The sequence below is a fragment of the Kluyvera fluvialis genome (genome assembly GCF_059725275.1).
In genome coordinates, this window is the sequence record NZ_AP046142.1 from 2,410,355 (window position 1) to 2,523,569 (window position 113,215).

A 113,215-nucleotide genomic window follows, 5' to 3' on the forward strand; every position below is an offset into this window, starting at 1 on the left:
CGCCATAACAACACGCTGGCCTGCGGAGAAACGGGTATCGCCCTGTTTCTGAACAACCATGATGGTGTTGCCGTCGTCTTTACGGATTTCCAACTCAACGCCCTGGGTTTTGTTGAGCGAACCCTGAACACCCTGGCCTGCAACGCCACCGGCTACAGCACCTGCCGCCGTTGCCAGGGAACGACCTGTACCACCGCCGATAGTATTACCGAGGAAACCACCCAACACAGCACCACCGATAGCGCCGATCACGTTGCTGTCATCGCCACCCTGAATTTGTACAGGACGTACGTGAACAATCGTACCGTAGGTCACGTTCTGGACCTGTTTCGCTTCGGATGCTGAGTAAACATCACCTGACAGACCGCTGTTGTTGACACATCCGGCCAGGGATAAACCAATCATTGAAACAGCCAATACGCGTAACATCATTATGAATCTCCAGTTCACTAAGAATTGCTCTGATGAGCATCCATACTGAACAATTATATGGTATTTGCTCGAAGCGGTCATATATTCCGCATTTATTCTTAAAAGAATAATCCATGCTGGCTTAACCAACGCTAAACGCAAGTGAAGCTGTTCTCGCAGTCAAAATTAAGCGTCATGGCATATATTGTTAAAAAGTATTATGAGTTAATAGCATTACACGCCACTTTATGCTGGAGTGTTAACTTTGCACAGGTGACTAAGGACGGCTTATGAAATCCGGGCGATATATTGGCGTGATGTCGGGAACCAGCCTCGACGGCGTGGACGTGGTACTCGCGGCTATTGATGAAAGCAGAGTGGCGCAAATTGCCAGCCTGTCATGGCCGATTCCGATTGCGCTTAAAGAGTCAGTGCTGGCTATCTGCCAGGGCCAACCGCTAACGCTGTCGCAGCTTGGTCAACTGGATAATCGGCTGGGCAACTTGTTTGCCGATGCAGTAATGGCGCTCATGACTCAGGAGCGCCTTCAGGCTCAGGATATTGTTGCCATTGGCTGCCACGGGCAAACCGTTTGGCATGAACCGGTGGGCGATGCGCCGCACACCCTGCAAATCGGTGATAACAACATTATTGTCGCCCGTACTGGCGTTAGCGTTGTGGGGGATTTCCGCCGCCGTGATATGGCGTTAGGCGGGCAGGGCGCGCCATTGGTTCCGGCATTTCATCAGGCTCTGCTGGCGCATTCTGGCGAACGGCGGATGGTCTTGAATATTGGCGGCATCGCCAACCTTTCTCTGCTGATACCAGGTCTGCCGGTGCGCGGCTTTGATACCGGCCCCGGTAACATGCTGATGGATGCCTGGATTTGGCGTAGCCTGGGTAAACCGTACGACAAAGATGCCGAATGGGCCAACGAAGGCAAAGTGATATTGCCGATGTTGCAGGATATGCTGAGCGACCCTTATTTTTCCGCGCCCGCGCCAAAGAGCACCGGACGTGAGTATTTCAATTATGGCTGGCTGGCGCAGTTCCTGACGAGTTACCCGGGCCTGCGAGCGCAAGATGTCCAGGCCACGTTGACCGAATTAACGGCGGTGACCATCAGCGAGCAAGTATTGCTGAGCGGAGGCTGTGAGCGCCTGCTGGTGTGCGGCGGTGGCAGCCGTAATCCGTTAGTGATGGCGCGTCTTGCCGCTATGCTGCCTGGTACAGAAGTGGCGACCACCGACGAGTACGGCATTAGCGGCGATGACATGGAAGCGCTGGCCTTTGCCTGGCTGGCATGGCGTACTGTTGCCGGTTTACCGGGCAACCTGCCGTCGGTCACTGGGGCATCTGAGGCGAGCGTTCTTGGCGCCATCTTCCCGGCAAATCCTCAGCAAAATCAGAGTTAACTGACATCATCTTTTACATTGGGCCGATAGACTGAAACGATACGGGAGTGCCATCATCACTCTTTGACCAGGAATGTTGTAAGGCCCAAAAATGAAAAAATTACTTATCGCTGTTATCCCTTTGATGCTCGCCGGTTGTAGCACCTACAACCAATTTATGGAGCGTATGAATACCGACACGCTGGAATACCAGTGTGATGAAAAACCGCTGACCGTTAAGCTGAACAATCCTCGCCAGGAAGTGAGCTTTGTTTATGATAACCAGCAGCTAACCCTGCCACAGGGGATCTCGGCTTCTGGCGCGCGTTACACCGACGGAATCTACGTTTTCTGGTCGAAGGGGAATGAGGCAACGGTCTACAAACGTGACCATATTGTCCTGAATAACTGCCAGTTACAAAATCCCAAGCGTTGAGATTTTCAGGCGGGCGGCGCACAATAACGTCACCGAATGACTACTTCCTCAAACGCCATGTCTGATAATGATGAATTGCAGCAAATCGCGAATTCGCGCCGAGAGTACACCCGTGGCGGCTTGCGTCGCCACGACCTTCCCGCTGAACCTCTGCCGCTTTTTGAACGCTGGTTAGCGCAGGCCTGTGAAGCCAAACTGGCCGATCCGACAGCCATGGTTGTCGCGACGGTGGATGAGAATGGCCAACCTTACCAACGTATTGTTCTGCTTAAACATTATGATGAGAAAGGGTTAGTATTCTATACCAACCTCGGCAGCCGAAAGGCTCATCAGATTGAACAAAACCCACGCATCAGCCTGCTGTTCCCGTGGCATATGCTGGATCGCCAGGTGATGGTCATTGGCAAAGCGGAACGCTTGTCCACCTTTGAAGTGGTGAAATATTTCCATAGCCGTCCGCGCGATAGCCAAATTGGCGCATGGGTGTCTAAACAATCCAGCCGCATTTCTGCGCGCGGTATCCTCGAAAGCAAGTTTCTCGAACTGAAACAGAAATTCCAGCAGGGCGAAGTGCCTCTGCCTAGCTTCTGGGGCGGTTTCCGCGTGTCCATTGAGCAGATGGAATTCTGGCAGGGTGGCGAACATCGTCTGCACGATCGTTTTCTGTACCAGCGCGAAGCCGATGCCTGGAAAATTGACCGTTTGGCACCTTAAACGCTGAAATTTGTTGTTTTAAGCGCTAGCGCTGAATGCGCCAGCGCTTTATTCTATAGGGCTTTCGCGTCTGGCGAAAAGTCGTGTACCGGCAAAGGTGCAGTCGTATATATATGGAGAATTTGATGGCAAGCAGTAACTTGATTAAACAACTGCAAGAGCGGGGGCTAGTTGCCCAGGTAACGGACGAGGTAGCGTTAGCAGAGCGACTGGCGCAAGGCCCGATCGCGCTCTATTGCGGCTTCGATCCTACCGCTGACAGCTTGCATTTGGGGCATCTTGTTCCTTTGTTATGCCTGAAACGCTTCCAGCAAGCAGGGCATAAACCTGTCGCGCTGGTCGGTGGTGCGACCGGTCTGATTGGCGACCCAAGCTTCAAAGCCGCTGAGCGTAAACTGAACACCGAAGACACCGTGCAGGAATGGGTGGCGAAAATCCGTAAGCAGGTTGCTCCGTTCCTCGATTTCGACTGCGGCGACAACTCCGCGATTGCGGCGAACAACTACGACTGGTTTGGCGGTATGAACGTACTGACCTTCCTGCGTGATATCGGTAAACACTTCTCTGTTAACCAGATGATTAACAAAGAAGCGGTGAAACAGCGTCTGAACCGTGACGACCAGGGCATCTCCTTTACCGAGTTCTCCTACAACCTGTTGCAGGGCTATGACTTCGCTTGTCTGAACAAGCTGCACGGCGTTGCATTGCAGATTGGCGGCTCTGACCAGTGGGGTAACATTACCTCCGGTATCGACCTGACTCGTCGTCTGCATCAAAATCAGGTGTTTGGTCTGACCGTTCCGCTGATTACCAAAGCGGATGGCACTAAATTCGGGAAAACCGAAGGCGGCGCAGTATGGCTGGATCCGAAGAAAACCAGCCCATACAAATTCTACCAGTTCTGGATTAACACCGCCGATGCCGACGTGTATCGCTTCCTGAAATTCTTCACCTTCATGGACATTGAAGAGATCAATGCGCTGGAAGAAGAAGACAAAAACAGCGGTAAAGCCCCGCGCGCCCAGTACGTACTGGCCGAGCAGGTTACCCGTCTGGTGCACGGTGAAGAAGGTCTGGTGGCGGCTAAACGCATCACCGAAAGCCTGTTCAGCGGCTCATTGAGCGCACTGAGCGAAGCAGACTTCGAACAACTGGCGCAAGACGGCGTACCGATGGTTGAGATGGAAAAAGGCGCTGATCTGATGCAAGCGCTGGTGGACTCTGAACTGCAACCGTCCCGTGGACAGGCGCGTAAAACCATCGCCTCTAACGCGGTCACCATTAATGGTGAAAAGCAGTCTGACCCGGAATATTTCTTCACCGATGCTGACCGCCTGTTCGGTCGCTATACGCTGTTGCGTCGCGGTAAGAAAAATTACTGTTTAATCTGCTGGAAGTAATCTTCCAAACAGGGGGCGTGGGAAACTACGCCCCCTTCTTTTTTGTCGTCCGAGTAGAACAAATGAACAACATCCTCGCGATTCAATCCCACGTTGTTTTCGGTCATGCGGGTAACAGCGCAGCCGAATTTCCAATGCGTCGCCTTGGGGCGAATGTCTGGCCACTGAACACCGTACAGTTTTCCAACCATACCCAGTATGGTAAATGGACGGGGTGTGTCATGCCGCCAGCGCATTTGACCGAGATAGTGCAGGGCATTGCGGCTATCGACCAGCTCAAGCGCTGTGACGCGGTGTTGAGCGGTTATCTTGGCTCTGCTGAACAGGGTGAACATATTCTTGGTATTGTGCGCCAGGTGAAGGCGGCGAACCCGCAGGCGAAATATTTCTGTGATCCGGTGATGGGCCACCCGGAAAAAGGCTGTATCGTCGCACCCGGTGTCGCGGAGTTCCACAAACGCTATGCTTTACCGGCTAGCGATATTATTGCGCCAAACCTGATTGAGCTGGAGATCCTCTCCGGCCATGAGGTGAATAACGTCGATGCCGCTGTGCTTGCCGCGCGTGAACTGATTGCGCAGGGGCCTGAAATCGTACTAGTGAAACACCTGGCGCGCGCTGGCTTCAGCCAGGATCGGTTTGAAATGCTGCTGGTGACTGCGGAAGAAGCCTGGCATATCAGCCGCCCATTGATTGATTTTGGCGCACGTCAGCCTGTGGGCGTGGGCGACGTGACCAGTGGCCTGCTGCTGGTGAAATTGCTGCAAGGGGCGTCGCTACGCGATGCGCTGGAACACGTGACTGCCGCAGTGTATGAAATTATGGTGGCGACTAAAGAAATGGGCGAATACGAGTTGCAGGTCGTTGCTGCACAAGACCGTATTGCCAAACCAGAACACGTTTTCAGCGCCACGCGGCTGTAAGTTCTGTTCTGCTGCGTTGTTTGCCGGGCCTCTCCGGCAAACAAACTGCACGAAACCCGTTGGCTGGATGAAGCATTGCGCCGCCACCCAGCAATTATCATCCCGCTTATTTTAGCCCTTCAGCCGTCATCGCTGCGGCGACCGCAGGACGCGCTGCGACACGCGCCATATAATCAGCAATGTGCTTATATCCCGCCATATCCAGCTTCACAGCAAACGCCCAACGCAGCACGGTAAACAGGTATGCATCGGCGATGCTGAAGCGACTCCCGGCTATCCACTGTGAGTTTGCCAGCGATTCATCGACGTAAGCCAGCTTCTTATCCAGCAGCGCGCGCACCGTGGGTTTGAACTCCTCTGGGGTGTCCGGGCGGAACAGCGGCGTAAAACCTTTGTGCAGTTCAGTCGCGATAAAGTTCAGCCACTCCAGCGTCTTATAACGGTTGATACTGCCGACGGGGGCCAGCAGCTGGCGGTCGGAAACGCTGTCAGCAATATACTGCATGATGGCAACGCCTTCAGTCAGCAGCGTGTTGTCGTCCAGCAGCAGCGCCGGAACCTGGCCTTTCGGGTTTACCTTCAGAAAATCGTCACCGTTCTCCATGCGTTTGTGCATCAGATCGACGCCAATCAGTGAAAAATCTTTGCCACTTTCCCGCAGAGTGATGTGCGATGCCAGGGAACATGCGCCGGGTTTGTAGAACAATTTCATAGGTAACTCCTTCAGACATAGATTATTTTTGTGGTCCATCAGCAGAAGGGCGGCTGGCGGATATGCAGGTATGTTAGTGCCAGAATCGATAAAAAAAAAGCCGCTAACACAGGTTAGCGGCCCAAAATTATCTGTTTCCCGATGACATTACGCGGAAGCGGTTTTACCGTCAGTGGACGAAGTCGAGTCGTCCAGAGTCATGCGGTTCAGTTTCGGTGCAGTCAGCAGCATCAGAACAGCGATAACGCCAGTTGCGACACCAATCTGCAAGAACACGCGACCGTAAACTTCCAGAGACATCAGCGGGTCTGTGACGTTTTCTGGTACAGCCATCATGCCAGCCACGTAACCACCGATAAGGTTTGCACCGGCAGTAGTCAGGAACCAGCTACCCATGATGAAGCCCATCAGACGCTGTGGAACCAGCTGTGCAACCATCGCCAGGCCCAGACCGGAAATCATCAGCTCACCGATACTTTGCAGACCGTAGCAGATAATCAGCCAGTTAACTGAAACGATACCCGCGTCGGTAGCGAATTTCGCGCCCAGCGGCAGCACCAGAAACGCACCAGAACACAGCACCATACCGATCGCAAATTTATGCGGCATTGGCAGAGTGTCGCCCATCTTGTTGTAGATGGCGGCGAGGATCGGGCTACCGATGATTATCCAGAACGGGTTCAGTGCTTGGTACTGTTCTGGTTCGAAGGCGATACCCAGAATAGTATGTTCAACGTTACGGATAGCGAAGAAGTTCAGAGACGTTGGCATCTGGCTGTAGAGAACGAAGAAGATAATCGCTTCCAGCATCAGAATGAAGGCCACAATCATCTTACGACGCGCAGCACCCTGCATGGCAAAGGCTTCTTTACCGAAGATGATAACGATACCCAGAGCAACGACGCCCAGAACCATACGTGCGACTTCCTGGTGATGCAGCAGCCAGGTTGCGATGGCAATCAGGATAACAATACCGACGATAGTCAGCAGCAGGTTACGATAGTTAACCGGCGCAAAGTCTGGTTTTGAACCGTACTGTTTAACCCAGCGTTGGCAGAAGGCGAAGTTAACGATGGTAATCAGCAGGCCGACTACGCTCAGGGCAAACGCCACGCTCCAGCCAAATTTAGCCGCCAGCCACGGGGTTGCCAGCATAGAGAAGAACGAACCGATGTTGACGGACATATAGTACATGGTGAATGCACCGTCCAGACGTGGATCGTTTTTTTCGTAACAGGTAGACAGCAGAGAAGATGGGTTAGCTTTAAACAAGCCGTTACCGACAGCAATCGCTGCCATGCCCATGTAAACCACACCGGTGTCGTGACCAGACCATGCGACCAACGCATAGCCGATGGCGAGAACAACCGCACCCAGCATGATAACGCGTTTGGTACCGAGCACTTTGTCGCCCAGCCAGCCGCCGATAGCTACCAGACCATAGACCAGAGCACTAAAGGAAGAGAACAGGGTGATGGAATCCGCTTCGGACATACCCAGTTGCTTAACCAGATAAACGGCCATAATGCCTTGCAGGCCGTAGAAGCCAAAACGCTCCCATAACTCAATAGAGAAGATGAGATAGAACGCTTTCGGCTGTTTGAAGGCGTTTAAACTGACGCTTTCAGTTGGTTTATTGTTTGCAGTAGACACATATACCTCTTATTTACATCCCATTTAATGGGGGGTGTACTGGGCAGGAGTGCGTATTTCAGCATCCGCCTTATTGTTATTCTGGAGGGAAACGAGAAGTAATGTTCACTATCCAGCGCTTTCAGACAAGGCTTTTGCAATACTCTGTTACAATTAAAAACGTCGGTACAATAAACCAGAATTTCAAATGTTATTTAGCGTTAAATTTCACGCTTTAAAAATAGACGGTTTTTTCTTCTGATGGAATGGGGTAAAAACCCGCATGTGACCATATCTTCTACTGATGAGGTAAAAATATAGTGATATAGGCTGGTTTAAGAAAAAATATTGGATGATCATATTGTACGATGTCGGGATTTCATCGTATTGATATCTGCGATAAACACGAAATGCAACATTATTACAACATTATGTTGTGCGTATGACCGTGTCAGCGTTTGTATAGAAATTTTCGTTAGTGATGGCGTTTATTAACTGCAAAAGCGTTATATAGGCGTGAAAGATGTCAAATACTGAATAATTATCTGACATTAATCGCGGTTTAGTCGTGAGGAGAGGAACGGCGCGCCGACTTGCCACGCCGTGAAAAATGGACTACAGCTCGATTTTCTCTTTGTACTCACAGAGATCTTCAATAATGCACGAGCCACAGCGAGGCTTACGGGCGATGCAGGTATAACGGCCATGCAAAATGAGCCAGTGATGGCAGTCCACCTTGAACTCAGCCGGAACCACCTTCAGCAGTTTCTCCTCGACCTGTTCCACATTCTTACCCGGCGCAAACTGGGTGCGGTTACACACGCGAAAGATATGGGTATCGACGGCGATGGTCGGCCAGCCAAACGCGGTATTGAGCACCACATTAGCCGTTTTGCGCCCCACGCCTGGCAAGGCTTCCAGCGCTGCACGGTCTTCGGGCACTTCACCGCCGTGCAGCTCTAAGAGCATCCGGCAGGTCTTAATGACGTTTTCCGCCTTGCTGTTAAACAGGCCGATGGTCTTGATGTACTCTTTCACGCCATCGACGCCTAAATCCAGCATCGCCTGCGGTGTGTTGGCCACCGGATAGAGCTTTGTGGTGGCCTTGTTCACGCTGACGTCGGTTGCCTGTGCGGAAAGCAGCACCGCAATAAGCAGCTCGAAAGGGGACGTGAAGTTCAGTTCAGTGGTGGGATGCGGGTTGTTATCCCGCAGCCGGGTGAGTATTTCCAGACGCTTGGCTTTGTTCATTAGGCTTTCTCTGCCGTTTCAACCGTCACAGCACTGTCGTTGCTAGCCTGTGCGCGGCGTTGTTTAGTCCGTTCATCAATCAGGTATTTGATTGCCAGCAGCATTCCGAGGCCGATAAACGCGCCTGGCGGTAACATCGCCAGCAGGAAAGGTGTGTCGGTGTGGAACACTTCAATACGCAGCACTTTCGCCCAACTGCCCAGCAAGCCGTCTGCGCCGTCAAATAAAGTACCGTTACCAAGTAATTCACGAATCGACCCGAGCACAAACATGGTGCAGGTTGCGCCCATCCCAATGGCAAAGCCATCGAGTGCCGACAGCGCTGGCCCTTTTTTCGCCGCGAAGGCTTCTGCGCGGCCCACCACGATACAGTTGGTGACGATAAGCGGAATAAAGATACCGAGCGACTGGTATAAACCGAATGCGTAAGCGTTAATCAGCATCTGTACGGCGCTGACCACCGAGGCGATGATCATCACGTAAATCGGGATGCGAATTTCTGCTGGAGTCCAGCGACGCAGGCTGGAAATGGCCAGGTTGGTCAGCGTGAGCACCAGCGTTGTCGCCAGCCCCAAACCGAGGGCGTTGGTGGCGGTTGACGTCACCGCCAGCAGCGGACACATTCCTAACAGCTGTACCAGCGCGGAGTTGTTCTTCCACAACCCCTGGACAATAACCTCTTTAACCTCGCTCATACTTTACTCTCCACAGGCTTGCAGTTGTGAAAGTTGATTCGGCAGCGTTTCGGCATACAGCCCGGCGCGTTTCACCGCATTGACCACCGCGCGCGGGGTAATGGTTGCACCGGTGAACTGGTCAAACTGACCGCCATCTTTTTTCACCGCCCATTGGCGGTCGTTAGCCCCGTCAATTTTCTTACCGGCAAAAAAGGTTATCCAGTCCGACAGGCGTAACTCAATTTTATCGCCCAGGCCTGGTGTTTCGTGATGTTCGGTAACGCGAGTACCCAGCACCGTGCCGTTGAAATCCGCGCCAACCAACAGTTGGATCGCGCCGGAATAACCGTCCGGCGCGGTGGCTTCGAGCACTGCGGCGACGGGTTTATCGTCCATACGGGCGATATAAACGCGGTGGCTGCCTTTCCCTAATTCAGGGGCATCGACCACATAGCAGCTTTTCAGCAGGGCATTGTTATAGCTGCCCGCCGGGATCACCTGCTCGAACAAGGCGTTCTGCTGTTTTTCTGCCTGCTCATCAATGGTGTTTTTGGTCAACTGATTGATAGCCGCCGTCAGGCCGGTAGAGCCAGCGGCGAACAGCGCCAGCGTAACACCGTGTTTGCGCATGGTTTTTAACATGGTTAATCCTCAGCGGTGTCCGTAAACGCGCGGGCGCGTGTAGTAGTCAATCAGCGGCACGGTGATGTTAGCCAGCAACACCGCAAATGCCACACCGTCGGGATAACCCCCGAAGCTACGAATGAGCCACACCAGCAGACCCGCCAGCGCACCGAAAATTAAACGCCCACGGTTGGTGGTTGAAGCGGTTACCGGGTCAGTCAGAATAAAGAATGCCCCCAGCATGGTTGCACCGGATAACAAATGTAGCTGCGGTGAAGCGACGTTTTCGGGATGGATTAACCAGCCGATCGTAGAGCACACCGCCAGGCTAACCAGGAAGCTCACCGGAATATGCCAACGAATGGCTTTCTGCCACAGTAAAAACAGGCCGCCAACCAGATAAGCGATATTGACCCATTGCCAGCCGATACCGGCCAGTGCGCCATGATAAATCGCCGAGTTGAGGATTTGCTCGACCGGTTGTCCCGCATGACGCGCGGTTTTGAAGGTATCCAGCGGTGTGGCCTGGCTGATGCCATCAATGCCCATTTTCAGGGCATTCATATCCTGGCCCGCAGCGGTATGACCGGTGAAAATCATCTGTAACGTATCGCTAAAGCTCGGTGCGGCAGCGGCAATCTCATGCGGCGGTAGCCAGGATGTCATCTGCACCGGGAAGGAGATTAACAGGACTACGTAGCCAATCATCGCTGGGTTGAACGGGTTTTGCCCCAATCCGCCGTACAGTTGCTTGGCAATAATAACCGCAAAGACCGTACCTAAAATGACCATCCACCACGGCGCTAACGGTGGAATACTGACCGCCAGTAGCAGGCCTGTTAGCAGCGCTGAGTTATCCGCCAACGTGCGGGCGATATTATGCTTACGCAGGCGCAGTACCAGCGACTCAGCGAGCCATGCGGTTAAAATAGCCAGAACCAGTTGAATAACCGTTCCCCAGCCGAAAAACCAGCTCTGTACGATGATACCGGGCAGGGTGGCGATAATCACCAGCAGCATAATACGCGATGTCTGGCGGTGATTATGGGTATAAGGGGAGCTTGCGATTTTGAAAACCATTTAATCCTCGTTAACGGCCTGAGCGGCTTTCCTGGCTTGAACACGGGCAATAGCGGCGGCAACGGCGGCTTTGCGTGGATCGTCGTTGGTGGCCGATTCATCGGCACTCTGCGCTGCGGCTTTACGTGCTTTGGCACGCGCAATCGCTGCTTCCACCGCCGCTTTGCGCGGGTCAACGGTTTGTTCGGTAACCGCTGGCGTCTCTGCTGGCGCAGCTGCGGCTTTGCGCGCTTTCGCACGTGCAATCGCCGCTTCTACCGCCGCTTTGCGCGGGTCAACGGCTTGTTCGGTAACCGCTGGTGTTTCTGCTGCCGCAGGTGCAGCTTTGCGCGCTTTAGCGCGAGCGATTGCGGCTTCCACCGCCGCTTTGCGCGGGTCAACAGCTTGTTCGGTAACCGCTGGTGTTTCTGCTGCCGCAGGTGCAGCTTTGCGCGCTTTCGCACGCGCGATTGCCGCTTCCACCGCTGCTTTGCGCGGGTCAGCCGTTTCATCGGTGTTTACCTGAACATCACCGGCAGACTGTCGTTTTTCCGCTTGAGCGGCGCGCGCTTGTGCTTTACGCGCTTCACGAGCAGCGGCTACGGCGCTGTTATCCGGCAATGCACCCGCCTGAATCACAATCGGCTGGGTAGCCTGTTGCTGTTTTTCCCGCACACGGGCTAACGCTGCGTGAATGGCGTCTTGATCTTTCGCCGCAGGTTGAACTGCCGCTTTTTTATGCCGTTCAGCACGCGCGGCTTTTTCGCGCTCCAGACGCAGCTGACGCGCTTCGAAGCGTGCTTTGGCTTCTGCCGCTCGCTGTTCTTCCTGGCGAATGGCGTTAAGTTCGGCCTTTTCCTGACGGAAATATTGCACCAGCGGAATGCTGCTTGGGCAAACCCAGGCGCAGGCTCCGCATTCAATGCAATCGGCAATATTGTGCGCGGTAGCTTTATCGTGCTGCTGGCCTTTGCTGAACCAGTAAAGCTGTTGCGGCAAGAGAGCCGCCGGGCAGGCGTCGGCACAGGCGCTACAGCGAATGCAGCCTTTTTCTTCTTCTGGTTCGCCCATTTCAGACGGAGAAGGGGCGAGCAGGCAGTTGGTGATTTTCACCACCGGCACATCAAGCCACGGCAGGGTAAAGCCCATCAGCGGGCCACCCATAATTACCATCTGTTCGCTGGATGGACAAAAACCAGCATGATTTAACAGATGTTGCACTGGCGTACCTAAGCGCGCCCAAACGTTTCCCGGCTGGCTGATAGACTCGCCGGTCAGCGTGACCACACGCTCGGTCAGCGGTTCACCGTCAATGACCGCACGTTTTACCGCGTAGGCCGTACCGACGTTTTGCATTAACACACCAATATCGGACGAGCGCCCGCCATGTGGAACCTGCTTACCGGTAAGAATTTGCGTCAGCTGTTTCGCGCCGCCGGACGGATACTTGGTAGGGATCACCCGCAGGCTAATACCATGACAGCCCGCCAGTACCGCACGCATCATCGAAATCGCCTGCGGCTTATTATCTTCAATGCCAATCAGCACCTGTTGTGGTTGCAGGATGTGGGCAAGGATTTGAATACCTTCGAGAATTTGCGCTGCACAGTCTTGCATCAAACGGTCGTCGGCGGTGATGTACGGTTCACACTCGGCGGCATTGATGATTAAGGTGTCAATTTTGTCGCCGCCACCGCGCAGTTTGTTGCCGGTCGGGAAGCCTGCGCCACCTAAACCGGCGACGCCAAATTGATGAATGCGCTCGATAAGTTCTTCACGGCTGCGGTTTTTGTAATCGCTCCAGCCATCGCGCGGCATCCAGCAGTCTTCACTGTCGGCATCAATAATCACGCTCATTTCAGGCAGGGCAGAAGGGTGCGCCGTCGCATGTGGCGCAATGGCGACCACCGTACCGGAAGTCGGTGCGTGAACCGGCAGCATACGCCCCCAGCCACGGGTCAGCGGTTGCCCGCGCAGAACGCGATCGCCGGGTTGTACGCAGAGCTCGCCTTCAGCACCGATGTGCTGCTTCAGGGGAATGACAAACCGCTGTGCCAGCGGAACCTGGCGCAGCGGTGTGCCGTTAGACTGAGTTTTCATTTCGGGTGGATGAATCCCACCGTCGAAATCCCAGATTTTGTCTTTTCTGAAGGCGGAGAATAACTTAAACATGGTGTTCCACAGGAATGATTCGTACCGGGATTGTTTGCAAATCCCATTTCCAGCTGTCGGTTGTTGTTTCAACCGGACGCAGTTCAATGCACTGCGTCGGGCACGGCGCGACGCACAGATTGCAGCCGGTGCACAGGTCGCTCAATACGGTGTGCATAGCGCGGGTTGCGCCGACAATGGCATCAACCGGGCAAGCCTGGATGCATTTGGTACAGCCGATACAGTTGTTTTCGTCAATGATGGCGAGCATTCGCGCCGGTTCTGGGGCCGCGTCGTCGCCGTCAATAGGCTGAGGATCAACGTTCAGCAGTTCAGCAATTTTCAGCATCACGGCTTCGCCGCCAGGGGCGCAGCAGTTGATTTTCTCACCGTTGCTTACGGCTTCGGCATACGGGCGACAGCCAGGATAGCCACATTGCCCACATTGGCTTTGCGGCAGCAGTTGATCAATTTTTTCTACAACAGGGTCATCCTCAACGGCAAAACGACGCGAAGCGTACCCAAGAATGACGCCAAAAATCAGCCCCAACAGGCTGATTGCAGCGACAGCAATCCAAAAGGTCATCATTACAACTTCACCAGCCCACTAAAGCCCATAAAGGCCAATGACATTAACCCGGCGGTAATCAACGCAATGGCGTTGCCGCGAAAAGGGGCAGGGACATCGGATACCACCAGACGTTCGCGAATAGACGCGAAAAGCACCATCACCAGGGAGAAGCCCACGGCGGCAGAGAAGCCGTACAGCGCGGATTGCATAAAGTTATGCCCCAGGTTGATATTCAGCAGTGCAACGCCAAGGACGGCGCAGTTGGTGGTGATAAGAGGCAGGAAAATACCCAGCAGGCGATACAGCGCTGGGCTGGTTTTGCGCACGACCATTTCGGTGAACTGAACCACGACGGCAATCACCAGGATAAAAGCCAGCGTACGCAGGTAGACGAGATCGAGCGGGATAAGAATCCAGGTGTCGATAAGCCACGCGCAGATTGACGCCAACGTCATCACGAAGGTTGTCGCCAGCCCCATACCCATAGCGGTTTCCAGTTTTTTGGAAACACCCATGAACGGGCACAGCCCCAGGAATTTCACCAGGACAAAGTTATTTACCAGCACAGTACCGATAAAGAGCAATAAATAGTCAGTCATCATGCGACCTGTAACAAAAAAAGCTACCTATTATCTGACAAAGCGTCTCAAGCGACAACAGGTTAAGTGTGGGGTTATTACGCTTGCGTAAAGGTATGTTTGACCCGCTGGGAACGCTTGAGGTACGGCACAATCAACGCCGCCGCTAACAGCGAAAGCAAAAGCTGGCGAACGGCAAGGTCATCAGTAATCGGCGAAAACGCGAACGCTTTTACCGCTAACAACACACCAATCATCAGCCAGATAATGTAGTGCTTGGGCACATGGCGGCGGCGTTTACAAAACGCGATGGTTAGCCACAGCGTGTAGTACCCCATTGCCAGAAACGAGAGCAGCGACAGCACCAGCATAGCGACATTAGACGCGCCCATCTGTTTTAACAGCGAAAAGGTATGCGGTGAGAGCAGGGCATAGGCGAATTTAAATAACAGAATACTGATACTTAATAATTGAACGATAAGCCAGGCCAGCGGGCCAAGCAACCATCCACCAATGCGTTCTGCGGAGTTCTCTGACATGGTATCTCCTGAAAATCAGCGCCAGTGAGGAAAAAGACAGGCCGAGGAGTATAAGCAACTGGCGCTGAGGAAAAAACTATTATTCTACGAAACGCCAGACTGACTTCGGTACTTGACCAAGATCGTACAAACGGCCACCAGACACCAGTTCGGCACGGCGGTGGTCGGCAGCACGGTACATATTGATCAATTCTTCGTTGCTGGTGAGCGAATAGTTAAGGTGATCGTAGAGTTTTTCGAGATTGTCCAGCGAGCTGACTTTACGGAATTTTAATAAGTAATCCAGAACGGTCATTTGTAGGTATCCATTATAATGTTAAGGCATCGCTGATACTCGCTGTGCCCGTTGATGGCAGGCGCAGGCAAAGGTATTTCCGCCGAACAGACGTCGGATAAGCGATGCCGATAATTCAGAATTAATAGCCAATAAGTGGTACAGCATCCGTATTTATAGAGTGAACAGCGGGTGGGCTGATCCTCATAAGGATATTGTAAATTATTTGGCTTATAGATATGAATTACAATAACAGAAAATGTGCTTATTGATTTTAAGCCAAAAATTGGCCGTTTTTTATATACAGGGCACGGAGCCGTGCCCTGAGATAACGAGGATTAACGGTTCTCGCCTCGGCTGGCGATCACGTTTTGATACCAGAAGAAGCTTTTCTTGCGTTTACGCGCCAGATTCTGCTGATGGTCAACATACACAAAGCCGTACTGTTTTTTGTAACCATTCAGCCAGCTTAGCAAGTCGATAAATGACCACGGATAATAGCCGCGCACGTCAGCGCCTAAGGCAATGGCTTTTTCCAGCGCATCGATGTGGATGCGTAAAAAATCAATGCGCGGATCATCCACGACCTCGCCGTCGATAATTGGGTCAACGGCACCAAGACCGTTCTCGGTGATATAAACAGGAATATCACCGTAACGTTCTTTGATCATCATAATGCCGTCGGTTAACCCCTGCGGCCAAATTTCCCAGCCCCATTCGGTATAGGTACTTTGCGGATTACGCACGAAATAGAACAGCCCATCAACGCCTTGCTCGCCGCTGGTTTTATCCACCGGAGGCTGTGCAGAGACGGTTTCACGGCGATAGTAATTCAGGCCAATAAAATCACAACGGTTGTTGCGCAGCAGCTCGTCGTCACCCGGTGCAAAGCGCGGCACGCCCCATAACGCCTGAGCTTGCGCCAGAAGCTCGTCGGGGTAACGGCCTTTTAATACCGGGTCGTATAGCCAATGAGTATGAATGGCATCGGCTAATTGGGTAGCGGCGATATCTTCTGCGCTGTCGGTGAGCGGCGAGTGCGGTTGAAGCACATTAACGAAGCCGATTTCCCCTTTAATCTGCATCCCACGGAACGCTTTAACCGCCAGCGCATGGGCGATAAACACATGATGGCAGGCCTGAATTGCGCGCGCGGGGTTGCGCACTGACGGGGGATGATAGCCCGTGATATAGCCGTGACCAATGAACACGATGGTTTCATTAAAAGTGGCCCATTTCGTGACTCGTGAACCAAAGCGGGCGTAGCACAAGCGCGCATATTCCTCGAACGCTTCTGCCGTGGAACGTGCTTCCCAGCCGCCTTCATCCTGAAGTGCCTGCGGCAGATCCCAGTGATAAAGCGTAATCATCGGTTCAATATTATGCGCCAGCAGTTCGTCAATCAGGTTGCTGTAAAACTGAAAGCCGGCTTCGTTGATTTCGCCGCGACCGTTCGGCAGCACGCGAGGCCATGAGATAGAAAAACGGTAGCTTTGCAGGCCCATTTCGGCCATCAACTGTACGTCTTCTTTCATGCGGTGGTAGTGGTCTACGGCAACGTCGCCATTCGTCCCCTGGTACGTTGTCCCTGGCTGGTGGGAGAAAATATCCCAAATCGACGGGCCTTTGCCGTCTTCATTATAAGCCCCTTCAACCTGATAGGCCGCAGTGGCAGCACCCCAGAGGAAATTCGGTGGGAAAGCAGACATAAAAACACTCCTTATCTTTGTGATAAGTCGAGTGTAAAGAGGCAGAACATGCCGTGCAACCGGTTTCAGTAACCGGTTGCACGGATGCGATCAGCATCACTTTTTTTAATGCGATGGCGTTACTTTTTTTGCAACGACGCCGTGGTGGTGGGTTCTGGTGGCTGATAATTATCGATGTGGTGCGCGATAAACAGAAGAAGAACAGAAAAACCCAAAACAACCCAGCCAATTAATTCAACAATACGTGTTAATACGGAAGTCATGAAATTTTAAACAGTCTATGAAGAAAAATAATACCCAGCGAGGATGTTAGCGTGGTTATGCCACAACGCAAGTTTTCAGCCGAATCGATTCGACAAGTGATGTTTTTTTAATCTATGCAACCGGTTGTTGACTGCTAATGTTATTAAACTGTTGTACGAAATCGTGAGATGAGGTCAAATAAGAAATCGATTACAAAATCATTTCAACCATGCCAATTGTAAGTGAGGCTACACATGAGTGACCAAATCCGTGTGGGATTAGTGGGTTATGGCTATGCCAGTAAAACGTTTCACGCCCCGCTCATTAGTGGCACACCGGGCATGGAACTGGCCGTGATTTCCAGCAGTGATGCCAGCAAAGTTCATGCCGACTGGCCAACGGCTCAGGTCGTTGCTGACCCGCAATTACTGTTTAACGACCCGACGATTGACTTGATTGTTATCCCGACGCCAAACGACACCCACTTCCCGCTGGCAAAAGCGGCGCTGGAAGCAGGGAAGAATGTGGTGGTGGATAAACCGTTTACCGTGACACAGTCACAAGCGCGTGAGCTGGATACGCTGGCAAAACAGTGCGGCAAGCTGTTATCGGTGTTCCATAACCGCCGCTGGGATAGCGATTTTCTGACGGTGAAAGCGCTGATCAACGAGGGCAAGCTGGGGGAAGTGAACTATTTCGAGTCGCACTTTGACCGTTTCCGCCCGCAAGTTCGGGCGCGCTGGCGTGAGCAGGCCGGTTTGGGGAGCGGTATTTGGTACGATCTGGGGCCTCATTTATTGGATCAAGCGGTCACGTTATTTGGCTTGCCGCAAAACCTGATGGTTGATCTTGGGCAGATGCGTACAGGCGCGCAGGCCACGGACTATTTCCATGCGGTATTAACCTATCCGCAGCGTCGCGTGGTGCTGCACAGCACACTGCTGGCAGCGGCAGAAACCGCGCGGTATATCGTACACGGCTCACAGGCAAGCTACGTGAAATTTGGCCTTGACCCGCAGGAAGACCGGCTTAAAAACGGTGAGCGCCTGCCGCAGGAAGATTGGGGTTATGACATGCGCGATGGCATCCTGACGACCGTTGATGGCGAAACGCGTGTGGAGGAGTCCTGGCTGACATTGCCGGGCAACTATCCGGCGTACTATGCGGCGATCCGTGATGCGCTGAACGGCCAGGGGGAAAACCCGGTATCTGCGAGTGAGGCGATTCAGATTATGGAACTGATTGAACTAGGGATGGAGTCAGCCAAACACCGGGCGGCGTTGGCGCTGGTTTAACAGCCTGATGGTGGATAATCCCGGCAGGGCGCACCCCGCCGGGATTTTTTTATGCGTTTTGTACGCGGGCGATCAGCGCTTGTTTCTCAGCGGCAGACAGGAACGCCATCTCCAGGCCGTTAATCTGCGCCTGGCGGATTTGCTGTGGGCTTAGCCCCGCAGCTGGTGCGGCAACGTGATATTCGTGCTGAATATCAATCCCCTGAACCGCTGGGTCATCGGTATTCAGGCTCGCCAGAACGCCATGCTCCAGGAAGGTTTTCAACGGGTGCTGCGCTAAAGAGGGCACGGTGCTGGTTTGAATGTTAGACGTCAGGCAGGATTCAATGCCAATATGTTTCTCGGCGAGGAAATCCATCAGCGCGGGATCCTGAACGGCTTTCACCCCGTGGCCGATACGCTCTGCGCCCAGGTCACGAATGGCTTGCCAGATGCTTTCTGGGCCAGCGGCTTCACCGGCGTGAACGGTAATGCGCCAACCCGCATCGCGGGCGCGGGTAAAATGGTTAAGGAACAGATGGCCTGGGAAGCCCAGTTCGTCACCGGCTAAATCGAGGGCGGTTATGCCGTCGCGGTGCGCCAGCAGGGCATTGAGTTCTTCTTCACAGGCGGCTTCACCGAAAGTACGGCTCATGATGCCAATCAAGCGTGCTTCAACGTTAAAGTCTTTGCAGCCTTCTTTTACGCCCGCAATGATAGCTTCAACGACCCCAGCTACCGGCAACTGATGAGTCATCGCCATGTAGCGCGGCGAAAAACGCAGTTCGACATAGTGCAGGCCGTTGCGCGCGGCATCTTCAATGTTTTCATAAGCAACGCGACGGCAAGCCTCCAGCGAGGCCAGCACTTTTACCCCCCAGTCGAGCTTACTCAGGAAACTCACCAGGTCAGGCTCATTGCTGGTGACCTGCACATGTGGCAGAAGCATTTCGAGCGTAGAGGCTGGAAGTGGTAGATTGTACTGGCGACCAAGGTCAAGGATGGTTTGGGCACGAATATTCCCGTCAAGGTGACGGTGAACATCGGTTAACGGCAGGTTAGTATCAATCATGGTCGCACTCTTTTTTTAGTTAAAGTGCACACTATTATACATCAGCAGAGTCAGCGGTTAAAAGCGCTGAGATGGGCTCATTTTGCCAGATAGAACGGTATTTTTGTTGCGATAAGCAGGGCGTAGTGCCATAAGCGCCACGCCCTGATGATTAACGTAGCGTACGAATGGCGGCGATTAACCGCTCAACGCCTTGCTCCAGCTTAACGCGCGGGCAGCCAGCGTTAAGACGAATAAAGCCGTTGCCTTCTTCGCCATAGGTATAGCCCGGCATAATCGCCACTTTCTGCTGTTTAATCAGCACGTCTTGCAGTTGGTGGTCGTCAATTTGTAACGGGCGCAGGTCAATCCACGCCAGATAGGTGGCCTGTGGCATTTGCCAGTTTAGCTCCGGGAAGGCCGCATTCAACGTTTGTTGAATGTAACGCATGTTGTCCTGCAAATAATCACGCAGGGCATCTAACCACGGCTCACCGTGCTGATAGGCGGCAATATGCGCGACTAACGCTGGAACCGAAGGCGAAGAAAGACCATCGCGGCCTTTCAGCGCATTCAGATATGCGTCGCGTGATGGCTTATCGGCAATCAAACCGTATGCCCCGGTAAACGCCGGAATATTGAAGCTCTTTGAACCAGAGGTGAACAGCGCCCAAGGGCTTTGTGCGACTTCGCTCCACGGAATATGCGAATGACCTTCCCAGGTCATATCCATATGAATTTCATCGCTGATAACCCGCACGTTGTGCTTTTTACACAGCGCAGCCATGGTGTCTAACTCTTCGCGAGTCCAGACTTTGCCGGTCGGGTTTTGTGGGCTGCACAGCAGTAATACGCTGTTTTGCGGCTGCGCGAGCGCGGCTTCAAGCTTCGCCATATCGCAGAACCACTGGCCGTCCTGCTGCTCTAATGCGACGCCCACAATTTTGCGTTGGTTGCCTTCAATCGTTTTGTAGAAAGCATCGTAAGCGGGGGTATGCACCACAACGCCGTCGCCGGGCGCAGACCACTGGCGAATCATCTCGGCGACCATGTAAATCACCGAGGGGCCATACACCAGGCTGTTAGTGTCGATGTTCGCCTGAAAACGGCGCTGATACCAATGGGCGATGGCAGGCAGAAACTCGTCGTTTTTCCAGCGGCTGTAGCCAAAAACGCCGTGTGACAAACGTTTCGTCAGCGCGTCGAGAATACACGGCGCAGTGGCAAAATCCATATCGGATATGGTAAATGGTAGCAGGTCGGCATCGCCAAAGCGGTCAGCAACGTAATCCCATTGCGTACACCAGGTACCATGTCGGTCAATCACCGTTGAGAAATCAAACATGTGAGGGTCCTAACGAAGAGAAGAGAAACGGTATTTTGCCCCTGTCAGTGGCAGGGGCAAAGGATTTTTAGGCCTGGGTGGTGTTCATCAGTGATGCCATTTCATCTTTCACTGACTGCACCTGCGGGCCAATGACCACTTGCAGGTTGTGCTGGTTCAGCTTGACGACGCCAATGGCGCGATTAGCTTTCAGCGTATCGACGTCCACTTTATCCATGTCGTTCACCGACAGGCGCAGACGGGTGATGCAGTTATCGAGAGAGACGATATTTTCAGCGCCACCCAGTGCTGCCAGCATAACCGGAACGTTGTAGCCAGATTTACCGGTTGCCGCGCTGGTGGTGTGCTCGGCGGCCGGAGTGGTGTCGATATCGCGACCCGGCGTTTTAACGTTAAAGCGCACGATAGCGAAGCGGAAAATCGCGTAGTACACAGCGAACCAGATAGCCGCAACCACAGGAACCAGATACCACTTGGTAGACAGGCCGTGCAGAATACCGAAGACCACGAAGTCGATGATGTTACCGTCGGTGTTACCGATGGTCACGCCCAGTACCGCCATGATGGTGAAGCCCAGACCCGTCAGCAGAGCGTGGATCACATACAGCACCGGTGCTACGAACAGGAACAGGAATTCCAGCGGTTCAGTTGTCCCACCGACCACGCAAGCGATAACGCCGGAAATCAGCAGGCCTTTAATTTTGTGACGGTTTTCAGGGCGAGCACAGTGGTACATCGCCAGCGCTGCACCTGGCAGACCGCCGAGGAATGCCGGCATTTTACCCTGAGACAGGAAGCGGGTCGCGCTTTCAGAGAAACCGTGAGTTGTTGGGCAGCTGAGCTGCGCCTGGAAGATGGTCAGTGCGCCGCTGACGCTGTGACCGCAGACATCCATTGTGCCGCCTGCTTCGGTAAAGCGAATCAGAGCAACCAGAATGTGGTGCAGGCCGAATGGCAGCAACAGGCGTTCACCCGTACCGAAAATCATCGGGCCGAAGTCGCCAGCGCTATTGATAACGTGGCCCAGAGCGTTGATCCCCATGGCGAAAATCGGCCATACCAGTGGAATGATCAGGCCAACCAGACCCAGCACCACCGTTGTGATGATAGGCACGAAGCGCGTCCCACCAAAGAATGCCAGCGCATCTGGCAGACGGATGGTGTGGAAACGCTCATGCAGCAGCCACACGATGATCCCGGCAATCACCGCACCGAGAATACCGGTGTCGATGGACTGAATACCGAGGATATTCTGAATGTTGTTCGCTTTCAGGATAGCGGCGTCGGTTGTTGGCAGAATGCCTTTCGCCGTTAGCCAAAAGTTAACCGCCAGGTTCATTACCGCATAACCGACGAAACCAGCAAAAGCGGCAACGCCTTTGTTATCGCGCGCCAGCCCCAGGGGAATGGCAATACAGAACATCACCGGCAGGAAGCTAAAGGCGAACGAGCCGACTTTACTCATCCAGATGAAAACCGCCTGGAGGAAAGGGGTATTCAGCCACGGCAACAGGGTGATGACGTCATGGCTGCTGAGTGAGCTGCCGATCCCGAGCATGATCCCACAGAAAGAGAGCAGAGCCACCGGCAGCATGAAGGTCTTTCCTAGCTGCTGGAAAAATTCCCAGAGAGTAACTTTTGGTGTTGTTTTCGCCGTCATGAAACGACTCCTTAATCCTGAAAAAAGGTTTTTTTGAATTTATGGGACAGGAAGATAAAACGTTTTATCACTTTTTAGTGAGAAACAAATCACAAAAGCAAGTGATAATAGGGTTTATAAAGTAGAATTATAGGTAAAACGATTTATTGACAAGGTAAAGGGAGCCGCATAAGGGCCATGGCGATTGCAAAAAAAGTCACCATTAACGATGTCGCACTGGCGGCTGGAGTGTCCGTGAGTACGGTGTCGCTGGTTTTAAGCGGCAAGGGGCGAATCTCTTCGGCTACGGGCGAGCGTGTGTTTCGGGCCATCGATCAGTTGGGATTTGTGCGTAACCGGCAGGCGGTGTCGTTGCGAGGTGGGCAGAGCGGTGTTATTGGCCTGATTGTCGGCAATCTTTCCTCGCCGTTTTATGCCGAGTTGACCACGGGGCTAACGGCGGCGCTGGAGTCGCAGGGCAAAATGGTCTTTTTGACCCAGGGCGGCAAGTGTGGCGAACAGATGTTGCAGCGTTTTGATGCGTTAGTTTCGCAAGGCGTCGATGGGGTGGTGATTGCGGGAGCGGTTGACCAGGCGGCAGAACTGCGGGCAAAAGCGGCGGAAACGGCTACGCCGCTGGTTTTTGCCTCACGCGCAAGCTACCTCGATGAAGTGGATATTATTCGTCCGGACAATATGCAAGCGGCACAACTGGTGACCGAGCATCTGATTCGCCGTGGGCATCAGCGTATCGCCTGGCTTGGCGGGCAAAGCTCGTCATTAACGCGTGCGGAGCGGGTTGGCGGTTATTGTTCGACGCTGATTAAGTACGGCCTACCGTTTCACAGTGAATGGGTATTGGAATGTGAGTCCAGCCAGCAGCAGGCCGCAGAAGCGATCACCGCGCTGTTGCGCCATAACCCTACCATTTCGGCGGTGCTGTGTTACAACAGCGTAACGGCGATGGGCGCATGGTTTGGCCTGATGCGTACGGGTAAACAAAGCGGCGAAGGGAGCGTAGAAAGCTACTTTGACCAACGAGTGGCGCTGGCGGCGTTTGCCGAAGTGCCAGAGCAGGCGCTGGATGATGTACCGCTCACGTGGGTGACAACTCCGGCGCGTGAGATGGGGCATAGCGTTGCCGAGCGCATTTTGCAGCGCATTGAAAAAGGGCAAGGCACGGCGCGTAACCTGATCATGCCGCCACGGCTGGTGGTGCGCAAATAACGGCGCGACAATAAAAAAGCCTCTCATCGGAGAGGCTTTGAATAGCTAATATCGGGTTTACTGCGCCGGGCTGTTATCAAGCTCTGGCATGGACGGTAAACCAAACATGCCGATAAAATCCGTCAGCGGCATAGCCTGTCCGTTCAGTGTGACCTGGCCGTTAGCATATTGCAGGCTGCTGTTGATGGCGTTGTCCTGCGTGGTGGTGATGCGGAACATCTGGCCCATTGCCGCCAGCCCTTGCACCTGCTGTTTAGCCAGCTTGGTCGCATCTTCCTGTTGATACCCTTCAAGACGCGCAACTTGCGTCATCAACTCCGTGGCCATTTCCATAGGAATGGTCAGCTTGGTATCGAGCGATTTCACACCACGGTCAATTTGATCTGCCAGGGTTTGGGCTTCACCGGCGGCCTGAGCAGGGTCTTTCAGCGCCAGCGACAGGTTCAGCGTGCTTTCACCTTTCGCATTTTTCCAACCAAGAGGTGACAGTGTCACAACAGGATCGCCTTTCAGCAAGATAGGCAGCGAGCTAAACAGGGCATCTACCGCTTTTTGCTGGTACAGCTCAGGGTTTTGCAGCACGTCTGGCTGTGCCATTAATGCCTGCGTTTGCGCCTGATACTGCTGGCTAAACTGGTGCATGGCGATGCCGTCGATACCATCAATCTTCAGCGAAATCTGACCGCTACCGAAATCTTGGTTTTGCAGCTTCAGGCTGTTGATCGAGTAATCCAACTGGCTGTTAATCTTTTTACCATCCGCCGTCAGTTCAGATTTACCGGCAATACGCATCCCGTTTAGTTCAGCCAGGTCTTTGCCTTCAACTGCTACCGCCAGGCGCTCCAGGCTTAATGTCTGGTCGCCAACGCGCTCGTCAAACGAGGTCATTTTGCTGGAGCCGTCGGTTTTCAGATTGTTGAAGGTCAACTGTACGCGCTGATTGTATTCGTTAACCGCGTTAACCTGGCCGCTTTTCGCTTCACCGGTCAGCGCCACCAGGTTGCCCTGATTATCGGCAGACAGGGTGAAATCACCGCCGCTGAAGGAGACTTTCTCAGCGTCTTTTTCGTAATCCAGCGGTTTTAGCGCAATCGCTGATTGGGTATCGCCGTTGTAGCTAATGAGTGTGTTGATATCAAAAGGCGACTGGCCTTTGGCGATATCAAACAGGGGTTTCGTCACCTCGTTATTGACCAGCACGGTATGTACCGAGGCCATAGATGGGGCAAAGTTAAACGATTTTAATGCCGCCAAAGGGAACGGGCCGTGGCTCACGGTTTCGTCCAGAACCACGCTCTGACCGGCTTTCAGCCATGAGTTTTCCGCGCCAGCCAGCGGTTTTACGACCATCTTCAACTGGCTACTGAATACGCTACGCTGATAGTCCTGATAGCTCAGCTCAAGACCCGCCTCCGGTGCGCTCAGCTTAAGCTGGGCGTTAGCCTGAGACACCATATCGGCAATGTGAGTCTCCAGTTGTTTTCCTGTGTACCAGGAGCCTCCTGTCCAGATAACCCCTAAAGCGACAATTATACCTGCGGCAACCAGCGTTTTTTTCATTGTATATGTCCGTAAAATGAAACCAGGCGGGAAGGCCGCCTGGCTTTGTCATTAAGCTTGTCAAAAGAGTAGCAAGCCTGTCCTGAAAGTTCAGTAATTACTTTAACTTATTATAAACACGAGCTAAACGTCCGTGACCACTCACCTGAATGGGGGATTCATTCGCGCCGACAAACGCAGATTCACCCGCTTTAAGCACCAGGCGCTGGTCGTTTTTGCTAAGGATAGCCTCGCCTTCAACGCAGAACAGAATCGCCGCACCGTCTTGCGCCAGTGCGGTTTCGTCATGGTTTAACCCGTGCAAAGAGAAGGCAAAATCATCAACCGGAATTGGGAAGTCCAGCGTTGAGCCCTGTTTTTCTGGCTGGGTTAACAGCGTGTTTGCTGGTTTGGCGGTGAATTTGACGTTCGCTACCAGTTCTGGGATATCAATGTATTTTGGCGTCAGCCCGGCGCGCAGAACGTTGTCCGAGTTCGCCATCACTTCCAGACCCGTACCGCACAGGTAGGCGTGTGGCGTTTCAGCAAACAGGAACATCGCATCGCCTGGGTTAAGTTTGACGATATTTAACAGCAGCGGTGAGAACAGGCCGCTGTCATCAGGGTAGAACGCTTCAATCAGGCGAATGGCCTCCCAGGCATCACCTTGCTCGGTGTTCAGTGCCGTGCGCAGAACACGCAGTGCATGGGCTTTTTCGTCGCCTTGCATATTCAGCAGGCCAGCAAACAGGGTGCTCAACCGCGCGCTGGTTGGTTCTGCGATAAACTGACCGATAACCGGGTTGGCGTCTGCCACCGGTTGTAGCAGGGTGGCGATTTCGTCAAATTCGCGGAAGGCGTTCATCGCCAGGAATGGCGTCAATGCAAAAACCAGCTCCGGCTTATGATTGGGATCTTTATAGTTACGCTCGGCGGCATCTAGCGGGATGCCCGCCGCGTTTTCTTTGGCAAAACCGTCTTCGGCTGCTTTTTTACTTGGATGAACCTGAATAGACAGCGGCTGTGCGGCGCACAGGACTTTGAACAGATAAGGTAATTCGCCAAAACGTTCGGCAACTTTCGCGCCCAGCAGCGTCGTTTTATCAGCGTCAATCACGTCGCGTAGCGAATGCACTGCACCGTGGCTGTCGGTAATTTTTGAGCTGCTCTTTGGATGTGCGCCCATCCAGAGTTCTGCCATCGGCAGATCTTCAGGGTTGGCGAGGCCGTAGAGTTCCGTTAACGCAGTTTTGCTACCCCAGGCATAGTTTTGCACTGAGTTGATGAGTTTTTGCATTATCAAGCCCTGTTTCTAATGTGGATTATTTGGGCTGTATTAAAGCAAAAAAATGCGGCGACGTATGCTGGAGAAATAAAAAGTCGTCCTTGTCTCAGTTTTTGTTAAAAAATTGTGTACGATATGGTAACTCGCTTTAATCCCCGTCAGACATGCAACGCCATGCCTGACAGAGATAGCCGGGCAAATGGAAAGACCGCCCTAATACAACATCATCAAAGCAGTCAGTGAGAGCACAATGTCGAACAAACCTTTTTACTATCAGGATCCTTTTCCGTTAAAAAAAGATGACACCGAATACTATCTGTTGAGTAACGACTACGTTTGTGTCGCAGAATTTGAAGGGCAGGAAGTCCTCAAAGTTGCCCCGCAAGCGCTGACGCTTCTCGCCAAACACGCCTTCCACGATGCCTCTTTCATGCTCCGTCCCGCGCATCAGCAGCAGGTGGCGGATATCCTCAACGACCCGGAAGCCAGCGAAAACGACAAGTACGTGGCGCTGCAATTCCTGCGTAACTCCGATATCGCCGCCAAAGGCATTTTGCCTACCTGCCAGGACACCGGTACGGCGATTATTGTCGGCAAAAAAGGCCAGCGCGTGTGGACGGGCGGTGGCGATGAAGCCGCGTTGGCGCGGGGTATTTACGACACTTTCATTGAAGATAACCTGCGCTACTCGCAGAACGCACCGCTGGACATGTACAAAGAGGTGAACACCGGTACTAACCTGCCTGCACAGATTGACCTCTACAGCGTCGATGGCGACGAGTACAAATTCCTTTGCATCGCCAAAGGCGGCGGGTCGGCGAACAAAACCTATCTGTACCAGGAAACCAAAGCGCTGATTACGCCGACGAAACTGAAAAACTATCTGGTAGAGAAAATGCGCACCCTGGGCACGGCCGCTTGCCCGCCGTACCACATCGCCTTTGTGATTGGCGGCACTTCTGCAGAAACCACGCTGAAAACCGTTAAGCTGGCTTCGACCAAGTATTACGACGGTCTGCCGACCGAAGGTAATGAACACGGCCAGGCATTCCGCGACATTCAACTGGAAAAAGAACTGCTCGAAGAAGCGCAAAATCTGGGGCTGGGCGCACAGTTCGGCGGCAAATATTTTGCTCACGATATCCGCGTTGTCCGTCTGCCGCGCCACGGCGCATCGTGCCCGGTGGGGATGGGCGTTTCTTGCTCGGCTGACCGCAATATCAAGGCCAAGATTAACCGCCACGGTATCTGGCTGGAAAAACTGGAAAATAACCCAGGCAAATACATTCCAGAATCGCTGCGCAAAGCGGGCGAGGGTGAAGCGGTTAACGTTGACCTCAACCGCCCAATGAGCGAAATCCTCAAGCAGTTGTCGCAGTATCCTGTGTCTACCCGTTTATCGCTGAGCGGCACGATTATTGTCGGTCGCGATATCGCCCACGCGAAGTTAAAAGAGCGGATGGACAACGGCGAAGGCCTGCCGCAGTACATTAAAGATCACCCTATCTACTACGCAGGGCCGGCCAAAACGCCAGAAGGCTATGCCTCTGGTTCACTTGGCCCAACCACCGCAGGGCGTATGGACTCCTACGTTGACCAACTGCAATCCGCAGGCGGCAGTATGATCATGCTGGCGAAAGGCAACCGTAGCCAACAAGTGACCGACGCATGCCACAAACACGGTGGCTTCTACCTCGGCAGCATCGGCGGGCCAGCGGCGGTGCTGGCGCAAAGCAGTATCAAGAGCCTTGAATGCGTCGAATACCCCGAACTGGGGATGGAAGCCATCTGGAAAATTGAAGTGGAAGACTTCCCGGCGTTTATCCTTGTCGATGACAAAGGTAACGACTTCTTCCAACAGATTCAGGCGTCGCAGTGCGCCCGCTGTGTGAAATAACCCTTCAGCCGCCTTTCGGGGCGGTTTTTACTTTATAAGTCCATACTTATCTTACTCTCGCATGAGCAATGTCACTTCATATTCACTTTGAGTTCAAGGAGATAGTAATGACAACGTCACGCCGCGAAAGCGATTCTATGGGGCCAATCGAGGTTCCGGCTAACCAACTGTGGGGCGCACAAACCCAACGCTCGTTGGAGCATTTTCGTATTTCAACGGAGAAAATGCCGCTTTCGCTGATTCACGCTCTGGCGCTTACCAAGCGCGCGGCGGCTAAGGTAAATCAGGATTTAGGCCTGCTGGAGGCCGAAAAGGCGCGGGCCATTATCGCCGCCGCCGATGAAGTGTTGGATAACCAGCATCCGAATGAGTTTCCGCTGGCTATCTGGCAAACCGGTTCCGGTACGCAAAGCAACATGAACATGAATGAGGTGCTGGCTAACCGCGCCAGTGAACTGCTGGGCGGTGAACGCGGTATGTCGCGGCGGGTGCACCCTAACGATGACGTGAATAAAAGCCAAAGCTCTAACGATGTGTTCCCGACGGCGATGCACGTTGCGGCGGTGATTGCGTTGCGTGAACACCTGTTACCGCAGTTGACGACGCTGCAAGAAACCCTGCGCCAGAAAGCTGAGCGCTTCCGCGATATCGTCAAAATTGGCCGCACGCATCTTCAGGATGCCACGCCACTCACGCTGGGGCAGGAGTTTTCCGGTTGGGTGGCGATGCTTGAGCATAACCGCCGCCATCTTGAACAGAGCCTGCCGCACCTGTGCGAGCTGGCATTAGGGGGCACTGCGGTAGGTACTGGGTTGAACACCCATCCTGAATATGCGGTGCGCGTCGCGCAGGAGTTGGCCAGTTTTACCGGACAACCGTTTGTGACGGCTCCGAACAAATTTGAAGCGCTGGCAACCTGCGATGCGCTGGTTCATGCCCACGGCGCGCTCAAAGGGCTGGCGGCATCGATGATGAAAATCGCCAACGACGTGCGCTGGCTGGCATCCGGGCCGCGTTGTGGGATTGGCGAACTGGCAATTCCAGAAAACGAACCAGGGTCGTCTATCATGCCAGGCAAAGTCAACCCGACGCAGTGCGAAGCGGTGACAATGCTGTGCTGCCAGGTGATGGGCAACGATGTGGCGGTCAATATGGGCGGGGCGTCCGGTAACTTTGAACTTAACGTTTACCGGCCCATGATTATTCACAACGTTCTTCAGTCTATCCGCCTGCTGGCGGACGGTATGGACAGCTTTAACCGCCATTGTGCGGTAGGTATCGAGCCGAATCGTGAGCGCATTGACCAACTGCTCAATGAGTCGTTGATGCTGGTCACGGCGCTCAATACCCACATTGGCTACGACAAAGCGGCGGAGATTGCCAAAAAAGCGCACAAAGAGGGGCTGACGTTGAAGAACGCGGCGCTGGCGTTAGGGTATCTCACTGCCGACGAGTTTGACCGCTGGGTACGCCCGCAGGATATGGTCGGCAGCCAGATTAGCGGCGCTTAATCCGCCGCCAGCCACAGGTGCAGCCGTGGAATCATTAGCTGTAGCGGCTGCGCCTCGGGTTTATGCCGATGCTGAACGTTATCGGCATCGTAATTCAGTAGCTCGCCCACGTCGGGCACACTCACGCCTTTACGCCCGGAAATGACTGCGATTAATGGGCTAGGGCAGGCATATTGTACCTGCTTTTGTTCACCGGCAAACCACACGCGGGCGATCGGCTGCACTTTCACCGGTCGCTTAATTTTGAGCTTCGCGTTTTGCGGCAAAGCGGCAATATCCTGATACTCTCTCTCAAGTTTGGCCTGCCACTGCTCTCGCGTCCACGGCGGCACGGCGCGCGGTGATTTCAGGCTTTTTTCCAACTGCGCGAGCACATCGTCACGGGTCAGATTCTTAATAATATGTTTGTTAGCCCAGCCAAAACGTAGCGTGCTGGGGTCTGACAGCAGGGTTAGCGAACGATAGGCATTGAGGGTAATCAGCCCTGGAATATAACGGTGCACCCACTCAAATCGGGCAACCGGCGGTAGGCCGGAGTCGACAGTAATAATCTGCTCCAGTTCGGCTTTCAGGTCGTTGATGTGTTGCACACGTTGAGTCAGCGCATGATGTTGTTCTTCGCTCGCCTGGAGGCAAATGGCGCCGGGCAGACGCACGGCTGCTTTGCTGCTGCGGTTTTCCGACTGTTGCTGAATAAACAGATGGTTAAAGTGTTGCAGCGCCATACTAAACGCAGTTTGCCCTACGTGCTGCACGACCTGAATTTGCGATAGCGGGGCATGTTCTGTGGTTTTTTTGACTTCCGGCAACTCAAAAATACGTGCCGTTAGCAGACGACAGGCGGAGAGTTCATCTCGCAGCGCCAGTAGGTTGTGTTCAAGCTGGCGAAAAGTCCCGGTCAAGCGCTCGACGAGATCATAACTGGCCATCGGTATCTCCTTGCATGTATTTAGTTACAACATACTAAATGTCTTTTTATCATACGCCGGGATTAAGTACCGTGCAAACCGCAGTCAGCTAGCTGCGGGCAGGGAGATATGATGGTAAACAGGCCAGGTGAGGCTAAAGCTCGCCCCGCCAAGTGGGCTGCTGTCGCAACTGGCTTGCCCACCCATCGCGACGGCAATAGAGTGAACGATCGCCAGCCCTAAGCCGCAGCCGCCGGTTGCCCGATCACGGCTAGGGTCAAGGCGGACAAACGGTTCAAAGACGCGTTCACGCTCGCTGGCGGCAATGCCGGGGCCATCGTCCTCTACGCGCAGGCAGGCCTGGCTGCCGCTAAGGGTCAGGCTTATTTGAATTTTGGTCTGGCTATAGCGCATGGCGTTGTTGACTAAGTTATCCAACACTCGCTCCATCAGGCGCATATCCAGCGCACCGTAATCTCCTTGGCTGAGTTGCCCAATGGACACCTCGCGCTGCGGGTTTACCGACTGCACATCATCGACGTGCGCGGCAATCCAGCGCGGGAGATCGGGTGTAGTCAGCGACAGCTCGGTTTGTGGACGGTCGAGGCGAGCGTAGGTTAGCAACTCCTCAATCAGCGCTTCTAGCTGGCCAATATCACGGTTCAGCGCCAGTGACTCAGCCTCGGTCAGGTTCTCGCTCATTTCCAGTCGATAACGCAAACGCACCAGTGGCGTGCGTAACTCGTGGGCGATACCGTCAATCAGCTGTTTTTTACTGGCGATCAACGCATTAATGTTATCGGCCATTTGGTTAAACGCGACGCCTAATCGCTCAAAGCTCGACATGCTGTCAAAGTGAATGCGTTCGCCCAGGTGACCCTCACCAAAACGCTGGGCGGCGCTCTCCAGACGCAACATATCTTGCCAGTGCGGTCGCATCCAGATAAACACCGGGAAGGCGAGTGAAATGGCGATAAACGCCATCAGCGCAATATCCAGCAGGCGCATCTCATGCATAAAGTAGAGATAGGGCACGGGGCCTACCGCCAACACGTAATGGCTACGTGGAATACGCTGAATAAACGTGTACTGGTCATCAAGGGCGACAATATCACCGGCGCGCAGGTGCTGCATTGCACTATCCGCCAGTTGGAATTTGCTCAGTGGCTCAATGCGCAGATCGAAAGAGAGGTTTAAATCCAGCTCGTTGAGCGTTTTACTCCAGTTACGCGGCGGGATTTCGCGTAGCTCGCTGCGCATTAAATACAGCGAGCTTTTCATCAGGTCATCCAGCGACTGGCGGCCAGCACGTTCGGCGGTAAATTTGTAGACCAGGCCAACGAGCATGGTCATCACCAGAAAGCAGACAAACAGCAGCAGATAAAACTGCACAAACAGCTTTTTCATTAAATTCACCGAAAAATCAATGCATTAAATATGTTTTGATGTAGCCTGGAGGCACGGCATGGGCATTGTCGCCGCCGCCAATCCTCTGATTCAAAAACCTAATCAGATCCTCATCAAGCGCATGTCCCCAGGCAGAATAGACGGTATACACCACTTCCGCATTGTTATGGCTCAGTTGGCTTGCTATGAAAGCAGGGTTTGCACCGGCTGGCAATGGGCGATGTATTGATTGCGGTGGGCGCTGCAGCTAACTATTAATTTAATCAAAAACGGTCAAATTTCTGACCGCTTGAGCAGGCATTATGTTCTGGTGATTTCCGAAATCATGGTGGGGTTTGTTTTCTGACTGCTGATTTTAACCGTCAGGGTGTAGAATCGCGGCGGGTGCTTGAGACTATCTGTCTCAGGCAATTGCCGAAAGGCAGATAGAGAAAAGCCCCGGAAACATTCAGCGTCCAGCAAGACGCTTAACATTTACCGAGGCCATATCTATGCTTCACAACATTAGATTAGCCTCTTACGACCCTCCGGGTCAAGGAGAGTAGGCTATGAAGCAGCAAAGGGCGATGTTAATCGCGCTTATCGTCATCTGTATCACCGCCGTCATGGCGGCGCTGGTAACGAGGAAAGACCTCTGCGAGGTGCGAATCCGAACCGGTCAGACGGAGGTCGCTGTCTTCACAGCCTACGAATCTGTTAAGTAAGAGACAGGCGGGGAGCAACCCCCGCCATTCTGGTGTGTCAGGTATTCTCAATGCACCCGCTCCCTTTATAAATTCCTAAACAATTTCAAATTCTTCGGGATAATGTTTACCGCTCATGTAAATGACCATGTGGTATCTGTTAAACCCGCAGCGAGCCTGTATGACGGCCATTTTTAGCAATATATGCGAACATTAAGATAACCTTAAGGAAATAGCATCCGATGCTAATGCTGGGAAAACATTAAATTTTACTATTGTAAGTCAATCCTTAACTTGGATCAGTAATATGAAATTCGATACCCATGTAACGGCATCCGTTGTGGTTTTGGCTGTGTTGTCTACGTTATTTCCGTTGGTGGCCTATTGGCATTTCCCGCTGTTAAATGGTGCGGTAGTAACACAAATAGAAAACGGTCAGGCGTTGTGGTTGCTGTTTGGGGCGCTGTTTACCCTGTGGTATATCAGACCGCTTTCAAGACCTGAGGGCGGAAAACAATTCTGGCTGTGGGCGGCGCTATGGTGGTTGGTACTGTTAGGGCGTAGCATCAGTTGGGGACGGGCTTACTTTCCTGAATTGCCGCATGGAATATTTAAAACGGTTTCAGTTATTATGGTAGGGAGTCTGCTGTTGTCGCTGCTTTCTATACCATTACGCAAAGAAATAACACGTCGGGTGCGAGAAGTTTCTATTCCTGTATGGATGCTGGGGGTTACGGTAGTGACATTTTTAATTGCGGATACCGTTGAACATCATCGTCTGCTGGCACCGTTATTTGTGCGTGATCCGCAGTATACCGACCTGATGGAAGAACTGTACGAATTTCCCTTTATGATTGGGCTATTTCTGGTGACGTATTATTTTATGCGGGCGGATAAAAGTGGGGAGAATATTGTTTCGGTGTGCGTGAATTCAACAATGCATTATGAAAAGACAGGGCAAGCTCCTCAGCGTTCAGGGCACTGAGGAGCCGATCATTATTGATTGCTGGTGACGCTTTGCTGCTCTGCGGCGGTTTTTTTCGCCAGGATACGGCTGGCAATCACGCCTGACATCATCGAGCCGTTTACGTTGAGCGCGGTACGCGCCATATCGACGATTGGCTCAATGGCGATAAAGATACCAACCAGCGCCACCGGGAAGTTTAGCGTTGACAGCACAATCAGGGCGGCAAATGTCCCGCCGCCGCCCACGCCCGCTACGCCAATAGAACCAAGCGCAATGGCTGGCAATAGGGTGGCCAGGAAGTGGAATGACAATGGATCAATCCCCATGGTTGGCGCAATCATCGCAACCATAATCGCCGGATAAATACCGGCACAGCCATTTTGCCCCATGCTGGAACCAAACGATGCGGCAATATTGGCAATAGTGCTTGGCACACCAAATTTTTCCTGCGCCGAGATAGCTAGCGGAATAGCCGCGCCGCTGCTGCGTGAGGCAAATGCGAAGGTCAGCACCGGCCATACGGTTTTATAATACTGAATAGGGTTGTGGCCACTCAGCACCAGCAAAATAGCATGAACGATAAACATCATCGCCACCGCCAGATAACAGGCGGCAATAAAGCCCAACAGACTGGCAAATTGTTCTAACTGGTAGGATGAGAATACTTTCGCCATTAACGCCAGCACCCCGTATGGGGTCAACGCAATCACAATTCGTACCATCTTCATCACCCAAATCTGGATGGCGTTAATCCCGGCGCTTAATTTTGCCCCTTCTTCAGGCGCATCTTTTTTGACTTTTAATAACGCGACCCCAGCCAGTAGGGTAAATATCACAATCCCGATAACCGAGACGCTTCGTGCGCCGGTCAGGTCGAGGAAAACATTGGTTGGAATCAGGGAGGTAACCAGTTGCGGCAATGACACGGCGGCGGTTTTGCTGACATCGTCAGCAGTCAGCGTAGACTGCATATGACCGAAAGCGCTGGCGTCCAGGCCAATGGTATGGGCGGTCAACAGGCCGACAAAACCTGCCACCATCACCAGTATCAGCATACAGGCGACAATGGTCAGCGACATTTTACCAATGCCCGCGTTATTTTCGAGTTTATTGATGGCAGAAAGAATCGAAATGAAGATAAGCGGAATAGCGACCAGTTTTAATAAATTAACGTAGCCGTTGCCGATGACGCTATACCATTCAATAACGGTTTTACTGCTGCTGGCCGAGATAAAGTGTAAGGAAAGCCCGATGGCTGCGCCGAGGAAAATGGCGATGAATACGGATTTAGAAAGAGATTGGCTGCGTTGGTCTATTTTGAATATGCCCAAAGAGCAGATCAAAAAAAGCGCAATATATGCGAGAGTAGTGAACATCTTGTAAGCCTCTTGCCCCATTCAGCACCTGAAATGCCGGAAAGAGTGGTTTCTGCTAATTAACCTATCGCCCTGTGGGCAATGGCACCGCAGCGGATTATAAGGAAAATTGACGCCAAATACAGACAAAAAGTGTGGGTTAACAACAATTCCGTTATTAAGCGCAGGTTTTGCGCTGTAACTCAGCACTTTTAGCGGTATTGTGAATAAGATGCTGCATGAGTAAGTGAGATGTATTACTCGCATTCCCCTTGCTGAAGAAAAGAGATGATGACGGATTTAGCCTTCTACATTCGCGCGGTTAAAAATAATACGGCAGTGGTGTGCCTGGAACAGCGACAGGAAAAAGATCTGCTAGCCGAAGTTGAAAGCCATTATTCACTTTGGCGGCATGACAGTGGCGTTACGCTGCGCTGCATAAGAGAAAATGAGCTGGTGGCTGAAACAGAGGACGTTTGCCCAGAGTGTTGGATCTTATGGGAGATTGTCGATGCCTGTGGGCAGACGATCCGCCCGTTGAAAAAACAGTTTCACAATGCCTGCCAGGAGGCATTCTGGCTACAAAGGCAACACGTCGAACAGCAAATGACACGGTGATTTTATAAAATGCTGCCGAATGATGAATAATCATACGCTCGGCAGCATAATATTAATGTTTTTGAATGACTGGGTGAGCGCGTTCTCGAGGGTTATATTTTTACAGCCAGCATAATATTCTGTTGGGTGTCCTGCTATTCCCAGGCGTGGGGGGCGAAAAGATAGCCTTTATTGCGCACCGTTTTAATGCGGTACGGCTCTGTGGCGCTATCGAGCAGTTTTTTACGCAGCCGTGAAATAGCCACGTCAACGCTGCGATCCATCCCGTCGTAGCTCACGCCGCGCAGGTTTTTTAACAGCGCATCGCGGTCCATAATTTGCCCAGCATGGGTCGCCAGTTCCCACAGAAGATCAAAATCGGCGGTTGAAAGTGCCACGATTTCACCGCTGAGTAGCACCTGGCGGTTAACGGGGTCAATCGACAAGGCGCCAAAACGCAGAGCTTTGTGCGGTGTCAGAGTGGGCTGCGGAGTTAACGCACCGCCGCTGGCGGTAGGGCGTTGGCGCAAATGCAAACGCAGACGCGCCAGCAGTACGGCGGGCGGGGTGGTTTTGAGAATGTAATCATTTGCACCCATTTCCAGCGACAAAATATGGTTCATGTCGCTATCGAGCGAGGTGAGCAGTACAATCGGCCCTTGCCATTGGCCACGCAGATCACGGCACAATGTCATGCCGTCTTTTCCCGGCAACATAATATCCAGCAAGACGAGATCGGGCTGTTCGCGCGCAATCGTTGCCTCGGCATTGTCACCGCGAGGCTCGACGATCACATCCATATCATGCTTTCCCAGATACGCAGCGATCAACGCCCCGACATCAGGATCATCCTCAACATAAACGATCTTATTCATTACTTTACGCACAGGCAGGCAAAAGAGTAACGATACAGAAAAATAAGGCTAACGCCCAGAGACAAGTTAGCGAATATCCGGCAGGCACTGTAAATGGCCGTGGCGCACGCCACGCTGGGCAATCACATCGTCAGCGAAATGCTGCACCTCGCCCATATCGCCTTTCAGTACCGCAATTTCCAGGCAGTCATCGTGATTAATGTGTACGTGTAGCGTCGCAACCGATAAATCGTGGTGATGATGATGGTTAGATACCAGGCGGTTGGCCAAATCGCGTTTCTCATGTTCATAAACGTAAGAGAGCACCGCGAAACCCTGTGTGCCATGCTCCTGAGCGCTTTCCTGTGCCAGTGCTCCGCGCAGGATATCGCGGAGGGCTTCAGAGCGGTTATGGTAGCCGCGACGCTGGCTTAAGCCGTCGAGCGTAGCCAGTAAATCATCATCAAGAGTAATGGTAACTCGTTGCATTTGCGCAAACCTTATTGTTTGGTGCGGCGACGCACGGGGAAGGCGGGAAGTACCGCATTTTGTAATTCACGTCCGGCCGTAGAGAGCAGCGTCATACCGTCGTCAACGGTGGTAGTTTCAATAATTTCACCGGCCTCCATCACCATTACCCGTTGGCAAAAACGTTCCACAAGACGTAAATCATGAGTGATAAACAGGCAAGCCGTTCCAAACTGCTGTTGCAGTTTTTTAAGCAGGCGGATAACTCCGGCCTGTAATACTAAATCGAGGTTAGAAACCGCTTCATCGAGAATCAACAATTGCGGCTCTACCACCAGCGCTCGCGCCAGACATACTCGCTGAAGCTGCCCGCCGCTAAGCTGTGAGGGGCGTTTAGCGAGTACGCTGTCGTCGAGGTCAACGGCGTGCAGCATTTCACGGGCGCGGGTTAACTGCTCTGCTTTTTTCAATGACAGTAGGTGGCGCATCGGTTCGCGTAAAATTTCATGCACCGTTTTCCGTGGGTTTACTGCGCTGATCGAATCCTGGAATACCAACTGAATATCACGGCGAAACGCTTTGTGCTGCGCTCGATTAAGCTGCGAAAGCGCCTGACTACGCCAGCTTATGCAACCTTGCGCGGGTGATTCGAGGTTGACCAACAAGCGTGCGAGCGTGCTTTTTCCGCAGCCGCTGCGCCCCAGTAATGCCACGGTTTCGCCACTTTTGAGCTGCAATGAAACGCTTTTCAGCACCTGGCCTGCGTGGGGGTAATGGTGTGAAACGTCGGTAACGCTGAGTAATGTCATGATTCCAGCTCCAGGCCATACAACGAGAGATGCGCGGCGACCAGGCTACGTGTTACCGGATGTTCGGGAGTGCGGAACAGCGTGCTGGCCTCACCGTATTCCACAATTTTCCCGTTATCCATCACTGCGACATCATCCGCCAGGCGGGCAACCACGCCCATATCGTGAGTCACTAACAGCATACCGGGCGCGCGGCGCTGCATCATGGTTTCCAGCAGATTAAGAATACGCGCCTGTGCCACCACATCGAGGTCGGTCGTTGGTTCATCGGCGATGATAAATGGCGCATCGGCTAGCACCGCCAGCGCAATCATCATCCGCTGCAACATGCCACCGCTCATCTCAAATGGGTACAGTTTGAGAACACGCTCGGCACTCTCCAGCCCAACGGCTTTTAACGCTGCGATAAGTGCGGCATCATCGGCACGTTTCCCCAACGCCTGGCATGTTTCTCGCGCGTGGGTCGCCATGGTGTGCAGCGGATTAAAGGCGCTGCGCGGGTTTTGCATAATCGTGGCGATAGTTTTGCCGCGCAGGTCGCCTGGGGAAACGGCTTCCCCCGCTGCGCGGATAACGCCCGCCGTCTGGCGAACGCCGGGTGGTAAAATCCCCAACGCTGCCGCGCAGGTGAGGGATTTCCCGCTACCGCTACCGCCAACTAATGCCAGCACGCGACCGCGTTTCAACGTCAGCGACACGCCGCGTACCAGTGGTTCACTTGCCTGTAACGTAATATTTTGCAATTCAATCTGTTGCGGCATCAGTGGTTGTGCTCCGTCACCAGATGAGGGTCAAGATGGTCGCGCAGGGCATCGCCCAGCAGGTTGAAGGCCATCACACTGATAAACAGCGCCAGCCCCGGCCAGAACATTTGTAACGGCTGCGTCCAGATGTACTGCCGCGCATCGTTAATCATCACGCCCCATTCGGCGGTGGGCGCGGTGACGCCAAGTCCAAGAAACGACATCCCCGCCACATGCAGCATCATATGGCCGATATCCAGCGTTGCCAGCACCAGCAGCGACGGTACTATCGCACCGGCTAAATGGTCGATAAATAGCCGAATATGCCCCGCACCAGCAAGCCGGGAGGCGAGCACAAATTCACGCTGGCGTAGAGAAATCACCAGGCTTCGCACCATGCGCGCATACCACGCCCAGTGCGACAGGGCGATGGCGAGGATCACGTTGGTCAGCCCCGTTCCCAGTACGCCAACCATAAAAAACGACAATATCGACGTCGGGAAGGTCATAAACATGTCGGCGACGCGCATGGTGGCTTGATCCACTCGTCCGCCCATCAGTCCGGCACAACCGCCGATAAGAAGCCCCAGCGCTAAAACCAGTAACAGGCAGGCCATCACTGAGCCTAAAGAGACGCGGGTCGCCGCCATCAGGCGTGAGAAGATGTCGCGCCCCAGGTGATCCGTGCCCAGCCAATGCTGGCTATTAGGCGAAAGCAGGCGCGACGACAGGTTAATGGCCTGTGCGTCATACGGCAGCCACCACTGGCTGGTGAGGGCGATTAACGCCAGCAGGGCGATAATCATTAACGCCAGGCGAACGGAGCCGCGAGCATTAAGGAAAAAGTTCACGAATGCGCTCCTTCATGACGACGGATGCGTGGGTCGAGCGCGGCGTTTAGCAGGTCAACAGTCAGGTTACAAACCGCAAAAACGACCACCATCATCAGGGTGAAACATTGGATAACCGGATAGTCGCGGTTAAAAATCGCTGAGACGGCGTAGCGCCCGACGCCCGGCCAGGCAAAGATATTTTCGATAATCATTGTGCCGCCAATCAATTCACCAATATGCATCCCGACAGCGGTGATCATCGGCAGCGAAGCGTTACGCAGAATATGGTGGCGCTCGGTTTGTTTCTCGCTCAGGCCGCGCAAACGCGCCCAGGTCACGTGCCGTTGTCCGGCGACTTCCAGCATACTGGCGCGCAGCAGGCGGGCGTTAATCGCCAGAGACATAAACGCAATCGACACCGCTGGCAGCAGGATGTGCTGCCAGCCGCCGTAGCCCATCGCCGGTAGCCATTTCAGCCACACCGAGAACAGCATTACCAGCAGAAACGCGAGCCAGAAATTGGGCATCGACACACCAAGAAACGCGATAAGGCGAACGATAAAATCCGGTAGCCGGTCGCGGTGGCGCGCCGCCCAAATGCCCAACGGCACGGAGGTGAGCAGGATAAGCACCAGCGCCGCGCCCGCCAGCTCAAGCGTGGCGGGCAGGAAGTTGAGCATGTCATCCAGCACCGGGCGTTGGGTGGCAAACGAAATGCCAAAATCAAGGTGCAGCGCCCGCCACAGCCAATGGCCGTATTGCGCAATCAGTGGCTGGTTCAACCCCAGCATAATGCGGGTCGAGGCTACCATCTCCGGCGTGGGCGGCAGGTTAGATAAGCGCAAATAATCAAGTGCCGGGTCGCCGGTTCCCCAACGCAGCAGCAAAAAGATAATCACCGAGGCGGCAAAAATCATCGGGATTAGCAGCGCCATGCGCCGCATTATGTAACGCAACATCAGGGTTTCACCGGTGTAATCTGTTCAAACGGAATGTCCGAGGCAACGGGCGCGTATGGAATGGCGCCCAGCTCCGGTTTGGCGACGACCATCATCGATACATAACTGATAGGCAAATAGACGGCATCCTGGTGCAAACGGGTCAGAATGTCGCGATACAGCGCCTGGCGCTGGTGCTCATCGGTAGTTTGCAATACCTCAGCAATTTCGTTATCAATCACCGGTTTATCCGCTAAGCCTTGTTGGGCCTGGAAATCCGCATGTGATGGCACGCGCATTGAGCTCATAAAGGCATGGGGATCATACGGTGCGCCCCAGGTGCGGTTGAAAATCATGCCAAAGCGACCATCGCGCTGGCGGGCATAAATACTGCTTTCTTCTTCACCAACCAACACAACTTCTACGCCAATCTGGCGCATATCGGCCTGAATAATTTCTGCCATTGATTTGCTTAATGCATCAGTGCCAATAAACGACAGCTCTATACGCAGCGGTTGGCCGTTTTTCTGGCGAATATCGCGGCCTGCGGGTAGCGTCCAGCCCGCTTTTTCCAGCAGCGCTTTGGCCTGCTGAGGGTCATACTGGCGCGGCTTCAGGCCTATATTGGCGTAGGGAACGGTAGGGGCGAAAAGGGTGTCGGCAACCTGCTGAGTGCCGTACAACACGTTGTCGATGAGCGATTTTTTATTCACCGCATGATTGAGCGCCTCGCGCACGGCCAGCTCATTGGTAGGCGCTTTGGCAGAGTTCAGTGCCAGCATAACGGTTTCAATCGGTTTCGACAGTTGGGTGCGGTATGCCGGGTTTCGGCTAAAACGGGCGAAGGTGTCCAGAGGCAGCAAACCTTCGTTGCCGTAAAGCAGGTTAATTTCACCCGTTTCAAACGCCACGGCGCGGGTCGTTGGATCCGGGATTACTTTCACCATCACCTGGCGAATCTGCGGTTTTTCGCCCCAGTAACGGTCGTTACGCACCAGCACATCATACTGGTTCAGCTTTGACTCTTTTAACTGCCACGGCCCGGTGCCAATAGGCGCTTTAATGCCGTGCAGGGTTTCATGCTCTTTAAATTGTGACGGCGCGATAAAGCGGAAAGGGCGCGGTAGCGCAAGCTCTTGCAGGAACGGGTAGTACGCACTTTTAAGTGTGATTTGTAACTGATACGGGCCGAGTGCTTTAACGTCGGTAATCTGATTAACCAGCTCCAGCCAGGCATGGCGCTGGCGGTTATCGAGCACTGCGCGGAAATTCTCCGCTGCCGCCTGGGCGTTAAAGGCTTCACCGTTGGAGAATTTCACATCATCACGCAGGGTGAAAATCCAGCGTTTGCCATCCGCCGAATGACTCCAGCTTGTCGCCAGCCACGGTTTTACCGTGCCATCCGCCTGGTATTTTACCAGCGGCTCATACACCATGCTTTGGGCAAACATTTGGTTGGGGGTGTAAAGATGAGGGTTCAGTGGGCCGACGTTTACCGGCCAGGCGGTGGTAATTTCATCGGGAGCGGCATGCGCGAAAAAGGAGGCGCAGACCAGTAGCGCAGCAAGCCTACGGTGGAGTCTGGACAAAATGATGGCCTTAATGACAAGGAGGTACGACGTAATGAGTATGAGGATTGTAGTGAATCATCATACTTTTGGGCTGTGCTGGATCAATTCATCGAACAATAACCAATGATGATGTAAAAAGTGCTATTCATTTCATTAATTTATTGATTGTACCAATACGGCGGAAACCATTCATAAACTCAGGGACTTCCGTTATGCTGGCTGCATATGTTATTGATGGGTGAATAATGCAATGGGGTTGTTAATCAAAGCGTTGCTTGGCGCGCTGGTAGTGGTGTTAATCGGCATTCTGGCGAAAACCAAAAACTATGCCATTGCCGGGCTGATTCCGCTGTTTCCGACTTTTGCGCTGATTGCCCACTATATTGTCGCCAGCGAGCGGGGAACCGAGGCGCTGCGCGCCACGATTGTGTTTGGAATGTGGTCGATTATCCCGTATTTCCTGTACCTGTTGTCGCTGTGGTACTTCACCGGGATGATGCGCCTGCCGTTGGCGCTGGCGGGCGCGGTGGTGTGCTGGGGGCTGAGCGCCTGGCTGCTGATTTTCCTGTGGGGGCGTTTTCACTAAACCAGCGGTCTACCGCCATCGACCGCAAAGGTCCGGCCTGTGACGTAACAGCTACCAAGCAGATAATCAACCAGGTCGATTATCTCTTTTTCCCCTGCGGCGATTTTCATCAGCGATTTGTTGAGCGCTTTCTGGCGATATTCCGCGTCGTCGTGCTCATTAAATAGCACCAGCGCAGGCGCGATGGCGTTAACTTTTACCTCTGGGGCGAGCTTGCGGGCGAACGAGCGGGTCATGTTGTCCAGCGCCGCTTTGCTGGCGGCGTAGGCAATGTGCTTATCGCTGCCACGCTCGACGACATAATCAGTGAAGTGAATGATATCGCCCTGTGCGTGCCCATGACCGCGCAGCAGGCTTTCCAGCGCGTGATTCAGCAAATAAGGGGCATTGACGTGAATTTGCAGCATCTCGTGCAGCACATTACTTAGCGGTGTACTGGTGCTTTCCGCCTGCCAGGCGCTGGCGTTATGAATCACTGCGCGCAGGCCAGTGCAGCGCGCTTTCACCGCGTCGGCAAAAGCGTAAATACCGTCATCCGTGGAGAAATCAGCCTGAATGCAAACTGCGCCCGCCCGTTGCATTACATCAATGGCGGGGTAATGGGTGCGGTAGCTGAGGATCACCGGCTGTTGCTGGGTGAGAAAATGGTGGGCAAGGGCGAGGCCAATACGGCGGCCTCCACCGGTTATCAGAATTGGGCGTGACAGCGGTTTTCCCATCGTTATCTCCTTGTGTTCAAAACGATGGGGTCACGTTTCACCCCATCAGCATCCATGTTGCCGGAACGGAGGCAAGCAGGAGCAGGCCAATCAAGGCAAGTTCGCGACGCTTAAGCACGATATTATCGACGTGCGTGCGGCGCGCATAAATAAAGACTAATAGCCCTGGCGCATACAGTACCACGGACAGCAGCAGGTGCATCGGGCCTGAGGCATACAATAACCATAAGCCATAAATCCCGGCTCCGACACCAATCGCCTTATGCAGCGGGCGGCGGGCGACTTTCAGCAGGAACGCGCCGACGAGGAAATACGGCACGAGGATCATCTCAGAGGCGATGGTCAGCAGCGTATTGTAATCGGAACCGGTCAGCCAAATCAGTACCAGGCTTGCCTGTACGCTAAGGTTGGTCAGCCACAGGGACGCCGAAGGGGCATTGTTAGCGTTTTGACGGGCAAAAACGCGCGGGAATGCTTTGTGTGTCGCGGCGAGAAATGGCACTTCAGCCGCCATAATCGTCCAGCTCAGATACGCCCCGCACACCGAGACAATCAGCCCCGCAGCGATAACAATCTCGCCCCACGACCCCATCATGCGCACCATCAGGCCCGCCATTGACGGGTTGCGCATTTCCGCCAGTTCCGGGCGGGCGACAACGCCCATCGACAACAGAGTAACCAGCAGATAAACACACAGCGCGGAGATAACCGCCAGCAGCGTTGCGCGGCCCACGTCTTTTTTATTGCGTGCGCGCGCCGACACCACTACCGCGCCTTCAACGCCGATGAATACCCACAGCGTAATCAGCATGGTGTTTTTCACCTGTTCCCACACCGGCACACCTAAATCGATACCGTGGAAATCCAGCGTGAAGATGTCGCTGTTAAAGGCGAGCGCTGCCAGCGCGATAAACAGCCCGAGCGGTACAAGTTTCGCCAGCGTGGCGACCAAATTAATGCTCGCCGCTGTTTGTACACCGCGCAGAATTAAGAAGTGAACGACCCACAGCAGTACCGATGCGCCGACGATCGACTGCCAGGTGTTGCCGTCGCCAAACAGGCTCAGTTCTGGGGTATCGGTAAAGAAGCTCAGCGCCGAAAACACGATAACCAGATAGGAGACGTTGGCGATAACGGCACACAGCCAGTATCCCCAGGCGGAACAGAAACCAATCAGTTCGCCAAAACCTTCGCGCGCATAGGTAAAAATGCCGCCGTCGAGGTCGGGGCGGATACGCGTCAACACCAGCATGGCAACGGCCAAAAACAGGATGCCCACGCCGGTAATCGCCCAGCCAATCAGTAGCGCAGCAGGGCTGGCAACTTCAGCCATGTTTTGCGGCAAACTAAAAACGCCCGCGCCGAGCATGGAACTCAGCACCAGAGCCGTCAGGGCGCTAAGCCCTAATTTCTTTTCCATGAGAATCCTGTCGTGGAAGGAGAAGAACGAGAATATTTATTTGGCTAAATCGCATAATCATGGGGGATTACGCTGAGGCGGCGATTTTACGGAGAGCGATGCAGACATGCAATAAGGGATGCTTGAAATGAATAAAAAAGGCGGCTGAAGCCGCCTTTGAGTGCCTGTTATTTGTACAGGTCGGCACTGATCGTGACGTTGCCGCCACGTTCTTGCCATTGACGGGTAATGTGATAGTACTTCGCGCCTTTCTTCGCCGCGCGTTTTGCCACCTGGTAGGAGACTTCGGTCATGTTGCCGTAGTTACCGGTGAATTTGATGCTATCGTAAGGGATCATCTGCGCCGCAGCGGTTTTGTTCAGTTCTTCAACTTTGGTGCCGTCCGGCAGCGTGACACTGTAACGCCCGCCTTTAGAACTTTGCGTTTCGAAGAAACGGCCTACGCCAGTCCCCGCACCGACGGATGCCGTGGTTGCAACGCCTGGGATCTCAACCTGTTTGGCGGCTTCACCACCTTCTGCCAGTGCTTTACGCCCTGCATCGGAGTCTGCCGGAATGGCATCCGGGCTTTGCAGAACGCGTTTTTTGGCGTCGGCTTTATAGACGTAGGCGGTAATGCGTTGGTTGCCGCCGTCGTTGGCATCAACCTGACGGACGATGAAGAACGATGCCGCACCTTTGGCTTTCGCCGCTTTGGTGATGGCGGCGTTCACTTCCGGCTGGCTGCGATAGAAGCCCTGAACGGTAACGGTATCGAACGGAATTAGTTCAACGGCCTGGTCTTTCGGCAGTTCCATGACGCCGTTAATCACACGATTTTTCGGCGTCTCGGCTTTCGCGGCGTCCTCTTTATAGAGGTCTGCCGTGACGCGCCAGTTACCGCTGTTACCGTAGTCAGAAGTATCGACCACATAAAAAGAGGCTGCGCCGTCTTTGTCCGCTTTGCGAGACATTGCCTTCACCGCATCACCAATGGCGGTAAAGCGGCCAGTAATAACAACGCGATCGTACGGTTTCAGTGCCGATGCTTGCTCCGGGGTCAGCTCGGTGGCTGCTTGGGCGGACATTGCCGCGGCAGACAGCATGACGGACACGAGGAGGGTGTTCTTAAGCTTCATAAAAATAATCCTTCGCCTTGCGCAAACCAAATTCGGGTCATGTTGTAAAAGAGGAAACGCTTGATTATGGCATTGAAACGACCCCACTGTCTGCGTCATTTTTAACTTCAGATGCGAAGCGGGTGACGGTTTTGGATAACTTTTCCTGATATGTTGAAAAAACGGGCGCTTGACCAGAAAAAGCGGTCAACCATATGACTTTCTTAAGTTAATAGAATGTTAATTGCGAGTTCTTGCTCGGCGAATAATCATGTTTTCCCGTATTGAATAAGCGAATTATGAGGGTCGATTGCTAAATTAAGGTAAATATCGCTGTCTATTGCCCCTATAACTCTTTATTTGGCATTTAATGCAAAAATAGTGTTTTCCGGCGCTAGATCACAATCGGTATTTTCAGTAGGTTATAGAGAGTTTGTTACTGTTTTATTTATTCAGGTTGTTCGCTTGTTAGGTCACTTACGGAGAACCCGCAATAAACTGACAAAACGGCAAACCCGCAAATAAGAACCGATGGAAGGGAATAGTTATGCGTATTGGTGTACCAAAAGAGAGGTGGGCCCAGGAAACGCGAGTCGCCGCGACACCCAAGACGGTGGAGCAGTTGCTTAAGCTCGGTTTCAGCGTGGCAATTGAAAGTGGTGCAGGGAAACTGGCAAGTTTTGATGATGACGCGTTTGTTAAGGCTGGGGCCGAAATCGTCGAAGGTGATGCCGTTTGGCAATCCGATGTGATCCTCAAAGTTAATGCGCCGCTGGATGAAGAAATTTCGAAACTGAATCCAGGTACAACGTTAATCAGCTTTATCTGGCCTGCGCAGAACGCTGCGTTAATGGAAAAACTGGCCGCGCGTGATATCAACGTGATGGCGATGGACTCCGTACCGCGTATTTCGCGCGCGCAGTCGCTGGATGCGCTCAGCTCTATGGCGAATATCGCCGGTTATCGTGCGATTGTGGAAGCCGCACATGAGTTTGGTCGTTTCTTTACCGGGCAGATCACTGCCGCCGGTAAAGTGCCGCCAGCCAAAGTGATGGTGATTGGCGCAGGTGTTGCAGGTCTTGCGGCGATTGGCGCTGCGAACAGCCTTGGCGCTATCGTGCGCGCGTTCGATACTCGCCCGGAAGTGAAAGAACAGGTGCAGAGTATGGGCGCTGAGTTCCTCGAACTGGACTTCAAAGAAGAAGCCGGTAGCGGGGACGGGTACGCCAAAGTGATGTCAGAAGCGTTTATCGCGGCTGAAATGGCGCTGTTTGCCGCTCAGGCGAAAGAGGTTGACATTATTGTCACTACTGCGCTGATTCCGGGTAAACCTGCACCGAAACTTATCACCCGCGAAATGGTTGACTCCATGACGCCGGGTAGCGTGATTGTTGACCTGGCTGCGCAAAACGGCGGTAACTGTGAATATACCGTTGCCAATGAAATCGTCACCACCGCCAGCGGCGTAAAAGTGATTGGTTATACCGACCTGGCAGGGCGTCTGCCAACACAGTCATCACAACTGTACGGTACTAACCTCGTTAACCTGCTGAAACTGCTGTGTACGGAAAAAGACGGCAATATTACGATTGATTTTGATGATGTCGTGGTGCGCGGCGTGACGGTTATCCGTGATGGCGAAGTGACCTGGCCGGCGCCGCCGATTCAGGTTTCAGCACAGCCAAAAGCGGCGCCAAAAGCTGCAGAAGCGCCAAAAGAAGCGGAAAAACCGGTATCGCCGTGGCGCAAATATGCGCTTATTGCGTTGGCGATTATTCTGTTTGGCTGGCTTGCTAACGTGGCACCGAAAGAGTTCCTCGGTCACTTCACCGTCTTTGCGCTCTCCTGCGTGGTGGGTTACTACGTGGTGTGGAACGTTTCTCATGCGCTGCACACGCCGCTGATGTCAGTCACCAATGCCATTTCCGGCATTATCGTGGTGGGGGCGTTATTGCAAATTGGCCATGGTGGCTGGGTAAGCTTCCTGAGTTTTATCGCGGTCCTGATCGCCAGTATTAATATTTTTGGTGGATTCACCGTTACTCAGCGAATGCTGAAAATGTTCCGGAAGAACTAAGGGGTAAGACATGTCTGGCGGATTAGTGACTGCGGCATATATCGTTGCTGCAATTCTGTTTATCTGTAGCCTGGCGGGGCTGTCCAAACACGAAACCTCGAAACAAGGTAACCTGTTTGGTATTTCCGGTATGGCTATTGCGCTGGTGGCGACCATTTTTGGCCCCGATACCGGCAACGTTGCGTGGATCCTCGTGGCGATGATTATCGGTGGGGCTATCGGTATTCGTCTGGCGAAGAAAGTCGAAATGACCGAAATGCCGGAGCTGGTGGCGATTCTGCACAGCTTTGTTGGTCTGGCAGCGGTGCTGGTGGGCTTTAACAGCTACCTGCAACACGAAACCGGCATGGAACAAATTCTGGCCAATATCCATTTGACCGAAGTGTTCCTCGGTATCTTCATTGGCGCGGTGACTTTCACCGGTTCTATCGTCGCGTTTGGTAAGCTGTGCGGTAAAATCTCTTCCAAACCGCTGATGCTGCCGAACCGCCATAAGCTGAACCTGGCGGCGCTGGTGGTCTCCTTTGTGTTGCTGGTGATGTTTGTTCGTACCGAAAGCGTGGGCTTGCAGGTGCTGGCACTGCTGATTATGACCGTTATCGCGCTGGCGTTTGGCTGGCATCTGGTGGCGTCAATCGGCGGGGCGGATATGCCGGTAGTGGTTTCAATGCTGAACTCCTACTCCGGTTGGGCGGCAGCGGCGGCGGGCTTTATGCTCAGCAACGACCTGCTGATCGTTACCGGTGCGCTGGTGGGGTCTTCCGGTGCGATCCTGTCGTACATCATGTGTAAAGCGATGAACCGTTCCTTCTTCAGCGTCATTGCCGGTGGTTTTGGCTCTGATGGTTCATCAACCGGTGGTGATGAAGAAGTGGGTGAGCACCGTGAGATCACGGCAGAAGACACCGCTGAAATGCTGAAAAACTCGCACACCGTTATCATCACCCCAGGCTATGGCATGGCGGTGGCACAGGCACAGTATCCGGTTGCGGAAATCACCGAGAAACTGCGCGCGCGCGGCATCAAGGTGCGTTTTGGTATTCATCCGGTTGCCGGACGTTTGCCGGGGCATATGAACGTGTTGCTGGCGGAAGCGAAAGTGCCTTACGACATCGTGCTGGAGATGGACGAAATCAACGATGATTTCTCCGACACTGACACCGTGCTGGTTATCGGCGCGAACGATACCGTAAACCCAGCCGCGCAGGACGACCCGAAAAGCCCGATTGCCGGGATGCCGGTTCTCGAAGTGTGGAAGGCGCAGAACGTTATCGTATTCAAACGCTCAATGAATACGGGCTACGCTGGGGTACAAAACCCACTGTTCTTTAAAGAGAACACGCAAATGCTGTTTGGCGATGCGAAGGCGAGCGTAGACGCGATTTTGAAAGCGCTCTAATCTACGCCTGATAAAATACGCCGCCACCTCTCTGAGGTTGGCGGCTTTTTTATTTTTCTGGTGATTGTTTTTGGTCAAAAAACGCGCATCAAACGGTGTTATACTGTGCAAACTCGTCCAAACCTATTGAGGAAGTTGTGGATACCGTGTTAACACCTGCACAACTGGCTGTCGAATTTCTCCGCCGTGATACTACCCCGTTAACCCCCGCGCAGTACCTGAAACGCGTTAAGCAACTTGAGCTGGAATTCGCTGATTTAATGTCGCTTTCCGCTATTGAATTAAAAGAAGAAATTGATTTCGCGTGGCGGCTTGGCCTTCATTGATGGGTGGGCGATAGATATCGAGGTGTTTAATATTTGCCCGCTGGGCGAAAAATTCCGTTCACCTGATGTTTTGTAGAACATGAAGCCGCTGTTCCTGTGAACGGGTCAAGGGGGACTGCCGAGTCCCCCTTGACAATCCCCTCGGCCCCGCAGGGAAATCGGTGCTTCGCACTGCGCTCGCCTGCGAAATCCAGCCTGCGGCACGGCGAAACTCGACTTCCTGTCTCGGTTCGCCTCAGCCCGCCATCCCTGGCGGTCTGACCTTGTCTTCCTTTCTCCGGCTCGCCGATTTCCATCGGGGACTCATCGGTTTCAGTAACTCTGGTTCTGGATGTTCATTCAAAGACCGCACTGACGTGGGTGGCGTCTAAATCGCCGAAGCGTTCTCTGGAGGCCGGGGCAGCCCACAGGGATGTGGGCTGAGGGCGCGGCTTTACAGGGATGTTGCCTCGCGCCCGACCCGAAAGCCGCAAGAGATAAGCTGAGGGAATCGCGAAGCGACGATTTTGCCGCCGGAGACTGGGGGGGCAGGGGGCGGCGGCGACTGGCCGCCCCTTGCGCGCTCTTTGCGCCCGAGCCTGTTATAGGGCATGGAGAGAAAAGAGCGCAACGAGTCACTAAACTTAAAAGTAAAACGTCCTTTAGCAGACAAGCAATGGGATATGCACTGGCTTTTTCTTGCCTGAGCGCTAGCTTAATCGTCTTCCTCGTCATCCATCTCAACAGGCGTCTGATAATCATTCGGCTTGATAGCTAACAAATCACAGCGCAAATGATCGATCACCTGTTCTGCAGTATTACCGAGGAAAGCCGCTGAAATACCGGTACGCCCAACCGTGCCCAACACCACAATACCGGCATCAAGATGCGCCGCCAAATCCGGGATAACCTCCTCAGGTAAACCTTTTTCGACATGGGTGAACTTCTCATCAATGCCAAATTTCTGACGCAGCGCTTTCATCGCAATCAAATGCTGACCGCGAATTGCATCGTTATAAACGCTCGGGTCAAAATCAGGTAGCTCGATGGCGATATTAATCGGAGTGACCGGATACGCGCCAATCACATGCACTTCAGTGTGGTTAACCTGATCTGCCAGTTCCAGCGTCTCTTGCACCAGTTTTTCGTTCAGCGCATTGTGGTACGCCTCTTCACTGGCAAGGTTGACCGCGACCAGGGCTTTGCCGCCTTCCGGCCACGGCTGATCTTTTACCATCCACACTGGGCACGGACATTTACGCAATAAATGCCAATCAGTTGGGGTGAAAATAACGGATTCCAGCTTGTCATGCTGGTGCGCCATTTTCAGCAGTAAATCATGACCACCGCTGATCACTTCCTGGATAATCGCCTCGAACGGACGGTTATGCCACACCACTTTAATTTCCAGCGGTACACCGGCTTCCAGATAGTATTTCGCCTGCTCTCGAATCCATGCGGTACGCTGGCTAATCACACCCTGTCGCATTGCGGTGCGCTCATCAGGAGACAAAAGGGTGGTCATTTCATAGGAAAAATCATAGATAGGCAAAAAGGCTTTGATACGCCCGCCAATCCGTTGATGCAGATAAACGGCGCGTCGCAGTGCGGGTTGATCGTCCTGGTTGGGATCGATAGCAACGAGCATATTTTGGTACTTGGCCATACAGGGTCTCCTTACAGCTGTAACCACAGTTTGTCAGTAAAAGATAACTCATATAGTGGGAATGAAACAGGGGGGAACACTAGCCAGATCAATAAATCAGGATAAATCACGATGTTTAAGCCTCCTGGCAGGCATTGGTTGAAGGCCGTCTAGCGGCGCAACGCCAGGCCGTTTTTCGTTTATTTATGAGCTAAAAAATTACTATAAGTAAAATCTCAAAAAAATAAAAAATAGTTAGTATCTGTGTGAATATTATTCATTGTTGAAAGACGTTAATGACTTGTGATGAATACAGATTACGGAATGCAATATAACGCTAATTTATTAATCTAAATGACGGTAAGAGTCATCATAATGCGTAACAGTTTCTAAACAGGTTGTGCTTATTCTTGTTTATTGCTTTAAAATCAAAAGGATAAAACAATATTTAACGCTGGTTACCTGCGCTTTATTTTATTTTTGAGACTCAATATGATGCGTCCACGGTTCAACGAAACCGTGTTTGACACTGCGCAAAAAGGAATTGAGGTATTTGAACGGAAAAAATGCGGTGACTAATTATAATCGTTATGATGATAGGGTATAAAATGAAGAGTGTTAAGGTGTTACGGGCTATTAGAGGACAAGATGAAAATTAAAAATATTGTACTCATAGCGATGGTCGGCGGGCTGTTTTGCCAGCCAGTTTTTGCCATCAGCGAAGCCTATCGCGCACAGTTGGAACGGTCTGGCTGCACACAGGTTGAGGATGCTAACGGAACGTGTAACGTTAAGCAAAATGTGCACCACGATGCCGCGCCGAAAAAAACGACGGCGGATAAACAACACGCGATGGAGCGCAACCTGGATAGCCATATCGCTGGGCGATACCAGGGGCAGGCGGTGGACTATATGGAAAAAGCCGGTTGGAAATCCGTCAATGCAGAGCGCACTCGCTGGCGTAATAAAGAAGGCTTAACGGCTGATTTTGATATGGCGGCATCAGGCAAAGTTGCCGGGGTTATCGTGCGATAACCGACAGGACACATGCAATGAGACAAGGATGTCTTTCCCGCCACCGTTATCGCTAAATCAATCCGTACAGCGGCATTGCGAAATGGGAAAATAGCGCCTTCACCAGGCCAATAAATCAGGGTGATTATTGACCTGGCAGGCGAAACAGACGAGGAGAGAGGGATTACGCGACGTTGCGTGTATGGCCGGCAAGCTCCGCCAACGCGTCGCCATTCTCGATGGTGATGTATTTGCCTTTTACTGCCAACATTCCACTTTTCTGGAAACGACCCAGCAGGCGGCTGATGGTTTCTACCGTCAGACCCAGATAGTTACCGATATCACCACGCGTCATGGTGAGGCGGAACTCACGCGGTGAGAAACCTCGTTGGGCGAAACGGCGCGACAGATTGTAGATAAAAGCCGCCAGGCGTTCTTCTGCGTTTTTCTTCGAAAGCAGCAGGATCATGTCCTGATCGCCTTTGATCTCCCCACTCATCAAACGCATCATCTGCTGACGCAGATTCGGCATTTTACCGGACAAATCATCCAGCGTTTCAAAGGGGATCTCACATACCATTGAGGTTTCCAGCGCCTGAGCAAAGCTCGGGTGGTGGCCAGTGCCAATGGCATCAAAGCCGACCAAATCGCCCGCAAGATGGAAGCCGGTAATCTGCTCATCACCTTGCTCGGTAATGGTATAGCTCTTAATCGTACCGGAACGAATGGCGTACAAAGACTTCAGTTCATCACCGGCTTTGAACAAGGTTTGCCCTTTTTGAATGGGCTTTTTGCGCTCGATAATATTATCCAGCTGATCAAGCTCATGCTCATTAAGAGTGAACGGGATGCAAAGCTGGCTGATGCTGCAATCCTGACAATGGATAGCACAACCGCCAGACTGAATGCGTCGTATAATTCGCTTTTCCGGGATCATAGGTCTGCTCAAGCCGTAATTGATATTAGTCAATTTTAACATCTTTTTGTTGAGCAGGTAAGTCTCGGTGTGGGGATTCACCTAATATTAAAACTGGATACCTGCTTTTTAAGCGGTATCCAGTTGATATATCAGAATAAAACTCCGAACTTCTTCCTTGCAGGTAGGTCGCCTGATGAAAAAAGGGCACAGAAAATCAAAGCAGAAGATAACCTTCATGGCGCAACAGCCACTCTTTACGCTGCACGCCGCCAGCGTAGCCGGTCATCGTGCCATTGCGGCCAATCACGCGGTGGCAGGGAACGACAATGCTCACGGGGTTTGAACCATTCGCTGCGCCAACTGCGCGCGCAGCCCCTGGTCGGCCGAGTTGCTCGGCTAACTGACCATAGTGCATGACCTGCCCACACGGAATGGTACGCAACGCATTCCAGACTTCGCGCTGAAAAGCTGTACCCGCAGTCGCTGTTGGCAGCGTTTCAATCACTGCCAGGTCGCCGTCAAAATAGTTCGCAAGCTGCTGGCTTAAGCCACCTGGGTTTCGGGCTGAGACACGGTTATAGCCTTCGCTGCGGTAATGGATATCGAGCAACTGCACCATGCGGTCGCTGTGCTCTTCCCACTCCACGGCGCGCAGATGGAAGTTTTCATCGCACAAAATCCACAACGGCCCAAGCGGGGTAGCAATTTTATCTTCGAGTAACGTCAGCATACGCGGTCTCTTTAATGATGTGCTCAATCAGCTAATTATTCCTGTGCCACACCATAGCACGCTAATGACTTCTCGCTCTATACCTCCAGAATGGTAACCATACAAATAAAGTGGTTTTTATTTTAACAAATAACGAAATAGCAAAAGTGGATAAGTAAAATAAAAATAGTGTGTAATGGAATGCGAGGAATATAAAAGGTAAACCAGGCGGGAAATGTAACATCCTGAAGCACAGGTTAAAGAAAATGAGTGATCTGGCGCAGAATAAAAATCGGGGTCTGTCGACATCGCCAGACCCCGCAGCAACCACACAACTGTATCCGTACCGTTTCCCACATTTTTCTCCGCACAGCGGGTATTACTATTTATAACTGCTCTTGATTTATTTTCCAGATAATTATTGATGATTTATTTCACGTAAATCATCTTTACTTTAAATCATTAATTCCTGATTTAATCTATTTAAGCACTCATTAATTCCTATAAGTAAATAATTAGTTGGCGATGATGATATTTCGCTTGCTGATTATTTACTCGAACAACGGAAAACGGATTGAGCGCGCCTGAACGCGCGGCTATAGTATGCGCCAGTTGTAACGAGGGGAGTTCTCATGAATCTTGACGACAAATCGCTGTTTCTCGGCGCGATGGAGGATGTCCAGCCGCTAAAACAGGGTAGCGATATTCACTGGCAGCCAGTGCGAAACTCCCGTACCCGGCAGCAAATTGACACACTGCAACTGGATAATTTTCTCACTACTGGTTTTCTCGACCTCGTCCCGCTGGCAACACCGCTGGAGTTCAAGCGCGAAGGGTTGCAAACCGGCGTGCTGGATAAACTACGCCAGGGGAAGTACAGCCAACAGGCGAGCCTTAATCTGGTGCACCAAATGGTTGAACAATGCCGACAAAACCTGTTTGCGTTTATCCACCAGGCGCAGCAGGAAAACCTGCGCAATGTGCTGATCATCCACGGCAAAGGGAAACAAGACGGCTCACATGCGAATGTGGTTCGCAGTTATCTTGCCCGCTGGCTAACGGAATTTGAGGACGTACAGGCATTTTGTGCAGCACTACCACACCACGGGGGCAGCGGTGCTTGCTACGTGGCGCTACGTAAATCGGCGGCCGCCAAACAGGAAAACTGGGAGCGGCACGCCAAACGCAGCCGCTAACGCATTAGCAAGCTCAGTTCAGACGCCGCTTTTTGCAACTCTGGCAACACCCGCTCAAGTAACTCCGTGGCGGAAACTTGCCCGGCATGGACGCCGACGTTTAGCGCTGCCTCTACCCGGCCATCCATATTAAACAGCGGTACGGCCAGTGAACGCAGCCCCATCTCCAGCTCCTGATCATTTAGCGCATACCCTTGTTGGCGCACCGCTTTCAGCTCACTGCGCAACTTGCTGACGGACGAAATCGTCTGCGGGGTATAGCGAATCATAGTAATACGCGCCAGCATATCGTTGAGCTTTTCTTCCGGCTGATGGCTTAACAGTACGCGCCCCATAGACGTTGACCACGCAGGTAAACGGCTGCCGATATCGAGGTCGATAGTCATAATGCGCGAACTGGATGCGCGGGCGATATACAAAATATCGTCGCCGTCCAGGGTGGCAATAGAGCAGGACTCATTCAGCATCTCGCTTAAATGTTTGAGTACCGGCTGCGCCGAGCGCGCCAGCGGCGTGGAAGCCAGCCAGGCGTGGCCCAGCGACAGAATTCGCGGGCGCAGTTGGAAATTTTTGCCATCTTCCGCATACACAAAACCCAGCTTACCCAGCGTATACAGGCAGCGACGCACTGCCGCGCGTGGGATCCCCGTTTTCTGGCTGATTTGCGAAATCGACAGCACCCGACGCTGCGGGGTAAACGCCTGAATCACCTCCAGCCCGCGCGCCAGCGAGGCCATAAAGTTCGGGTCGCCTTTAAACGGATCGCTATCGCCCGTCAAAATATCGTCTGGATGTTTCTCCATTTTTCTCTCCGTTTATGCCATCGATCACATTCTTACGCTAAACATACACGATGTTCGATAATCGCACCGTGTTTCGATTATCGCCCTTGACCCACATCGTTAAGCGGGTCACATTTTGTGCGAACAACGAATATAAGTGCGATAACCGCACATTAAGGAGCAACCTGATGATTGATAAAAGTGTGTCAACGTTGGCGGAAGCCGTCGCGGGTATCAACGATGGGGCGACGATTATGATTGGCGGTTTCGGGCCTGCTGGCCAGCCAACGTGGCTTATTGATGCCCTGATTGAGCAAGGCGCGCGCGACCTGACCATCATCAATAACAACGCCGGTAACGGCGAGATTGGCCTGGCGGCGCTGCTCAAAGCCGGACGCGTGCGCAAAATGATCTGCTCATTCCCACGCCAGGTTGACTCGCAGATTTTTGACGACCTGTACCGTCGCGGTGAAGTGGAGCTGGAGCTGGTTCCTCAGGGTAATCTGGCGGCACGCATTCAGGCCGCCGGGGCGGGGCTGGGTGCTATCTTCACCCCAACGAGCTACGGCACACCGCTGGCGGAAGGCAAAGAAACGCGGGAAATCGATGGCCGCCACTACGTGCTGGAATATCCCATTAAAGCCGATTTCGCGCTGATCAAAGCCCACCAGGCTGACCGCTGGGGCAATCTGGTGTACCGCAAAGCGGCACGTAACTTTGGCCCTATCATGGCGACGGCGGCGAAAACCACCATCGTAGAAGTGTCGAAACAAGTCTCGCTGGGTGAACTGGATCCAGAAAATATCATCACCCCAGGGATTTTCGTTCAGCGTGTGTTCTCTCTGGAATCTCTCACCGCCCAGGCGCTGCGCGCCTAAGGAGCCGACGATGCAAAAACTTTCACGTGATGATATGGCAAAACGGGTAGCCCAGGATATCCCGGAAGGCGCATACGTAAACCTCGGTATCGGCCTGCCAACTCGCATCGCTAACTACCTGCCAGCGGATAAAGAAGTCTTTCTGCACAGCGAAAACGGCCTGCTGGGGATGGGGCCGAAACCCGCGCCAGGCGAAGAAGACCCGGAGCTGATTAACGCCGGAAAAGAGTACGTTACGCTGCTACAGGGCGGCTGTTATTTCCATCACGGCGACTCCTTCGCCATGATGCGCGGCGGCCACCTCGACATCTGTGTGCTGGGCGCTTATCAAGTTTCCGCCACCGGCGACCTGGCCAACTGGAGCACCGGCGCGCCGGATTCCATTCCCGCCGTCGGTGGCGCGATGGATTTAGCTGTGGGCGCGCGTCAGGTCTTTGTCATGATGGAGCACCTAACCCGCGACGGCGAGTGCAAGCTGGTTGAATATTGCACCTACCCGCTAACGGGCGTGGGCTGCGTTAGCCGCATCTATACGGATCTGGCGGTCATTGATATTACCGCGCAAGGCCCGATAGTGCGTGAAATTGTTAACGGCCTATCTTTCGATGAATTACAACGGATTACGCCAGTTACCCTGACTTACGACACCGTCGCGGAAATCGCCTAAGGAATTATGATGAATCAAGCATTTATCTGCGACGCCATCCGCACACCTTTTGGTCGATTTGGTGGTACGCTGGCATCAGTACGCGCCGACGATTTAGCGGCGCTGCCGCTGAAAGCCTTGCTGGAGCGGAATCGCGGGTTAGATCCCGCGTGTATTGATGACGTGATTTACGGCTGTGCTAATCAGGCGGGGGAAGATAACCGCAACGTCGCGCGCATGGCGCTACTGCTGGCGGGGCTGCCGGAGAGTGTCCCGGGGAGCACCGTTAACCGTTTGTGCGGATCCAGCCTTGATGCTATTGGCATAGCGGCGAGGGCGATTAAAAGCGGTGAAACCCAACTGATGATTGCCGGTGGGGTGGAAAGCATGTCGCGTGCGCCGTTTGTCATGGGCAAAGCGGAAAGCGCTTTTAGCCGTAGCATGAAGATGGAAGACACCACGATCGGCTGGCGCTTTATCAACGCGCAAATGAAAGCGCGTTATGGCGTGGATTCCATGCCGGAAACGGCGGAAAACGTCGCGATGGAGTTCGCGATTTCACGCGCAGACCAGGATGCGTTTGCACTGCGTAGCCAACAGCGAACCGCCGAGGCGCAGGCAAACGGCATCTTTAATGACGAATTAGTGCCGGTGTGGGTTCCACAGCGCAAAGGCGACCCGCTGTGCTTTGCGCACGATGAGCACCCGCGCAGCACCACGCAAGAGGCGCTGGCAAAGTTAAAAGGCGTGGTGCGCGCGGATGGTTCAGTCACCGCCGGGAATGCATCCGGCGTGAACGATGGCGCGTGTGCGCTGCTGTTAGCGAGCGAACTGGCGATGGTGCAACATGATTTGCAGCCCCTGGCGCGCGTAGTGGGCATTGCTAGCGCAGGCGTTGCGCCGCGCATTATGGGTTTTGGCCCGGCTCCGGCGGTGCGTAAAGTGCTGGCACAAACGGGCCTGACGCTTTCGCAGATGGACGTTATCGAGCTGAACGAAGCCTTTGCCGCCCAGGCGCTGGCGGTACTGCGAGACTTAGGGCTGCCGGATGACGCCGCGCATGTGAACCCGCACGGTGGGGCGATTGCGCTGGGCCATCCACTCGGCGCATCCGGTGGGCGGCTGGCGATGACGGCGGCCTATCAGCTGCGCCGCACCGGTGGGCGCTATGCGCTGTGCACCATGTGTATCGGTGTCGGTCAGGGGATTGCGCTGATTATTGAACGTGTATAAGGAGCAGGAATGAGTTTATTGACCCCGCTATTGCGTACCCGTGCACTGACGGGCTTTTTTAGCGATGAGCAAATCGTGCGGGGCATGTTGGACTTTGAAGCGGCGCTGGCGAGCGCGCAGGCGCAGTGCGGGGCAATACCGGCAAGTGCGGTGGGGGCTATTCACGCCGCTTGTCGGGCCGAGCTGATCGATTTCACCGCCTTATCAACGGCAGCCGCCAATGCCGGAAACCTGGCGATTCCGCTGGTAAAACAACTGACGCAGCGCGTCAAAGCGGAGGACGCAGACGCCGCGCGTTACGTCCACTGGGGGGCGACCAGCCAGGATGCTATCGACACCGGAATGGTGCTGCAACTGCGCCAGGCGTTAGACGAAACACAAACGCGGCTTCAACGCCTGATGCAGGTTTTAGCTCAACAAATCGCCCGCCATCAACAGACGCTGATGGTCGGGCGCACCTGGATGCAACATGCGCTGCCGATCACTTTTGGCCTGAAACTGGCGGGCGTGCTCGACGCGCTTCTGCGCTGGCAAGAACGCCTTACGCAATTGCGCCCACGCGTGCTGGCGCTGCAATTTGGCGGCGCGGCGGGGACGCTCGCCTCACTGGGCGAGCAGGGGCCAGCGGTGGCGCAACAATTAGCAAATACACTGGAACTGAATCTGCCGGATACTCCGTGGCACAGCCAGCGCGATAGAGTGATTGAAATCGCGGGCTGGTATGCGGGTGTCTGTGGTACGTTGGGGAAATTCGCCAACGACTTTTCACTGATGATGCAAACGGAAGTCGGCGAAGTCAGCGAACCGATTGCCGAAGGGCGCGGCGGTTCTTCCGCCATGCCGCACAAACGTAACCCCGTAAGCTGTGCGGCGATTCTCGCGGCAGTGGCGCGCACACCGGGGCTGATGGCAACGCTGTACGCCAGCCAAATTCAACAACATGAACGTGCGTTGGGGGGCTGGCAAGCCGAGTGGGAAACGCTGCCGGAACTGATCATGCTGGCAGGTGGAGTGCTGGAAAACAGCGAATATCTCCTTTCAGGAATGCAGGTTAACGTTCAGCAAATGCGCGATAACCTGGATATCACCCACGGCCTGATCATGGCGGAATCCGTCACTCAGGCGCTGGCAGCGTTTATCGGCAAAGCCGACGCGCATCATCGAATAGAGAAAATTTGCCACCGGGCAATGGCACAGGATTGCCCACTACAACCGTTGCTGGAAAACGACCCGCTGGTAAGCCAGCATCTTTCTCCATCGCAACTCAGCCAACTGCTGAACCCGGCGAATGCCCTCGGCAGTACGGAAAACTATGTGCGTCAAGTTCTGGCGCGCTTTCAGGAGCAGGGACATGAACATCCATTATCGCTTTGATGGCCCGGAAAATGCACCGGTGCTGGTGTTATCGAACTCGCTAGGAACAACGCTCTCAATGTGGGATGCTCAAATCCCCGCATTGACCGAGCATTTCCGCGTATTGCGCTACGATACCCACGGCCATGGGCAAACCACCAAACATGGAAAGGTGACGTTGTCACAATTGGGCGAAGACGTCATTACGCTTCTCGACCACCTCAACATCGCGCAAGCCTATTTTTGCGGGATCTCAATGGGCGGTCTGACGGGGCTTTGGTTGGCGCGCTTTGCCCCGGAACGCTTTAAGGCCATTGTGGTTGCCAACACGGCGGCGAAAATTGGCGATCAGGCGGGGTGGTTATCACGCGCGCGTACCGTGCGTAGCGAAGGCATGGGCGTTGTCGCCGCTGGAGCCGCCGAGCGCTGGTTTACTCCGCATTTCCGCCAGCATCAACCGGCGGTGGTTGAACCGTTGTGCCACCAACTGGCGAACGCCAATGCCGAAGGTTATGCCGAATGCTGTGACGCGCTAGCCGCTGCCGACTTGCGCGCCGATATTGCTGCCATTTCGCTGCCGCTGCTGATCATCGCCGGTGTACATGACCCGGTCACGACGATCGCCGATGCGGATTATCTGCAACAGCAGATTTCGGGCGCGTTTATGGTTGAGCTGCAAGCCTCGCATTTATCCAACATTGAAGACAGCGACGAGTTTAGCGCGGCGCTGATTGCCTTTCTGGAGCGAGACAATGGACGATAACGACCGCTATCAGCAGGGGCTGGCGGCGCGACGTAAAGTGCTGGGCGATGCTCACGTAGACCGCTCGCTGGAAAACCTCTCGCCGCTGAACGAGGAGTTTCAGAACTTTATAACCCGCTATGCATGGGGGGAAACCTGGACGCGTCCCGGCCTCGACCATCACACTCGCAGTATGATTACGATTGCGATGTTGATTGCCCTGAACCGCGAAGCTGAGTTGAAAATGCACTTGCGAGCCGCGTTCAATAACGGCGTCACTCGCGATGAACTCAAGGAGCTTATCATGCATTCGGCGTTGTACTGCGGGCTACCGGCCGCAAACGCCACAATGCATCTGGCGCAACAGGTGTTCGATGAAATCGATGCGGGCTAATTTCAACATGTGTTGAAATTTATAATTTTGTTGAATTGAAAAATGGGCGGTGCTATCGTCAAAACCCCTTTGAACTGTGGAGTTTTGTGATGGCACTCGTCCGTTATCCCACCAATAAGCCTTTTCCCTTTTCTGATGCTGTCGCGGCAAACGGCTTCCTGTTCCTTTCGGGGCAGGTTTCTATGACGCAAGACGGACAGCCGCTACATGGCACGATCACCGAGCAGGTAAACCGTATTATGACGTCAGTGACTGAAACACTGGCGCGCGGCGGCCTGGAGATGAGTGACGTCGTGCGCGCCCAGGTATGGCTCAGCGATATGGCGCATTTTGCCGAGTTTAACCAGGCCTGGCGGACATGGTTTTCCGAAGGTTTCCCAAGCCGCAGCGTGACGACCAGTAAACTGGCATTCGATCTTGACGTTGAGATTGAATTCCAGGCGGCGTCACGATGAGAAAAGATCTTAACCTGATCCTGGCGACCCTGACGGCATCGCTTGATGCATTAAAAGCCACCTTACCGGCAAATACCGAAGTCGTATTACACGACCTCACTCAACCAAAATCATCGGTCGTCGGCATTATCAACGGCCACGTCAGCGGACGTCAGGTAGGTGACGGCTTGCTCAGCGGGCCAGAAGAAGATGACGGTTTTTTAGGGCTTATTGAAGAGCGCCAGGAACCTTTATCATCGCGAGTTTATAGCGGCTATAACTCCTACACTCGTGGCGGCAAACCGCTGAGCAGCGCCTCGACGCTGTACTACGATAAACAAGGGAAAGCGATAGCCGCGTTCTGTATCAACGTCGATATGGACCCCGTCATTCGTTTCCGCCGTGAACTGGATTACCTGGTCTCCGGCATGTCGGCAACCCAAACGCCTACGCCTGAGGTGCGCTCACTCCCGGAACAGTCGATTAAAGAATTACTGGCACGTTTTGAAGCTGAACCGTCGGAAACACCGAAAGCCTTCCGTCTGCGAGTTGTGACTGAGTTACATGCAATGGGCATTTTCAAGATTAAAGGTAGCGTCAACGAGATTGCCCACGCACTCGGCGTGACTCGCTACACCATCTATAACTATCTGGATCAAATTAATGGACAATAATTCAACCACCACATTGCCGTTCTATCAGGTTGATGCGTTTACGTCACAGCCGTTTGGCGGTAATCCGGCGGGCGTTTGTCCGTTGACGGAATGGCCTGAAGACCATGTGCTACAGGCGATTGCGATTGAAAACAACCTCTCTGAAACCGCGTTTTTCGTGCCGATTGAAGGCGGTTTCCACCTGCGCTGGTTTACTCCTGGTGTTGAAGTTGACCTCTGTGGTCATGCGACGCTTGCGACCTCGTGGGTCCTGTTTAACTTACTGGATTATCCTGGCAAAACGCTGCGCTTCACGACCCGTAGCGGCCTTCTGACCGTGACGCGCGATGGTGACGAGCTGTGCATGGATTTCCCAACCAAGCCGCTGTACCCGATTAGCGAACCGCAAGGGCTGCTGGATGCGCTGGGTATCACCGAAGGGGTGGAAGGTTTCTGGCTGTCGGACGACATCGTGGTGCTGGTAAACGACAAAGCGATTATCGAAAAACTGTCGCCAGATTTTAGCCTGCTGAAGCACTTTAAAGCGCGCGGCGTGATTGTGACGGCGGCAGATAACGAATTCGATTTTGTCTCACGCTGGTTTGGCCCACAGGTTGGGGTGAATGAAGATCCGGTGACCGGTTCGGCGCACACCTGGCTTGCGCCATTCTGGGCGCAACGCTTAGGTAAAACCTCGCTGTTGGCGCAGCAGGGCGGTGCGCGTAAAGGTACGCTGCGTTGTGTCCTGGGTGATGAAGGCCGAGTGTCGCTGTATGGCAAGGCGCGTCTGATGATTTCTGGGCAATTTTATCTGTAAGCGTGATCGCTTAATTATAAAATAAAACTCAGCTCCATTATTATCGGTTCTCGGTTTTTTATTGATGAAATAAATGGAGAACCGATAAGTAAAATACCTTATATGGTCATGTCTACGCTGCTCTGTATGCCACTGATGCTACAGGGCAGCGCCTCGCTACCATCAACGGGAATCACGACCCGTCCACATCTGCGACTTACTATCAATATGTGTTGTGCGCCGGTAAAACCACGGCGCGGATTGGCACAAACTGCGCTGTGTACCGATGGCGACCATAAAACAGTTATTTATTGGACTGGTCAATAGGTTATGCCGTATTGTGACGGGGAATAACGAGGTATGGAATTCGACATTAATTACATATGCTAACCCGCTTACTGAAAATAGAGGGATATTAAGTGACAAGTAAGATACCAGGAAAATTGCTTATTTTGGCGGGGCTATTTTTTTCTACAACAGCTCTGGCAGTGCCAACACAAAATGAAGATGTCGCGTCATTGATTAATCAGCGTTTGTCTTACATGAAGGACGTTGCAGGAGCCAAAGCGAACAATCATCTTGCCATCGAGGATTTAACTCAGGAAGCAAAAGTATTATCAAGCACAGTGCTCGAAGCAGAAAAGTTGGGATTAGATGGTGAGTCGGTAAAAATTTTTATACAGGCGCAAATGGATGCTGCCAAGGCAATTCAATACCGCTATCGTGCTGAATGGTTATCTATACCTGAAAAAGGCTGGCAGCCTGAGCCACTGGAGGAAGTAAGAAGAAAGGTTAGTGCCTTAAACACCAACATTCTTACTGAGGTCAGTACGAAATTAGCCATGGATTATCGCTTTACTGATAAAACCGCTTTCATGAAAAGGCTTGACCAGGCTCACTTAAAAGATAGCGATAAAGAACGTCTGTGGTATTCGTTGAAACAAATTGCTTTGAAAAAATAGGTTATACATTATTAACATAAGAGATCGATTTATTTCTTATTTTACTAGTTCTTATTTTACTGATGCTATCAGCCTCCTTTTATGGAGGCTGTAGCTCCGCTTTTTTATTTTCAGCTAATGTGAGCTGATAAGTAGGGGAAATGGAGGTTTCCCAGCGGTGCAACACCGCCGGAGAAAATCAATGTTAAAACAACAGTTCGTGAGGTTGGGTTTTCAGCGTCACCGTTGAACTAATTCCTGATGCTGTTATTGAGGTAACATACTTTCTATAATTCTTTGGGCTAGTATTTCTGGCTGCAGTTGACCGAGAGAAATTGGCTCTTTATTTACAATGGATTTTTTAGCGTCAAGGTATTCTTCATTGTTAATCGCCTTTGCATCAAAAAAATAGGTGTTTCCTTTGTCCATCTCTATATCGGTATAGTTGACTCTGGCGATATGATGCAGCTCGAAGTTAAAATAGTCTGGATGGTGGTTCTCCAGTATTTGTCTTGTTTTTCTTTTTATCTCAAGGAGTTTGCTTATGTTGTTTTCACCGATGCCACTTGTCATAACCCCCTCTCCTCCAGACTTATGAGATTGGACGGAAAAGTAGTCTAACTTATAAACCAAAGAGTTAGCCTTGTGCCCGAAGGAGTAATATATCGTTAATATACTCTCGACGTCAGATGAGTAATTGTTAACGGAATACCCCTCATTTGTGATGGTGATTTTTTCAGATCCTGTAGGAATATAGTCTTTTGTATATAGTTGTCCTTTATCTAAAACGAAAAGTGGGGCGTATTCAAGTTTTGAAATTCTATTCTGTTTTTCACTTATGGTATAGGTGAAATATATTGTTGCCAGAGCTAATAAAACTTGAGCGCAAGTGGCAAAAATATTGAATCTACTGATGGTTTCTCCGGTGTATTTTCTCCGGTAAACATGATTCCTAAAGTAAAAATTGACACGTGTTCTGTGCAGGTTTATGCGCTTGTTTTTCATGCGTTATATCCTTCAAATGACGAAGAGGTCAGAGGTAGTCGTTAGCGGGGGTTAGGCTATTTCATGATGCAGATTTTGCACGCCTTTTTTTCGCTTTTGAAAGTGGCTCACATCCTTGTGAGCACTGAGGGTTACGGCAGCAATGCGCGCAACTGGCGCTGGGCGTCGTCGCTTAAATGCAGCAGATTAACGGCGTTTCCGGTGTCGGTCGTCCGGGCGTACAGCGCCACTAACCAGTCGTAAACGTAGCGTGTTGCAGCATGGACAGGCTGCTCGCCAAGCTGTGTCAGGCGTTCACCGGCGCTGGCGGCGGGTTGCTCAAAAATCGCGAGGCCTTCCGCGACACGGCTTGCCGGGCGTTGGGATACGGGCTGCTCGGCATAACCCAACCAGTTGATAAAGTTTCCCATTGTCGCCCGAAGCTGCGCGGCGCCTGCCTGCTGTTCGGCGCTGACGCGGCGAAGCTGCTGGGCTAAATCCTGTTGCTGACTTGCGGCAAGCAACGACAGCATAAGCTGTTGCTGGGTGGCGGGCGTGAGCTGCGGATGCGGCTGGCGGCTCCACTGGCGCAGGTGTTTGCACCACAGCGCATAGGCTTGTGAACCGCTATCCTGCTGCGATAACGGGCTGTGCTGCGGCGCTTGCGGGGCAGCGAATAAGTCCACCGTTTCATTGAACAGGCCGCTGACTTTTTCCTCGCGCTGTTGCTGCACCTGGCACAGTGCCTCAAAGGCGCTGTGAGCCGGAAGCAGGCTTTCCAGCAGTTCGCCGTGGCGAGATGCATGCCCCTGCAATTCGCGGATCATCGCTTGTGCTTGTGCGGCGTCATGCTGTGTTGAAGCCAATAACGGCTGGCACAGCGCGCGGAGTTGTTGCTGATAACGGCTTGCCATCGCACTAAAGCGGCGCTGGCGTAAATCGGGCTGCGTGGCTTGCGATAACCACTCGATCAGGCGCTGTAAACTGCTGTGATCCAGCGCTTGTAGCGTGCCCCAGTGTTGGCCCGGTTTCCCCACCAACTGCTGAATGGCCTCATCAAAATGGCGCTGATGCACAAAGCGGTCATCTTCGGGCGTAATCGCCCAGACCAGCCCGGGCAGCTTATTCTCCTGCGTCGGTTGGGTTTCATTCACCCAGCGCAGCAGCGCTTTTGCCATCGAGGGAATCGCCCGCCGCTGTGACGTTGCGTTACAGACCAGCAGAATATCCGGCTGGCGCTGTTGGCGATAATGATCAAGTAACCAGCGGCATTTACAGGCCCACAGCGGTGAGTCATCGGTTATCGGCGGCAGCGGAATATCAATAATATCGACGTTATCCAGCACTCCGTGCTCGGCGCTGAGCACCAGTTCCACGCACAGCAGCGCCAGCGTCGCCACCGGAATACTTACCGCATTCTGTTGGCCTTCGGCGGTTAATGGATGCACCAGCACGGCATCGTCGCTGTCGCCGCCGGGGGTTAGAAATGCGTCCATCGGCAGGGTAAACGCATCGACCAGCAGACTCAGTGGCGCCATTACTTCCCGACGATTCCCCGCCTGATGCAACGTATGCGCTAGCGCCAGCCACTGCTGGGTTATCTCGTGTTGCTCGCCCCACAATAGCGACCACGCCCGGGCGCGGGCGGTGAGATCCAACGACGGCAGCAGGTGTGCAAACTGATACCACAACCCATCATCAATTTGCTGATACGACGACGGCAGCGTGTCACGCCAGAAGCGGGCGATTGCCGCGATTTCCACAGGCGTAATACCAGGCACGAGCTGCGGTTGCCGTAGGCTTTGCCAGCCGCGTAGCCGCGTGGCGATAACGTCGCTGTCCGGTGGGCGAACATCGCCACGCTGGAAGGCATGGGCGATAAACAGTTGTACCAGTTCGGCTTCGCTGATAAGCCGCAGGCGCAGCGGGAAGGCGTCGTCCGGCGTGGGCTGTTCGCGGCTAAAACGCAGCGCCATTTGGGTCAGACTGTGCCCTGGGTTGATATGGCTGAAGTAATCCAGCGTTTTGCTCCCAGCCAGCACAGACAAGCGGCCATCGCCGCTGCCGCATAGTGTGCGCAATAAATGCGCTTTTGAGGCCTGTGAATGGCCGAATAACGCAATGCTGGCGCGGCATTGTTGCGTGTCGCGGTGCGCCTGTTGCTGGGCATCCAGCGCCAACAGGCGAATCAACAGCGCATCGGCATCATCATCCAGCGCCGGATGCGTTTGTCGCGTGGCGGCGAGCCAGTCCATTACCGCAGGTAAAGTGGTCATTTGAGAAATACGCTCCCGCTATCTATCCAGTAATGGCTACCGCTGTGGCGGCGGTCAGCCAACGTATTGAGCTTGAGGGTGAGGGCATCCGGCGATACCGGTGTGCCGTCCTGTAGCCAGGCCTCGCTGAGGACAAAAGAGTGCGGCGCTTCGTGTTTGCTGCCGCCCTCAAGTTTAAGCCGCACCTGAAGCACGCCGTCACCAGCAATCGCTTTCGCCAGTTCTGGCGAGTTAATACTCAGGGTATACAGCGGCGTCGCTGGCCAGCGGGTGTTGGCCAGTTGGCGGAAGCCTAGCGTGACATTACCGCGCAGCGGGAAGTGCAGGCGGGCGTCAAGTTTTGCGCCCGGTTTATCGAGATCGAGGCTGTGATACCAGATATTCTCATCGCGCAGGGTGTTCACGGTTTTATCCAGCACACCGAGATAACGCACCGTGGAGTACGCGCCGATATCCGCCGCTTTAAAGTTAAAGTGCGGCAGGCGCAGGTTGAGTGCCAGGCTGCACAGCATCGCGCCCACCGCCGCTGTGGATTTCGGGTTGCCAATGCGCCCTTGCTGGCTGAATGGATACCATTCATGAACGTGATATTTATCCAGCCACACCATGCGGTTAACCGGCACGGGTTGCAGGTAACGAATTAACGCCTGCACGCCGGGCAGGCAGCCTGGACGCCCGGTGACAAGCAGCACATCGCAGGAATAGTGCGAAATCGCTTCACACAGCGCGTGCAGCGGCCCCGCGAGGGTAAACTCGCCCGCCAGCATCGCATCTTGCAGATGGCTAAAGGTGACTTCCATCGGCACGGCGAGCAGGTCGAACGGCGCACTGCCTGCTGGCAGTGCGTGCTCAATGGCCTGGCTTACGTAGTTCATCACATTGCGCGTCGGCGTCTGCGGCAATAACTCGCCGAAAGTGGCATGAAGCCCCGCCAGCGGATCACGCACATCGCACTGCTCCCACGCGGCAAGAATGGCGTGACCGATGGGCATAAACAGTTGAAGCGTCGTTTGCTGGCGCAATACCGCCTGCGTGTCCAGACGGCCGGAGTCGCCAAACAGCGTTGCCATCAGCGCCGGGGCATCGGGCACGCCGGATTTTTGCAACTGAGTTTGCAGCGCAGGCAGCACGCAGCGCTGGATGATATCCAACAGCACGTCGTCACCGGCTATCTTAAAGCCTTCGCGAAACAGCAGCCGGGGCGTGATTTTGACGTTACCGCCAATGCCGTCATCCAACTGATATTGGGCGATCGCCATATCGGTCGTGCCGCCGCCGAGATCAAGCGAGGCAATGCGTAGCGCACGCCCCGCGCCAACGCCGGGCTCCGCTGGCCTGTCCGGGCGCGCCATTGCGGCAAACAGCGCCTCGGTTTGCCCGGAAAAATGAGAGATCGCCTCGTTATACAGCCACACCAGTTGCCCGCAGCTTGCTTCATCCCACTCCATATGAATTTGCGGAATAGGCACAACGCTTTGTGCTGGCTGGCGCGTGTTGGCAAAGTCGTCATCCTGCGGATGCCAGCCCATAGCTTTCCAAACCAGCGCAATGGCTTCAAACATGCGGCGGCGGAAAATTTCCCGCTCTTGCTTCGGCATTGCTGACGGCAGGGTAAGGATCAAGGTGCGTAGCTGGCGTGGCGAGGCCGGAAAGCCCAGACGCAAACGGGTGGCGACGCTGTTAATTTGCCCCAGCGCCTGTGCCAGCAGCTCACACAGCATATGGGTCATCAGTGTGCTACGGCTGTACTGCGGCGAAAACACCGGCATCCGCTCATCTGGCGGCAGGGTAAACAGCGGCTGGCCTTCGTCATTCATCAGGTTCATCAGCGGGAAGGCGGTCGCCAGCGGTTCGCGCTGGGTTTTACTGTTCATCTGGCTAAAGCGCCAGTCTTGTACGGTGGGGGTTTCATCCCACAGATAGCGGCGTGGGCTGGAAATACCGCTATAGCCTTCAGTGCCCAAGCGTTGCATCGCCAGTTTGCGGGCTTCGTCGCCCACGCGCACCAGCGACGGCCAGATAAAAGCGTCTTCACGGCCACTTTCCACCGAAAAATGCTGCTTGCCGAAGCGAGATTCTGAAAACTCGACTCGGCTGGTAAACAGCGGGGCGTTGAGGTATTGCGGCTCGCTCAGCGAGCGCACCTGTAGCTCGGCGGTTTGGCGCAGGCCATCGTTGGCGTCACCGTGATCTTCGATAATCACCCCGCAGGTGTGCGTGTTGCCGACATCGAGAATCAAATCAACTGGGATCGCGGGCGTGCTGAGTGTACCCGTGACCATTTTGATTTCCGGCACGGTAAGCTGTTCGCCCAGCAAGGCCAGAATATTCAGCCAGTGGCCCTGGTATTCAAAGCAGCGCAACGCCTGAGACACATCGCGTTCGCTACGGGTTTCGTGGTGCGCAACGCTCTGCTGGAACACTTCGCGTAGCCAGCCGTCAATCCAAGTTTGGTCGAGGAAGTCGGCAATTTCATCGTCGCGCCAGGCGAGCGCAAAACGCGTGCCGTTCAGTAGGTCGTTGGCGACGGGCGATAACGCCATTCCCGCCTCGTCGCCAATCTGGCTATCGAACGCCAGCGTCACGCGGTGAGTGTTGCCTGCGCTGTCGGCTTGCGCCAGTTTACGAATTTGCACCCGCGCCCAGTTATCCGGGCCTTCCACAAAAGTGCGCGGCGGGTTAAAGCGTAAAAAAGGCAGCGGTAGCCACACACCATCGAGCAGGGTAAGTGACTGGTTCAGGTTGAGCGTAGACTCCGGTTTAACCACTTCCGCCGCGCGGCCGGGTTCACCGGGTAGCGTGTAGCGTTGATTGACGACATCGTAGTTAAGGCGCAGTAACGGGCCGTTGGCGGTTTTGCGCACGAAGCGGCCATTTTGTAGCGACTCTTGCGGGCTAAGGCCGAAGTCGAGGAACTGTACGCCGCTGTTGGCAATCAGCGTAACGCTTTGTTTGTAATCGCAAAGAGTAACCAGCATGGTTTACGCTCCCGTCTTTTTAAAGGTTAGCGGCACGACGGTTTTGGCATCGAATCGTGCGCTACAGACGGCAACGTTGCTGTCGCCAGGTTTACAGCTAATTTCCGGCAGCGGATACCGCGCGCCATCGCTGCACAGGGCATTACCCCGGCTTTTGATCATCAGCTCGCCGTTTTGATGCAGGCCAGAGAAAATCGCCGCGCGGCACACAATATTGCCTTCACGCACCAGGCGGGCAGTGCCTTTATTGTTCTGAATCTGATAGCGCAGGCTTGGGGCTTTGCCGCTGTGGGCGTCGCTGATGTCCATATGTATGCGCCAGTTACCGTCGAGGAAATGGGTTTTACCCGCGCGCATCTGGCTGGCATCCATCACCAGCGCATCTTTAGGGATAACGGCAATCACCACCGGTTTGGCTTCCGGCTCGACGATGACCGGCGCGGTTACGCTGGCATGATGCAGCGGCAGGGTGTTTATCAGCGCTGGCATTGCGGGCGCTTTGCTGATGGTGGTCACCGGAGCGACCGGTTCAGACTCGGCCTGTGAGGCTGGCGTCATTAATGGCACAGCGATAGCCACTGCCGCAACGGCGGCTGCCAGCGGCAGGCTCCACATCCAGTATGCCCGGCGCGTTTTCTCGGGCGTTTCGATAACCAACGGCGGCTGAGGCGCAGCGGGTACTTCAGGCGCTAACGCCTGGATATCTATCCGTGGTGCGTCGGCAGCCAGCAGCGGCGCGTCGGCTTCGCTGAAATTCACCACCGTCGCATCATCTTCTTCAACCTCAGGCACTTCGCTGATCATCGGTTCTTCTGGTTCCACCGGTTCAACGTGACGCAGGCAGTCGAGCGCATCTTCGCGTGCGCCTTCGTTGAGGTTTACAAACCCCCAGAAGCTGATAACGGGTTTACCATCGACCAAAAACAGGTGATTTTCACCAGGGAACTGCAAGGCTTTTTCCAGCAATGCGCCGAACAACTGCTGTGCGGTCTTTTCAGATTGCCGACACTTTTTGCTCAGCGTTCGGGCGCTGTCCTGCAAGCCTTCTAAATAGTGCAGGGCGCGGGTGCGTTGTTCTTCGTCAGCCGCTTTCCAGTTGACGACCACGCCATTAAGCGGCGAATACCAGTCAACCCGGTCGCCTTCGTCATTCAACTGCGGTATCGCCAGGTAGTCAGCCAGCGCGTTGTGTTTACGTAAACGCAGGGTTTCGCGTACCTGCAATGCACAATGAAATACCGTTTGCCCGCCGCCGCCCACGGCCTGGAAATCATCAAGACTTCCGCTGCGTAAAAGAGTTTTTGCCACGTTCCTGTCCCATAGACTTCTTCACGGCATTACTTTACGCAAAGCAAAATGCAACAAACGGCGAAAGAGAGGGGTAAATAGGGTAATTCTCGGGGCATTGAATGAGCTAACTTAAGTTAAATCTGATTCTGCGCTGAAAAAAGCAGCAAAAAGAGGGCGTTTTGCATAATCTGAGTCAAATTGGTTATTTGCCAGTTAATAAGTGCTGTGCTGTTATTAATCAGCCATATAATAAAACTGAAAGGTATATAACCAATGACCACAGGGAAAACGCTTCTCGCGCTGGTACTCACCACGCTATTACCGGCAAGCGCCTTCGCGGCAAACAACGACACGCTCATTTACTGCTCAGAGGCTTCACCGGAGTCTTTTAACCCCCAAATTGCCAGTTCCGGCCCGACGTTTGTTGCCAGCTCACAAGTGTTGTACAACCGGTTGATAAACTTCGACCCGGTAAAAAATACCCCAGTGCCTTCGCTGGCGACCGACTGGACTATTTCGCCAGACGGCCTGACCTATACCTTTACCCTGCGTCAGGGCGTGAAGTTTAACAGCAATAAATTCTTTACGCCGACGCGCGATTTTAACGCCGACGACGTGATTTTCTCCGTGCTGCGTCAGAAAGATAAAGACCATCCGTACCATAAAGTGTCGCAGGGGAATTATGAATACTTCAGCGATGTTGGGCTGGATAAGCTGATTAAATCGGTGAAAAAGGTCGATGATTATCACGTGCAGTTTGTGTTGAATACGCCGAATGCCGCGTTTCTTGCTGACTGGGGGATGGATTTCGCCTCGATACTTTCTGCTGAATACGCCGATGCAATGATGAAAAAAGGCACGCCGGAATACGTCGATAACTGGCCGATTGGCACTGGGCCGTATGTGCTGCAACAGTATAAAGTGGACTCACAGATTCGTTACCTCGCCAACCCGAACTATTGGGAGGGCGCTGTGCCGACTAAACATCTGATTTTCTCTATCACGCCAAACGTGGAAACGCGGCTGGCGAAGCTGCAAACCAACGAATGCCAGATTATTCCCGCGCCATCGCCCGTTCAGTTCGAGCTGATTAAAGGCAATAATGACCTGACCCTGCATTCGGTGGAAGCGCTGAACGTGGGCTATCTGGCGTTTAACACCGAGAAAAAACCGTTTGATAACGCGCTGGTGCGCCAGGCACTGAACTACGCCACCGACAAGCAGGCGATTGTAAATGCCGTCTTTATGGGCTCCGGTACGGTGGCAAAATCACCGATTCCGCCCAATATGCTGGGCTTTGATAAAAATCTGAAGGATTACCGTTTTGATCCTGAAAAAGCCAAAGCGCTGCTGAAGCAAGCGGGGCTGGAAAACGGTTTTGCAACGACGCTGTGGTCGATGCCGGTACAGCGCCCGTATAACCCCAACTCGCGGCGGATTGCTGAGATGATCCAGAACGACTGGGCGAAAGTGGGCGTCAAAGCGAAGATTGTGACCTATGAATGGGGTGAATACCTTTCTGATTTGCGCAAGGGCGAACACGACAGTGCGCTGTATGGTTGGATGTCAGATAACGGCGACCCGGACAACTTTGCCAACACGTTGCTGGGCTGTGACAGTATCAAAACCGGCTCTAATGCCGCGCGTTGGTGCAATAAAGAGTATGATAGTTTGGTTAAAAAAGCCCTGGTAGTGAGCGATCCGGCGAAGCGAGCCGCGCTGTACGGCCAGGCGCAAGAAATTTACTACCAACAGGCTCCGTGGATTGCACTGGCGAACGGGAAAACCTTCTACGCGACCCGTAGCAATATCAGCGGTTATAGTGTGAGCCTGATGGGGAGTGATTTCTCGAAAGTGAAAATTAATTAAGGAGTGAATATGTCACATCTGGATGAGGTCATTGCACGCGTTGATGCCGCAGTTGCTGAGAACGTGATTACGCACATGAATGAGCTGCTGGTAGAGCTGAGCGATGATGCATCGCTCAGCCGCGAAGAACGTTTCAGCCAACAGCAACGCCTGCGTATCGCCATCTCGCATCATGGGCATCACCATCGCGAACAGGAAGAAGCGCGCAAGGAACAGCTCACTCAGGGTGGGGAGATTCTCTAACGCCTGAATGCCGGATGGCGGCTACGCCTTATCCGGCCTACGCTGGAAAATGGTGACGTTCGCCGTGCCGGATGGCGGCTACGCCTTATCCGGCCTACGCTGGAAAATGGTGGCGTTCGCCGTGCCGGATGGCGGCTACGCCTTATCCGGCCTACAACGAAAAATGGCGGTGTACAAACCCTCGTAGGCCTGATAAGCGCAGCGCCATCAGGCAATTCAAAACTGGCGTCTGGCCACCAGCCAGGCGCCGATAATCAACATGACCGCACCGCAAACCGGGCCGACCAGCGCGCGCCAGGGGATGCCGTGGCTGCGCACAATATCCATCGCTAAGCCGCCGATAAGCTGGCTGGCGACCAGCACCGCAATCGTTGTTGCCGCACCGACATATTGATAACCGCTAATGCTGGCAAAGACAAAAAATGAACCCAGCAGGCCAGGAATCAACGTCCACCATTTAATGGTCGAAACCAGCTCACTCACCCCCGCCAGACCGTGTTTAATCAGCAAAATACTGACGAACAACACAATACCGACCAGCGAATTTAACAGCATCGCCACTAAAATGGTCGAAGCCGACTGCGTAATGCGCACCATCAGCGTGTTCTGGATAACCAGGCCGATACCGGCAGCTATCAGAAACGTCAGCGTCAGGGATTGATTCATGCCAGCCCGTCCGGGTCTGTGCGGTTATCCAACTGTAACTGCATAAAGGTGAGATCCAGCCAGCGGCCAAATTTAGTGCCAACCTGCGGCATCTGCCCCGTGGTGACGAAGCCGTGCTTCTGGTGCAGGTGCAGCGATGCATGGTTTTGCGATTCAATACCAGCCACCATCACGTGCTTGCCACGGCGGCGGGCTTCCTCAATCAGCGCGGCAAGCAGCAAATTACCCAAACCTTTGCCCTGGTGCTCTGGGTGCACATAAACGGAGTGTTCTACGGTGTGGCGAAAACCGTCAAACGAGCGCCAATCACCGTAAGAGGCATAGCCGGTGACCTCGCCGTTTTCTTCGCTAACCAGTACCGGAAAGTGACCAAACTGGCGCGCTTCAAACCACGCAATGCGGTTGTCGGTATCGACGGTTTTATCGTTCCAGATAGCTGCCGTATGCACCACGGCATGGTTGTAAATTGCCGCAATCGCGGCGCAGTCTTCTTTTGTCGCAAAACGAATGGACATGGTTGCACCCTGTGTGTTGTTCACTATAGTATAACGATATGAATACTATTGAAGACAACTTAAATCAACGGATCGGGGCAAGAATTCGCATTGAGCGTGAGTCCCGTAGCTGGTCGCTCAGCGAACTTGCCGAGCGGGCGGGCGTGTCCAGAGCGATGATCCACAAAATTGAACATGGTGAAAGCAGCCCAACGGCGGCGCTGTTGGCGCGGTTGTCTGGCGCGTTTGGGATCAGCATGTCGACGTTGATTGCCCGTGCGGAGATGCAAGAGGGCAAGTTGCTCCGCTTTGCCGACCAACCGGTGTGGCACGACCCACAAACGCATTATCTGCGCCGCCACGTTTCGCCGCGCGGTGAGCTGCCGATCGATCTGGTGCAAATCGAGCTGCCCGCCGGTAGCGATATCCCGATGCCCGCCTCAGCCTATGCGACGGCGCGCCAACTTATTTGGGTGCAGGGTGGGGAACTGCTGTTTATGGAAGGTGACACCGCACACCGAATGCAGGCCGGAGATTGTCTGGAGCTGGGGCCGCCGAACGACTGTCGCTTTATTAATGATAGCGACCAACCCTGTGTCTACCTGGTGGTTCGCCTCAATGCGCCGTTATAACGTCGCATTGAGGCATAGTACAATGCTATTTTTTCACGGTTCTCTCAGCATTATTTCCACGATAATTTTACTCAGGGAGCAATTTAAAAATATATGTCATATTTGTTACGCAAAAAAAGAAAATACCAGCTATTAATTATAATAGGGCGGTGAGCCTATTATATGCGGAGTTATAATAAAAATGTTGGATTTTGCCAAAGCACAACGTATGAGTTTGACACAACAGGTTGAGAATAATATCAAGAATGCATTGGTTGTCGGCGCATTAAAACCCGGTGCGCGATTGGTGACGCGTGACATTGCCGTGCACCAGGGCATCAGCATTACCCCCGTTCGCGAAGCGCTGCTACGGCTAGTCGCCTCAGGTGCGCTACAGGCCGCACCCGCGCAGGCATTTATGGTTCCGGTATTAACTCATTCTGACTATAGCGAAATTAGCCAGATTCGCAAAAACCTTGAAGGCATGGCGACCGCCGCCGCATCGGACAGAATAACCACGGAAAAATTAGGTGAATTAAATCACCTGTCGGCACGATTCCACGAGGCGAAGGCCGCTGGCGACGTCACCAAAATGCTGCAAGCTAATTATCAATTCCGCTTCCAGATTTATGCCTATGCAGAAATGCCGACATTAATGACGATGATTGAACAATTATGGGTGCGCATCGGCCCAAGTTTCCACTATTTGTATTCCAACCCGGTAGAACCGTTTCAGCATAAAAATATTTATCAGCCGCTGCTGTCTGCGCTGGAGAAAAAAGAATCTTCTGCCAGTTATATGGCTATCTGCCAGGTTATCGATGACTCGGCGACATTTTTACAGCAGCAATATCGGCATTAATTCATCAGCATAAATTCGTTTCCGGGTTTCCCCGGAAACGTCTGCATTATTCAAAACGCCACGATACATTTAACCCCACGCCGTAGTTACGACCCGGCGCTGGCTCGTAGTAGCGGCCATTAGACTCGTTGACAATAACGGAACCGACGTACTCGCGGTCGAACAGGTTATCGACACGGCCAAACAGATCCAAATTCCAGTGACCGATATCGAATTTGTAGCCGGTGTTCAGGCCTACCACCGTCCACGATGGAGCTTTAGCGGTATTGGCATCGTTCGCCATGATATCGCTCATATAGCGGATATCGGCTCCGGCGTACCAGCCGCTTTCTGGTTCATAACCCAGCGATGCGAAGCCCATATTACGCGCGATACCAGGAATACGATTCCCGTTACAACTGTTATCGCCACAGGCGTTGCTGCGATAGGTTGCATCAAGCCATGTCCAGGCCGCTTTGGTGCGCCAGTTCTCGGCAAACTGTTGATCAAGCGAAAGTTCTGCCCCCTGACGGCGCGTTTTACCGGCATTTTTATAACTGGCGCGGCTATCGGTATTGCTGTCAGTCACGATTTCGTTGGTGGTATCGGTCTGGAATAGCGCCATCGTTAACAAACCGTTGCCCACGCGGGTTTTACTGCCGATTTCGACGGTTTCATTGGTGGCGGGTTTGAGATCTAAATTCAGGCCGCCGGTGCTGCCAGAGCGGTACGACAACTCGTTAATGGTCGGCGTTTCAAACCCGCGTCCGGCGGAGAGATACACATTCCACGCATCGGTCACGGCGTACTTTAACGATCCTGCGGGCAGCCATTTGTGGTAGCGGGTGTCGCCGCTGCTATCGGCATTGCCTGGCGTCACATAATAGTCGTTGGAATCAAACCATACCGAACTGTAACGGACTCCGGCGTCGAGGCTCAGTTTGTCGGTTAACTGCCACTGGGTTTGCAGGTATGGGTCAAGGTTCCACATCAGATTGCGCTCGTTGCGGCGCAGGTTGCCTTTTTCACCGTACTCCGGCGTGCTGCCGTTCATCACGAAATTCTCAAAGCCCTTGCGCTTTTCGCTCATGTTTTCGTAATTCAGCCCGACGGTAAAGGTGACCGGGAGCAGTAATTCCCCACGATGCGTCCAGCGAGTATCAATACCCTGATAGTCTCTGTCGAGGTCGATAACGCCACCGGCATGGCTCGGCTTAAGCTGTGGTGCGCGCGGGATCGACTGATATTGCGTAGTCTGGCGCTCACCGGCGTACATCATCACGCTTAGATCATCGCGCTCGCTAAGCTGGCGCTCATAGCGCAATCCCGCCTGCGTTTGCTTGACGGTTTTGCGCATATTGTACTGCTCGCCACGCGGCGACTGCCGTGGGTTCGCGAGTAGCTCGCTGGCATTTAACCCACCAGGATCGTTGGCGTTAATATCGACGCTGTTAAACAGCAGCGTGAGCTTACTGGCTTCGTTAATTCGCACACCGAGTTTGGCATTGGCGAGATTTTTGCGCGCCGCACTGTGGTCACGATAGCCGTGAGTGATGAAACGGTTGGTCGATACCGTGTAATCAACATCTCCGGCGTGGCTGCCGTCGCCGACCGCACCGCTGGCTTTCATGCCGTAATGCCAGGTGCCAAAGCTGCCGTAATAACTGCTGGCTTCAAGCGTGGTCGGCTGTTGGCCGCTTTGTGTCGTGACGTTAACCACGCCGCCGGAGGCGTTGCCATACAGCGCCGAGAACGGGCCGCGCAACACATCAATATGCTCAATACTACCGATATCAATATTAGAAGTTTGCCCCTGGCCGTCCGGCATGGTTGACGGAATACCATCAACGTACAGGCGAATTCCGCGCACGCCATAGGTTGAACGCGAGCCAAAACCGCGAATCGATAGTTGCAGATCCTGGGCGTAGTTCTGCCGGTTTTGAATCTGCAAACCGGGGACGGCGCCGAGCGACTCAGAGAGGTTCACGCGCGGCGCGGCATGGCGCATCTCGTCACCGTCCACCACGCTAACGGAGGCCGGAGTATCCAGTTCCGATACCGTTTGCGGCGCAGCGGTGACGATCAACGTTTGTTCGTCATCGGCCCAGGAAACAGGGGAAAAGATCAGCGGCAACAGCAGCGCGGGCAGCGTTACTGAGCGCACAGTTATGATTTTCATGAAAAACTCGCAAAATGTACCAAATGGAACAGACCCAAATAGAGTAATACTTTTGTAAATATATTGAAAACTTTAGCGGCATTAATCGTTAATTGCAGGTAGCGCAATAGCAACTATTTGGTTGTTGTAGCAAAGAAATGCTCTACTTTTCGTCAATTAATGATTACTATTCTCATCTACAAAACGCGGTGCTACGACGCCGTGAACTCTGAAGCAATGTGAAGCGTAAAAAATCAGTTCATCAAAGGGAGTCGTCATGTCATTACGTCAATTGTCCGCACCGCGCCTGCGCCGTTCTCTGTTGTTGAGTGCTTTACTGCTGGCGGGGAGTTTTAGCGCACATGCCGCAGATGAAATGCTGCGTAAAGCGGTCGGTAAAGGGGCATATGAAATGGCCTATAGCCAACAGGAAAACGCGCTCTGGCTGGCCACTTCGCAAAGCCGTAAAACGGATAAAGGCGGTGTGGTTTATCGTCTTGACCCCGCAACGCTGGAAGTGACCCAGGTTATTCATAACGACCTGAAACCGTTCGGCGCGACGCTGAACAGCCAAACCCAGACGCTGTGGTTTGGTAATACCGTTAACGGCGCAGTCACGGCGATTGATGCGAAAACGGGCGATGTCAAAGGGCGTCTGGTGCTGGATGACCGCCAACGTAGCGAAACCGTGAAGCCGTTGCAGCCGCGTGAGCTGGCGGTGGATGAGAAAACCAACACGGTCTATATCACCGGTATTGGTAAAGAGGGCAGCTCCGTATGGGTGGTTGATGGCGACAAACTGACGCTGAAAACGACCATTACCGGAACCGGCTCTTTTGGTACGGGTCTGGCGGTCGATGCTGAAAAACAGCGTCTGTACGTGACCAACGCCGACGGTGAGCTGATTACCATTGATACTGCCAGTAACAAAATTTTGACCCGTCAGAAACTGCAAGACGACGGTAAAGAGCACTTCTACATGAACATCAGCCTGGATACCGCAGGCCAGCGCGCGTTCATTACCGACTCGAAGCAGCCAGAAGTGCTGGTGGTTAACCTGAAAGATGGCAAAATGCTGGCGAAAGTAGACACCAAAGAAGGGCTGGCGGTGCTGTTTAACCCAGCGCGCAACGAAGCCTACGTCACCCAGCGTAAAGCCGGTACGGTGACGGTTATCGATGCCAAAACGTATAAAGTGACGAAAACTATCCAGACCCCAACCTTCCCGAACAGCCTGGCGCTGTCCGCCGATGGTAAAACGCTGTACGTCAGCGTGAAGCAGGAGTCTACCCGTCAGAAAGAGGCTACTCAGCCTGATGATGTGATTCGTATCGCACTGTAAAATTGCCTGTGGGAGGTGTGATCTGCACCTCCCGAATCCTGCTGTTTATCTCCTGTTACACCTCGCTCATAGCCAGCCTCGCCATCGGGCATACAATACGCCGACTTGTCCCTACAAAATATATGGAAACTACGGTATGGAAACTGTCAGCGGAAGAATCAAGAAATCTTTATCTGTTTTGTGCGCAGGGGCGATGTTATTCGCGCTGGCGGGATGCTCAACGCAATACGTGATGACCACCACAAACGGGCATACGTTAGTGGCCTACGGCAAGCCGGAGGTGGATGCAAACCGTGGTATCACGCGCTATGTTGATGAATACGGCTACACGCGCGAAATCAGCAGTAGTGATGTGGTGCAGGTCGCGGAAAAGCAATAAACGTTAGCGGGCGCGCTTACGATACTCGCCGGGGGACATCCCAAAACGTTGTTTGAATGCGGTGGAAAAATGGCTGTGGTCGCTGAAGCCCCAGCGGTAACCGATACCGGCCAGTTTTTCATCGTCGCGCGCGCTTTGCAGCGCTCTGGCGCAGAGATCCAGACGACGGTTTTTAATGTACTGCGCCACCACCAGCCCTTTATCGGCAAACAGCCGGTACAGGCTTCTTACCGACATCCCCGTTTCCCCCGCCAGCCATTCCGGGCGCAAGTGCTCTTCCTGAATCGCATCATCTATTAGCGTCATGATTTTCTGAAATTGCTTCTCGCGCCGCGTCGGTGTCACGGTTTGTCGGTGCAGCATAGGGCGCAGTAGGCACACCATCGCCTCTAACGCCGCCTCGCTTTCACTGGCAGAAAGCGACGGGCTGCTCATGCTCTCATGCAGTAATCGCTGGCTGAGCTGTACCATCGGTAGCGAACGCTCCAGCCGAGTCACTGCGCTTATCCCACTGCCACGAAGCGAGTTCTCCAGCAGTTGGCGTGGCAGTAACAGCGACACTTGTCGTGACGTTTGCTGCCACAAAATGGAGCAGGGGCGCGAAGCATCAATCAACGTCATATCACCGGTTTCAAGGTGAACCTGGCGGTCATCTTGCTCGATATGAGCCTGGCCGGAAAGCTGAAAAACGGTATAAAACCATGCGTCGTTGCCGTGGCGGATCTCCTGGCGCGTGCGGTACAGATTCACGTTGCGAGTGGTGACGGTGCTCAGCTTGAGGCTGCCAGCATAACTGGTGTCGATTTCGCCGTGAAAATCGTCCTCCAGCGGGCGGGCGGCAAAATTGCCACAGACCTGATTAATTGTTGCCAGCCAGTGCTGATATGCCTCATCGCGCTCTATTGCTGCCATACGCCATCTCTGCAATGAAAATGTATGGTTATTGTTGCATTTATGTTTATACAAACAAGAGCGCGGCGGAGAATATATGAAAGAACTATTACCTGCGGCACATTTCTGCCATCGCAATCTGTTGATTTGCGGTGTCTGTCACAGCCGTAAAAGCGAATGTCACAGAGACAAAAGCGCCTTTGCCTGACGCGCCGTAGACTGAAAATACCCTATACATCATCCTTCAGCCTGGAGGATGGCCTGTATATCCGCAAAGAATAAGGAGACGATATGTCCACAGCACCGGTAGCACTGCTCGCCAGCGTGCAGCAATTCTTAGACCGTCAGCACGGTTTATACATCGATGGCGCGCAGCAGGCCGCGCAAAGCGAAAAACGTCTCACCGTATGGAACCCGGCAACCGGTCAGGCGATTGCCAGTACCGCAGACGCCAGTGTCGCCGACGTTGATCGCGCTGTGATGTCGGCCTGGCGCGTGTTTGTCTCCCGCGATTGGGCCGGACGCCCGCCAGCCGATCGCGAACGCATTCTGCTGCGCTTTGCCGATTTAGTCGAACAGCATGGCGAGGAACTGGCGCAGTTAGAAACGCTGGAGCAGGGCAAATCTATCAATATTTCTCGCGCCTTCGAAGTGGGCTGTACGCTGAACTGGATGCGCTATACCGCCGGGCTGACTACCAAAATAAGTGGTCGCACGCTGGATGTTTCTATCCCATTCCCGCAGGGCGCGCGCTACCAGGCGTGGACGAAAAAAGAGCCGGTGGGCGTGGTGGCGGGTATCGTGCCGTGGAACTTCCCGCTGATGATTGGCATGTGGAAAGTGATGCCAGCGCTGGCGGCGGGCTGCTCGATTGTGATTAAACCTTCTGAAACCACGCCGTTAACGCTGCTGCGCGTGGCGGAACTGGCCAGCGAAGCCGGTATTCCAGACGGCGTGTTTAACGTCGTCACCGGCAGTGGCGCAGAGTGCGGCGCAGCGCTGACCTCGCACCCGCAGGTAGCAAAGGTGAGCTTTACCGGTTCTACCGCCACCGGCAAACAGATTGCCCGCGTTGCCGCCGACCGCCTGACCCGCGTCACGCTGGAACTGGGCGGCAAAAACCCGGCTATCGTACTGAAAGACGCCGACCCCGCGTGGGTTATCGAAGGGCTGATGACCGGCAGCTTCCTCAATCAAGGGCAGGTGTGTGCTGCCAGTTCGCGTATCTACATTGAAGCGCCGCTGTTTGACACCCTGGTCAGCGGCTTTGAACAGGCGGTGAAATCACTGCAAGTGGGGCCGGGCATGTTGGAAAGCACCCAGATTAACCCTGTGGTTTCCAGGGCGCATTGCGCGAAAGTGGCGGCCTATCTGGACGATGCTCGCCAGCAAAAAGCCGAAATTATCAGCGGCCATTCCGGCCCCGATGGCCAGGGCTATTACATCCCGCCAACGCTTGTGATTAATCCCTCGGCTAACCTGCGTTTAACCCGTGAAGAAGTGTTTGGCCCCGTGGTTAACCTGGTGCGCGTCGCCGACGGCGAAGAGGCATTACGGCTGGCAAACGACAGTGATTTTGGCCTGACCGCCAGCGTCTGGACGCGTGATCTGACCCAGGCATTAAACTACACCGACCGTTTGCAGGCTGGCACAGTGTGGGTCAACAGCCATACGCTTATCGATGCCAACCTGCCATTCGGCGGTATGAAGCAGTCCGGTACGGGGCGCGATTTCGGCCCAGACTGGCTAAACGACTGGTGCGAAACGAAATCGGTGTGCGTGCGCTATTAAGGTTTTTTGGCGTTGATCAATGCCGGTAAGGACGTGAGGAAGTCTCTGTCATAGAGAAGGAAAGGCGAAACGGGCATGGAAATTGCGATCTCCTGATTATGAAAATAATTCAGTGAGAATAATGCTTCCATGCCCGTGAGTGTATTATGCCAGAACCATTATTAGTGCTGATTTTTCATGGCCGCTTAAAAGCGAATGAAATCACGGCAATAAATATAATTAGGTTAAGGTTTTATATGTGTTATTAGATTTTTGCAATCTATCTACCGACAGAAGCTGGATAACGCTCCAGCCAGCGCGCCGGGATTTTCCCAGGACATGCAATGTCCACAGTTGGGTAAAATAACCGTTTGAACACCCGTAGCGGCGAGGCGAGTAAAATCATCATCGGGTAAGGAGTGCTCTCCAAAAATCAGTTGCTTGGCTACTGGCAGACTGACAAAGCGATCGAACCAGTTGCTACCGGCAATCAGGCTGGCAGCACCGCGCCACACTGCCCACGGGGCATTTATCGCTAAGCTTCCCGCCCACGGACCTCTTTCCTCTGCCACCATGCGTTGCCACTCGCTGTCAATAAACTGCTCCTCACTGTGGCTACAGATTTGTCGGCTAAAAAAACCACCGCCGGGATGAAAATTTGGCTCAGAGACGACCAGTCCCTGCAGGTATTCTCCGAGCTGTTCAGCCGCTTCAATGCTAATGCTGCCTCCCATGCTATGCCCGTATAAAAAGCACTTTTTTAGCCCAAGGTGCAGCACTAACTCTGCAATGACGCCTGCCTGCTCTGTAATTGAGTAGTTGTAATTCAGTGGCTTTTGGCTGTATCCACAGCCAGGTAAATCCACCAAAATTGCCCGTCTTGCGGCGAATAAAGAGTCGGTGACTACACGAGGATATTCGTATGAGGAGGCACAGCCTAAGCCATGCACAAAAATAATCGGCGTGCCGCTTCCGGGTAAGTCATGCCAGCGAACAAGGCACTGTGCGGTGGAGGAAAAGAAAGCATCCATTGGTTATCTCGGGGCTCATCTGGGGCCACAATAAAGCGACAGTAGTGTGACCGACAATGATTCTGTTGTTGCAAGAAATCAAGCCTTTTTCCGAGAGTGACATGTTCAATAAGACGGAGGCGTGGAGCCATGCTGTTTGCAAGTGGAATAACACGCGATAATTCAATTTGTTATGTGAAAATACCATAAAAAAACCCCAGCCTTTCAGCCGGGGATATTCACTGACTCAGTGGCTTACTTTTTCTTCTCGTCAAGCGTTGGCGTTTCATCAAAGAAGTTCCACGGTTTCAGCAAGGTATGCACCCATTCGGTTGGCATAATCGGCCACTCTTCGGCGCGGGCGACGTGGGTTGTACCGGTCGTCATCCATACCACGGTGTCGGTGTTTTCCAGCGATTCGTTGTCGTTAACGTACTGCCCCAGACCGGTGTCGTGCACGGAACGGTTAGGATATTTGCCTTCAGGGAAGCGCTCGTCAGCGTGGTAGCGCGTCACCCAAAGCTGTTTGTCCATAAAACTCAGACGGTGATAAATCCACTCATCGGGTGCAAACTGCGCGCCTTTGGCTACCGGATGCGTGCCGCCTGCGTAAGGGATAATCTGGTAAGAAACCGCGTTACCCATACGGTTTTCTTTGTTTGGGTTGCTCAGCAGGCGAATAGTGCCGGGGTCAAACTTCTGCGCTGCGTCTTTCTCATTGCTGATGGCGTACTCGTTAATCTGCATAGTACTGGTGCGCGGGCCGCCAGCGGTGTTTGGTTTAACGACCGGATCCATCGCCACCAGGCTGTTATTTTCGCCGTCTACGTCGAGATCAAGACGGAAGTTGTAGATATGCTGGTGCGTTGTGCCCACGATATTGTGGTCAATCAGCGTACCGTAACGGGTATCCTCTTTCGCGCTGGGGTCGTGCATGGTTTTGGCTTTTACGCCTTTTACTGCTTCGATACCTGTCGCTCCTGCATCGATGCCGATCGTGCCATTTTCGTGGAAGATCCAGTCAAAGATATAATCGTAGTTACCTACGGTACTTACCCAACGCACCACCAGCTCACGACGCTGGGTGCTGACGTTAGGCTGGCCCATTTCCTGGTGCTTATATTCCGGCCCAGCATAGCGCTCGAACACGGCGATAGCGCGCGGGATCTCGGTCGGTGTCCCGGTGTAGTCGGCGATAGTTTCATTCAGCAATACGGCGTTAGACGGGGCATCTTTGCCTCGCGCGATAGGCGAGGTGAGCGTGCCCATACCGTAGTCGCCAGAGTCGAGATAGGCTTTGAAATACCAGCCAATATCCGGGTCGCCGTAAGGCACAATCATGCCGCCGAGCGAGCCTTCATACATCACTTTGCGTTTAGTACCGTTGTCGTTATAGGTCACGGTCGAAAGAATCGGCCCCACACGGGAGTTCATGCTCAGGTGGAAGTCCCAGTTGCGCCAGTGGATCATATCACCGGTGATGGTGTAGTTTTTGCCTTCCGGTTCAATGATATCCAGAGGTTTTACGGCTGGTGCAACGCGGTCGCGACCGTCGTAAGAGCGAGCCGCCATCGGCACGGGGATCACCGGGCCTTCTTCCAGCTTCACAATTTTCTTCTGTTCAAGGTCGACAACGGCCACCAGATTCTCAATAGGGTGCGCCCAGTAGTTCCCGTCGCCCACGTCCAGATAGCTGATTACTTTCAGTAGGCGCGCGTCCTGTTTCAGGCCGTCTTTACCGTCAAAATAGCCCACGGTGAGCGGGGTGGTGATGACTTTTTTCGGGTCGCTGATGCCGCGTTTTTTCACCGCTTCGGCAAACTCTGCGCTGGCGTTAATGATATTTTGTACGCTGCCGAAATCATCAATCAGCACCATACCGTGCGCGTCTTTGATAGGCTGCCAGGAGAGGATTTTTTTGTTTTGCAGGTCAACAACGCCTTCAATGATGTGCTTGCCATCGAGCATGATGACATCGGCTTTACGCGGTTCGTCAAAGGTTTTGCCTTCCAGCGCAAAAGCCCACACGGCGGCTTTCTCCGGCGGGCGCAGAGAAATCTCGGTAAAACGGGTGTTCGGTTTAAAATCTGGCGAGGCTTTGGCTATCTCAACGGCCTGTTTGATTTCGTCGGCGCTCAGGGCATTCAGCGGATGTGGGCTTTTTTCCACCTGGAAGGTTTGATCCAGACCAGACTGGAAAACGTCATTGATAAAGGTTTCGGAAACCCACGCTTTGTTGTCCTTCATGACGACAGGAACCGGCAAATCCAGCGTTTGCCCGTTGACTACCGCAGTTTTCGCGCCCGGTTTCACCTTCACGTAAGCGCCGTCTTTTATCAGGGTGTACATCTGCGCGTAGTCATCCCACTGAACGTCGGCGCCAAAGTCTTGCAGCGCTTTATCCATCGGTATCATATGCGCCTCGCCGCCGTGGGCGAAAACGGGGGTTTGCCAGGCGCAGAACAGGGCGACAGCCAGCGCCAGCGCTGTTTTGCGTTTCGAACGAATCGAACCTTTTGACATTGTGACCTCATCTTATCGTTATGTTGTTGTGCCTTACCGCTGCTTATTCGGCTTCAGCTTCTTAAACTAACAGCCGAACGTCACTCTCTGTTTGCTTGCGCTTGCCAGGTTGTTTGTCAGTTTTGCCAATACACGGCATAAAAAATGCCTCGAGAGAGGCACTGTTTGTTACTGTCTGCCTAATAAGGAGGGGAATATACAAAACCTGGTATTGGAAAATAAAAATAAGCAGTAAAATATAATAAAATGAAATATGAATGGATGAAGTATTTAATTTTTGTATTGTTAATGAAAATAATTTTTGTTTTTTTATTTGTATCGCGATTGTAATCACATTCCATTGTATAGGGATTTTTAACTATATAACTGCTGTAATGTCTCCAAGAAAATTATGAATGATTTTACAAGCCAAATGGGTTGTTCTTTGATGGGTGAGACTATTAGTTGAAAAGGAGATAAATTATGACTATCGGATATTTTTTATGAGCACAGCCGAAGTGGGTGGGATAGGTTCAGCTCTTTGCCTGGTTACAGGCTTGGGCTTTAGTATTGGAGCTGCCAAATTAGCTGAAGATATAGGCGAAAATTTAGGTGGGCATGGAGGTAATATAATATATGAACATTATATTGAATAAATGCGGAAATATAGGTTTTATTGTTTTTTTATTATGTTTGATTGTGATGGTGTTTATTGTATTTGCGCGTGCTTATAATAAGTCTGTATATTCTGAAATTAAAAAATTATATCAGACTAAATACAAAATATATCCTACCGCTTTATCCAGGTATGAGAATGCTTCATTGGTCACATCTGCGACATACTTAGGTAATGTATTTCCTATAATGAAGATATTACTCTTGCCATATAATAAGAGGTGTGGCATGGAGAAAGAACAGGTTGATTTCTTGAAAGAATTACCAATCAGATTAACAGTTGGATATAAATTTGAAGCAATATTATGGTTTATTCAAACGATGTTGCTTTCAGTAATGATCATTCTAGTCCTTCAGCGATAAACCGTGTGGCGCTACCACTATAAAGAGTGACTGTGCATCTAAAAGAATACATCAGATTTGGGCTGTAAAAGCCTCCATTACAGCAAACACCTGATCAAAGAGTTGAACGCCTTTTTTATCTTTAGTTAGCTGGTCATTAATGAATTTTAATGAGCTTCACTATGCGCCCCTCTCCCTCAAGGAGAGGGGCAGGTGAGGGGCTAGGCAAAATCCCCGTTCTGGCGCGCAACCAGCGTCAGAATGGAATACAGCGCAACCGCCTGTTGATGCTGATTGAAAATCTCTACCGACCATTCCACTACGCCGGTGGCTTGCTCCTCGGCGCTACGCTGGCGTTTCACCGTTTTGCGTTTACAGGTCAGGCGCACCTGAATGGTATCGCCCGGTTTCACCGGCTCGATAAAACGCAGGTTTTCCATACCGTAGTTGGCGATAACCGGCCCTACGCCGGGGTCAACAAACAAACCGGCGGCGGCAGAAATCAGGAAATAACCGTGTGCCACACGCTCGCCAAACAGTGATTGTGCCGCGCCGATTTTGTCCATATGGGCGTAGAAGTGGTCACCGCTCAGGCAGGCGAAATTCACCACATCGGCTTCGGTAACGGTACGGCGATGAGTCAGCAGGCTGTCGCCTGGCTGGATCTGTTCGAAATATTTACGGAATGGATGAACATGGTCTTCCGCCACCTGTGCGCCGCGTACCCACTGTTTGCCAATCGCCGCCAGCATGGTTGGGCTGCCCTGTATCGCGGTGCGTTGCAGGTAGTGTTTTACCGCGCGCAGGCCGCCAAGTTCCTCTCCGCCGCCCGCACGCCCTGGGCCACCGTGAACCAGTTGGGGTAGTGGCGAGCCGTGGCCGGTCGATTCGGCGGATGACTCCTCATTCAACACCTGAATACGCCCGTGAGCGCGGGCCGCACCGAGGATAAACTCGCGCGCCAGCGTGCTGTCGGCCGTCACCAGCGTTCCCGCCAGGCTGCCGCCGCCGGCGCGCGCCAGCGTCAAAGCGTGCTCGCGGTGTTGATACGGCATCAGAGTCGCGACGGGGCCAAACGCTTCGATGGCGTGAACCGCCGCCACTTCATCCGGCTGCGAGCAAAATAACAGCGTCGGCGGGAAAAAAGCGCCCGTCGCGTTGAGATCCGCTTTGCCGCCCAGCAGCGCTTCACATCCCGCTTCCAGCAGGCGATTGACGTTCTCCTGCACATCGCGGCGCTGGTCAGTATTGACCAGCGCACCCATTTTCACGCCTTCCTGCGCCGGATCGCCGACCACCACTTTTTGCAGCCGCGCTATCAGCGCGTCACTCACCGCTTGCACCTGCGCTTGCGGCACGATAATACGGCGGATCGCCGTACATTTTTGACCGGCTTTGGCGGTCATCTCACGTACCACTTCACGGATAAACAGCGCGAATTCCGGCTGCTCCGGCGTGACGTCCTCGCCCAGCACACAGCAGTTGAGCGAGTCGGCTTCCATCGTGAAAGGAATGGATTTCGCCACCAGGTTCGGGTGTACCCGTAGCTGTTGTCCGGTGTGCGCAGAACCGGTAAACGTCACCACATCCTGGCTGTCGAGGTGGTCGAGCAGGTCGCCCGCGCCGCCGCAAATAACGCTGATTGCACCGTCCGGCACCAGGCCGCTATCGATAATTGTTTTGACCATCGCTTGTGTTAACTGCGCGGTCGCGGTTGCGGGTTTGATGATAGCGGGCATCCCGGCAAGCCAGGTCGGCGCGAGCTTTTCTAACATTCCCCAGCAGGGGAAGTTAAAGGCGTTGATGTGAACCGCCACGCCAGATTTTGACGTCAGCACGTGACGGGCGGCAAATCCCCCCGCTTTGGACAACGGGATCAGTTCATCTTCCGGCCACAGCGTATCGTCCGGCAGCTCGCGGCTACCCAGGCTTGCGTAGGTAAAGAGAGTGCCGATACCGCCCTCGATATCTACCCAACTGTCGGCGCGGGTCGCACCCGTTTCAGCCGAAATCGCATAGAAATCGGCTTTGTGTTCCAGCAGGTGTTTCGCAACGGCTTTCAGCATCGCGCTGCGTTCAATAAAGGTCATCGCCTGTAACGCTTTCCCGCCGTGCTCAATGGCATAGCGGCGCGCTTGCGCCATATCCAACCCCGCGCTGGTAACGTCCCACAGCGGCTCACCGCTAATGGCGTGATGAATAGTGCGAATGTGACCCCGGCCTGTCTGCCAGGTGCCGGACAAATAGCTGGCTAGCTGCTGCATGGTGAATCTCCAGATATGTTACGTGATCTCGCCTTAAATAGTTCTTTTCTGAATCACAAAATGCAAGTTAGTTTTTAATAATTTATTAACATTGCGATCGCAAGCACTTTGCGAGATTTTCTTATCACACTGTTATTTATAGCAATTACAAAAGCGTTTGCGGCGCTCATCACAAAATTCACAAACAAAATTTGTGGTTTTATTTAACCAAGATGTAACTTTTATAAAACAAAGTGATTCGCAAAAATGGATTTGTTGAATTTATCGGAATCATAAGGTGATGACGTGAAAGAAGAACAACGCTTTGACCAGCGCATCGCGCAGGAAACGGCCATCGAGCCGCAGGACTGGATGCCCGACGCCTACCGTAAAACGCTGATTCGCCAGATAGGCCAACACGCGCACTCGGAAATCGTCGGTATGCTGCCGGAAGGTAACTGGATAACCCGCGCGCCGACCCTGCGTCGTAAAGCCATTCTGCTGGCGAAAGTGCAAGATGAAGCCGGACACGGCCTGTACCTCTATAGCGCAGCGGAAACGCTCGGCTGCGCCCGCGAAGATCTGTACCAGAAAATGCTCGACGGGCAGATGAAATACTCCTCGATCTTTAACTATCCAACCCTGAGCTGGGCCGATATCGGCGTCATTGGCTGGTTAGTCGATGGTGCGGCGATTGTGAACCAGGTGGCGCTGTGCCGTACCTCTTACGGCCCGTATGCCCGTGCGATGGTCAAAATCTGCAAAGAAGAGAACTTCCACCAGCGTCAGGGCTTTGAGGCCTGCATGGCGCTGGCGCAGGGCAGCGAAGAACAACGGCAGATGCTGCAAGACGCCATCAACCGTTTCTGGTGGCCAGCGCTGATGATGTTTGGCCCTAATGATGACAACTCACCGAACAGCGCGCGCAGCATGGCGTGGAAAATCAAACTGCATTCCAACGACGAACTGCGTCAGCGCTTTGTGGACAACACCGTGCCGCAGGTGGAAATCCTCGGTATGACCGTGCCGGACGCCGATCTTCAGTTTGACGAAACTACCGGTCACTACCGTTTTGGCGAGATTGACTGGCAAGAATTTAACGAGGTCATCAGCGGGCGTGGCGTATGTAACCACGAACGCCTGAGCGCCAAGCGCAAGGCCTGGGACGAGGGCGCATGGGTGCGTGAAGCCGCGCTGGCTCATGGGCAAAAACAACAGGCCCGCAACGCGGCGTAAGGAGAGAAAAATGAGCAAAACATACTGGCCGTTGTACGAAGTGTTTGTCCGCAGCAAACAGGGATTGTCGCACCGTCACGTTGGCAGCCTGCACGCCGCCGACGACCAAATGGCGCTGGAAAATGCCCGCGATGCCTATACCCGCCGCAGCGAAGGCTGCTCAATCTGGGTGGTGAAAGCCAGCGAGATAGTCGCCTCTCAGCCAGAAGAACGTGGTGAATTTTTCGACCCGGCGGAGAGCAAAATCTACCGCCATCCCACGTTCTACAGCGTGCCGGACGGCATGGAACATATGTGAGGCAACGATGAATAACCTGAATCCCGTTGCAACCTATGCCCTGCGTCTGGGCGATAACGGCCTGGTGCTGGCTCAGCGTTTAGGCGCGTGGTGCGGTCATGCGCCAGAGCTGGAAATCGACCTCGCGCTGGCCAATATCGGCCTCGACCTGTTAGGCCAGGCGCGCAACTTCCTCAGCTATGCGGCAGAACTTTCTGGCAGCGGCGACGAAGACACGCTGGCCTTTACCCGTGACGAGCGCCAGTTCTGCAACCTGCTGCTGGTGGAACAACCCAACGGTAATTTCGCCGACACCATCGCTCGCCAGTTCTTTATTGATGTCTGGCACGTGGCGCTGTTTAGCCGCCTGGTGTACAGCCGCGATGCGCAAATCGCCGCCATTGCCGCCAAAGGGCAAAAAGAGGTGCGCTACCACCAACGCTTTAGCCGTGGCTGGCTGGAGCGTCTGGGCAACGGCAGCGAACTCTCTGCCAGGCGGATGCAGCAGGCCGTCGATAACCTGTGGCGTTTCACCGGCGAGCTATTCCTCGCCGACGAGCTGGAGATCAGCCTTGCTGAACAGGGCATTGCCGTTGACCCGCGTGAATTAGAGGCCGAATGGCAGGCAACGGTGCACACCGCGCTGCTCGATTCCGGCCTCAGTATTCCGCAGGAAGCCGCATTTCGTAGCGGTGGCAAACAAGGGCGACACAGTGAACATCTCGGCCCGATGCTGGCTGAAATGCAGTATTTACAACGGTCGTATCCCGGCCAGCAGTGGTAACTGGAGGTGGCTATGCAACGTCTTGCCGCAATCGCTCCCGCAGAGGTTCGTACCGTCTGGGGCTTATTAAGCGCCATTCCTGACCCGGAAGTTCCGGTGCTGACCATTACCGATCTCGGTATGGTTCGCCGCGTCGAGCGCCACGGCGACGGCTGGGTAATTGGTTTCACGCCAACCTACTCAGGCTGCCCAGCCACCGAACACCTGCTGGGGGAAATTCGCGCGGTGATGAGCGAGCACGGCTACACGCCGGTGCACATCGTGCTGCAACTTGACCCGCCGTGGACCACCGACTGGATGAACCCGGACGCCCGCGAGCGTCTGCGCCAGTACGGCATCAGCCCGCCGCAGGCTCATACCTGCCACGCAGGGATGCCAGAGGATGTGGTTTGCCCACGTTGCGGCAGCACTCACACCTCGCTGATTAGCGAATTCGGTTCCACGGCCTGTAAAGCGCTGTATCGCTGCGATAGCTGCCGTGAACCCTTTGATTACTTTAAATGTATTTGAGGTTGCGATGACAACATTTCATTCGCTTACCGTGGCCAACGTTGAACCGGAAACCCGTGATTCGGTGACGATCACGTTCGCCATTCCCGAGGCGCTGCGTACGCAATATGCCTTTCGCCCTGGTCAGCATCTGACCCTGAAAGCCCGTCTCGGCGGGGAAGAATTACGCCGCTGTTACTCTATTTGTCGCAGCCGCTCGCCGTCAGAAATTAGCGTGGCGGTGAAAGCCATCGACGGCGGTCGTTTCTCTCGCTACGCCCAGCAGGATATTCAGCAGGGAATGGCGATTGAGGTGATGGTTCCGCAGGGGCACTTTGGCTATCAGCCACAGGCTGAACGCTGTGCGCAATACCTGGCGATTGCCGCCGGTTCCGGCATTACGCCGATGATGGCGATTATCGAAGCGACGCTGGCGACGGAAACCCGCAGCCAGTTCACCCTGATTTACGGCAACCGTAGCAGCCACAGCATGATGTTCCGCCAGGCGCTGGCTGACCTGAAAGACCGCTATCCGCAGCGCTTGCAGGTTGTGCACCTGTTCAGCCAGGAATCGATGGACAGCGACCTGCTACAGGGGCGCATCGACGGCGACAAACTGCGCGCGCTTTCCGCGCATCTGCTGGACTTCAGCCGTTTTGACGACGCTTTTATCTGCGGCCCATCGGCGATGATGGACGAGGCAGAAATAGCCCTGCGTGAGCTGGGAATGGCGGAGAAATCCATTCACCTTGAACGCTTTAATACGCCAGGCACTGGCGTGAAACGCGCCACCGGCGTACAGGCAGAAGGGCGCACCGTGACGATTCGTCAGGATGGACGTGACCGCCTGATTGCCTTAAGCGCCGAAGATGACAGCATTCTCGACGCCGCACTGCGTCAGGGTGCGGATCTGCCGTTCGCCTGCAAAGGCGGCGTCTGCGCCACCTGCAAATGTAAAGTCCTGCGCGGTGAGGTGGCGATGGCGGCCAACTACAGCCTGGAAGCCGATGAAGTGGCGGCGGGCTATGTGCTGAGCTGCCAGGCGCTGCCAACCAGCGGCGATGTGGTGGTCGATTTTGACGCGCGGGGGATGGCATGAGTGAACTGCTGATAACCCGCCACGGCAGCGTATTGCAACTGACGCTCAACCGCCCGCAGGCGCGCAACGCGTTAAACAACGCGCTGCTGACGCAAATAGCACAAGCGTTGGAAAACGCGGCGGCGGATGCCACGGTTAGCGTCTGCGTGATTAGCGGCAACCCGCGCTATTTCGCCGCTGGCGCGGATCTCAACGAAATGGCAGAAAACGATCTGCCCGCCACCTTTGACGACGTTCGCCCACGTCTGTGGGCGCGTATCGATGCCTTTAACAAGCCGCTGATTGCCGTGGTCAATGGCTACGCGCTGGGCGCGGGCTGTGAACTGGCGCTGCTGTGTGACCTGGTGATCGCCGGTGATAACGCCCGCTTTGGCTTGCCGGAAATCACCCTCGGCACGATGCCTGGCGCAGGCGGTACGCAGCGTTTAATTCGCAGTGTGGGCAAAGCGCTGGCGAGCCGAATGGTACTGAGCGGCGAAAGCATCGATGCCCAACGCGCGCAACAGGCTGGGCTGGTGAGTGACATTTATCCGGCCATGCTCTCTGACGAATACGCTTTAGCGCTGGCCGCGACTCTTGCGCGCCACTCGCCGCTGGCGTTACGGGCGGCAAAACAGGCGCTGCGTCTGGCGCACGAAGTCAATTTACAGGCCGGCCTGGTGCAAGAACGCCAGCTCTTTACCGTGCTGAGCGGCACTGACGATCGCCGCGAAGGCATCGCCGCTTTCTTACAAAAACGTACACCGGAATTTAAAGGACGCTAATCGTGGAAGCATTCATTCTCAGCGATGTTGAGCAGGGCGTTATGACGATTACCCTTAATCGGCCGGAGCGGCTCAACAGCTTTAATGACGTGATGCATCAGCAGCTTGCAGAGTGCCTGAAGCAAGCAGAGCGCGACGACACTATCCGTTGCCTGCTGATAACCGGCGCCGGGCGTGGCTTTTGCGCCGGACAAGATCTTAACGACCGTAACGTTGATCCAAGCGGCCCCGCGCCGGATCTCGGCATGTCGGTTGAACGTTTTTATAACCCGCTGGTGCGCCGTCTGGCGGCGCTACCCAAACCGGTGATTTGCGCGGTAAACGGTGTGGCGGCTGGCGCCGGAGCCACACTGGCGCTGGGCTGCGATATTGTGCTGGCGGCGCGCTCTGCCAAATTTGTGATGGCGTTTAGCAAACTGGGGCTCGTCCCCGATTGCGGCGGCAGTTGGCTGTTGCCACGCGTGACCAGCCGTGCGCGGGCGATGGGGCTGGCGCTGCTTGGTGATAGCCTCAGCGCGGAACAGGCCGCGCAGTGGGGCATGATTTGGCAACTGGTTGATGACGCCGAGCTTAAAGACACCAGTCTGACATTGGCGCGCCATCTTGCTTCCCAGCCGACCTACGGCCTGGGGCTGATTAAAAAAGCGTTGCAGCTTTCCGAAACCAACAGCCTGGATCAACAGCTTGATGTCGAGCGGGATTTCCAGCGCATGGCAGGGCGCAGCGATGATTACCGCGAAGGCGTGAGCGCATTCCTGGCTAAACGTCCTCCACAGTTCAGCGGGAAATAAACCATGAGCCAAACACTTCATACCGTCGCCGTGATTGGCGGCGGCACAATGGGCGCAGGCATTGCCGAAGTGGCGGCCAGCGCCGGGCATTCGGTGTTGCTGTTCGACATTGACGACGCAGCGATAACCCGCGCGGTTGACGGCATTCGTCAACGGCTTGAGTCACGCGTCGCACGTGGCAAGCTGAATGCAGAGCAGGCGCAAACCCTGCTGGCGCGAATCACCCCCGCGCATGAGCTCACGCAACTGGCAGGGGCGCAACTGGTGATTGAAGCCGCCTCTGAACGTCTGGAGGTGAAAAAAGCGCTGTTCAGCCAACTGGCGGAAATTTGCTCGCCCTCGACGCTGCTCACCAGCAACACCTCATCCATTTCCATTACCGCTATTGCCGCTGAGGTTAAACATCCCGAACGGGTGGCGGGGCTGCACTTTTTCAACCCCGCGCCGGTGATGAAACTGGTGGAAGTGGTCAGTGGCCTGGCGACCTCCAGCGAAGTGGTTGAACAACTGTGTCAGTGCGTTAGCGCCTGGGGCAAACAGCCGGTGCGCTGCCGCTCGACGCCGGGCTTTATAGTCAACCGTGTGGCGCGCCCATACTACGCCGAAGCGTGGCGCGCGTTGGAAGAACAGGTCGCCACGCCGGAGGTAATTGATGCGGCGCTTCGCGACGGCGGCGGTTTCCCGATGGGGCCGCTGGCATTGACGGATCTGATAGGCCAGGACGTAAACTTTGCCGTGACCTGCTCGGTATTTAACGCTTTCTGGCAAGACCGTCGTTTTGTGCCGTCGCTGCTGCAACAGGAGCTGGTGTTAGGCGGGCGTCTGGGCAAAAAAAGCGGTCATGGTGTGTATCGCTGGCCGACTGAACCCCAGCCGGAGCTGGCGCTGAGCACGGTTGCGGCGGAGAAGGGGGCGCAACTTGTTCAATCAAAAAGTGACAGTGTCACAGAGCTGGGCGATGTTTTACTGCTGGAAACCACCGGTGAAACCGCGCTGGCGCTGAGCGTTCGCCATGCCCGACCGGTGGTGGTGTATGACCATCATGTTGGCGACACCGTGGTGCTGGCAAGCGCCGAAACCAACCCGCAGTCGGCGACGGATAAAGCGGTGCACTACTTCCAACAGCAGGGCAAAAAAGTGCTCCAGATTGCCGATTATCCGGGGCTGTTGGTGTGGCGCACTGTGGCGATGCTGGCGAACGAAGCGCTGGATGCACTGCAAAAAGGTGTTGCCAGCGCGGACGATATCGATACCGCCATGCGTCTGGGCGTCAACTACCCGCGCGGCCCGATGGCGTGGGGGGAATCGCTCGGCTGGCAGCGCGTGCTACGCCTGCTGGAGAACCTGCAACAGCACTACGGTGAAGAACGTTATCGCCCCAGTGCACTGCTGCGCCAGAAGGCGCTGAGGGAGAAAGGCCATGAGTAATCAGGCCTGGCGCAACGCCCGCGCCATGTATGAGAAAGATATCTGCGCCCGCACGCTGGGCATTGAGTTAATCGAAATGGACGACGGTTACGCCCAACTGAGCATGTCGGTTTCGCCGACGATGCTCAACGGCCACCACACCTGCCACGGCGGGCAACTGTTTTCACTTGCCGATACCGCATTCGCCTACGCCTGCAACAGCCAGGGGCTGGCGGCGGTGGCTTCGGCAGCCAGCATTGATTTTCTGCGTCCGGCGTTTGTCGGTGACCTGCTGATCGCCACCGCGCGGGTTAAGCAGCAGGGCAAAGTGACCGGCGTTTACGACATTGAAATTACCAACCAGCAACAAAAAACCGTAGCCCTGTTTCGCGGTAAATCGCACCGCATCGGCGGCACTATCACAGGAGAAGTCTAATGCGTGACGCCTTTATTTGTGACGGGATCCGTACCCCGATTGGCCGCTACGGCGGGGCGCTGGCGGGCGTTCGTGCTGATGATCTGGCGGCGGTTCCTCTGCGTGAACTGCTAAGCCGTAACCCCAAATTAGACCCAAGCTGCATTGATGACGTTATCTTCGGCTGCGCCAACCAGGCCGGGGAAGATAACCGTAACGTGGCGCATATGGCGACGCTGCTGGCGGGTTATCCGCACAGCGTTTCCGGTACGACCATCAACCGCCTGTGTGGCTCTGGGCTGGATGCAATCGGCTTTGCCGCCCGCGCGATTAAAGCCGGTGATGCGGATTTGCTGATTGCCGGTGGCGTCGAGTCGATGTCCCGCGCGCCATTCGTGATGGGCAAAGCGACCGCGCCATTCCAGCGCCAGGCCGAAATGTTTGATACCACCATCGGCTGGCGTTTTGTAAATCCGCTGATGCAGCAACAATTTGGTACTGACAGTATGCCGGAAACGGCAGAGAATGTAGCAGAATTGTTAAACATTAGCCGCGCGGATCAAGATGCCTTTGCATACCGCAGCCAGCAGCGCACCGCGAAAGCCCAGCGTGACGGCATTCTGGCGCAGGAAATTGTGCCGGTGCAGATAATCGGTAAAAAAGGGGCGGTGAGCGCGGTGCGCGACGACGAACACCCGCGCGCGGAAACCACGCTCGATCAGCTTGCACAGCTCAAAACCCCGTTCCGTAAAGGCGGGGTGGTGACTGCCGGAAATGCGTCTGGAGTGAATGACGGTGCGGCCGCGATGATCATCGCAAGCGCCGAGCAGATTCAGGCGCAGGGGCTGACGCCGCGCGCGCGTATTGTGGCGATGGCGACAGCGGGCGTAGAGCCAAAGTACATGGGGCTGGGGCCGGTTCCGGCGGTGCGCAAAGTGCTGGAGCGCGCCGGGCTGAACATTAACGATATGGACGTTATTGAACTGAACGAAGCCTTCGCCGCGCAGGCGCTGGGCGTGCTCAGACAACTGGGGCTGGCGGATGATGCTCCGCATGTAAACCCCAACGGTGGCGCCATCGCCTTAGGCCACCCGTTGGGGATGAGCGGTGTCCGGCTGGCGCTGAGCGCAAGCCTGGAGCTGCAACGTCGTCAGGGGCGTTATGCGCTGTGTACGATGTGTATTGGCGTGGGTCAGGGCATTGCCCTGATCCTTGAGCGAGTGTGAGCTAATTGACCTGCGAGTACCCTACAACATGACAACGACAACAATACTGGAAGCTATCGAAACCGCATCGCGCGACGAATTACAGGCTCTGCAAACTCAGCGCCTGAAATGGACGCTGAAACACGCTTATGAAAATGTGCCGATGTACCGCCGCAAGTTTGACGCGGCGGGCGTTCACCCGGACGATTTTCACGAGCTGAGCGACCTGTGCAAATTCCCTTGTACCACCAAGCAAGATTTGCGCGATAACTATCCCTTCGACACCTTTGCTGTGCCGATGGAGCAGATAGTGCGCCTCCACGCGTCGTCCGGTACAACCGGCAAGCCGACCGTGGTGGGCTATACGCAAAATGATATTGATACCTGGGCCAACATTGTGGCGCGTTCCCTGCGCGCGGCAGGTGGTTCGGCGAAAGACAAAATTCATGTTGCCTACGGCTATGGCCTGTTTACCGGCGGGCTGGGTGCGCACTATGGCGCGGAACGTCTGGGGGCGACGGTGATCCCCATGTCCGGCGGGCAGACCGAAAAACAGGCGCAACTGATTCGTGATTTCCAGCCGGACATGATCATGGTGACGCCGTCCTATTGTCTGAACCTGATTGAAGAGTTAGAGCGCCAGATGGGCGGTGATGCGCGCGGTTGCTCGCTGCGTACCGGTGTTTTTGGCGCGGAGCCGTGGACGACCGGAATGCGCGCTGAAATTGAACGCCGCCTGGGCATTACCGCGCTGGATATTTACGGCTTGTCGGAAGTGATGGGGCCGGGCGTAGCGATGGAATGCCTTGAAACTGCCGACGGCCCAACCATTTGGGAAGACCATTTCTTCCCGGAAGTGGTTAACCCGGAAGACGGTACGCCGCTGGCTGACGGTGAACACGGTGAGCTGCTGTTCACCACGCTGACCAAAGAAGCGCTGCCGGTGATTCGCTACCGCACCCGCGATCTGACGCGCCTGCTGCCTGGTACGGCACGCACGATGCGCCGGATGGACAGAATTAGCGGTCGCAGCGACGATATGCTGATTATTCGCGGGGTGAATGTGTTCCCGTCACAGGTGGAAGAAGAGATCCTCAAAATCGAACATCTGGCGCCGCATTATCAGCTGGAGGTCGATCGCCGTGGGCATCTTGATTCACTGTCGATTCGCGTGGAGTTAAAAGAGAGTAGCTTAACGCTGAGCCACGAACAGCGCTGCCAAATCTGCCATCATTTGCGTCACCGTATTAAGTCGATGGTTGGGATTTCGACCAATATCAGCATCGTCAACTGCGGCAGTATCCCGCGCTCAGAAGGCAAAGCCTGCCGCGTGTTTGACCTGCGTAAAGCGGCAGCCAACGGTTAACCGCCGTGCCACCATGCCGGATGGCGGCGTTGCCTTATCCGACCTACAAACCCACGTAGGCCTGATAAGCGTAGCGCCATCAGGCAGAACCGAGCAGATTGCCGGATGGCGGCATAAACGCCTTATCCGGCCTACAAACCAGCGCCATCAGGCGGGGTGGCGCGTTGCCATATCGCAGAATTATTCCTGTGCTATGATTCAAAAAGGATATAAATAACAACAGAATGAATCATATGGACAAACTTGATAGCTTTATCCAGCAGGCGGTGACGGCGATGCCGATTAGCGGCACGTCACTGATTGCCTCACTGTATGGTGACTGTTTATCTCAGCGCGGCGGTGAGGTGTGGCTCGGTAGCGTCGCGGCGCTGCTCGACGGGCTGGGCTTTGGCGAACGCTTTGTGCGTACAGCGCTGTTCCGTCTTAATAAAGAAGAGTGGCTGGACGTGGTGCGCATTGGCCGCCGCAGTTTCTACCGTCTCAGCGACAAAGGGTTGCGTTTAACTCGTCGCGCGGAGAGCAAAATCTATCGTGCTGCTGCGCCTGAATGGGACGGCACCTGGCTGCTGCTGTTATCGGAAGGTTTAGAAAAACACACGCTGGCAGAAGTAAAAAAACAACTTATCTGGCAAGGGTTTGGCATCCTTGCGCCGAGCCTTTTGGCCTCGCCGTCGCAAAAACTGGCGGATGTGCAATCGCTGCTGCACGAAGCGGGCGTTGCGGACAACGTCATCTTTTTCGAAGCCCATTCGCCGCTGGCGCTGTCTCGCGCGGCACTGCGTGAACGGGTAGAGGAGTGCTGGCATCTGACTGAACAGAACGCGATGTATGAGGCGTTTATCACTCTGTTCCGCCCGCTACTACCGCTGCTGCGCGACGCCGCGCCGGATGACTTAACGCCAGAGCGCTGCTTCCAGATTCGCCTGTTGTTGATCCACTTCTACCGCCGCGTGGTGCTGAAAGACCCGCTGTTGCCGGAAGAACTGCTGCCAGCGCACTGGCTGGGGCAAACGGCGCGTCAGCTGTGTATCAATATTTATCAACGCGTTGCGCCCGGCGCGCAGATTTTCGTCAGCGAAAAAGGCGAAAGTTCAGTGGGCGAATTGCCCGCGCCGGGGCCGCTCTATTATCAACGTTTTGGTGGATTAGCCGAAACGTAACAGGAGAAAAGATGCCTATTTATCAGATGGATGGGATGATTCCCGTTGTCCCGACAGAAAGCTATGTGCACCCCACGGCAGTACTGATTGGCGATGTGATCCTCGGCAAAGGGGTTTACGTTGGCCCTAATGCCAGCCTGCGCGGCGACTTTGGGCGCATCGTGGTAAAAGATGGCGCTAATATCCAGGATAACTGCGTGATGCACGGTTTTCCCGGCCAGGATACGGTGGTGGAGGAGGATGGGCACATCGGCCACGGGGCGATTCTGCACGGCTGCGTGATTGGCCGCAACGCATTGGTGGGTATGAGCGCAGTGATTATCGACGGCGCAACCATTGGTGAAAACAGCATTGTCGGGGCGTCGGCTTTTGTTAAAGCCCGCGCTGAAATGCCCGCCAATTATCTGATTGTCGGCAGCCCAGCGAAAGCGATACGCGTCTTAACCGAGCAAGAATTAGCGTGGAAAAAGCAGGGCACTCGCGAGTATCAGGTGCTGGTAGAGCGTTGCCAAAACTCGCTTTCTGAGGTGACGCCACTGACGGAAGCGGAGCCGAACAGAAAGCGGCTGGCGTTTGATGAAAACCTGCGCCCGAAATCGGCTATTTAACGGCGGAGTAGCGCAGCGCCTCGACCAGCAACGCAAACGCCGTCGTGTGCTGGCGGCGGCTTGGGTAGTAAAGATAATAGCCGGGAAACGGCGCGCACCAGTCGCTTAACACTCGCTGTAAACGCCCATCGGCGATGGCATCAGTCACGGTATCTTCCGGCACATACGCCAGCCCCAGCCCCGCTTCTGCGGCATCGATACGCTGGGGCAGACAGTTCAAAATTAACTGCCCCTCAACCCGTACGCGCAGTGGCTCGCCGTTGCGTTCAAACTCCCACGCATACAGCCCGCCTCGGGTCGGTAACCGCATGTTAATACAGCGATGTTGCTGTAAATCATGCGGTGTTTCCGGTGTGCCGTGGGCTGCCAGATAATCCGGCGATGCCACCACGACCATGCGCATATCTGGGCCGATGCGCACCGCAACCATATCGCGCGCCACTTGTTCACCCAGCCGCACGCCAGCATCTAACCGCGCATCGACAATATCGGTGAGGCCGTTATCGACGGTCACTTCAATGTTGATATCCGGGTAGTTTTGCATAAACGGTTTGATGCGCGGCCAGATAACCGTGTTCATCGCATGTTCGCCCGCCGTCAGGCGAATATTGCCCGCTGGTTTGTCGCGCGTATCCCGCAGTGCGGCAATTTCAGACTCAATTTCCTGCAAATGCGGGCTAAGGCGTTGGAACAGCTTTTCACCTGCTTCTGTTGGCGCCACGCTGCGCGTGGTGCGGGTTAACAGGCGCACATCCAGACGGCTTTCGAGATTGCGCATCGCGTGGCTAAGCGCCGACTGCGACACGCCAAGCTGCGCCGCCGCGCGGGTAAAACTACGCTCGCGAGCGACTACCATAAAAGAGATCAGATCGTTGATATTGTCTTTAAGCATAAAAGGAAAACCATTGATGAATCCGGCTCATGATTTTCAGTGTAATGGCAGACGGGCAGTGGCGCACCAAATATTGGCCTACAAACCCACGTAGGCCTGATAAGCGCAGCACTATCAGGCAGAACCAAACGTTGCAAAAATATTAAGCAAGCCGCTGTTTTAGCGCATAAAAGGACAACTGCTTGCGCCACGCTATGGTAGGTTATTCATTCCAATAATAAGGAGTCCTGCCGATGCCACACGTTGATATTAAATGTTTTCCCCGCGATCTGAACGATGAACAAAAAACTGCCCTGGCGGCAGAGATAACCGAAGTGCTGATTCGCCATCTTGATACCAAAGAGCGCTCGGTGAGCATTGCGCTTAACCAGGTCGAGCAGAGCGACTGGCAGCAAGTTTGGGATAGCGAAATCGCCCCGCAGATGGAAACGCTGATTAAAAAACCGGGCTACAGCATGTAAGTCGGGTGTCGCCGGGTTGCGCTCACGTACGCCCGGCGGTTATCCCCATTACGATTCAGGCATATTAGCGCGAATCGATTTACCGCTAGCGACAAACGTCCCTGCGCCGAGATGATGCAGCGTATTGCGCTTATCGTCGTCGAATTGCCAGCGACCGGCGACGAACGCTTGTTCATCTGCTGCGGCAGATACCACCTCGCCAAACAGGGTGTCGTACTGCGTTTGAGCGGCGGTAGCCGGTAATAATCGGCACTCCATCCACGCCAGGCATTTCTCCTCAATTAACGGTAAACCCAACACCGGGCCATTGACCACCGGAATACCATAGGCATTGAATTTGTCTTCTTCGCGCCCGCTGATACTGCCCACTGCATAAGTCCAACTGGCGGCGGCAACGCCAGGTATCACAATGCCGAACGTTTCGTTGCGCTCAATAATCTCCCGTGACCATGCGCTTTTATCCACCACAATGGCGATGCGCGGCGGTTCAAACTCCACCGGCATAGACCAGGCGGCAGCCATCACATTGCGTCGCTGTGATGCGGCATCGTAGCTGGTTATCAGGATGGTCGGGCCGTGGTTGAGCAAGCGGCTGGCGTGATGAAGCTCGACGGGGCGAAAACGGCGCATAAGTATTCCTCTGGTAAATGGGCAACGGCCTGGATAACACACTAAATCGCAATAAAAACGTAATCAATACACCCTGACTGCGCACGTATAACGTTCAGACTATTAGGATAACCGATCGCACAAAATAGTCTGTGCAGGCACAAAAATGCGCTATAAAGAACGGAAACAATATGTTGGAGGCAGTAATGACCCCGTTTTTAAGCGCTTATTTTGCCCGTCTGGGCTGGACGGGCACGCCTGATGTGTCCATTGAGACTCTACGGAGCCTGCATATTCACCATAACAGCGCGATTCCGTTTGAGAACCTCGACGTGCTGTTGCCGCGCGAGATCCAGCTTGACGATCGATCGCTTGAAGATAAGTTAGTGAACGCGCGTCGTGGTGGCTACTGTTTTGAGCAAAACGGCCTGTTTGAGCGCGTACTGCGGGAAATCGGTTTTAACGTTCGCAGCCTGTTAGGGCGCGTGGTGCTGGCGCATCCGCCGCAGATGCCGCCGCGTACGCACCGCCTGTTGCTGGTAGAGGTGAACGGCGAGCGCTGGATTGCCGACGTCGGTTTTGGCGGCCAGACGCTGACCGCGCCGATTAAACTGCTGGCGGATGTGGCACAAGCGACGCCACACGGCGAGTACCGCCTGTTGTATGAAGCCGATGAGTGGATTTTGCAATTCAGCCACCACGATCACTGGCAGTCGATGTATCACTTTGATTTAGGCCGCCAGTATGCATCCGACTATGTGATGGGCAACTTCTGGTCAGCGCACTGGCCGCAGTCGCATTTTCGCCATCATCTGCTGATGTGCCGCCACTTGCACGACGGCGGAAAAATGACGCTCACCAATTTTCATTTTACCCACTGGCAGGGCAGTCAGGTGGTTGAAAAGATTGATTTAGCGGATGTTCCTGCGCTGTATCAGGTGCTGCAAACCCGTTTCGGGCTGGGCGTTGATGATCCGAAATATGGCTTTAGCGCTACCGAACTGGCGGCAGTGATGGCTGCGTTTGATACCCACCCGGATGCGGGGAAATAACTCGGTTAAAAGAAGGTCTGCGATGGCTATCATATTTCTGATTGGTCCCGGCGGCGTGGGGAAAACAACCGTAGGTAAGATTCTCGCGGAGCAGATCGGTGCTCAATTTATCGATCTGGATCAGGAATTTTGTCTACGTATTGCTAATATTCGTGAGTTTATTAAAGCTCAAGGTTACGAAGTTTATCTGGAGCAAAATGCCGCACTACTGGCCTTGTTGCATGGTGAAGTGCGTGGAACACACACCGTGTTGGCTCTGTCGTCCGGCTTTTTATCGACGGACATTCGCCCGGATATTGTTCGACAGAATCGCCAGCAGGTGCATGAATGGGGGTTATCGGTACTGCTGATGCCATCGCGCAACATAGAAGAAGCCTGCCGCTATGTTGTTGAGCGTCAGCTTAGGCGCGGGTTTGGCCTCTCACGTGACAAAGAGGCGTATAAATTTTGTCAGCGTTTTGGCGAGTACAGTCAACTAGGCGACGTGCAAATTTTTTCGATGGCGAGTCCTGAGGTCATTGCTTCCTTAATTAGCGATACCCTACAGCATCGTATGTCTTCATCGCCGGATGCCTGTGGATGATTAGCGTTTTCCACAAATTGAGCCGAGCCTGTAGCCTGGCGGGAGAACGCCAGGCTACAGGATGGTTTAGTTAAGGCCTAAGAAATGTTGGGCGATTTTGAAGTAGATAATCAGCCCTGTGCCGTCGATCAGTGTCGCAATAAACGGTGCGGAAACTACCGCTGGGTCAATCCCCACGCGTTTAATCACTAATGGGATAACCGACGAGACTACGGCACTCCATAGCGTGACGCAGATAAGCGTCAGGCTGACAATAAAGGTGATTTCCGGGCCAATGCCCATCATCCATGCGCGCAGGCAGCCTGCCGCCCCCAGCGTTATCGCCACCAGCATTGCGGTGGACATCTCTTTGCGTAAAATTCGCCCCAGGTCGCGAAGGCCAACTTCGCCCAGCGCCATCGCGCGCACCAGCGTGGAGGTGATTTGCGTACCGCTGTTTCCCCCCGTACCAATCAGCAACGGGATAAAGAACGCCAGCGCAATGGCAGACTCCAGCGCTTCTTCAAAGTGCTGAATCACCGTGCTGGTGTAGGCTTCGGCAATAAAGAGCAGTAACAGCCATACCGCGCGTTTCTTCCACAGCGTAAGCGGGCTTATCTCCAGATACGGTTTATCCAGCGGTAGCGTTGCCCCCTGGCGCTGCGCATCTTCGGTGATTTCATCAGCCAACAGTTGTGCAATTTCTTTTTCATTCAGGCAGCCAGTAAGTTTGCCGTTTTCAATCACAGGTAGCAGCGTCAGATGATGTTTCTCAATTAACCCAGCGGCGACGGATCGCATATCGTCAGGGCTGACATGAAACAAGGTCGTGCTGATTAACTGCGTCACTGGCAGGTTGTCGTCCTGCTCTTGCAGTAATTTGCGGGTCGATAATATTCCACGCAGATTATCACCGGAAACCACAAAAACGGCGCACGGGAAATGATCATCATTTAATTGCTGTAAAAAAAGTTCACGCGCTTCTTTCACATTTAAATGTTCGGGCAGGGCAATAAATTCTCTCGACATGTAATTCGAAATAATATCACCGCCGGTGTGTTCGATGCGGGTACAGGTTACGGTTGTATTAATGTAAGACATTTGATTTTCCCTATAGAAACTTTCTTATAGGGCGAACAAAACAGGAAAAGCTGAGATAAATCCCTACGTCCCGGTTTTAGCACTGAACAACGTATCTGTACGGTATTGAACCGTCAGAAGTTATCTTGGCAACACCTTGATTCGATGGATGCCTGTATTTCCCTGTGATGGTCTCTCTCGATACCACCAGGGCGATAACTTATGTTTATTCAGGAGCCTCGCCATAACAAGATTATTTATTAATATGCAATAAAGCGAATATCTCCGTATCGTTTTTGACGATATTAAACGGATAGTCGTGGATGGTTTTGTTTTACCTCATGATTCAGTTTGCTTTTAATGGAGCGTAATATAACGCGTGACGATAAGGTATTGCGCGTAAAGATAATGATTGTTGAGATGGCGTTTAGAAAATTATTGTCACAGGCTTAGGATTGACATAAAAAACCCGGCGCCGCAGTGCGTTGCCGGGTTGGCTGTGTGTGATGAGATTAACGGCGGGAACGCACCACCTGGTAGCGGCGGGTGAGGTATTCGACCGGCGCACTCCAGACGTGAACCAAACGGGTAAACGGGAACAGTAAGAAGATGGTCATGCCCAGCACCAGATGCACACGGTAGATCCATGCGACGCCGTCGAGATGTGCCGATGCGCCGCCGTGGAAGGTGACAACCGCCTGCGCCCAGCCAACCAGCTTCAGCATTTCGCTGCCGTCCGGGTGTTGGGCGGAGAACGGAATGGTGCTCAGCCCCAGCAGGCACTGGATCAGCAAAATGCTGAGGATCAAAATATCTGCGGTGCTGGAGGTGGCGCGGATGCGTGGATTAGTCAGGCGGCGAATTAACAAGCCCGCACCGCCAACCAGCGTCAGGACACCGCACACGCCGCCGAGGATCATCGCCATTTGCTGTTTGGTGGCAATTGGCAGCCATGATTCATACACCCAGTGCGGGGTTAACATGCCGAAGAAGTGACCGAAGAAAATCCCCAGAATGCCGACGTGGAATAAGTTCGACCACAGCACCATGCCACGTTTGTCGAGCATCTGGCTGGACGACGCGCGCCACGTGTATTGACCGTAGTCATAGCGTAGCCAACTGCCCAGCAAAAACACCGTACCGCAGAGGTAAGGGTAGATATCGTAAAAGAAGACGTTAAGGTACTGGATCATTTCGGGTCTCCCGTACGGACGTCAACGTACTGTGGCGCAACGTCCTGGCTAAAGCGTCGTTGATAGTGTTGCAGTGGTGAAGTGTCGCAGGCGGTGGCGTTGTCCTCGATAAACTTCACCTGTTCTTCCTCCCAGACGGCATCCAGCGCCTGGCGGGTGTCATCCCGGGTTTCACCAGCGACCTGTTTAGTGACACTGTCACTTGTGAGTGAGGTGTTGGCCAGCGCCAGAAGGGTATCAAACAGCAGATACCACGGCGCGCCGCGCTGTTTCAGGCGGCCGCCCAGCAGCGCCAGAATCGGCGCCACGTTCTGTAAGCCTTCCTGCGCCTGTGCCTGGGGCAGTACGCTGAGGTACTCCAGATACAGCGGCAGATGGTCCGGCAGCTCGCGGCAGTCCAGTTGTAAACCGACCTGTTCGTATTGGTTCATCAGTTCCACCATCGCCTGGCCACGATCGCGGGACTCCGCATGAACATGCTCGAACAGCAGTAGCGAGGTCGCGCGTCCACGTTCAAAAATCTCACACCATTGCGCCTGTTTATCGAGCAAAGGCTCCGCCAGATGCTGCGCCAGAAAAGGCCGCAGCGCCGGAGCGTCGCTGTCAATCAGGTCAAATAGCTCCTGCTGGTTTTCCCAGCATAGTTCATCGGGGTATTCGAGGAGCAGCCCGATGATTTTCAGGATGCGCATTACTCTTTCTCCCCGATATTGATGGCGTCGATACGTTGGCTGTTGAACAAGTTAAATTTGGTATCCGAACCGTGGCAGCCATCGCCGAAGGTAAAGCCGCAGCCGTTGCGTTCCGGGAAGGCATCCGCTGCCATTTCGCGGTGGCTGGTGGGAATAACGAAACGGTCTTCGTAGTTGGCGATGGCCAGGTAACGATACATCTCCTCGACCTGTTCGACGCTCAATCCCACTTCTTCCAGCGCGCGGGTGTCGGTAACGCCTTCAACCGTTTGCGAGCGTTTATAGTGGCGCATTGCCATCATCCGTTTCAGCGCGCGCAGCACCGGGCCGGTATCGCCCGCACTGAGCATGTTGGCGAGATACTGCACCGGAATGCGCAGGCTTTCGACCGCCGGCAAAATACTGCCGTTGTTCGGCAGGCCACCGGCATCTGCCACGGACTGAATTGGCGACAATGGCGGCACGTACCATACCATTGGCAGGGTGCGATATTCCGGGTGCAACGGCAGCGCCAGTTTCCAGTCCATCGCCATTTTATAAACCGGCGATTTCTGCGCCGCTTCAATCACGTTGTGCGGGATGCCTTGCTTCAGCGCTTCTTCAATCACCGCCGGATCGTGCGGGTTGAGGAAGACATCGCACTGACGCTCGTAGAGGTCGGTTTCCCGTTCGGTGCTGGCGGCTTCTTCGATACGGTCGGCGTCATACAGCAGCACGCCCAGATAGCGGATGCGCCCGACGCAGGTTTCTGAACATACCGTTGGCTGGCCGGATTCAATGCGCGGGTAGCAGAAGATGCATTTTTCGGACTTGCCGCTTTTCCAGTTGAAGTAGATTTTTTTGTACGGGCAGCCGCTGATACACATGCGCCAGCCACGGCATTTGTCCTGGTCAATCAAGACAATGCCGTCTTCTTCACGCTTGTAAATCGCGCCGCTTGGGCAGGTGGCGACACAGCTTGGGTTCAGGCAGTGCTCGCACAGGCGCGGCAGGTACATCATGAAGGTGTTTTCAAACTGGCCGTACATCTCCTTTTGCATCGACTGGAAGTTGTGGTCGTGGGCGCGTTTTTCAAACTCGCCGCCGAGCAGTTCTTCCCAGTTTGGCCCCCATTCAATTTTATTCATCCGTTGGCCGCTTATCAGCGAACGCGGGCGTGCGGTCGGCAGGTTTTTGCCTTCCGGCGCGTTGTGCAGGTGCTGGTAGTCGTAGGTGAACGGCTCGTAATAGTCGTCAATCCCGGGAATCAGCGGGTTTGCGAAGATTTTCGCCAGCACGCCGACGCGCCCACCGAGGCGTGGCGTTAGCTTACCGGTAATGCCGCGCACCCAGCCGCCTTGCCATTTCTCCTGGTTTTCCCAGTCTTTCGGGAAGCCGATGCCGGGTTTGGTTTCCACGTTGTTAAACCACGCGTATTCCATGCCTTCGCGGCTGCTCCAGACGTTTTTACAGGTGACAGAGCAGGTGTGACAGCCAATGCATTTGTCGAGGTTCAGTACCATCCCGACCTGTGAGCGTATTTTCATTTTGCCGCCTCCTGTACCTGGTCATTGCCTTCGTCGTCCAGCCAGTTAATGTTTTTCATTTTGCGGATCATAATGAACTCATCGCGGTTTGAACCGACCGTGCCGTAATAGTTAAAGCTGTAGGCCAGTTGTGCATAGCCGCCAATCATATGGGTGGGTTTCGGGCAAATACGGGTTACCGAGTTATGAATACCGCCGCGCCGTCCGGTGACTTCCGAACCGGGAATATTCATGATCCGTTCCTGGGCGTGGTACATCATGGTCATCCCCGGCGGCACGCGCTGGCTGACCACCGCGCGGGCGGTCAGCGCCCCGTTGGCGTTAAATGCTTCAATCCAGTCGTTGTCGGCAATGCCCAGCTCTTTGGCGTCGGTTTCACTCAGCCAGACAATCGGCCCGCCGCGCGAGAGCGTAAGCATCAGCAGGTTTTCGCTGTAGGTTGAGTGAATGCCCCATTTCTGGTGCGGCGTCAGGAAGTTCAGCGCTTTTTCCGGGAAGCCGTTCGGCGGGATTTCACGCATATGGCTGACGCTGCGGGTGTCGATTGGTGGACGATAGGCCACCAGGCTTTCGCCAAAATCGCGCATCCACGGGTGATCCTGATACAACTGCTGGCGGCCTGAAACGGTGCGCCACGGGATCAGTTCATGGACGTTGGTATAGCCAGCGTTGTAGGAGACATGTTCATCTTCCAGCCCAGACCAGGTCGGGCTGGAGATGATTTTGCGCGGCTGTGCCTGGATATCACGAAAACGAATTTTCTCGTCTTCTTTGTTGGTCGCCAGGTGAGTGTGGTCGCGGCCGGTAAACTCGCCCAGTGCTTGCCAGGCTTTAACGGCGACTTGTCCGTTGGTTTCCGGGGCGAGGGCGAGGATCACCTCAGAGGCATCGATGGCGGTTTCAATGCACGGGCGGCCTTTCGCCGGGCCGTCGAGCTTGACGTAGTTCAGCTTGCCGAGGAAGTCGATTTCGGTTTGCGTTTTCCAGCCGATGCCTTTGCCGCCGTTGCCTAATTTGTCCATCAATGGGCCAAGCGAGGTGAAACGTTCGTAGGTCGCCGGATAGTCGCGCTCCACGACCATGATGCCAGGCGCAGTTTTGCCGGGGATCAGGTCACATTCGCCTTTGCGCCAGTCGGCGATATCAAACGGCTGCGACAACTCGGCAGGCGAGTCATGCTGGAGCGGCTGAAGCACTACATCGGTTTCTGTGCCCAGATGCCCCTGGCAGATTTCCGAGAAGGATTTGGCAATGCCCTTATAAATTTCCCAGTCGCTTTTTGACTCCCAGGCGGGATCGACGGCGGCAGAGAGCGGGTGAATAAACGGATGCATATCCGAGGTATTCATGTCGTCTTTTTCGTACCAGGTGGCGGTTGGCAGCACAATATCGGAGAACAAGCAGGTGCTGGACATGCGGAAATCGAGCGTCACCAGCAGGTCGAGCTTGCCTTCAATCGCGGCGGTTTGCCACTCCACTTCTTCTGGTTTCACATCGTCGGTCGAGCCGAGTTCATCGCCCTGAATGCCGCTGTCCGCGCCCAGCAGGTACTTCAGCATGTACTCGTGGCCTTTGCCGGAAGAACCGAGCAGGTTAGAACGCCAGATAAACAGGTTACGCGGATGGTTCTGCCCGCTGTCCGGCTGCTCGCTGGCAAAGCGGATGTCACCCGATTTCAACGCCTGTACGGTGTAATCTTGCGGCGTCATGCCTGCCGCCTCGGCTTTCGCTTTGACACTTAGCGGATTGAGATTGAGCTGCGGCGCGGAGGGCAGCCAGCCCATGCGCTCGGCGCGGACGTTAAAATCAATCAAGTGCCCGCTGTATTTCGTGGGGTCAGCTAGCGGCGATAATAGCTCTTGCGCGGTGAGTTTTTCGTAACGCCACTGGCTGGCATGGTTGTAGAAATACGATGTGCTGTTCATCTGGCGCGGTGGGCGACTCCAGTCCAGCGCAAAGGCCAGCGGCAGCCAACCGGTTTGCGGGCGAAGTTTTTCCTGGCCGACGTAGTGCGCCCAGCCGCCGCCGCTTTGACCGATACAGCCGCAGAACACCAGCATGTTGATCATTCCACGGTAGTTCATGTCCATGTGATACCAGTGGTTGACCCCAGCGCCGAGAATAATCATCGACCGACCATGCGTTTTATGCGCGGTGTCGGCGAATTCGAGGGCTATTTTTTCAATATGTTGGCGCTTAACGCCGGTGATTTGTTCCGCCCATGCCGGGGTATACGCTTTTACCTCATCAAAACCGTTGGCGGCGAGCGGGTCATCCAGCCCGCGATCGAGGCCATAGTTAGCCAGAATCAGGTCATAGACGCTTACCACCAGCCGCTGGCTACCGTCGGCAAAGGACAGTTGTTTCGCCGGCAGTTTACGCAACAGGATCGGATCTTGTTTGACGCTGCGAAAATGCGGGTTTTCGTTGCCGCCGAAATAGGGGAATGCGACGCTTGCGACGGCATCATGGGTGTCCAGCAAGGAGAGCGTTAGCTCTGTCTCGTTACCGCCCGCGAGGGATTCGAGGTTCCATTTGCCTTTCTCCCCCCAGCGAAAACCGATAGATCCGTTAGGCGCGACCAGCTCGCCATTGCTGTTGTAGGCCACGGTTTTCCATTCAGGGTTATTGCTTTCGCCCAGACCATCGACCAGATCTGAGGCGCGCAGCAACCGGCCTGCCGTGTAGCTGCCGTCGTCGCGGCTATCGAGCATCACCAGCATCGGCATGTCGGTATAGCGGCGGCAATAGTTGATAAAGTATTCGCTGGGGTTATCGAGGTGGAAAGCTTTGAGGATCACATGGCCCATCGCCATTGCTAGCGCGCTGTCCGTGCCCTGTTTTGGCGCTAACCAGTGGTCGCACAGCTTGGCGACTTCGGAATAATCCGGCGTGATCGCGATGGTTTTGGTGCCCTTGTAGCGCACCTCGGTGAAGAAGTGGGCGTCCGGGGTACGGGTTTGTGGCACGTTGGAACCCCAGGCAATGATATAGCTGGAGTTATACCAGTCGGCGGATTCCGGCACGTCGGTTTGCTCGCCCCAGGTCATCGGTGAGGCTGGGGGTAAGTCACAGTACCAGTCGTAAAAACTCAGGCATGTGCCGCCGAGCAATGATAAATAACGGGTTCCTGCCGCGTAAGAAACCATCGACATCGCCGGAATGGGCGAGAAACCGGCAACCCGATCGGGGCCGTAGGTTTTGACTGTCCAGACGTTGGCGGCGGCAATCAGTTGGTTTAGCTCTTTCCACGATGAACGCACAAAGCCGCCTTTGCCACGCGCCTGTTTGTAGCGCTGCGTTTTCTCTGGGCTTTGCATGATGCTATCCCACGCCAGCACGGGATCCGGGTGTTGCGCCAGCGCCTCACGCCATAGCTCAATCAGCTTTTTACGCGCCAGCGGGTATTTCAGACGGTTGGCGCTATAAAGATACCAGGAGTAGCTTGCGCCTCGCGGGCAGCCGCGCGGCTCGTGGTTAGGCAGGTCGGGGCGGGTACGCGGGTAGTCGGTTTGCTGGGTTTCCCAGGTGACTAATCCATTCTTGACGTAAATCTTCCAGCTGCATGAGCCTGTACAGTTGACGCCATGCGTGGAACGGACGATTTTGTCGAACTGCCAACGCTGACGGTAGCTATCTTCCCAATCACGGTTGTTGTCATAGACCTGTCCGTGACCATTGGCAAAGGTTTCGCCTTTCTGCTTAAAGTAGCGAAAGCGATCCAGTAGTTTGCTCATGACATTATCTCCTGACGGGGGACGTTTGCCCCCGTGATTACACTGCTTCGACTTTTTTAGGATTTATTTGGCGGCGGGTTTCCGGCGGCCATACACCAGCCATGTCACC

110 protein-coding genes and 1 riboswitch (2 of these 111 cut by a window edge) are annotated in these 113,215 nt (G+C 54.0%); of the genes, 55 read left to right on the forward strand and 55 right to left on the reverse strand.

Annotation, left to right across the window (positions count from 1 at the left end; genetic code table 11):
* On the reverse strand, nt 1-432 hold the 5' portion of the coding sequence (gene slyB, locus AC6I4B_RS11515) for an outer membrane lipoprotein SlyB (RefSeq protein ID WP_497771796.1). Its footprint begins 36 nt before the window's first position; the window shows 432 of its 468 coding nt (coding positions 1-432); the start codon lies at nt 430-432; the stop codon falls past the left edge of the window.
* 269 nt (nt 433-701) lie between these two features.
* On the opposite strand from slyB, the gene anmK reads away from it, so the two are divergent.
* The 5 genes from anmK (at nt 702) to pdxY (ending at nt 5,278) form a co-directional block, all read left to right on the forward strand.
* Nucleotides 702-1,826: an anhydro-N-acetylmuramic acid kinase gene (gene anmK, locus AC6I4B_RS11520; RefSeq protein WP_497771797.1), complete on the forward strand. Its 1,125-nt coding sequence runs from the start codon at nt 702-704 to the stop codon at nt 1,824-1,826.
* A gap of 91 nt (nt 1,827-1,917) precedes the next feature.
* The gene (gene mliC, locus AC6I4B_RS11525) at nt 1,918-2,241 is read left to right on the forward strand and encodes a C-type lysozyme inhibitor (protein ID WP_497771799.1); all 324 of its coding nucleotides are present in this window, start codon (nt 1,918-1,920) and stop codon (nt 2,239-2,241) included.
* A gap of 57 nt (nt 2,242-2,298) precedes the next feature.
* Entirely contained in the window at nt 2,299-2,955 is a 657-nt protein-coding gene (gene pdxH / locus AC6I4B_RS11530; RefSeq protein ID WP_497771800.1) for a pyridoxamine 5'-phosphate oxidase, read from the forward strand.
* A 125-nt stretch (nt 2,956-3,080) separates the two neighbouring features.
* Nucleotides 3,081-4,355 (forward strand): tyrosine--tRNA ligase, encoded by a 1,275-nt coding sequence (tyrS, locus tag AC6I4B_RS11535; RefSeq protein ID WP_497771802.1) that lies wholly within the window; start codon nt 3,081-3,083, stop codon nt 4,353-4,355.
* A gap of 62 nt (nt 4,356-4,417) precedes the next feature.
* A complete protein-coding gene (gene pdxY / locus AC6I4B_RS11540) occupies nt 4,418-5,278 on the forward strand; it encodes a pyridoxal kinase PdxY (RefSeq protein ID WP_497771804.1) in 861 nt (286 codons plus the stop codon).
* Nucleotides 5,279-5,384: 106 nt separating this feature from the next.
* Here pdxY and gstA read toward each other — a convergent pair whose 3' ends face one another.
* The 13 genes from gstA to blr all read right to left on the reverse strand — a co-directional run bounded on the left by gstA (nt 5,385) and on the right by blr (nt 17,318).
* The gene (gstA, locus tag AC6I4B_RS11545) at nt 5,385-5,990 is read right to left on the reverse strand and encodes a glutathione transferase GstA (protein WP_497771805.1); all 606 of its coding nucleotides are present in this window, start codon (nt 5,988-5,990) and stop codon (nt 5,385-5,387) included.
* Nucleotides 5,991-6,137: 147 nt separating this feature from the next.
* Nucleotides 6,138-7,643 (reverse strand): dipeptide/tripeptide permease DtpA, encoded by a 1,506-nt coding sequence (gene dtpA, locus AC6I4B_RS11550; protein WP_497771807.1) that lies wholly within the window; start codon nt 7,641-7,643, stop codon nt 6,138-6,140.
* A 594-nt stretch (nt 7,644-8,237) separates the two neighbouring features.
* Entirely contained in the window at nt 8,238-8,873 is a 636-nt protein-coding gene (gene nth, locus AC6I4B_RS11555; protein ID WP_497771809.1) for an endonuclease III, read from the reverse strand.
* Nucleotides 8,873-9,568, reverse strand: a complete 696-nt coding sequence (locus AC6I4B_RS11560; protein WP_497771811.1) for an electron transport complex subunit E — start codon at nt 9,566-9,568, stop codon at nt 8,873-8,875. Before AC6I4B_RS11560 ends, nth begins: the two co-directional genes overlap by 1 nt.
* A gap of 3 nt (nt 9,569-9,571) precedes the next feature.
* Nucleotides 9,572-10,192 carry an electron transport complex subunit RsxG gene (gene rsxG / locus AC6I4B_RS11565; protein WP_497771812.1) on the reverse strand — a complete coding sequence of 207 codons (621 nt, stop codon included), beginning with the start codon at nt 10,190-10,192 and terminating at the stop codon, nt 9,572-9,574.
* A 9-nt stretch (nt 10,193-10,201) separates the two neighbouring features.
* Entirely contained in the window at nt 10,202-11,254 is a 1,053-nt protein-coding gene (gene rsxD, locus AC6I4B_RS11570; RefSeq protein WP_497771814.1) for an electron transport complex subunit RsxD, read from the reverse strand.
* Nucleotides 11,255-13,405: an electron transport complex subunit RsxC gene (gene rsxC, locus AC6I4B_RS11575; RefSeq protein ID WP_497771816.1), complete on the reverse strand. Its 2,151-nt coding sequence runs from the start codon at nt 13,403-13,405 to the stop codon at nt 11,255-11,257.
* Nucleotides 13,398-13,973, reverse strand: coding sequence for an electron transport complex subunit RsxB (rsxB, locus tag AC6I4B_RS11580; protein ID WP_497771818.1), 576 nt, complete (start codon nt 13,971-13,973; stop codon nt 13,398-13,400). The genes rsxC and rsxB overlap by 8 nt, the downstream gene beginning before the upstream one ends.
* The gene (gene rsxA / locus AC6I4B_RS11585) at nt 13,973-14,554 is read right to left on the reverse strand and encodes an electron transport complex subunit RsxA (RefSeq protein ID WP_497772121.1); all 582 of its coding nucleotides are present in this window, start codon (nt 14,552-14,554) and stop codon (nt 13,973-13,975) included. Before rsxA ends, rsxB begins: the two co-directional genes overlap by 1 nt.
* 77 nt (nt 14,555-14,631) lie before the next feature.
* Nucleotides 14,632-15,072 (reverse strand): DUF2569 domain-containing protein, encoded by a 441-nt coding sequence (locus tag AC6I4B_RS11590; RefSeq protein WP_497771820.1) that lies wholly within the window; start codon nt 15,070-15,072, stop codon nt 14,632-14,634.
* Nucleotides 15,073-15,151: 79 nt separating this feature from the next.
* Nucleotides 15,152-15,367, reverse strand: coding sequence for a transcription modulator YdgT (gene ydgT, locus AC6I4B_RS11595; RefSeq protein ID WP_497771821.1), 216 nt, complete (start codon nt 15,365-15,367; stop codon nt 15,152-15,154).
* Nucleotides 15,368-15,684: 317 nt separating this feature from the next.
* Complete coding sequence (locus AC6I4B_RS11600; protein ID WP_497771823.1) at nt 15,685-17,055, reverse strand: GH1 family beta-glucosidase; 1,371 nt, start codon at nt 17,053-17,055, stop codon at nt 15,685-15,687.
* Nucleotides 17,056-17,174: 119 nt separating this feature from the next.
* Nucleotides 17,175-17,318, reverse strand: a complete 144-nt coding sequence (gene blr / locus AC6I4B_RS11605) for a division septum protein Blr (RefSeq protein ID WP_497771824.1) — start codon at nt 17,316-17,318, stop codon at nt 17,175-17,177.
* A 234-nt stretch (nt 17,319-17,552) separates the two neighbouring features.
* On the opposite strand from blr, the gene AC6I4B_RS11610 reads away from it, so the two are divergent.
* Nucleotides 17,553-18,593: an oxidoreductase gene (locus AC6I4B_RS11610; protein ID WP_497771826.1), complete on the forward strand. Its 1,041-nt coding sequence runs from the start codon at nt 17,553-17,555 to the stop codon at nt 18,591-18,593.
* A gap of 49 nt (nt 18,594-18,642) precedes the next feature.
* Here the strand turns inward: AC6I4B_RS11610 and add are convergent, their stop codons facing one another.
* The 3 genes from add to malX form a co-directional block, all read right to left on the reverse strand.
* Nucleotides 18,643-19,644, reverse strand: coding sequence for an adenosine deaminase (add, locus tag AC6I4B_RS11615; protein WP_497771828.1), 1,002 nt, complete (start codon nt 19,642-19,644; stop codon nt 18,643-18,645).
* A gap of 151 nt (nt 19,645-19,795) precedes the next feature.
* A complete protein-coding gene (locus AC6I4B_RS11620) occupies nt 19,796-20,968 on the reverse strand; it encodes a MalY/PatB family protein (RefSeq protein WP_497771829.1) in 1,173 nt (390 codons plus the stop codon).
* Between the two features lie 67 nt (nt 20,969-21,035).
* Complete coding sequence (gene malX, locus AC6I4B_RS11625; protein ID WP_497771831.1) at nt 21,036-22,628, reverse strand: maltose/glucose-specific PTS transporter subunit IIBC; 1,593 nt, start codon at nt 22,626-22,628, stop codon at nt 21,036-21,038.
* 177 nt (nt 22,629-22,805) lie between these two features.
* Here malX and AC6I4B_RS11630 point away from each other — a divergent pair, with 177 nt between their 5' ends.
* Nucleotides 22,806-23,834, forward strand: a complete 1,029-nt coding sequence (locus tag AC6I4B_RS11630) for a Mal regulon transcriptional regulator MalI (RefSeq protein ID WP_497771832.1) — start codon at nt 22,806-22,808, stop codon at nt 23,832-23,834.
* A gap of 57 nt (nt 23,835-23,891) precedes the next feature.
* On the opposite strand, the gene AC6I4B_RS11635 is transcribed toward AC6I4B_RS11630, so the two are convergent.
* Nucleotides 23,892-25,394 carry a YdgA family protein gene (locus AC6I4B_RS11635; RefSeq protein ID WP_497771834.1) on the reverse strand — a complete coding sequence of 501 codons (1,503 nt, stop codon included), beginning with the start codon at nt 25,392-25,394 and terminating at the stop codon, nt 23,892-23,894.
* Nucleotides 25,395-25,491: 97 nt separating this feature from the next.
* A complete protein-coding gene (gene manA, locus AC6I4B_RS11640; RefSeq protein ID WP_497771835.1) occupies nt 25,492-26,670 on the reverse strand; it encodes a mannose-6-phosphate isomerase in 1,179 nt (392 codons plus the stop codon).
* Nucleotides 26,671-26,908: 238 nt separating this feature from the next.
* Here manA and fumA point away from each other — a divergent pair, with 238 nt between their 5' ends.
* Entirely contained in the window at nt 26,909-28,555 is a 1,647-nt protein-coding gene (gene fumA / locus AC6I4B_RS11645; RefSeq protein ID WP_497771837.1) for a class I fumarate hydratase FumA, read from the forward strand.
* A gap of 107 nt (nt 28,556-28,662) precedes the next feature.
* Nucleotides 28,663-30,066 (forward strand): class II fumarate hydratase, encoded by a 1,404-nt coding sequence (gene fumC, locus AC6I4B_RS11650; protein WP_497771839.1) that lies wholly within the window; start codon nt 28,663-28,665, stop codon nt 30,064-30,066.
* Here fumC and tus read toward each other — a convergent pair.
* Nucleotides 30,063-30,995 carry a DNA replication terminus site-binding protein gene (gene tus / locus AC6I4B_RS11655; RefSeq protein WP_497771840.1) on the reverse strand — a complete coding sequence of 311 codons (933 nt, stop codon included), beginning with the start codon at nt 30,993-30,995 and terminating at the stop codon, nt 30,063-30,065. The two genes, fumC and tus, sit on opposite strands and share 4 nt — an antisense overlap.
* Before the next feature lie 84 nt (nt 30,996-31,079).
* Nucleotides 31,080-32,381 (reverse strand): two-component system sensor histidine kinase RstB, encoded by a 1,302-nt coding sequence (gene rstB / locus AC6I4B_RS11660; protein WP_497771842.1) that lies wholly within the window; start codon nt 32,379-32,381, stop codon nt 31,080-31,082.
* Between the two features lie 58 nt (nt 32,382-32,439).
* Between rstB and AC6I4B_RS11665 the strand changes: the two genes are divergently transcribed.
* From AC6I4B_RS11665 to AC6I4B_RS11675, 3 genes are all read left to right on the forward strand, one after another.
* A complete protein-coding gene (locus tag AC6I4B_RS11665; RefSeq protein ID WP_497771844.1) occupies nt 32,440-32,610 on the forward strand; it encodes a hypothetical protein in 171 nt (56 codons plus the stop codon).
* A 319-nt stretch (nt 32,611-32,929) separates the two neighbouring features.
* Nucleotides 32,930-33,085: a Hok/Gef family protein gene (locus tag AC6I4B_RS11670; RefSeq protein ID WP_497771845.1), complete on the forward strand. Its 156-nt coding sequence runs from the start codon at nt 32,930-32,932 to the stop codon at nt 33,083-33,085.
* A gap of 286 nt (nt 33,086-33,371) precedes the next feature.
* Entirely contained in the window at nt 33,372-34,049 is a 678-nt protein-coding gene (locus tag AC6I4B_RS11675; protein WP_497771847.1) for a hypothetical protein, read from the forward strand.
* Nucleotides 34,050-34,060: 11 nt separating this feature from the next.
* Here the strand turns inward: AC6I4B_RS11675 and AC6I4B_RS11680 are convergent, their stop codons facing one another.
* The gene (locus AC6I4B_RS11680) at nt 34,061-35,407 is read right to left on the reverse strand and encodes a cation:dicarboxylate symporter family transporter (protein ID WP_497771848.1); all 1,347 of its coding nucleotides are present in this window, start codon (nt 35,405-35,407) and stop codon (nt 34,061-34,063) included.
* A gap of 267 nt (nt 35,408-35,674) precedes the next feature.
* On the opposite strand from AC6I4B_RS11680, the gene AC6I4B_RS11685 reads away from it, so the two are divergent.
* Complete coding sequence (locus AC6I4B_RS11685) at nt 35,675-36,004, forward strand: hypothetical protein (protein ID WP_497771850.1); 330 nt, start codon at nt 35,675-35,677, stop codon at nt 36,002-36,004.
* 134 nt (nt 36,005-36,138) lie between these two features.
* On the opposite strand, the gene rstA is transcribed toward AC6I4B_RS11685, so the two are convergent.
* From rstA to nikA, 7 genes are all read right to left on the reverse strand, one after another.
* Nucleotides 36,139-36,858: a two-component system response regulator RstA gene (gene rstA, locus AC6I4B_RS11690; RefSeq protein ID WP_497771852.1), complete on the reverse strand. Its 720-nt coding sequence runs from the start codon at nt 36,856-36,858 to the stop codon at nt 36,139-36,141.
* A 66-nt stretch (nt 36,859-36,924) separates the two neighbouring features.
* A complete protein-coding gene (nikR, locus tag AC6I4B_RS11695; protein ID WP_497771854.1) occupies nt 36,925-37,326 on the reverse strand; it encodes a nickel-responsive transcriptional regulator NikR in 402 nt (133 codons plus the stop codon).
* Between the two features lie 11 nt (nt 37,327-37,337).
* A complete protein-coding gene (nikE, locus tag AC6I4B_RS11700; protein WP_497771855.1) occupies nt 37,338-38,114 on the reverse strand; it encodes a nickel import ATP-binding protein NikE in 777 nt (258 codons plus the stop codon).
* Nucleotides 38,111-38,875 (reverse strand): nickel import ATP-binding protein NikD, encoded by a 765-nt coding sequence (nikD, locus tag AC6I4B_RS11705; RefSeq protein ID WP_497771857.1) that lies wholly within the window; start codon nt 38,873-38,875, stop codon nt 38,111-38,113. Before nikD ends, nikE begins: the two co-directional genes overlap by 4 nt.
* Nucleotides 38,875-39,708, reverse strand: a complete 834-nt coding sequence (gene nikC, locus AC6I4B_RS11710; protein WP_497771858.1) for a nickel ABC transporter permease subunit NikC — start codon at nt 39,706-39,708, stop codon at nt 38,875-38,877. The genes nikD and nikC overlap by 1 nt, the downstream gene beginning before the upstream one ends.
* Nucleotides 39,705-40,649, reverse strand: coding sequence for a nickel ABC transporter permease subunit NikB (nikB, locus tag AC6I4B_RS11715; RefSeq protein WP_497771860.1), 945 nt, complete (start codon nt 40,647-40,649; stop codon nt 39,705-39,707). The genes nikC and nikB overlap by 4 nt, the downstream gene beginning before the upstream one ends.
* Nucleotides 40,649-42,220 carry a nickel ABC transporter substrate-binding protein gene (gene nikA / locus AC6I4B_RS11720; RefSeq protein ID WP_497772122.1) on the reverse strand — a complete coding sequence of 524 codons (1,572 nt, stop codon included), beginning with the start codon at nt 42,218-42,220 and terminating at the stop codon, nt 40,649-40,651. The genes nikB and nikA overlap by 1 nt, the downstream gene beginning before the upstream one ends.
* A gap of 229 nt (nt 42,221-42,449) precedes the next feature.
* Here nikA and AC6I4B_RS11725 point away from each other — a divergent pair, with 229 nt between their 5' ends.
* The gene (locus AC6I4B_RS11725) at nt 42,450-42,785 is read left to right on the forward strand and encodes a GlpM family protein (RefSeq protein ID WP_497771861.1); all 336 of its coding nucleotides are present in this window, start codon (nt 42,450-42,452) and stop codon (nt 42,783-42,785) included.
* Here the strand turns inward: AC6I4B_RS11725 and folM are convergent.
* The 3 genes from folM to ydgH all read right to left on the reverse strand — a co-directional run bounded on the left by folM (nt 42,782) and on the right by ydgH (nt 46,042).
* Nucleotides 42,782-43,504 (reverse strand): dihydromonapterin reductase, encoded by a 723-nt coding sequence (gene folM / locus AC6I4B_RS11730; protein ID WP_497771863.1) that lies wholly within the window; start codon nt 43,502-43,504, stop codon nt 42,782-42,784. The two genes, AC6I4B_RS11725 and folM, sit on opposite strands and share 4 nt — an antisense overlap.
* Before the next feature lie 37 nt (nt 43,505-43,541).
* Nucleotides 43,542-44,924, reverse strand: a complete 1,383-nt coding sequence (locus tag AC6I4B_RS11735; protein ID WP_497771864.1) for an amino acid permease — start codon at nt 44,922-44,924, stop codon at nt 43,542-43,544.
* Between the two features lie 167 nt (nt 44,925-45,091).
* Nucleotides 45,092-46,042 (reverse strand): DUF1471 family protein YdgH, encoded by a 951-nt coding sequence (gene ydgH / locus AC6I4B_RS11740; protein WP_497771866.1) that lies wholly within the window; start codon nt 46,040-46,042, stop codon nt 45,092-45,094.
* 526 nt (nt 46,043-46,568) lie between these two features.
* Here ydgH and pntA point away from each other — a divergent pair.
* The 3 genes from pntA to AC6I4B_RS11755 all read left to right on the forward strand — a co-directional run bounded on the left by pntA (nt 46,569) and on the right by AC6I4B_RS11755 (nt 49,823).
* Nucleotides 46,569-48,098 carry a Re/Si-specific NAD(P)(+) transhydrogenase subunit alpha gene (pntA, locus tag AC6I4B_RS11745; RefSeq protein WP_497771868.1) on the forward strand — a complete coding sequence of 510 codons (1,530 nt, stop codon included), beginning with the start codon at nt 46,569-46,571 and terminating at the stop codon, nt 48,096-48,098.
* A gap of 10 nt (nt 48,099-48,108) precedes the next feature.
* Entirely contained in the window at nt 48,109-49,497 is a 1,389-nt protein-coding gene (pntB, locus tag AC6I4B_RS11750; protein ID WP_497771869.1) for a Re/Si-specific NAD(P)(+) transhydrogenase subunit beta, read from the forward strand.
* A 137-nt stretch (nt 49,498-49,634) separates the two neighbouring features.
* A complete protein-coding gene (locus tag AC6I4B_RS11755) occupies nt 49,635-49,823 on the forward strand; it encodes a YdiH family protein (protein ID WP_497771871.1) in 189 nt (62 codons plus the stop codon).
* A gap of 694 nt (nt 49,824-50,517) precedes the next feature.
* Here the strand turns inward: AC6I4B_RS11755 and uspE are convergent.
* Nucleotides 50,518-51,468, reverse strand: coding sequence for a universal stress protein UspE (gene uspE, locus AC6I4B_RS11760; protein ID WP_497771873.1), 951 nt, complete (start codon nt 51,466-51,468; stop codon nt 50,518-50,520).
* 627 nt (nt 51,469-52,095) lie between these two features.
* Here uspE and AC6I4B_RS11765 point away from each other — a divergent pair.
* Nucleotides 52,096-52,482 (forward strand): hypothetical protein, encoded by a 387-nt coding sequence (locus tag AC6I4B_RS11765; protein WP_497771874.1) that lies wholly within the window; start codon nt 52,096-52,098, stop codon nt 52,480-52,482.
* Between the two features lie 163 nt (nt 52,483-52,645).
* Here the strand turns inward: AC6I4B_RS11765 and fnr are convergent, their stop codons facing one another.
* Nucleotides 52,646-53,398 carry a fumarate/nitrate reduction transcriptional regulator Fnr gene (gene fnr / locus AC6I4B_RS11770; protein ID WP_497772124.1) on the reverse strand — a complete coding sequence of 251 codons (753 nt, stop codon included), beginning with the start codon at nt 53,396-53,398 and terminating at the stop codon, nt 52,646-52,648.
* 196 nt (nt 53,399-53,594) lie between these two features.
* Entirely contained in the window at nt 53,595-54,110 is a 516-nt protein-coding gene (gene ogt / locus AC6I4B_RS11775; protein ID WP_497771876.1) for a methylated-DNA--[protein]-cysteine S-methyltransferase, read from the reverse strand.
* 611 nt (nt 54,111-54,721) lie between these two features.
* On the opposite strand from ogt, the gene smrA reads away from it, so the two are divergent.
* Nucleotides 54,722-55,285 (forward strand): DNA endonuclease SmrA, encoded by a 564-nt coding sequence (gene smrA, locus AC6I4B_RS11780; protein ID WP_497771877.1) that lies wholly within the window; start codon nt 54,722-54,724, stop codon nt 55,283-55,285.
* On the opposite strand, the gene AC6I4B_RS11785 is transcribed toward smrA, so the two are convergent.
* Nucleotides 55,282-56,088, reverse strand: coding sequence for an IclR family transcriptional regulator domain-containing protein (locus tag AC6I4B_RS11785; RefSeq protein ID WP_497771879.1), 807 nt, complete (start codon nt 56,086-56,088; stop codon nt 55,282-55,284). The two genes, smrA and AC6I4B_RS11785, sit on opposite strands and share 4 nt — an antisense overlap.
* A 167-nt stretch (nt 56,089-56,255) precedes the next feature.
* On the opposite strand from AC6I4B_RS11785, the gene AC6I4B_RS11790 reads away from it, so the two are divergent.
* From AC6I4B_RS11790 to AC6I4B_RS11835, 10 genes are all read left to right on the forward strand, one after another.
* Nucleotides 56,256-56,945: a 3-oxoacid CoA-transferase subunit A gene (locus tag AC6I4B_RS11790; protein ID WP_497771881.1), complete on the forward strand. Its 690-nt coding sequence runs from the start codon at nt 56,256-56,258 to the stop codon at nt 56,943-56,945.
* A gap of 10 nt (nt 56,946-56,955) precedes the next feature.
* The gene (locus AC6I4B_RS11795; RefSeq protein ID WP_497771882.1) at nt 56,956-57,612 is read left to right on the forward strand and encodes a 3-oxoacid CoA-transferase subunit B; all 657 of its coding nucleotides are present in this window, start codon (nt 56,956-56,958) and stop codon (nt 57,610-57,612) included.
* A gap of 9 nt (nt 57,613-57,621) precedes the next feature.
* Nucleotides 57,622-58,824, forward strand: a complete 1,203-nt coding sequence (gene pcaF, locus AC6I4B_RS11800; RefSeq protein ID WP_497772125.1) for a 3-oxoadipyl-CoA thiolase — start codon at nt 57,622-57,624, stop codon at nt 58,822-58,824.
* 9 nt (nt 58,825-58,833) lie between these two features.
* Entirely contained in the window at nt 58,834-60,198 is a 1,365-nt protein-coding gene (locus tag AC6I4B_RS11805; protein ID WP_497771884.1) for a 3-carboxy-cis,cis-muconate cycloisomerase, read from the forward strand.
* Complete coding sequence (gene pcaD / locus AC6I4B_RS11810) at nt 60,176-60,940, forward strand: 3-oxoadipate enol-lactonase (protein ID WP_497771885.1); 765 nt, start codon at nt 60,176-60,178, stop codon at nt 60,938-60,940. Before AC6I4B_RS11805 ends, pcaD begins: the two co-directional genes overlap by 23 nt.
* The gene (gene pcaC, locus AC6I4B_RS11815) at nt 60,930-61,313 is read left to right on the forward strand and encodes a 4-carboxymuconolactone decarboxylase (RefSeq protein WP_497771887.1); all 384 of its coding nucleotides are present in this window, start codon (nt 60,930-60,932) and stop codon (nt 61,311-61,313) included. Before pcaD ends, pcaC begins: the two co-directional genes overlap by 11 nt.
* A gap of 89 nt (nt 61,314-61,402) precedes the next feature.
* The gene (locus AC6I4B_RS11820) at nt 61,403-61,768 is read left to right on the forward strand and encodes a RidA family protein (protein ID WP_497771888.1); all 366 of its coding nucleotides are present in this window, start codon (nt 61,403-61,405) and stop codon (nt 61,766-61,768) included.
* Complete coding sequence (locus AC6I4B_RS11825; protein WP_497771890.1) at nt 61,765-62,421, forward strand: helix-turn-helix transcriptional regulator; 657 nt, start codon at nt 61,765-61,767, stop codon at nt 62,419-62,421. Before AC6I4B_RS11820 ends, AC6I4B_RS11825 begins: the two co-directional genes overlap by 4 nt.
* Nucleotides 62,411-63,217, forward strand: coding sequence for a PhzF family phenazine biosynthesis protein (locus tag AC6I4B_RS11830; protein ID WP_497771892.1), 807 nt, complete (start codon nt 62,411-62,413; stop codon nt 63,215-63,217). The genes AC6I4B_RS11825 and AC6I4B_RS11830 overlap by 11 nt, the downstream gene beginning before the upstream one ends.
* A gap of 398 nt (nt 63,218-63,615) precedes the next feature.
* Nucleotides 63,616-64,158 carry a chorismate mutase gene (locus tag AC6I4B_RS11835; RefSeq protein WP_497771893.1) on the forward strand — a complete coding sequence of 181 codons (543 nt, stop codon included), beginning with the start codon at nt 63,616-63,618 and terminating at the stop codon, nt 64,156-64,158.
* 246 nt (nt 64,159-64,404) lie between these two features.
* Here AC6I4B_RS11835 and AC6I4B_RS11840 read toward each other — a convergent pair whose 3' ends face one another.
* From AC6I4B_RS11840 to AC6I4B_RS11855, 4 genes are all read right to left on the reverse strand, one after another.
* Complete coding sequence (locus tag AC6I4B_RS11840; protein WP_497771895.1) at nt 64,405-65,142, reverse strand: hypothetical protein; 738 nt, start codon at nt 65,140-65,142, stop codon at nt 64,405-64,407.
* Nucleotides 65,143-65,273: 131 nt separating this feature from the next.
* Nucleotides 65,274-67,397, reverse strand: a complete 2,124-nt coding sequence (locus tag AC6I4B_RS11845) for a virulence factor SrfC family protein (protein WP_497771897.1) — start codon at nt 67,395-67,397, stop codon at nt 65,274-65,276.
* Entirely contained in the window at nt 67,394-70,375 is a 2,982-nt protein-coding gene (locus tag AC6I4B_RS11850; RefSeq protein ID WP_497771898.1) for a virulence factor SrfB, read from the reverse strand. Before AC6I4B_RS11850 ends, AC6I4B_RS11845 begins: the two co-directional genes overlap by 4 nt.
* A gap of 3 nt (nt 70,376-70,378) precedes the next feature.
* Nucleotides 70,379-71,683, reverse strand: coding sequence for an SrfA family protein (locus AC6I4B_RS11855; protein ID WP_497771900.1), 1,305 nt, complete (start codon nt 71,681-71,683; stop codon nt 70,379-70,381).
* Between the two features lie 255 nt (nt 71,684-71,938).
* On the opposite strand from AC6I4B_RS11855, the gene AC6I4B_RS11860 reads away from it, so the two are divergent.
* Genes AC6I4B_RS11860 through AC6I4B_RS11870 form a run of 3 tightly spaced genes read left to right on the forward strand, consistent with a single transcriptional unit; the run spans nt 71,939 to nt 73,964 of the window.
* The gene (locus AC6I4B_RS11860; protein WP_497771901.1) at nt 71,939-73,534 is read left to right on the forward strand and encodes an ABC transporter substrate-binding protein; all 1,596 of its coding nucleotides are present in this window, start codon (nt 71,939-71,941) and stop codon (nt 73,532-73,534) included.
* A gap of 9 nt (nt 73,535-73,543) precedes the next feature.
* Entirely contained in the window at nt 73,544-73,777 is a 234-nt protein-coding gene (locus tag AC6I4B_RS11865) for a DUF2526 family protein (RefSeq protein WP_497765323.1), read from the forward strand.
* A gap of 7 nt (nt 73,778-73,784) precedes the next feature.
* Nucleotides 73,785-73,964 carry a hypothetical protein gene (locus tag AC6I4B_RS11870; protein WP_497765324.1) on the forward strand — a complete coding sequence of 60 codons (180 nt, stop codon included), beginning with the start codon at nt 73,785-73,787 and terminating at the stop codon, nt 73,962-73,964.
* Nucleotides 73,965-73,993: 29 nt separating this feature from the next.
* Here AC6I4B_RS11870 and AC6I4B_RS11875 read toward each other — a convergent pair whose 3' ends face one another.
* Both AC6I4B_RS11875 and AC6I4B_RS11880 read right to left on the reverse strand, forming a co-directional pair.
* Nucleotides 73,994-74,443, reverse strand: a complete 450-nt coding sequence (locus AC6I4B_RS11875; protein ID WP_497765326.1) for a DMT family transporter — start codon at nt 74,441-74,443, stop codon at nt 73,994-73,996.
* The gene (locus tag AC6I4B_RS11880) at nt 74,440-74,958 is read right to left on the reverse strand and encodes a GNAT family N-acetyltransferase (RefSeq protein WP_497765327.1); all 519 of its coding nucleotides are present in this window, start codon (nt 74,956-74,958) and stop codon (nt 74,440-74,442) included. The genes AC6I4B_RS11875 and AC6I4B_RS11880 overlap by 4 nt, the downstream gene beginning before the upstream one ends.
* 38 nt (nt 74,959-74,996) lie before the next feature.
* Between AC6I4B_RS11880 and AC6I4B_RS11885 the strand changes: the two genes are divergently transcribed.
* Nucleotides 74,997-75,569: a helix-turn-helix domain-containing protein gene (locus tag AC6I4B_RS11885; RefSeq protein ID WP_497765329.1), complete on the forward strand. Its 573-nt coding sequence runs from the start codon at nt 74,997-74,999 to the stop codon at nt 75,567-75,569.
* Between the two features lie 181 nt (nt 75,570-75,750).
* A complete protein-coding gene (locus tag AC6I4B_RS11890; RefSeq protein ID WP_497765330.1) occupies nt 75,751-76,410 on the forward strand; it encodes a GntR family transcriptional regulator in 660 nt (219 codons plus the stop codon).
* Between the two features lie 46 nt (nt 76,411-76,456).
* Here the strand turns inward: AC6I4B_RS11890 and pqqU are convergent, their stop codons facing one another.
* On the reverse strand, nt 76,457-78,568 hold the full coding sequence (gene pqqU, locus AC6I4B_RS11895; RefSeq protein ID WP_497765332.1) for a TonB-dependent receptor PqqU: 2,112 nt from the start codon (nt 78,566-78,568) through the stop codon (nt 76,457-76,459).
* A 256-nt stretch (nt 78,569-78,824) separates the two neighbouring features.
* On the opposite strand from pqqU, the gene yncE reads away from it, so the two are divergent.
* Together yncE and AC6I4B_RS11905 are read left to right on the forward strand one after the other, a co-directional pair.
* Nucleotides 78,825-79,889: a 7-bladed beta-propeller protein YncE gene (gene yncE / locus AC6I4B_RS11900; protein WP_497765334.1), complete on the forward strand. Its 1,065-nt coding sequence runs from the start codon at nt 78,825-78,827 to the stop codon at nt 79,887-79,889.
* A gap of 157 nt (nt 79,890-80,046) precedes the next feature.
* Nucleotides 80,047-80,268, forward strand: a complete 222-nt coding sequence (locus tag AC6I4B_RS11905; RefSeq protein ID WP_497772126.1) for a YgdI/YgdR family lipoprotein — start codon at nt 80,047-80,049, stop codon at nt 80,266-80,268.
* Between the two features lie 3 nt (nt 80,269-80,271).
* On the opposite strand, the gene feaR is transcribed toward AC6I4B_RS11905, so the two are convergent.
* Nucleotides 80,272-81,180 carry a transcriptional regulator FeaR gene (gene feaR, locus AC6I4B_RS11910; protein ID WP_497765335.1) on the reverse strand — a complete coding sequence of 303 codons (909 nt, stop codon included), beginning with the start codon at nt 81,178-81,180 and terminating at the stop codon, nt 80,272-80,274.
* 270 nt (nt 81,181-81,450) lie between these two features.
* Here feaR and AC6I4B_RS11915 point away from each other — a divergent pair, with 270 nt between their 5' ends.
* Nucleotides 81,451-82,950, forward strand: coding sequence for an aldehyde dehydrogenase family protein (locus AC6I4B_RS11915; RefSeq protein ID WP_497765337.1), 1,500 nt, complete (start codon nt 81,451-81,453; stop codon nt 82,948-82,950).
* A gap of 263 nt (nt 82,951-83,213) precedes the next feature.
* On the opposite strand, the gene AC6I4B_RS11920 is transcribed toward AC6I4B_RS11915, so the two are convergent.
* Together AC6I4B_RS11920 and tynA are read right to left on the reverse strand one after the other, a co-directional pair.
* On the reverse strand, nt 83,214-83,960 hold the full coding sequence (locus AC6I4B_RS11920) for an alpha/beta fold hydrolase (RefSeq protein WP_497765339.1): 747 nt from the start codon (nt 83,958-83,960) through the stop codon (nt 83,214-83,216).
* A 234-nt stretch (nt 83,961-84,194) separates the two neighbouring features.
* Nucleotides 84,195-86,462: a primary-amine oxidase gene (gene tynA, locus AC6I4B_RS11925; RefSeq protein WP_497765341.1), complete on the reverse strand. Its 2,268-nt coding sequence runs from the start codon at nt 86,460-86,462 to the stop codon at nt 84,195-84,197.
* Between the two features lie 482 nt (nt 86,463-86,944).
* Between tynA and AC6I4B_RS11930 the strand changes: the two genes are divergently transcribed.
* Both AC6I4B_RS11930 and AC6I4B_RS11935 read left to right on the forward strand, forming a co-directional pair.
* Nucleotides 86,945-87,097, forward strand: coding sequence for a hypothetical protein (locus AC6I4B_RS11930; protein WP_497765343.1), 153 nt, complete (start codon nt 86,945-86,947; stop codon nt 87,095-87,097).
* Nucleotides 87,078-87,479, forward strand: coding sequence for a hypothetical protein (locus tag AC6I4B_RS11935; protein WP_497765345.1), 402 nt, complete (start codon nt 87,078-87,080; stop codon nt 87,477-87,479). The genes AC6I4B_RS11930 and AC6I4B_RS11935 overlap by 20 nt, the downstream gene beginning before the upstream one ends.
* Before the next feature lie 200 nt (nt 87,480-87,679).
* On the opposite strand, the gene paaZ is transcribed toward AC6I4B_RS11935, so the two are convergent.
* Complete coding sequence (paaZ, locus tag AC6I4B_RS11940) at nt 87,680-89,722, reverse strand: phenylacetic acid degradation bifunctional protein PaaZ (RefSeq protein WP_497765346.1); 2,043 nt, start codon at nt 89,720-89,722, stop codon at nt 87,680-87,682.
* A gap of 285 nt (nt 89,723-90,007) precedes the next feature.
* Here paaZ and paaA point away from each other — a divergent pair, with 285 nt between their 5' ends.
* From paaA to paaY, 13 genes are all read left to right on the forward strand, one after another.
* Complete coding sequence (gene paaA, locus AC6I4B_RS11945) at nt 90,008-90,937, forward strand: 1,2-phenylacetyl-CoA epoxidase subunit PaaA (protein ID WP_497765348.1); 930 nt, start codon at nt 90,008-90,010, stop codon at nt 90,935-90,937.
* 10 nt (nt 90,938-90,947) lie between these two features.
* The gene (gene paaB, locus AC6I4B_RS11950) at nt 90,948-91,235 is read left to right on the forward strand and encodes a 1,2-phenylacetyl-CoA epoxidase subunit PaaB (RefSeq protein ID WP_497765349.1); all 288 of its coding nucleotides are present in this window, start codon (nt 90,948-90,950) and stop codon (nt 91,233-91,235) included.
* Between the two features lie 7 nt (nt 91,236-91,242).
* Nucleotides 91,243-91,998 (forward strand): 1,2-phenylacetyl-CoA epoxidase subunit PaaC, encoded by a 756-nt coding sequence (gene paaC, locus AC6I4B_RS11955; protein ID WP_497765351.1) that lies wholly within the window; start codon nt 91,243-91,245, stop codon nt 91,996-91,998.
* A gap of 12 nt (nt 91,999-92,010) precedes the next feature.
* Nucleotides 92,011-92,508 carry a 1,2-phenylacetyl-CoA epoxidase subunit PaaD gene (gene paaD / locus AC6I4B_RS11960; protein ID WP_497765352.1) on the forward strand — a complete coding sequence of 166 codons (498 nt, stop codon included), beginning with the start codon at nt 92,011-92,013 and terminating at the stop codon, nt 92,506-92,508.
* A gap of 7 nt (nt 92,509-92,515) precedes the next feature.
* Nucleotides 92,516-93,586 carry a 1,2-phenylacetyl-CoA epoxidase subunit PaaE gene (gene paaE / locus AC6I4B_RS11965; RefSeq protein ID WP_497765354.1) on the forward strand — a complete coding sequence of 357 codons (1,071 nt, stop codon included), beginning with the start codon at nt 92,516-92,518 and terminating at the stop codon, nt 93,584-93,586.
* Complete coding sequence (gene paaF / locus AC6I4B_RS11970; protein ID WP_497765355.1) at nt 93,583-94,350, forward strand: 2,3-dehydroadipyl-CoA hydratase PaaF; 768 nt, start codon at nt 93,583-93,585, stop codon at nt 94,348-94,350. Before paaE ends, paaF begins: the two co-directional genes overlap by 4 nt.
* Nucleotides 94,351-94,352: 2 nt before the next feature.
* A complete protein-coding gene (gene paaG, locus AC6I4B_RS11975; RefSeq protein ID WP_497765356.1) occupies nt 94,353-95,141 on the forward strand; it encodes a 2-(1,2-epoxy-1,2-dihydrophenyl)acetyl-CoA isomerase PaaG in 789 nt (262 codons plus the stop codon).
* Nucleotides 95,142-95,144: 3 nt separating this feature from the next.
* Entirely contained in the window at nt 95,145-96,569 is a 1,425-nt protein-coding gene (paaH, locus tag AC6I4B_RS11980) for a 3-hydroxyacyl-CoA dehydrogenase PaaH (RefSeq protein ID WP_497765358.1), read from the forward strand.
* Nucleotides 96,562-96,984, forward strand: coding sequence for a hydroxyphenylacetyl-CoA thioesterase PaaI (paaI, locus tag AC6I4B_RS11985; RefSeq protein ID WP_497765359.1), 423 nt, complete (start codon nt 96,562-96,564; stop codon nt 96,982-96,984). Before paaH ends, paaI begins: the two co-directional genes overlap by 8 nt.
* On the forward strand, nt 96,984-98,189 hold the full coding sequence (gene pcaF / locus AC6I4B_RS11990) for a 3-oxoadipyl-CoA thiolase (RefSeq protein WP_497765361.1): 1,206 nt from the start codon (nt 96,984-96,986) through the stop codon (nt 98,187-98,189). Before paaI ends, pcaF (AC6I4B_RS11990) begins: the two co-directional genes overlap by 1 nt.
* 28 nt (nt 98,190-98,217) lie before the next feature.
* Complete coding sequence (gene paaK, locus AC6I4B_RS11995; RefSeq protein ID WP_497765362.1) at nt 98,218-99,534, forward strand: phenylacetate--CoA ligase PaaK; 1,317 nt, start codon at nt 98,218-98,220, stop codon at nt 99,532-99,534.
* Between the two features lie 233 nt (nt 99,535-99,767).
* The gene (gene paaX / locus AC6I4B_RS12000) at nt 99,768-100,694 is read left to right on the forward strand and encodes a phenylacetic acid degradation operon negative regulatory protein PaaX (protein WP_497765364.1); all 927 of its coding nucleotides are present in this window, start codon (nt 99,768-99,770) and stop codon (nt 100,692-100,694) included.
* A gap of 11 nt (nt 100,695-100,705) precedes the next feature.
* Nucleotides 100,706-101,302, forward strand: a complete 597-nt coding sequence (gene paaY, locus AC6I4B_RS12005) for a phenylacetic acid degradation protein PaaY (RefSeq protein ID WP_497765365.1) — start codon at nt 100,706-100,708, stop codon at nt 101,300-101,302.
* On the opposite strand, the gene AC6I4B_RS12010 is transcribed toward paaY, so the two are convergent.
* Nucleotides 101,295-102,194, reverse strand: a complete 900-nt coding sequence (locus AC6I4B_RS12010; protein ID WP_497765367.1) for a LysR family transcriptional regulator — start codon at nt 102,192-102,194, stop codon at nt 101,295-101,297. The genes paaY and AC6I4B_RS12010 overlap by 8 nt on opposite strands.
* 233 nt (nt 102,195-102,427) lie before the next feature.
* Here AC6I4B_RS12010 and pptA point away from each other — a divergent pair, with 233 nt between their 5' ends.
* On the forward strand, nt 102,428-102,655 hold the full coding sequence (gene pptA, locus AC6I4B_RS12015) for a tautomerase PptA (RefSeq protein ID WP_497765368.1): 228 nt from the start codon (nt 102,428-102,430) through the stop codon (nt 102,653-102,655).
* 48 nt (nt 102,656-102,703) lie between these two features.
* Here pptA and AC6I4B_RS12020 read toward each other — a convergent pair whose 3' ends face one another.
* Entirely contained in the window at nt 102,704-103,285 is a 582-nt protein-coding gene (locus AC6I4B_RS12020) for a flavin reductase family protein (protein WP_497765370.1), read from the reverse strand.
* 185 nt (nt 103,286-103,470) lie between these two features.
* On the opposite strand from AC6I4B_RS12020, the gene nhoA reads away from it, so the two are divergent.
* Nucleotides 103,471-104,316: an N-hydroxyarylamine O-acetyltransferase gene (gene nhoA, locus AC6I4B_RS12025; RefSeq protein ID WP_497772128.1), complete on the forward strand. Its 846-nt coding sequence runs from the start codon at nt 103,471-103,473 to the stop codon at nt 104,314-104,316.
* 22 nt (nt 104,317-104,338) lie between these two features.
* A complete protein-coding gene (locus tag AC6I4B_RS12030) occupies nt 104,339-104,899 on the forward strand; it encodes a shikimate kinase (RefSeq protein WP_497765372.1) in 561 nt (186 codons plus the stop codon).
* A 66-nt stretch (nt 104,900-104,965) separates the two neighbouring features.
* Here the strand turns inward: AC6I4B_RS12030 and AC6I4B_RS12035 are convergent, their stop codons facing one another.
* From AC6I4B_RS12035 to AC6I4B_RS12060, 6 genes are all read right to left on the reverse strand, one after another.
* Nucleotides 104,966-105,979, reverse strand: coding sequence for a magnesium transporter (locus AC6I4B_RS12035; RefSeq protein WP_497765374.1), 1,014 nt, complete (start codon nt 105,977-105,979; stop codon nt 104,966-104,968).
* Nucleotides 105,980-106,033: 54 nt separating this feature from the next.
* Nucleotides 106,034-106,217, reverse strand: a riboswitch (M-box (ykoK) riboswitch).
* 253 nt (nt 106,218-106,470) lie between these two features.
* Nucleotides 106,471-107,151 (reverse strand): respiratory nitrate reductase subunit gamma, encoded by a 681-nt coding sequence (gene narI / locus AC6I4B_RS12040; RefSeq protein WP_497765376.1) that lies wholly within the window; start codon nt 107,149-107,151, stop codon nt 106,471-106,473.
* On the reverse strand, nt 107,148-107,843 hold the full coding sequence (narW, locus tag AC6I4B_RS12045) for a nitrate reductase molybdenum cofactor assembly chaperone (protein ID WP_497765378.1): 696 nt from the start codon (nt 107,841-107,843) through the stop codon (nt 107,148-107,150). The genes narI and narW overlap by 4 nt, the downstream gene beginning before the upstream one ends.
* Nucleotides 107,843-109,369, reverse strand: coding sequence for a nitrate reductase subunit beta (gene narH, locus AC6I4B_RS12050; RefSeq protein ID WP_497765379.1), 1,527 nt, complete (start codon nt 109,367-109,369; stop codon nt 107,843-107,845). Before narH ends, narW begins: the two co-directional genes overlap by 1 nt.
* Nucleotides 109,366-113,106 carry a nitrate reductase subunit alpha gene (locus AC6I4B_RS12055; RefSeq protein WP_497765381.1) on the reverse strand — a complete coding sequence of 1,247 codons (3,741 nt, stop codon included), beginning with the start codon at nt 113,104-113,106 and terminating at the stop codon, nt 109,366-109,368. Before AC6I4B_RS12055 ends, narH begins: the two co-directional genes overlap by 4 nt.
* Before the next feature lie 63 nt (nt 113,107-113,169).
* Nucleotides 113,170-113,215, reverse strand: partial view of a NarK family nitrate/nitrite MFS transporter gene (locus AC6I4B_RS12060; RefSeq protein ID WP_497765383.1) — the final stretch only. It continues 1,340 nt past the right edge of the window; 46 of the gene's 1,386 nt are visible here — the last part of the coding sequence; its start codon lies beyond the right edge, outside the window; its stop codon occupies nt 113,170-113,172.

Excerpts from the sequence above, each read along its gene's own strand:
- anmK (WP_497771797.1), top strand. The coding sequence starts at position 702 with ATGAAATCCGGGCGATATATTGGCGTGATGTCGGGAACCAGCCTCGAC.
- mliC (WP_497771799.1), top strand. The coding sequence starts at position 1,918 with ATGAAAAAATTACTTATCGCTGTTATCCCTTTGATGCTCGCCGGTTGT.
- pdxH (WP_497771800.1), top strand. The coding sequence starts at position 2,299 with ATGTCTGATAATGATGAATTGCAGCAAATCGCGAATTCGCGCCGAGAG.
- tyrS (WP_497771802.1), top strand. The coding sequence starts at position 3,081 with ATGGCAAGCAGTAACTTGATTAAACAACTGCAAGAGCGGGGGCTAGTT.
- pdxY (WP_497771804.1), top strand. The coding sequence starts at position 4,418 with ATGAACAACATCCTCGCGATTCAATCCCACGTTGTTTTCGGTCATGCG.
- gstA (WP_497771805.1), bottom strand. The coding sequence starts at position 5,990 with ATGAAATTGTTCTACAAACCCGGCGCATGTTCCCTGGCATCGCACATC.
- nth (WP_497771809.1), bottom strand. The coding sequence starts at position 8,873 with ATGAACAAAGCCAAGCGTCTGGAAATACTCACCCGGCTGCGGGATAAC.
- AC6I4B_RS11560 (WP_497771811.1), bottom strand. The coding sequence starts at position 9,568 with ATGAGCGAGGTTAAAGAGGTTATTGTCCAGGGGTTGTGGAAGAACAAC.
- rsxG (WP_497771812.1), bottom strand. The coding sequence starts at position 10,192 with ATGTTAAAAACCATGCGCAAACACGGTGTTACGCTGGCGCTGTTCGCC.
- rsxD (WP_497771814.1), bottom strand. The coding sequence starts at position 11,254 with ATGGTTTTCAAAATCGCAAGCTCCCCTTATACCCATAATCACCGCCAG.
- rsxC (WP_497771816.1), bottom strand. The coding sequence starts at position 13,405 with ATGTTTAAGTTATTCTCCGCCTTCAGAAAAGACAAAATCTGGGATTTC.
- rsxB (WP_497771818.1), bottom strand. The coding sequence starts at position 13,973 with ATGATGACCTTTTGGATTGCTGTCGCTGCAATCAGCCTGTTGGGGCTG.
- rsxA (WP_497772121.1), bottom strand. The coding sequence starts at position 14,554 with ATGACTGACTATTTATTGCTCTTTATCGGTACTGTGCTGGTAAATAAC.
- AC6I4B_RS11590 (WP_497771820.1), bottom strand. The coding sequence starts at position 15,072 with ATGTCAGAGAACTCCGCAGAACGCATTGGTGGATGGTTGCTTGGCCCG.
- ydgT (WP_497771821.1), bottom strand. The coding sequence starts at position 15,367 with ATGACCGTTCTGGATTACTTATTAAAATTCCGTAAAGTCAGCTCGCTG.
- AC6I4B_RS11600 (WP_497771823.1), bottom strand. The coding sequence starts at position 17,055 with ATGTCTGCTTTCCCACCGAATTTCCTCTGGGGTGCTGCCACTGCGGCC.
- blr (WP_497771824.1), bottom strand. The coding sequence starts at position 17,318 with ATGACTTCCGTATTAACACGTATTGTTGAATTAATTGGCTGGGTTGTT.
- AC6I4B_RS11610 (WP_497771826.1), top strand. The coding sequence starts at position 17,553 with ATGAGTGACCAAATCCGTGTGGGATTAGTGGGTTATGGCTATGCCAGT.
- add (WP_497771828.1), bottom strand. The coding sequence starts at position 19,644 with ATGATTGATACTAACCTGCCGTTAACCGATGTTCACCGTCACCTTGAC.
- AC6I4B_RS11620 (WP_497771829.1), bottom strand. The coding sequence starts at position 20,968 with ATGTTTGATTTCTCAACGGTGATTGACCGACATGGTACCTGGTGTACG.
- malX (WP_497771831.1), bottom strand. The coding sequence starts at position 22,628 with ATGACGGCGAAAACAACACCAAAAGTTACTCTCTGGGAATTTTTCCAG.
- AC6I4B_RS11630 (WP_497771832.1), top strand. The coding sequence starts at position 22,806 with ATGGCGATTGCAAAAAAAGTCACCATTAACGATGTCGCACTGGCGGCT.
- AC6I4B_RS11635 (WP_497771834.1), bottom strand. The coding sequence starts at position 25,394 with ATGAAAAAAACGCTGGTTGCCGCAGGTATAATTGTCGCTTTAGGGGTT.
- manA (WP_497771835.1), bottom strand. The coding sequence starts at position 26,670 with ATGCAAAAACTCATCAACTCAGTGCAAAACTATGCCTGGGGTAGCAAA.
- fumA (WP_497771837.1), top strand. The coding sequence starts at position 26,909 with ATGTCGAACAAACCTTTTTACTATCAGGATCCTTTTCCGTTAAAAAAA.
- fumC (WP_497771839.1), top strand. The coding sequence starts at position 28,663 with ATGACAACGTCACGCCGCGAAAGCGATTCTATGGGGCCAATCGAGGTT.
- tus (WP_497771840.1), bottom strand. The coding sequence starts at position 30,995 with ATGGCCAGTTATGATCTCGTCGAGCGCTTGACCGGGACTTTTCGCCAG.
- rstB (WP_497771842.1), bottom strand. The coding sequence starts at position 32,381 with ATGAAAAAGCTGTTTGTGCAGTTTTATCTGCTGCTGTTTGTCTGCTTT.
- AC6I4B_RS11665 (WP_497771844.1), top strand. The coding sequence starts at position 32,440 with ATGGGCATTGTCGCCGCCGCCAATCCTCTGATTCAAAAACCTAATCAG.
- AC6I4B_RS11670 (WP_497771845.1), top strand. The coding sequence starts at position 32,930 with ATGAAGCAGCAAAGGGCGATGTTAATCGCGCTTATCGTCATCTGTATC.
- AC6I4B_RS11675 (WP_497771847.1), top strand. The coding sequence starts at position 33,372 with ATGAAATTCGATACCCATGTAACGGCATCCGTTGTGGTTTTGGCTGTG.
- AC6I4B_RS11680 (WP_497771848.1), bottom strand. The coding sequence starts at position 35,407 with ATGTTCACTACTCTCGCATATATTGCGCTTTTTTTGATCTGCTCTTTG.
- AC6I4B_RS11685 (WP_497771850.1), top strand. The coding sequence starts at position 35,675 with ATGATGACGGATTTAGCCTTCTACATTCGCGCGGTTAAAAATAATACG.
- rstA (WP_497771852.1), bottom strand. The coding sequence starts at position 36,858 with ATGAATAAGATCGTTTATGTTGAGGATGATCCTGATGTCGGGGCGTTG.
- nikR (WP_497771854.1), bottom strand. The coding sequence starts at position 37,326 with ATGCAACGAGTTACCATTACTCTTGATGATGATTTACTGGCTACGCTC.
- nikE (WP_497771855.1), bottom strand. The coding sequence starts at position 38,114 with ATGACATTACTCAGCGTTACCGACGTTTCACACCATTACCCCCACGCA.
- nikD (WP_497771857.1), bottom strand. The coding sequence starts at position 38,875 with ATGCCGCAACAGATTGAATTGCAAAATATTACGTTACAGGCAAGTGAA.
- nikB (WP_497771860.1), bottom strand. The coding sequence starts at position 40,649 with ATGTTGCGTTACATAATGCGGCGCATGGCGCTGCTAATCCCGATGATT.
- AC6I4B_RS11725 (WP_497771861.1), top strand. The coding sequence starts at position 42,450 with ATGGGGTTGTTAATCAAAGCGTTGCTTGGCGCGCTGGTAGTGGTGTTA.
- folM (WP_497771863.1), bottom strand. The coding sequence starts at position 43,504 with ATGGGAAAACCGCTGTCACGCCCAATTCTGATAACCGGTGGAGGCCGC.
- AC6I4B_RS11735 (WP_497771864.1), bottom strand. The coding sequence starts at position 44,924 with ATGGAAAAGAAATTAGGGCTTAGCGCCCTGACGGCTCTGGTGCTGAGT.
- ydgH (WP_497771866.1), bottom strand. The coding sequence starts at position 46,042 with ATGAAGCTTAAGAACACCCTCCTCGTGTCCGTCATGCTGTCTGCCGCG.
- pntA (WP_497771868.1), top strand. The coding sequence starts at position 46,569 with ATGCGTATTGGTGTACCAAAAGAGAGGTGGGCCCAGGAAACGCGAGTC.
- pntB (WP_497771869.1), top strand. The coding sequence starts at position 48,109 with ATGTCTGGCGGATTAGTGACTGCGGCATATATCGTTGCTGCAATTCTG.
- uspE (WP_497771873.1), bottom strand. The coding sequence starts at position 51,468 with ATGGCCAAGTACCAAAATATGCTCGTTGCTATCGATCCCAACCAGGAC.
- AC6I4B_RS11765 (WP_497771874.1), top strand. The coding sequence starts at position 52,096 with ATGAAAATTAAAAATATTGTACTCATAGCGATGGTCGGCGGGCTGTTT.
- fnr (WP_497772124.1), bottom strand. The coding sequence starts at position 53,398 with ATGATCCCGGAAAAGCGAATTATACGACGCATTCAGTCTGGCGGTTGT.
- ogt (WP_497771876.1), bottom strand. The coding sequence starts at position 54,110 with ATGCTGACGTTACTCGAAGATAAAATTGCTACCCCGCTTGGGCCGTTG.
- smrA (WP_497771877.1), top strand. The coding sequence starts at position 54,722 with ATGAATCTTGACGACAAATCGCTGTTTCTCGGCGCGATGGAGGATGTC.
- AC6I4B_RS11785 (WP_497771879.1), bottom strand. The coding sequence starts at position 56,088 with ATGGAGAAACATCCAGACGATATTTTGACGGGCGATAGCGATCCGTTT.
- AC6I4B_RS11790 (WP_497771881.1), top strand. The coding sequence starts at position 56,256 with ATGATTGATAAAAGTGTGTCAACGTTGGCGGAAGCCGTCGCGGGTATC.
- AC6I4B_RS11795 (WP_497771882.1), top strand. The coding sequence starts at position 56,956 with ATGCAAAAACTTTCACGTGATGATATGGCAAAACGGGTAGCCCAGGAT.
- pcaF (WP_497772125.1), top strand. The coding sequence starts at position 57,622 with ATGAATCAAGCATTTATCTGCGACGCCATCCGCACACCTTTTGGTCGA.
- AC6I4B_RS11805 (WP_497771884.1), top strand. The coding sequence starts at position 58,834 with ATGAGTTTATTGACCCCGCTATTGCGTACCCGTGCACTGACGGGCTTT.
- pcaD (WP_497771885.1), top strand. The coding sequence starts at position 60,176 with ATGAACATCCATTATCGCTTTGATGGCCCGGAAAATGCACCGGTGCTG.
- pcaC (WP_497771887.1), top strand. The coding sequence starts at position 60,930 with ATGGACGATAACGACCGCTATCAGCAGGGGCTGGCGGCGCGACGTAAA.
- AC6I4B_RS11820 (WP_497771888.1), top strand. The coding sequence starts at position 61,403 with ATGGCACTCGTCCGTTATCCCACCAATAAGCCTTTTCCCTTTTCTGAT.
- AC6I4B_RS11825 (WP_497771890.1), top strand. The coding sequence starts at position 61,765 with ATGAGAAAAGATCTTAACCTGATCCTGGCGACCCTGACGGCATCGCTT.
- AC6I4B_RS11830 (WP_497771892.1), top strand. The coding sequence starts at position 62,411 with ATGGACAATAATTCAACCACCACATTGCCGTTCTATCAGGTTGATGCG.
- AC6I4B_RS11840 (WP_497771895.1), bottom strand. The coding sequence starts at position 65,142 with ATGAAAAACAAGCGCATAAACCTGCACAGAACACGTGTCAATTTTTAC.
- AC6I4B_RS11845 (WP_497771897.1), bottom strand. The coding sequence starts at position 67,397 with ATGACCACTTTACCTGCGGTAATGGACTGGCTCGCCGCCACGCGACAA.
- AC6I4B_RS11850 (WP_497771898.1), bottom strand. The coding sequence starts at position 70,375 with ATGCTGGTTACTCTTTGCGATTACAAACAAAGCGTTACGCTGATTGCC.
- AC6I4B_RS11860 (WP_497771901.1), top strand. The coding sequence starts at position 71,939 with ATGACCACAGGGAAAACGCTTCTCGCGCTGGTACTCACCACGCTATTA.
- AC6I4B_RS11865 (WP_497765323.1), top strand. The coding sequence starts at position 73,544 with ATGTCACATCTGGATGAGGTCATTGCACGCGTTGATGCCGCAGTTGCT.
- AC6I4B_RS11870 (WP_497765324.1), top strand. The coding sequence starts at position 73,785 with ATGCCGGATGGCGGCTACGCCTTATCCGGCCTACGCTGGAAAATGGTG.
- AC6I4B_RS11875 (WP_497765326.1), bottom strand. The coding sequence starts at position 74,443 with ATGAATCAATCCCTGACGCTGACGTTTCTGATAGCTGCCGGTATCGGC.
- AC6I4B_RS11880 (WP_497765327.1), bottom strand. The coding sequence starts at position 74,958 with ATGTCCATTCGTTTTGCGACAAAAGAAGACTGCGCCGCGATTGCGGCA.
- AC6I4B_RS11885 (WP_497765329.1), top strand. The coding sequence starts at position 74,997 with ATGAATACTATTGAAGACAACTTAAATCAACGGATCGGGGCAAGAATT.
- AC6I4B_RS11890 (WP_497765330.1), top strand. The coding sequence starts at position 75,751 with ATGTTGGATTTTGCCAAAGCACAACGTATGAGTTTGACACAACAGGTT.
- pqqU (WP_497765332.1), bottom strand. The coding sequence starts at position 78,568 with ATGAAAATCATAACTGTGCGCTCAGTAACGCTGCCCGCGCTGCTGTTG.
- yncE (WP_497765334.1), top strand. The coding sequence starts at position 78,825 with ATGTCATTACGTCAATTGTCCGCACCGCGCCTGCGCCGTTCTCTGTTG.
- feaR (WP_497765335.1), bottom strand. The coding sequence starts at position 81,180 with ATGGCAGCAATAGAGCGCGATGAGGCATATCAGCACTGGCTGGCAACA.
- AC6I4B_RS11915 (WP_497765337.1), top strand. The coding sequence starts at position 81,451 with ATGTCCACAGCACCGGTAGCACTGCTCGCCAGCGTGCAGCAATTCTTA.
- AC6I4B_RS11920 (WP_497765339.1), bottom strand. The coding sequence starts at position 83,960 with ATGGATGCTTTCTTTTCCTCCACCGCACAGTGCCTTGTTCGCTGGCAT.
- tynA (WP_497765341.1), bottom strand. The coding sequence starts at position 86,462 with ATGTCAAAAGGTTCGATTCGTTCGAAACGCAAAACAGCGCTGGCGCTG.
- AC6I4B_RS11930 (WP_497765343.1), top strand. The coding sequence starts at position 86,945 with ATGAGCACAGCCGAAGTGGGTGGGATAGGTTCAGCTCTTTGCCTGGTT.
- AC6I4B_RS11935 (WP_497765345.1), top strand. The coding sequence starts at position 87,078 with ATGAACATTATATTGAATAAATGCGGAAATATAGGTTTTATTGTTTTT.
- paaZ (WP_497765346.1), bottom strand. The coding sequence starts at position 89,722 with ATGCAGCAGCTAGCCAGCTATTTGTCCGGCACCTGGCAGACAGGCCGG.
- paaB (WP_497765349.1), top strand. The coding sequence starts at position 90,948 with ATGAGCAAAACATACTGGCCGTTGTACGAAGTGTTTGTCCGCAGCAAA.
- paaC (WP_497765351.1), top strand. The coding sequence starts at position 91,243 with ATGAATAACCTGAATCCCGTTGCAACCTATGCCCTGCGTCTGGGCGAT.
- paaD (WP_497765352.1), top strand. The coding sequence starts at position 92,011 with ATGCAACGTCTTGCCGCAATCGCTCCCGCAGAGGTTCGTACCGTCTGG.
- paaE (WP_497765354.1), top strand. The coding sequence starts at position 92,516 with ATGACAACATTTCATTCGCTTACCGTGGCCAACGTTGAACCGGAAACC.
- paaF (WP_497765355.1), top strand. The coding sequence starts at position 93,583 with ATGAGTGAACTGCTGATAACCCGCCACGGCAGCGTATTGCAACTGACG.
- paaH (WP_497765358.1), top strand. The coding sequence starts at position 95,145 with ATGAGCCAAACACTTCATACCGTCGCCGTGATTGGCGGCGGCACAATG.
- paaI (WP_497765359.1), top strand. The coding sequence starts at position 96,562 with ATGAGTAATCAGGCCTGGCGCAACGCCCGCGCCATGTATGAGAAAGAT.
- pcaF (WP_497765361.1), top strand. The coding sequence starts at position 96,984 with ATGCGTGACGCCTTTATTTGTGACGGGATCCGTACCCCGATTGGCCGC.
- paaK (WP_497765362.1), top strand. The coding sequence starts at position 98,218 with ATGACAACGACAACAATACTGGAAGCTATCGAAACCGCATCGCGCGAC.
- paaX (WP_497765364.1), top strand. The coding sequence starts at position 99,768 with ATGGACAAACTTGATAGCTTTATCCAGCAGGCGGTGACGGCGATGCCG.
- paaY (WP_497765365.1), top strand. The coding sequence starts at position 100,706 with ATGCCTATTTATCAGATGGATGGGATGATTCCCGTTGTCCCGACAGAA.
- AC6I4B_RS12010 (WP_497765367.1), bottom strand. The coding sequence starts at position 102,194 with ATGCTTAAAGACAATATCAACGATCTGATCTCTTTTATGGTAGTCGCT.
- pptA (WP_497765368.1), top strand. The coding sequence starts at position 102,428 with ATGCCACACGTTGATATTAAATGTTTTCCCCGCGATCTGAACGATGAA.
- AC6I4B_RS12020 (WP_497765370.1), bottom strand. The coding sequence starts at position 103,285 with ATGCGCCGTTTTCGCCCCGTCGAGCTTCATCACGCCAGCCGCTTGCTC.
- nhoA (WP_497772128.1), top strand. The coding sequence starts at position 103,471 with ATGACCCCGTTTTTAAGCGCTTATTTTGCCCGTCTGGGCTGGACGGGC.
- AC6I4B_RS12030 (WP_497765372.1), top strand. The coding sequence starts at position 104,339 with ATGGCTATCATATTTCTGATTGGTCCCGGCGGCGTGGGGAAAACAACC.
- AC6I4B_RS12035 (WP_497765374.1), bottom strand. The coding sequence starts at position 105,979 with ATGTCTTACATTAATACAACCGTAACCTGTACCCGCATCGAACACACC.
- narI (WP_497765376.1), bottom strand. The coding sequence starts at position 107,151 with ATGATCCAGTACCTTAACGTCTTCTTTTACGATATCTACCCTTACCTC.
- narW (WP_497765378.1), bottom strand. The coding sequence starts at position 107,843 with ATGCGCATCCTGAAAATCATCGGGCTGCTCCTCGAATACCCCGATGAA.
- narH (WP_497765379.1), bottom strand. The coding sequence starts at position 109,369 with ATGAAAATACGCTCACAGGTCGGGATGGTACTGAACCTCGACAAATGC.
- AC6I4B_RS12055 (WP_497765381.1), bottom strand. The coding sequence starts at position 113,106 with ATGAGCAAACTACTGGATCGCTTTCGCTACTTTAAGCAGAAAGGCGAA.